This is a genomic window from Bacillus hominis, from assembly GCF_030348325.1.
Taxonomy (GTDB): Bacteria; Bacillota; Bacilli; order Bacillales; family Bacillaceae_G; genus Bacillus_A; species Bacillus_A hominis.
The window spans coordinates 1633081-1748423 of sequence record NZ_JAUCFS010000005.1; the positions used below are offsets into that span (position 1 = coordinate 1633081).

Genomic DNA, 115343 nt, shown 5'->3' on the forward strand with positions numbered 1-115343 from the left:
TCCCAAGCTGTATCTGGTTCACCGATAATTTCAAATGAACCTTCTGTAATATATAAAGCGCAATTATCTTCTAATGCAACGCCCTCTATATTACCTTGGTGAGTTTGTAAAAACGTATGGAAGGCATTCATTCTATTTAATTGATTGTAATGGGGGCAAAATCTTTTGTTAACAATACTCCAGCCACTACTTTCTATATAACCAGAACCTTCATAATCTGAACGAATACTAGATGTGAACCAGCACATCGCACCGGCACTATATCCTGCAATAAGTGTTCCGCGTTTTAAAGCAAATAGTAATTTTTCATCTAGTTTATGCTCTTTCCATTGTTCAAGCATATGAACGTAATTCCCACCGCCAAGATAAATTAAATCGGCAGAATGAATCATCTCATCTAGTTCATATTTAGTAGGTGTTTCGGTTATAATACGTAAAATTTGAACCTCACAATGTAATTGCTTTTCAAACGTTTCTAAAAATAACTTTATATATCCTTCATCATCACGACTAGCTGTTGGAATGAATAATACTTTTGGGTATTGCTTATTGGTTAATTCTATAAGTCGTTCATTAATATGCAAGTGATTTGGATCTTGTAAATCACCGCCACCAATGACAGCTAATTTCATAGTAAAGCACCACCTAATAATATTTGTTATGTAAAAATTCGATAGTGGGGAGTTACATTCCTTCTGTGATTTAATGAATAAGGGGAAATAAAGCAAACAATATATTGAAATAGCATGAGGTGTCGATAGCTGCAGATAGAAAGGAATTAGAAGCAGTTTATCCCGCTATTTGCGGGCAGTCGGGCTGCCCGTAAACGCCCAGTTGGTGAAGGCTAATAATCAGTGGGGGATGAACAAAACCCCACTGATTAAAGTTTCACTTTATTGATATATAATACTGGATAATATTGTTTCAAAGTATGGAAACAATATGTTTAAATGAATATAACGACGTACTAATTAATATTGAAAGAGTGTTTGTATTTAAAAAGTGCGGGGAATACCAGAGGTTTTTACTTTTTATAGGAAGTTATTTTATAATATGGTAAAATTATATCAATATATCTATTGGCGTAGAATGAAAAGAGGGAGCGTGAAAGTGTGGATTTTCGATTTGAGTTTGCAGCTAAGGTGAAAGAATATTTAGATGATGAAAAAGATGAAAAAATAATAAAAGATGGACACAGAGATATAATTTTCAAATATTTATATCCATTAGAGAGTGAAATTGGAATTTTTAAAAATCCTAACTTTACTTTTTTTGCATCAGGAAGACGTTCACATATAGTATTAGAAAATATTGAATTTAAAACAGAAGTAAATGTGGAAAGTAATATAATTGAAATTACAAAAATGGTGGATAATGTGGTTATTCCATTAGATACTATCGTAGCAAAAGATTGGGAATTATTTGCACTCGGACGTAATGAGAAATTTAGTGTGCAAATATTAGAATATTATCTCTATGATACATTTGGAGAGAAGTTAGGTTTACAATGAATCGAACGCGGTACAAATAACTAATTAGTGAAGATTAGGATCTATTTAAGTATCAGTTAATATCATTCATGTTTGACCTTCTATATATTTTATACTACAATCTGTAGTGTGAAAGGGGCCATGCGATGTTTACTCAAAACTACAAGTTAAATGAGCAAGGGTTAAATCACTTTTTCGGACCGCTTGAAGCGAAAATAATGGAAATTGTTTGGGCTACTGAGGGTATTACCATTAAAGATGTGCAACAGAAATTAAGTGAAGAATCCCCGGTGAATTTTAATACTGTAATGACAGTTATGAACAGATTAGTAGAGAAAGCACATTTAGAAAAGCATATCGTGAAAAGAAGTGGTATGTATCGTGCTGCACAAACGAAAGAAGAATTTTTATCCAATCAAACGAAGAAAATGACACAGGAATTAATGGGTGAATTTGGAGATCTTGTTGTGAACCATATGATAGATGAGTTAGAACAAGCTGATCCATCTTTAATAAAAAAATTAGAAGAGAAATTAAGTCAGCTAAAAAAAGAGGACCGATAAAATGAAGTGGCAAATGCGTAAAATCGTTTTGTTAGCAGTGACTACTAGTGTTCTTTTTTTTAGTATGTTAATGTACTACGTTACATACCCATTTCTTTTTCAAAATAAAGCATTTTTCCTTTCGCAATTTTGTTTATTTGAATTACAAAAACATATGAGGGAACTATCAATACTTCGTATAATGATAGCCGGATTACTGTTATTTACTGTAATCATTATAAGTAAAAGAATTTGGAAGCAATTTTTTGATAGTAAAAAATTGAAAAGAAGTCTCGTGTCTATTACTAGAAAAGGAAAGCAAGTGTACGTATTACCAACGTTACAGATTACAGCATTTACAATTGGATTATTTCGACCGAAAATTGTTATTTCAGAAGGAATGTTTCAGGCTTTTTCAGAGGAAGAAATTGATGCGATTATATTACATGAGGAATATCATCAAAAAAATCGAGATCCATTAAAGTTATTTTTCTTTACATTGTTAGCTGAGGGAATGATGTATATTCCTATATTAAAAGGGATGCTGCAGCGTTATCATGTATATCAAGAGCTATCAGCTGATAAATATGCGATGCAAAAAATGAAATCGTCATTTGAGCTAGGTAGTGCATTATTAAAGTTAATTAAAATAAAGACGATGGAAAATCAATGTATTACAGCGTCGTTTGCGAAAACTGCAATTAATTTACGGATTGAGCAAGTGTTGAATGAGAAAGTTGTTAAACTGAATATGCCACTACATACGAATTCAGTATATGTAACGTTAGGGCTATTTTGTATGTCGATTGTACTTATTGTTGGAGAGTGCATATAGCCTTTTTTTTTAATAGTTAACACTACGAATTGTAGTGTGTTTAGGAGGAAGAAAAGTGAAGAAACTACTTGCTATTATACTGGCCGGGGCACTAATTTGGGCAGGGGTTAATTTTTATAATTCAAAGAAAGAAGAAAAAGAAAGAAAAGCGAAACAAGCGGAGTTACAAGAGAAAGAAGTATTGCCACAAGTGGGATTTAAAGCACCAAACATAACATTAAAAGGATTAGATGGGAAGCTGTATTCGTTAAATGATGCAAAGGGAAAACCATATGTTATTAATTTTTGGGCATCATGGTGTGGTCCATGTGAAATGGAGGCTCCTGACTTAGTTCGTTTGTATGATAAATATAAAAAGAATGTTGAAATTTTTGCGGTAAATGCAACAATCGGGGATCCAGTACAAGAAGCGAGTGCATTTGCGGAGCGTCATGGATTTAAGTTTCCTGTTTTATTAGATATGGACGGAGTAGCTGGAATAGATTATAAAGTATTTTCTTTACCGACGACATTTTTTGTTAATAAAGATGGAATTATTGTAGATCATGCACGAGGTGTATTACCTCCAGATCAATTAGAAGAGAAGTTTAAGAAAATAATTGAGAATTAAGAGGGGATTTCATAGTGATGGAGTGGATCGTGAGGTTACAACCCGTATCTCTTATAATTGGAAGTCTATTTGGATTTACTCTGATGAAACTAAGGATGAAAAAGCAAACTATTCAATATGAAAAAATGATGGATGCAGTAACGAATGGTCTTCTCATCATTGTATTCATATGGAAATTCGCACCGGCAATTTTAAATCCGGTATGGGCCATTGGGGTGCCAATGCAAGCATTATTAGCTGTAGGAAGTATTCAGCATATTATAGTAGGTTTTATTATGGCTAGTATATACATTGTTTGGAAAAGTAAAAAAGAGCAATTTTCTCTTCGAATTTTACTTGATACATTACCCTTCGGATTATGTGTGAGTATTATCTTTTATTTTCTATTCTATCAAGAAGTAGGTATACAAACGACACTCCCATGGGGAATAAAAATATATGAATCGAAATTTTTGTATCATCCTATTTTCATATATGAGATTATACTTGCACTCGGTATAATTGGCTCGTTATGGATTAAAAATGAAAGATTAGGAAATGGAAAGAATATAAGCTTTTTTCTAATTTGCGAGGGAATTGCTCATATCATTATTTCACTTATTAGTGAACAAAATTCAGTTCTATTTGGTCTTTCAATACAGCAAATACTCAGTTTTGGTGTTATTAGTTTAGGGATTTTGTTAGTACCAAAAAAATAAAAATAGCCATGTACGGAGAGCATCCGTGCATGGCTATTTTTTTATCATCACATGAATTAAAAAATCGGCGGAGTAACAGAGAATAAAACAATCGCACTTTTCTCGAATGGATTCACCCATTTATGCTTTAAATAAGCCGGTATTTTTACACTATCACCAGTTTCTAATGTGTATTCTTCTTCATTTAAGTGCAATATGATTTTCCCATCTAATACAAATGCTAATTCTTCTCCTTTATGTTCTAGCACATTTTCTGATGAAGCAGTATTCGGTGGGATAGTCATAATTGCTGTTGCTAAGTTTCCTGTGAAATCAGGTGATAACAATTCATATGATAAATTATCGATAATCATTTTTTTTCTTTTATTAGAACGCACTATTAGATCATTTGTATTAGTTTCTTCAAGTAAAAAACTAAATGTTGGAACATCAAGAGCTTTTGCGAGGACCTTTAATGTTTGAATGGAAGGGTTAGCGGAACCACGTTCAATTTGACTAAGCATTGATGGTGTGATTCCGGCCATCTTTGCTAGTTCTTTACTAGTTAATCCTTTTTCTTTTCTTTGCTTTTCAATCTTTTTCCCGATATCTATATTTTCCATAATAAATGCTCCTTAATATTTATTAAATTATACTTAAATAAATTAAATTAAAATTAACCGAAACTGAATTTTATGTTAAACTATATTTAAATTAATTTAATTATAATTTATTATATGGCTAGCTACAAGAATATGAGGAGGAAGAGGAATGAAGGAGATAGAGGTATTAAAAGAACGATTCCCATTAGTAAATAACCTTATTGCAACGGAAGAAGTATTTTGGGTAAACCCGAATATAGAAAAATACGAATCAGCAATAAAAGCTTCTCCGCTGAATGAAGGAAATGTAAAAGACGCGGAAGAGAGATTAAAGCGTTTTGCACCATATATTGCGAAAGTTTTTCCTGAAACGAAAGGAACGAACGGCATTATTGAATCCCCTTTAGTGAAAATACCAGCTATGAAACAATCTTTAGAGAAAAATTACGGGCAACCAATATTAGGAGAATTACTATTAAAATGTGATAGTGGGCTTCCAATATCAGGATCAATTAAAGCTAGGGGCGGCATTTATGAAGTGTTGAAACATGCTGAGCAATTAGCATTGCAGCATGGAATGTTAACAGAACAAGAGGATTACTCAATTTTAGATAGTGATATGTTTAGAGAGTTTTTTGCAACATATTCTATTGCGGTAGGTTCGACAGGGAACTTAGGACTAAGCATCGGGATTATGAGTGCGAAACTAGGTTTTAATGTGACTGTTCATATGTCAGCAGACGCGAAACAATGGAAAAAAGATTTATTAAGAAGTAAAGGTGTAAATGTTATTGAATATGAGGCTGATTATAGTAAAGCAGTAGAAGAAGGACGAAGACAAGCAGATGCTGATCCTAGCTGTTATTTTGTTGATGATGAAAACTCGCATGATTTATTTTTAGGATACGCAGTAGCAGCATCACGTTTACAAAAGCAATTAGAAGAGTTAGAGATTGTAGTAGATGAAGAACATCCTTTATTCGTTTACCTTCCATGCGGAGTAGGGGGCGGACCTGGCGGAGTAGCATTCGGCTTAAAGTTATTGTATAAAGACAATGTGCATTGTTTCTTTGCTGAACCGACACATTCCCCGTGTATGTTACTCGGTTTAATGACGGGGCTTCACGATAAAATTGCCGTTCAAGATATCGGGATTGATAATGTAACCGATGCGGATGGACTTGCGGTAGGAAGACCATCTGGATTTGTCGGTAAAACGATGGAACCATTTTTGAGTGGAAATTACACAGTAAGTGATGAAGAGTTGTATAGATTATTAAAAGAACTGGCTGATACTGAAAATATTTATTTAGAGCCTTCGGCGTTAGCGGGTATGATAGGTCCGCTTAATGTATGTAAAGCTGAAAATGAGTATTTACAAAAGCAACAGTTAACTGAGAAGGTGAAGAAAGGTACTCATATCGTGTGGGGAACTGGTGGGAGTATGGTTCCAGAAGACGTGATGAATGGGTATTATAAAACAGGTGTGGAATTAACGTTAAAATAAAAATGAGGCTATTTACAGCCTCATTTTTTTCATGTACATAAAATTCTTTGTTATTTTCACAATAGTTCTTTATAGTATATATAAGGGATAGCTAATATTGAATAAATATAACAAACAGCTTTATTTTACATAATAAGAGGATGTGTATACGATGTCATTACAGACTAAATATATAGCGGGTATTTCGCTTGGGGTTATGGGAGTAGGTTTTGCGGCTTCAATCCCTTTTCAAGGAACGGTAGCTGGAGAGATTATTCAAGGGGGATTTGAAGCTGGGTTAGTCGGCGGACTTGCGGATTGGTTTGCGGTTACAGCTTTATTCCGTCATCCGTTGGGAATTCCAATTCCACATACAGCATTATTACCAAAAAATCGTAAGCGGGTAACAAAGGGGCTCGTTTCTACGTTAGAAAATGAATGGCTGACGAAAGAAAGTATTACAAGTAAAGTAAAAGACATGCAGCTAGCACAAATGGTACTGCAAATTGCTGAGAAAGAGTTACAGTCTGATGCTGTGAAAAAAGGAATTGTAACAATTGCTGAGAAAGCGATTCTTCAAATAGATACAGAAAAATTAGCTGTTATTATTGAAAAAGAATTAAAAACGTATTTGCATACAATTAACACAAGTAACATATTACAAGTGCTTGTTGATCAATTAGTTGTGCAAGAATATGATGAAAAGACACTTGATTATATATTAGTAAAAGTGAAAGATTGGACAGCTCAAGATGAAGCACGTTATCAGCTAGGAAGCTTAGGTATGAAGGCGATGGAAAACATAAAAGTAGATGGATTTTTACAGTTTACTTTGAAGTCATTTATGAATATTGTAGATGAAGATAAAATCGGCAGCATCTTGCAAAAATTTGTTATTAGTAATATTAACAGTTTGCAAAATGCTGATAATAGTACGAGACAGCTTATATTAATGAAGATTCGTCAAGAGCTTATTAATGTGAAGGAAAACGAAGCTTTATTACAGGAATTAGAGAATTGGAAAGAAAGATGGATTGCAAATTGGGATGCTACTGACAAAATAAAAGAAATGCTAGAGCAAGTACAGAGTAGGGCAGTTACCTTCGTGCAAAATGAAGAGTTTGCTGATAAGTACCTTGTTCCATTTTTAAAAACGCAAATGAATAAAGTAAAAGAGGATGCAAGTACCGTTCAAAAAATAGAAGAGTGGTTACAAAAACAAGTTGTCATTTTTGTTGAAAAGAATCATTCGAAAATTGGAAAGCTTGTGCAAGAAAACCTTGATAAGTTAGACGATAAAACATTAATCGAAATGATTGAAAATAATGTCGGTAAAGATTTGCAATGGATCCGTGTGAACGGGGCTGTTTGTGGCTTTATGATTGGAATAGTTTTAGAAGGAATTAAAGCGATTATATGAGAAAAACCTTCCACAATTGTGGAAGGTTTTTCTTATTTTTCAATAACGCTCATATTTAAATTATAAGCTTTCTCAATATTTAACTTGTACGTGCCATTTCCAGTTTTAATCGAATTTTTATACCAATGTTCTTGGTTGTTTAATTCTGGATGTTCTTCTGAAGAATTATTTTCTTTTTTCGTTAAATCTTCTACTTGTTCCCAAGGTGTGCTTCCATGTGTTTCTTTTTGATTTGTTACTGCTGTTAAAGATACATCACTCTCTTTTGCAAGATGGACAGACACTCTTGAGCTTTCCTGTACAAACCAATTATTTTGTAATTGACCTGGATAAAGAGATAGTTCGTTATTTGAAGCACGGATTTCCACATTTTTATTTTGCGGAAGAACAAGCGTTGGTTTCACCTGTGGTGCTGAATTAAATACCGTATGCTGAACAGGTAATGATTGTAAAGTGATATACATCGTTTCTCCAGCCGTTTGAACTGAAAGGAAATCATCTCGTTTTAAATTGAGTTTTTCATTTGCTTTCGTCGTCATTTCATAAGTTCCCAAAAGATGAATTTGATTTGTATTATTTCCCTCTATCGTTAGAGGCTGATGTCCTGCATCTACTACGATTTTTTTGATAGATTCAGGTATATCAAATTGTCCGCCTGGAATATTACTCGTTTGCCTCGTTGTGTTAATAGAGTGACGAACTTCTTCTAGTAATCCAGTTGATAATAAACAGTAAAAAGCAATTCCAACACTTCCTAAAACTCCGATAAAGAAAATACTAAAAATATCATAGTTAATAAATGAATGTTCCTTCTTAGAAAAGAGAAGGTATAGTAAAATTTCAGCGCCAAGTATGATAAGTAAAACAGGCCACCACGCTGTAAGTGTATCTAATACTTGAACTCCTTTTACGACTGAATATAGTAAAAAGCACCCTAACAATATAATGGAAATACCCATTGAGAATGTTCCAACACGCCAAGTCCTCATTCTTTTGTCCCACCTTTGTTTTCTTTTTTATTTCCAAGTAGCAATTTAAAGCCGCCACCAATTAAGAGGAGTGCAACGATAGATGTTTGGAAATAGCGATAATATAGTTCGCTAAGATGAATGTTAAATATAGTTGCAAAATAATCGTCCAAAATAGGAAGGAGTGTTTGATCTAATAATTGATAACCACCGAGTGTAATTAATCCGATACCGATCCATCTTTGATGATTTATAAAATAATCGATGATAGGTTCGTCATGTACGCGTTCTTTTCCGTATTTTGCTGTTTGCTGTAATGTGTCAAAAAAGCTATAAAACCAAATGATGGGTACTAAAAATAAAAACGCAGAAAGTCTTAATAAATCTAGTAAATAAATAGATAGTAAAAAGGCCGCCATAAGCTGAAGACCACGACGTTGTAAGCCTAAATACATATGTCCTGCTCCAGGGAACATCGCTAAAATAGAAGCGAATGTTTTACTTTTCTTTCCTTGCTCTCGATGTTCTTCAAACTCTTCGAAAATAGTGCGATCAATTAATTGTTCACCACGTTCTTTTTTCTGTAGTTGCTGAACAACATCAAAGAAATTATAAATCCATAAAACAGGTAACGTAACGAGAAAGATAAGGAAACTTTCTTGAGATGTTAAGAGTGCAACGAATATAATCATACTCCCGATTCCTGTGCAAGCTACTAAAAATGTAAGGCCACGCTGCATAAGTCCTAATTGGAAATGTCCAAGTCCAGGAATGATGGATAAGAGAATGATATAAAATCGTTCGCTTTCTTTAACGGATTCTTGATTTTCTCCAGTTTGCTGTTTCGGTGATTGCTTCATTATTGTAATGATTAAGTCTATTATATTTATCACCCATAATACTGCTAATAAAAATAAAGGGAGAAAAATAATTTGGTGATTTCCAAGAACGGTAAACCCTACTGCTGCAATAAATAGTAATAAAGCTCCTCCGCTATATAAAATAAACCTTCCGAATTTCTTTAAATATAAATGTCCAATCCCAGGGATTAGCCCTAATATAAGTGCTAAAAAGGGGTTTTTATTCATGCTTTAAACCTCCGTCCTTTTTTGATGGGTGTACTGCTTTGTTTACAAGTTGCTGTGAGATAGAAGTCTCATTATGTTTCGAAGATTTCTCGAAATTAGATGTTGCTGTGAAAATATAATGGAATAGACCACTTACCATAAAAATGATTGTAGCCGCAGTTGCAATTATGTAATGAATAATCGTGCGCTTTAGCTGGTTTGTTTTTATATTTTCATTAGATTGTAGTGTTTCAAAATTAATTTGCGTCATAACTTCGTTCGTAAATGAATCATCACTCATCATTGGAAGGTTTTCAGTTTGTTCATCAATACTTTCCATATAAAGTGCTAAACAATGATCACATTCATAAAGGTGTTCTTCCATGGATTCACGTTCATTGTTTGCTATAGTATCTAATGTATAATTGCTCCAATCTTCTTTTGAATAATGCATCATAGAAACTCTTCCTCCTTCCAATGTTTTTTAATCCATTTTCTTGCCCGATACAGTTTCATTTCGACTGTTTTCACTTCAATGTTTTCCTGAAAAGCAATTTCTTGATAGCTCTTTTCCTCTAAATAATGCGCGAGAACGACATCACGGTAATTTTCCGGAAGTTCTCTTAGTTTTTGAGCAATCAATAACTTTTGCTCTTTCGTCAATAGTAAAGCTTCAATGTTATGAGAGGATTTTATATTTTCTTCAGTTTCTTTACATAAGGAGAGTTCTTCGTTTTCTCTAGCTTTCTTCCTCTTATAATCAATAGCGTGATTGGTGGCAATGCGTGCCATCCACGTTTTTAATCCGCGAAATTGATAATTAGGGAGAGAGGTGTGAATTTTTACGAATACTTCTTGTGTAACATCTTTAGCATCTTCTTCATGTCTTAAAATAGAAAAGATAACTTGGAAAATATAATGACGATATGTTTGGACAAGGATACGAAAAGCATGCTCGCTTCCTTGCTGTGCTTTTTCGATTAATTGTTTTTCTTCAATGGGTCTCTCCCTCCTTTTTGACGCATTCTATTATATAGACGTAACAAACAATAAGGCACCCTACACATGTTGTAAAAAAAGAATAATATATTTTTAGAGAAGGGGCTATATGAAAAAGGTGTGAAAAAATGGTAGAGAGAAGTATATAATGAGCAAAGAGGAAATGCTACGCGGAGAAAGGATGTGAATGTTAGTAGGGGATGCCATACTAACAAACATGAAAATTAAAATATTAATAGCAGATGATAATTCTTTTATTAGAGAAGGCATGAAAATTATTTTAAATACATACGAAGAGTTCGAAGTATTAGATACTGTAAATGATGGAAAAGAAGCTGTAGCGTATTGTAAAAAACATGATGTGGATATTGCACTTTTAGATGTTCGTATGCCAAACATGAACGGTGTAGAAGCGACGAAGCTCATTTGTGAAGAAACGAAAACGAAACCACTTATTTTAACAACGTTTGATGATGATGAATATATTTTGGATGCAGTAAAAAACGGAGCGAAAGGTTATTTATTAAAAAATAATGATCCGGAGCGTATTCGTGATGCAATAAAAGGCGTATATAACGGCCAAACTGTTATGCAAGATGTAGTTCTTGATAAAATTAAGTCTAATTTAATGGAAAATAAAGAGGAAGAATCTAAAATTGATAAGAGTCTTTTTACAGAAAGAGAGCTTAGTATTATCGCATTAATCGCAAAAGGCTTTTCGAATAAAGAGATTTCGAAGCAACTTTTTATATCAGAAGGAACGATTGCAAATTATATTACATCAGTTTTAGGGAAAACTGGACTAGAGCATCGTACGCAAATTGCGATTTATTACTTAACAGGGAAAGTAGATTAGTGATATGGAATTTTGGTTAACTGTAAGTAAATTAATTGTCTTTTTATATATTGTGTTCAGCTACATTCATTTAAATGTTGCGAACTTACCGTGGATTATACTTACTTTGCTTATATATCTTTCTATAAATGTGATGATTTCTATTTTAAAAAAAGATACGTACAATAAAGTTTTAATTCTCGTGTCAGTTGGCGTAATCATATTGTTTACGTGGAAGGTTCATCCATTATTTATTTTGTTTTTACCTTTGAACTTATATGAAATTGCAAATTATTACATAGAAAAGAAATGGTTAATTTTTTTCACTATGATCCTTCCAATTATTTTTATAGGTGAAGATATTCAAATGATGTATGGGCTTATTAGTGCATTTTGTTTTCTTTCCTTAACGATAGCTCGCCGCTATATAGCACGACTATTAAAACTTGAAATGCAAAACGATAAGATGAGAAAAGATATGCAACGACTTACGAAAAGTTTGCATGAAAATAAAGAGTACATAAGGCAATCAGAATACACATTTAAGTTAGAAGAGAGAAATCGGTTATCTCAAGAAATTCATGATAAAATTGGTCACTCGATGACGGGTGCGCTTATTCAAATGGAAGCAGCGAAGAGATTGATGGAAATAGATAAAGTGAAATCTGCGGAGTTATTACAAAATGCAATTCATATTTCGAAAGACGGCATTGAAAGCATTCGGATTACATTGAAAAATATGAAGCCGCCAACTGAGCAAATTGGCATTCATCGTATGAAATTATTCATAGAGGAATTTGCCGGTAAGCATGATGTGAACATTCCTTTCATTTATAAAGGGAACTTAGATATGATTTCTCCCATTCAGTGGAAGATTATCGGTGAAAATGTTACGGAGGCGTTGACTAATGCGATGAAATACGCTGATGCGACAGTCATTTCAATAGATATTCATGTACTTAATAAGATGATCAAAGTACAAGTAAAGGATAACGGAAAAGGTGCAGCTCTTGTTAAAAAAGGTCTCGGCATTATGGGGATGGAGGAGCGAACAGCGTCTGTAAACGGGAAAATTATTGTAGATGGGACAAGTGGTTTTTCAGTAACGATGTTGTTGCCGATATAGGAAAGTGTGATGAGGATGAATCATCTCATATGAAAAAAGTGAATATTCTCATGTGAAAAGAATGAAGTTCTGCACTGAGCAGGTTCATTCTTTTTGTTTATACTGATAGCAGAGAAACCGAAATAGGGGTGAAATGATGAACACATTGGAAATTAAAAATTTAACGAAAAAATTTGGTGATTTCATCGCGGTAGATAATATGTCTTTATCTATTAAAGAAGGAGAAATATTTGGCTTTTTAGGATCGAATGGTGCTGGTAAGAGTACAACAATTAATATGATTGCTGGCTTGTTAAGAAGTAATGAAGGTGAAATTAGCATACTAGGAAAAAATATAAAGAAACATAATCGATTTGCGAAAATGAACATCGGTATTGTTCCGCAAGATATTGCAATATATGAAGAGCTAACCGCCTATGAAAATGTGAAATTCTTTGCCGGATTGTACGGACTAAGAGGAGCTGAACTAAAAGCGAGAGTAGAGGAAGCACTTCAATTTGTGGGGCTTAGTGATAAACATAAAAGTTACCCGGAAAACTTTTCTGGCGGGATGAAAAGAAGGCTGAATATCGCTTGTGCAATCGCTCATAGACCGAAGTTAATTATTATGGATGAACCGACAGTTGGAATTGATCCGCAGTCAAGAAACTACATTCTTCAGTCTGTCCGAAAATTAAATGAAATGGGAAGCACGATTATTTATACGAGTCACTACATGGAAGAAGTAGAAGAGATTTGTACGAAAATAGCAATTGTAGATCACGGTAAAGTAATTGCAGAAGGAACGAAAGAACAGTTAAAAGCAATTATTACAGATACGAAAGACATTTGGATTGAAGTGAAGTCAGTAGAAAATTTAGACGTAGAAAATTTAAAAGAGATAAACGGTGTGAAAGCTGTTCAAATCGAAGAGAACGTAATTAAAGTGAATTCTGATGCAGGATTAAATAATTTAAATAAAATTATTCAACACTTTATTAATCATGACATTGAAATTCGTTCGTTAGAGGAGCAGGCTCCGAACTTAGAAACTGTATTCCTTACGTTGACTGGAAGAAACTTACGAGATAAATAAAAGGTAAATGAAGAAAAGGTAAAGGGAGGTTCATCAATTGAACATCTTTAATATTGCAATTATGCACATTAAGAGGGATTTCAGGGACGTAAGAACTTTAGTTTTTATGTTAGCATTTCCGATTGTGCTTATGCTTGTGTTAGGAACAGCGTTAAGTAACGCGTTTAATAGCGATAGTCAATCGATTAAGGATATACAAGTGCTATACAAAGATGAAGCAAGTAGTATGTTTTCACAATCATTTGAAGCATTTACGAAAGAAGTTGATAAATTAGGTATTCACTTTAAAAAAGTTTCTGAGGGCATAGATGGGAAAGAAGAAGTGAAGCAAAATAAATATGCTGCCTATATAGAATTAAATAAAGATAGTGCGAAATTTTACGGGAGCGATAGAAGTAGTATTGAGGGAAGTATAGTGGAAGGGATGCTTACAACATTTGTTGATAAGTACAATGTAGCGATCGAAGTTGCGAAAGTAGATCCTAGTAAGGTTAGTGCAGTTATTTCAAACGGAAATCATAACGATTATATAAAAGAAACATCCTTACAAGCTGCGAAAAAACCAGGTTCTATGGATTACTATGCAGTTGTAATGACGACGATGATAGCGTTGTATGCTGCAATGGGAGCGAGTTCTTTAATTCGAGGAGAACGAGTACGTAAAACAGGAGATCGATTGATTGCTGCGCCGATAAGTAAGGCTGAAATTTTCATTGGGAAAGTGCTAGGTAGTCTTGTAGCAAATGCCCTTTGCATATTACTTGTCATTTTATTTAGTAAATTTGTTTTTCAAGCAAATTGGGGAGACCATCTTGGAATCATATTTCTTATTTTATTAACAGAAGTCTTTCTAGCGATTAGCTTCGGTTTAGGGATCGGATATATTACGAAAACAGGTGAAGCATCTAGAGCGATTGTTTTAGTTATAGTACAATTAGCTTCTATTTTTGGCGGAGCATACTTCGTAGTAGAAGAAAATGTCGTTACGAACTTATCACCATTAACGTGGGCAAATACAGCTGTTATGAAAATTATTTATGCGAATGATGTAGGGGCAGCATTGCCGGTAATATCTTTAAACCTTGGGATTTCAGTACTCTTTTTAATCATTGCGATTATTGCATTACGTAGACGGGAGGGGCTATAGTATGAAAGATATTTTATGGCTCATACAAAAAACGTTATCTGTACTTTTGAAAAATAAAAAAAGTTTACTCATTATTATTAGCTTGCCGATAATAGGGACGCTCCTCTCCTTTTCGATATACGGAAATGTAGGGCAAGGAACGTTAAATATCGGGGTTATAAATAAAGAAAATCAATCTATAGCAAATGATACGGTGAAATTTTTAGAAGGGCTAAATCATGTAAATGTGAGTATGGTTAAGGAGTCTGAAGTAGAAGATAAACTCACTTCAAAAAAACTTGATGGTGTTATTACGTTAGAGTCTGGTTTTTCCGAAAGTGTTCGAGAAGGGAAGCCGAGTCATATTGGAATTTCATCGATTAAAGGTGAGCAAGTAACAGCCTTTATAAAGTCATATTTATACAACTATATTGATAATATAGCATCTATTAGTAAAGTAGCAGGAACAGATCAAAGTGCATTTGATACTATGTACGCAGGATATCAAAAAGGTTCATTTAAAGTAAAAACTGCGACGCTAGAAGATACTTCGAAAAATAAAGATATGACAAATCAAACGATGGGCTATCTTATTATGTTTATGCTATTTTCAGCAGCGAACTTATCAGGATATATTTTAAAAGAAAAAGAGAATAGAACGTATTTTAGATTATTATCAACGCCGATAGATGGGAAGAAATTTATATTATCTAATGTCGGGGTAAATATGATGATATTAACAGTGCAAATTATGATAACAATCCTATTTCTAACGAATGTTTTTCATACCAATATCAATATGCCTTTCATAGTGATGATTGGTGTACTAATGATATTTGCTTTAGTAGCGGTTGGAATGTCATTAGTAATTGTCGCTTTTTCGAAAAACTCAGCATCGGCAAATACGATGCAAAATATGGTCATTGTACCAACATGTTTACTCGCTGGATGCTATTTTCCGTATGACATTATGCCGAAATCGGTACAAAAAGTAGCTGATTTTCTTCCGCAACGATGGTTGTTAGACACAGTATCAAAACTACAACAAGGAATACCGTTCTCGGAGTTGTATTTAAACATTTTAATTTTATTCGCTTTCGCAATTGCATTCTTCTTAATTGCTATTTATAAGTTTGGAAGAAATAATGATGCGAGGAACTTTGTTTAATATAAAAAAGGGTGTGACGCTAAGTCACATCCTTTTTGTATGAAGCATGAAATCTAAATTTGAATGACAAAATAGAAGGGTGGAAAGAAAATAAGCGGAAGGAAATCAAAATGATTAAAAAAATATTGCGAGTTACTTCTATTATTATTGCTATTTGCGTTTTTATTTTAATTTGGATGCATATCGATGTTACCTTAGGCAGGAAAATGGAAGCTGGGAAAAATATGCCGACAGAGTATGCACCTCATTATAGTGACTTTCAATTATATGTAGAAGGGAAGTCGTTTTATAAACAGTTATTTACTGATATAAGGGAAGCGAAGCAATCTATTTATACGTATTTTTTTATTTTATCGGATGATAAAAGTAGCCATACTTTTTTAAACTTATTAAAAGAGAAAGCGAAAGAAGGAGTAAACGTATATTTATCTGTTGATTTAATAAATGATTTATCATTTGAAAGAAAGATGAAAAAAGAATTACAGGAAAGCGGTGTTCATTTTACATATAGTAGAAAACCGGAACTGCCATTCGGATTTTATTCTTTGCATCACCGGAATCATCGCCGTATTACATCGATTGATGGGGAAATTGGTTATACAGGTGGATTTAATATGGGAGATGAATATTTAGGGAAGGATAAGCGTTTTGGATATTGGCGTGACTATCATGTGCGGATAAGAGGAGAAGGAGCAAAGGACTTAGAGGAACAGTTCGCCTTAGATTGGAAAAGAGATACGAAAGAAGAAATAAAAAGAAGTACGAATAAGGCTAGTAAAGGAAACACGTTACATACAATGGTTAGCTATAATGGACACCATGTCGCTGGAAAATATATAGAGTTAATAAAACAAGCGAAGCATTCGATTGTTATTACAACACCTTATTTTATAGCGAAAAATAAAGAACTAATGAGTGCTTTAATTGCGGCACAAAAACGTGGAGTCACAGTAAAAATAATTTGGTCATATAAACCAGATATTCCTCTCATTAAAGAGGCAGCATATCCGTACATACGTCAAGCTGTTAATAATGGGATTACTGTATACGGTTATAAAAAAGGGATGTTTCATGGGAAGTTAATGCTGATTGATAATGAATTAACGGTTATCGGTACAACGAACATAACTGCACGTAGCTTCTATATAAATGATGAGATGAATTTGTATATTCATGGTGGAAGTATCGTATCAGAAGTGAATAAGGCGTTAACAGAGGATTTTCATGATTCGAAAGAAATGACGAAAGAGTTTTTTGATAACATATCTTTCTGGGAGCGTTGTAAAGAGAAAGTGGCGGGATTAGTGGATTTTTATTTATGATGATTAATAGGAAAGGGTGTCTACAAAAGACACCCTTTTGTTGATGGGGAAAATTATTATTCATGCACAAGCATCGAAGCATCATCATTAATCAATGTCCCTACATGTTCTCCTAAACATATTTTCTTCATAACTCCGGGCTCATCAAAGTTAAAAACGTGTGCTGGTAAATTGTAATCCCGAGCAAGCAGTAAAGCCGCTTGATCCATTACTTGTATGTTTTGTCTAACGACATCGTTATAGTTCAGTTTTTTATACATTTTCGCTGATTTATTATGTTTTGGATCACTTGTAAAGACACCGTCTACTCCTTGTTTTGCGACTAAAATAGCGTCACTATTCATTTCAATTGCTCTTTGTACACTTGGATAATCTGTCGTAACGAATGGTTGCCCGTTGCCACCACCGAATATGACAACATAACCGTTATCTAAATGATGTACTGCACGTAGGCGAATATAAGGTTCAGCTACAGCATTAAAAGGGATAGAAGTCATTACGCGTACTTCTTTATTTGTTTTACTTGTTAGTACGCCGCGAAGCATTAAGCTGTTAATAATCGTACCTAACGTACCGATATTATCAGCTTCTACACGATCAATTCCCCATTCTTCTGCTAGATGACCTCTGAAAATGTTACCACCGCCAATGACGATGGAGACCTCGATACCTAAATCAACAATCGATAAAATTTCATTTGCAATATGTTCTAATCGTTTGGAGTTAAAGCTATTTCCCGATTGATCGGCAAGTGCTCCACCGCTTAATTTAATTAAGACACGTTTATATGGCTTCATAACAATTCCCCCTATATAGATTGCAATAAAAAAGGAACAAAGGCGAATGCCTTTGTTCCTTCGTAAGAAAATGAAATAGAAAAGAAATAGATATGATGAACTTCTTCACGTGATTCTTCATAACATCCACTCCTTTTCATACTCGATTATTTTGAATTTATATATCTTTTAGATTATACGAAATAATCTGATGTTTTATCAAGTTATTTTATTTCTTTTTACGAAAAAAGGTGTCAATGAAAAATGTAAGAAAAAAATTTGAATTTTTTGTGACGAACTTGTAGGTTTTTGTATGATTTTGTAGGTTCGCTTATATCATGTGTGAGTAAGCTTTTATAAATACTAAATGAAAGCGTTCGCATAAAGGGGATGAACATAAATGAAAAAATTCGGATTGGCAACACAAATTTTTGTCGCACTTGTTTTAGGGATTGTAGTAGGGGCAATCTTTTATGGCAATAAAACGGCGATTTCTTATATCACACCAATTGGGGATATATTTATTCACTTAATTAAAATGATTGTAGTACCAATTGTTATTTCAGCATTAATTGTTGCGGTAGCTGGTGTAGGTGATATGAAGAAGCTTGGGAAACTGGGCGGTAAGACAATTCTTTATTTCGAAATTATTACGACGATTGCTATTTTAATGGGATTACTTGCAGCGAATATATTCCAGCCAGGTACTGGCGTTGATATGAATAGTTTGCAGCAAAGTGATATTTCTTCTTATAAAGAAACGGCAGATGCCACAGAGAAGAAAGGTTTTGCTGAAACAATTGTTCACATTGTACCGAAAAACGTATTTGAATCTATCGCACAAGGTGACTTATTACCGATTATATTCTTCTCAGTGTTATTCGGTTTAGGAGTTGCAGCAATAGGAGACAAAGGAAAGCCTGTTTTTCACTTTTTTGAAGGTGTACTCGAAGCGATGTTTTGGGTTACGAATCAAGTTATGAAATTTGCACCATTTGGTGTATTCGCATTAATTGCTGTTACGGTTGCAAAATTTGGTGTAGTGACACTACTTCCTTTAGGAAAACTAGTGCTAGCTGTATACGTAACTGTTATACTATTCGTTGTGATTGTATTAGGTATTAATGCGCGAATGGTTGGAGTAAACATTTTTACATTAATGAAAATTTTAAAAGAAGAACTTATTCTTTCATTTACGACAGCAAGTTCAGAAGCTGTTTTACCTAATATAATGAGAAAGATGGAAGAGTTCGGTTGTCCAAAGGCAGTTGCCTCTTTCGTAATTCCGACAGGTTATACATTTAACTTGACTGGATCAGCTATTTATCAGGCGTTAGCGGCATTGTTTGTTGCACAAATGTACGGTATACACATGTCACTGACGGAGCAAATAACGCTATTATTCGTTCTCATGTTAACATCCAAAGGTATGGCGGGAGTTCCGGGTGCATCATTCGTTGTTGTATTAGCAACGTTAGGATCAATGGGATTACCTCTAGAAGGCATCGCATTAATTGCGGGAATTGACCGCATTTTAGATATGATTCGCTCAGCTGTCAATGTATTAGGAAATGCATTAGCTGCCATTGTTATGTCGAAGTGGGAAGGCGAATTCGATGATGAGAAAGCAAAACAATATGTAGAAACAGTCAAAGAAACAAAAGCAGCGTAAGAGATTGTTAAGGAGTGAGTAATCATGGCAACATTAACTGAAGTTAAAAATGAAGTACGAATTGAAAAAGATTTTTTAGGTGAAAAAGAAGTACCAAATTATGCGTACTACGGCGTACAGACAATGCGTGCAGTAGAAAACTTCCCAATTACAGGGTATAAAATCCATGAAGGTTTAATTAAAGCATTCGCAATTGTTAAAAAAGCAGCAGCACTTGCTAATGCAGATGTAGGAAGATTGGAATTGAAAAAGGGTGGTGCTATCGCAGAAGCATCACAAGAAATCCTTGATGGGAAATGGCATGATCATTTCATCGTAGATCCAATTCAAGGCGGCGCGGGAACTTCAATGAATATGAATGCAAATGAAGTCATTGCCAATCGTGCTCTTGAATTATTAGGAATGGAAAAGGGAGACTATCATTATATTAGTCCAAACAGTCATGTAAATATGGCGCAATCAACAAACGATGCGTTCCCAACAGCAATTCATATCGCAACATTAAATGCATTGGAAGTCTTATTACAAACGATGGGTTATATGCATGATGTATTTGAATTAAAAGCAGAACAGTTCGATCATGTTATTAAAATGGGTCGTACACATTTACAAGATGCTGTGCCAATTCGTCTTGGACAAGAATTTAAAGCATACGCTCGCGTACTTGAACGTGACATGAAACGTATCAAGCAATCGCGCCAACATCTATATGAAGTAAATATGGGAGCAACTGCAGTTGGTACAGGCTTAAATGCAGATCCAGAATATATTGAAGCGGTTGTAAAACATTTAGCAACAATTAGTGAGTTACCGCTTGTTGGTGCAGAAGATTTAGTGGATGCAACGCAAAATACTGATGCGTACACTGAAGTGTCAGCGGCATTAAAAGTATGTATGATGAATATGTCTAAAATTGCGAACGATCTTCGACTAATGGCATCAGGTCCACGTGTTGGATTAGCAGAAATTATGTTACCAGCTCGCCAACCAGGCTCATCTATTATGCCAGGGAAAGTAAACCCTGTTATGCCAGAAGTAATTAATCAAATTGCGTTCCAAGTAATTGGTAACGACCATACAATTTGCCTTGCTTCAGAAGCGGGACAATTAGAATTAAATGTTATGGAACCAGTACTTGTTTTCAATTTACTTCAATCTATTAGCATTATGAATAACGGTTTCCGTGCCTTTACAGATAATTGCTTAAAAGGAATTGAAGCGAATGAAGATCGCTTGAAAGAGTATGTTGAGAAGAGTGTAGGAATTATTACAGCCGTGAACCCTCATATCGGTTATGAAGCAGCAGCTCGTGTTGCGAAAGAAGCAATTGCAACAGGTCAATCCGTTCGAGAACTTTGTGTGAAAAATGGTGTATTGTCACAAGAAGACTTAGAGTTAATTCTAGACCCATTCGAAATGACACACCCAGGGATTGCAGGAGCAACTCTTTTAAAGAAAAATTAAAAAAAGAGGGGGGACAATCCCCTCTTTTTTGTTTACAATATAGAAATGATATATACGAATAGGGGTAGGGATGTTATGAGTAAGTTTACAGTGGCTTCTAATGGTGCATTAGAAACAGCATTAAGAGGAGTAGAAGTATTATCAACACCACTTTTAAATAAAGGCGTAGCTTTCACACAAGAAGAAAGAGAAGAGTTAGGACTAAAGGGGCTATTGCCACCAGCAGTTTTAACGTTAGATGAACAAGCACGCCGAGCGTATGAGCAATTTTGTTCTCAGCCGGATGATTTATTAAAGAATGTATACTTAACTGCGTTACATGATCGAAATGAAGTATTGTTTTATCGTATACTAACAGATCATTTACGTGAAATGTTACCAATTGTATATACACCTACTGTTGGTGTAGCAATTCAAAGATATAGTCATGAATATCGTAAACCACGTGGGGTTTATTTATCAGTTAACGATCCTTCAGGTATTGAAGAAGCGTTCTCAAATATCGGTGCAACAGCTGAAAATATTGACTTAGTCGTTGTAACAGATGGCGAAGGGATATTAGGAATTGGTGACTGGGGTGTTGGTGGTATTAACATTGCGATCGGAAAGCTAGCTGTTTATACGGCCGCAGTTGGAATCGATCCTAGTCGCGTATTACCTGTAATTTTAGATGTAGGTACAAACCGTGAGGATCTATTAAACAATCCGTTTTATATTGGAAATCGCCATCCACGTGTAACTGGTGAGGCTTATGATGAATTTATTGATACATTTGTACAAGCTGTAGGCAATAAGTTCCCGAAAGCACTTTTACATTGGGAGGATTTCAGTTCTCGTAATGCACGAAAAATTTTAGACAAATATCGTCATGACGTATGTACGTTTAATGATGACATTCAAGGTACAGGTGCAGTTTCACTTGCTGCAGTATTATCGGCAGTGAAAGCTTCTGGTGTACCTTTAAGTGAACACCGTGTAGTTGTGTTTGGTGCGGGTACAGCTGGAATCGGTATCGCAGATCAAGTAAGAGACGCACTGGTTCGCGCGGGATTATCAGAACAAGAAGCACATGAGCGTTTCTGGTGTATTGATCGTAACGGGTTAATTACAGATAATATGGAAGATCTTCTTGATTTCCAAATTCCATATGCAAGAAAAGAAGCTGAAGTGAATGATTGGAAACAAAGTGATGCTATCGGACTTGCTGAAGTTGTGAAACATGTGAAACCGACAATTTTAATCGGTACATCAACTGTTGCTGGTGCATTCAAAGAAGAGATTATTAAAGAGATGGCTTCTCACGTAGAAAGACCAATTATTTTACCAATGTCGAATCCAACGCCACTTGCTGAAGCGAAGCCAGTAGATTTAATCGAGTGGACAGAAGGAAGAGCGTTAGTTGCAACAGGAAGTCCGTTTGATCCAGTTACATACAATGGTGTAACGTATGTGATTGGACAATCAAATAATGCACTTATTTTCCCAGGTCTTGGTCTTGGAACAATTGTTGTTCGTGCAAGCGTAATGACAGACGGTATGTTTGCAGCGGCAGCAGAAGCGGTTGCAAGTATGGTAGATACAAGTCAGCCAGGTGCACCTATCTTACCAGAAGTTGAAGAATTACGTAATATCTCTGAAATGGTTGCAATTGAAGTAGCGAAAGTTGCAGTTGCAGAAGGTGTTGCTAGAGAAAACTTAAGTGATAACGATATTAAGATTGCAGTGAAAGACGCAATGTGGAAGCCTGAGTATCGTCAAATAAAAGCGGTAGAAAAGGTTAGAATATAGAAAAAAAGCCCGTTTATTATAATAAGCGGGCTTTACTTGTACATTTTTGAAAAAATACATAGGAAGTGGCAGCTTTGAATTGGAATCAATTATGGAAGAAAGATATGTCTCTTTTAATTATTTTAATGATTGTTGTTCCGATTGCTGGAGAGCTGAATTTTCATCCTTTCAACGATACGTTTCGTGTTAGCTTCGGGACACCGCTTTTCTTCTTTTTGTTACTCTTTTTAAGAAAAATACCAGCAGCAGCTGCAGGTATTCTTGTCGGTATATCTGTAGTCTTATTCCGCGTATGTCTGGATTGGGTATTGCAAGGGTCATTTCATATGACAGAATCATTTTATTTGCGCTATCCTGTGTTCTTTTATTATTTTATTTATGGAAGTCTTTTTTCGCTTTTTAGGGTGAATAAGTTCCATCAGAAGCCAATTATAATTGGCTGCCTTGGGATTACAATTGAAATTATCGCAAGTATGTCAGAACTTGCGATTTATCATATGTTAGTACTTGGTACAACGATAACAATTTCTGAAGTGAATAAGCTAATCATTATTGCTATTTTTCGTAGTTTCTTTGCGCTTGGTTTTTTAAATATGATGAATTTGTATGAAACGAAATTAAAAGAATCACAAGTGCGAAAAGAAAATGAAAAAATGTTGATGCACCTTTCTAATTTATATGTGGAATCCGTTCATTTGAAAAAAACGCTGCAAAATGCGGAGTTAATTACACAAGAAGCGTATCAATTATATCGTAATTTACAAGCGAACGATGATTCGAGTAGTATAGAAAGTTATAGTAAAATAGCATTGAAAATAGCGGGAGAAGTGCATGAAATAAAAAAGGATAATCAAAGAATTTTTGCAGGATTATCTAAATTGTTATTAGATAAAAATGTGGCTGAGTATGTAGAAGGTCATGAGCTTGCGGAAATGATTGTGAGAATAAATGAAAAGTACGCTGACATGTTGGAAAAAGATATACGTTTTTCTAAACATATAGAAGGTGAACATGCAGAATATCATGTGTATACAGTCTTATCAATTTTCAACAACTTAGTTGCAAATGCAGTGGAAGCAATTGAGGATAATGGTGCTATCATTATTAAGTTATATAAACTTGATAAACGTATATTTTTTGAAGTAATTGACGATGGGCCTGGTATTGCGCAAAAATATAAAAAACTAGTATTTAAGCCAGGATTTACTTCAAAGTATGATCAAACAGGAACACCATCAACAGGAATTGGACTTTCTTACATAAACGAAATGGTAACAGAGCTCGGAGGAGAAGTAAGATTGGAAGACCTGGAAACTGGTGAAGGGTGTAAGTTTGTCGTTTGTTTACCGGAGTGCAGTTTAAAGCGGGAAGGGGAACAAAGTTGTTTTATTATATCGTAGATGATGATGAAGTTTTCCGTTCTATGCTTTCGCAAATTATTGAAGATGGCGATCTTGGGGAAGTAATTGGAGAATCGGAAGACGGAGCTTTTATTGAAGCAGATCAACTAAATTTTAAAAAAGTAGATATTTTATTTATTGATTTATTAATGCCAATGCGAGACGGGATTGAAACAGTTCGCCATATTGCATCCTCTTTTACTGGGAAAATCATAATGATTTCTCAAGTTGAATCGAAGCAACTTATAGGTGAGGCATATACACTTGGAGTAGAATATTATATTACAAAACCACTAAATAAAATTGAGGTTGAATCAGTTGTACGAAAAGTGATGGAGCGTATTCGCTTGGAACGCTCTATATATGATATTCAAAAATCATTGAACAACGTGTTCCAGTGGGAGCAGCCACAAATGCGTAGTGAACCAGTGCAAGAAGCAAAAAAGATAGCAGATTCAGGACGTTTCTTACTAGCAGAGCTCGGTATTGCAGGAGAGAATGGAAGTAAAGATTTACTTAGTATGCTGGAATATTTAAATGGACAAGAAAAAGCGCAAACGTTTGAATTTGGATTTCCAGCGTTAAAAGAAATTTTCCATCATATTACGATAAGAAAATTAGGAGATATAGCTTTAGATGCGGATATTGATAAAGAGAAAAAAGCATCTGAGCAAAGGGTACGAAGAGCGATTTATCAATCGTTAAACCATTTAGCTTCCCTTGGGCTAACAGACTTTTCAAATCCAAAATTTGAAAGCTATGCACCGAAATTTTTTGATTTTACTGTAGTTAGAAAACGGATGACAGAAATGATGAAAGAAGAAGTAGCGGCTTCTGGACATATACGAATTAATACGAAGAAATTTATTCAAGTGTTATATTTTGAAGCGAAACGGTTGATGGAGATAGAGTGAAGAAGATGCTTATAAATAAGCATCTTTTTTTTGTTAAATCAACATTTTATATTTTCTCGTGAAGCATGTAAAATGTTAAGTAAGAGAAAATGGTTTTACATTAAGGAAGTGTCAAAACAATGAGTTTTACATTAAATAAATCAATTATTAAAGAAGTATGCGGAGAAACCTCATATAAAAGAGGCGAAGCTTATTATAAAGCAAATAAAGTGATAATAAATCATTATGATGAAAATAAAGAAATTTGCGGGGCAACGGTAAAAGGGAACGAAAATTTTCATGTTACAGTAGAAAAAGCTAAAAAAGGTGATGTTGTTGCGAGATGTAGTTGTCCTTCGTTAGCGTCTTTTCAAACGTACTGTCAACATGTTGCAGCAGTATTGATACAAATAAATTATAATCAGCAAACGGGTGGAATGCTCCCCACTAGTAGCGAAAACATGAGCGGAAATGATCAATTAACAAGTGGGATGTTTCAGTTGTTTGCAGATAAACCACTGAAACCAAAAAGTAAACAACATCGTTTTGATACACGTGAAATACTTCATGTTGAATTTATTTGTACACCAGTAGTTACGAAACAAGGCGGGGCCCTTCTAGGAATGCAGCTAAAACTTGCCAAAACGTATTTCGTAAATCAAATTAGAGAGTTTCTTTCTAAAGTGGAGAAAAGAGAAAATTTTAATTGTTCCAATGAATTTACATATACACCAGATGTACATAGCTTTAAACAAGATACAGATGCGATTATTCAGAAACTTATTAAAATGTATCACAATGAAAAAATGTATGAGGATGCGCTAGAAGTTCATGCGAAACAAGATGAGAGTATGATTTTAATACCACCAGCGTCTTGGACGGATATGCTTTCTTTACTTTCTAAAGTTGAGTGTGTGAGACTTAATCAAGATGGACAATCTTTTCATGGTCTACAAACTTCAAAAGGACTACTTCCTTTACATTTTGAGTTTAACAAGGGGAGTAACGGTGGTTTTACACTTTATATTGATGGTTTACAACGAGTTGAGGTAATGGATACGTATAGTTATGCTCTATTTGGAGGGAAACTGTATCAGTTGAACGCTGAGGATTGCAAACGGCTTATCGAATTACAAAAAATGATGAATCGCTCTAGTAGTAACCAATTATATATTCCGGCGGATAAGATGGAATATTTCGTAGCGAAAGTTGTACCAGGTTTAATGAAGCTAGGAACTGTGCGGATAGATGAAGTAGTATCAGATCGTGTTGAAACCCCCGTATTAAAAGCGAAATTATATTTAGATCGAGTGAAAAATCGCTTGCTAGCGGGTCTTGAATTTCACTATGGAAACGTCTTAATTAATCCACTAGAAGAAGATGGACAGCCGTCTGTTTTTAATCGTGATGAGAAAAAAGAAAAAGAGATTTTAGATATTATGAGTGAAAGTGCCTTTGCGAAAACGGAAGGCGGTTACTTTATGCATAATGAAGAAGCAGAGTACAATTTTTTATATCACGTCGTTCCAACATTAAAAGGTTTACTTGATATTTATGCGACGACAGCAATCAAATTACGAATTCATAAAGGGGACACAGCTCCTCTTATTAGAGTGAGAAGAAAAGAAAGAATAGATTGGTTGTCATTTCGCTTTGATATAAAAGGAATACCGGAAGCGGAAATTAAAGGTGTACTAGGGGCTCTTGAAGAGAAACGTAAATATTACCGATTAGCAAACGGTTCTTTATTATCACTGGAGAGCAAAGAGTTTAATGAAATTAATCAGTTTGTAAAAGAATCGGGTATTCGAAAAGAATTTTTACATGGGGAAGAAGTGAATGTTCCGCTTATTCGGAGTGTAAAATGGATGAACGGACTTCACGAAGGAAATGTTTTAAGTTTGGATGATTCTGTTCAAGAGTTAGTAGAAAATATTCAAAACCCGAAAAAATTGAAGTTTGCTGTACCAAATACTTTACATGCAGAGATGAGAGAGTATCAAGTGTATGGATTCGAGTGGATGAAAACACTCGCCTATTACCGTTTTGGAGGCATTTTAGCAGACGATATGGGACTCGGAAAAACACTGCAAAGCATTGCTTTTATAGATTCTGTTTTATCGGAAATTCGTGAGAAGAACATGCCTATATTAGTCGTTTCTCCGTCATCTCTCGTCTATAATTGGCTTAGTGAATTGAAAAAGTTCGCCCCTCATATTCGAGCAGTTATTGCAGATGGGAATCAAACGGAACGCCGTAAGATTTTAAAGGATATAACAGAGTTTGATGTCGTAATTACGTCATATCCATTACTGAGAAGAGATATAAGGTTGTATGCAAAGCCGTTTCATACACTATTTCTTGATGAAGCACAAGCGTTTAAAAACCCTACAACGCAAACGGCAAGAGCGGTGAAAACGATTCAAGCTGAGTATCGTTTCGGATTAACGGGAACACCTGTAGAAAATTCATTAGAAGAGCTATGGTCTATCTTCCATGTCGTCTTCCCAGAATTATTACCAGGAAGAAAAGAATTCGGTGATTTAAGGCGAGAGGATATAGCAAAGCGCGTAAAACCTTTCGTATTAAGACGACTAAAAGAAGATGTATTACAGGAGCTTCCAGATAAAATAGAGCACTTACAGTCATCGGAGTTATTACCAGATCAAAAGAGAATATATGCTGCTTATTTAGCGAAATTAAGGGAAGAAACGTTAAAGCATTTAGACAAAGATACGTTACGTAAAAATAAAATTAGAATCTTAGCTGGCTTAACGAGATTACGACAAATTTGTAATCATCCCGCTTTATTCGTTGATGATTACAAGGGGAGTTCAGCTAAATTTGAGCAACTGTTAGAGATTTTAGAGGAATGCAGAAGTACTGGTAAGAGAATTTTAATCTTTTCTCAATTTACAAAGATGCTGTCTATTATTGGTCGTGAGTTAAATCGTCAAGCAATTCCATACTTTTATTTAGACGGAAATACCCCTTCGCAAGAACGTGTAGAGCTATGTGATCGGTTTAACGAAGGTGAAGGAGACCTATTTCTCATTTCTTTAAAAGCTGGTGGTACAGGTCTTAACTTAACGGGTGCCGATACAGTTATATTGTACGATTTATGGTGGAATCCAGCTGTTGAACAACAAGCAGCAGATAGAGCATATCGAATGGGACAAAAAAATACGGTACAAGTTATTAAATTAGTGGCTCACGGAACAATTGAGGAAAAGATGCATGAACTGCAAGAGAGTAAGAAAAATTTAATCGCTGAAGTAATTGAGCCGGGAGAAGAGAAATTATCATCAATCACGGAGGAAGAAATTCGAGATATTTTAATGATTTAATATAAAAAGCTATGCCCTCGAATGTATGAGGGCATAGCTTTTTTGTTGTAATAATTATATTTTGTTTTGTACAAAGTAAAGAAATCAAATACAATTTAAATTACTTTTTTGTACCTTTACTTTTGTATGGTTTTGCAGCTGCCTTTTTCTTTGCACTTGATTGCCAACGATTCCAACCTTTACTTCCTGTACCTTGTCCTACACCTTTTTTCGGTTTTGCTTTCGTTTTACTCATATGATCACTCCGTTATATAAAAATCTTATTTGATAATAGTCAATGATTTAGAAAATACTCTTTATAAATGACTATGATTGCTTTAAGTAAAAATAAACTGCTTGAATGCTATAGTATAACATGAATTTGCAAGTAAACTGAAAGGAATTGCAAAGAAAATGAAAATAATACGAAATACTGCGGATTCTATATTCCGAACGATTACATTAGTTGTTGTATATATGTTAGTTTCTGTTAGTGAAACGTTTTTTGGGTTGACGAGGCAAAAGAAGTAAATATGCTATATTAAAAACAATCAATAAAGCCATAAAATAAAGAATTGAAAAACATTTTAAAATTTTTGTTGACTTTTTTTGTTTTTTGTATAGAATAATCATTAATAAAATGTTTCAGAGATGTGACAACAAAACGACTATGAAAGGACGAGTAGTAGTAGGATGTAGTCTAAGCGAGTCAGGGTTGGTGTGAGCCTGATACGAAGCCTATTATGAAGAACCTCCTGGAGTTGCTAACCGAAATCCTTTATAGGAAAGTAGACTTAGCCGGGTACTTCGCCGTTACAAGAAGAACAGTATCGAGATGTTTCATCTCCGTACTGTATAAGTGAGCAACCTCTGTTGCTAATTTGGGTGGTACCGCGGAACCAAAGCCTTTCGTCCCAGTTTTTTGGGGAAGAAGGGCTTTTTTTGTTGGCTTCTTTTCACAACATCCAAACATTTTAGGAGGAAACCACCATGTATCAATCATTAATGACAGTAAGAGAGACTCAAATCGCAATTAAGGAAGTTAAAACATTTTTCGAGGACCAATTAGCAAAACGTCTTGAACTATTCCGCGTATCTGCACCATTATTCGTAACGAAAAAATCAGGGTTAAACGATCATCTAAACGGTGTAGAACGTCCAATTGAATTTGATATGTTACATTCAGGAGAAGAGTTAGAAATTGTTCATTCACTAGCGAAGTGGAAAAGGTTTGCATTACATGAGTATGGGTATGAAGCTGGTGAAGGTTTATATACAAACATGAACGCGATTCGTCGCGATGAAGAACTAGATGCAACACATTCTATTTACGTTGACCAATGGGATTGGGAAAAAATTGTTCAAAAAGAATGGCGCACTGTAGAATACTTGCAAGAAACAGTACGAACAATTTATGGAATATTCAAAGATTTAGAAGATCACTTATTTGAAAAGTATCCGTTCCTTGGAAAGTATTTACCAGAAGATGTTGTTTTCATTACTTCCCAAGAGCTAGAAGATAAATATCCAGAATTAACGCCGAAAGATCGTGAACATGCAATTGCGAAAGAACACGGTGCAGTCTTTATTATCGGAATTGGTGATGCACTCCGTTCAGGTGAAAAACACGATGGACGTGCAGCTGACTATGACGATTGGAAATTAAACGGTGACATTTTATTCTGGCACCCAGTATTACAAGCTTCGTTCGAATTATCATCAATGGGAATTCGTGTTGATAGTAAATCACTTGATGAGCAGTTAACGAAAACTGGTGATGACTTTAAACGTGAGTATGATTTCCATAAAGGTATATTAGAAGATGTACTACCATTAACAATTGGCGGTGGTATTGGACAATCAAGAATGTGCATGTACTTCTTACGTAAAGCACATATCGGTGAAGTTCAATCTTCTGTATGGCCTGACGATTTACGTGAAGCTTGCAAGAAAGAAAACATTCATCTGTTTTAATATAAGTGTGGGGGAGAGTAGCTGTGGAATAAGAGCTACTCTCCCTTTTTTACTCTGACGTGAAAAAAGTTATTTTGAATGAAGATAGATTGTTTTTTCAAGGAGAATAGCAAAAGGATATTTGTGATAAGAAGTGAGAAGAGTCATGTATATTTCCTAGGAAAGGATATAATGAATAATTTAATTGTTTTATAGTGATTTATGAATATTGATAACAAGATAAAAAGCTGTCTGCATAGAGTTTTAAAATTCTATGTGAACAGCTTTCTATTTATATAGGAAGGAAATAGATTAATATAATTTGTTGTAAGTTTTACCGGCAGAAATTAAATCATTTGCACTAAAGGTTCAATTTTCGCCATAAATGATTGATGCAGTGCTTCAACACCATCTACTAAGTGAATTCGGTCAATGACAACTGATACTTTAATTTCAGATGTACTCACCATTTTAATATGAATACCGCCTTCTTTTAAAGTAGTGAACATATTCGCAGCGACACCTGGATTAGATACCATACCTGATCCTACAATTGATACTTTCGCTAAATGATTTTCATGTTCTACAGATTCATAGTGAAGTGCTTCTTGATTTTGTTCCAATACTTCTAATGTTTCTCTTAAATCATTAGAATGGATTGAGAAGGAGAGGTGGACAGTTCCTTCATTTGTAATACTTTGAATAATAATATCTACATTAATATGTGCTGCTGCTAATGTAGAGAAAACTGTTGAAAGTGCACCTTGTTCTAATCCTTTAATTGTGACGCGTGTAATATTATCCTCAAATGCAATACCTTTAACGATTGATTGTTGTTCCATGGTACATTCTCCTTTTACAATTGTTCCGTTTTCTTGTTCCATACTTGAGCGAACTTCTAAAACTACGTTATGATTTTTAGCAAATTCGACAGCGCGTGGGTGTAATACGCCAGCACCAAGGTTGGCAAGTTCTAACATTTCGTCATAAGAAATTTCATCTAATTTATAAGCATCTTGTACAACTCGTGGATCAGTCGTATATACGCCGGTCACATCTGTATAAATATCACATTTTTTTGCTTTTAGTGCCGCAGCTAATGCGACAGCAGTTGTATCAGAACCACCTCGTCCAAGCGTTGTAATTTCATTTTCTTCACTTACTCCTTGGAAACCAGCTACTATAACAATCGTGCCTTCAGTAAGGTGAGACTGAATACGACCAGTATTAATATCAGTAATCCGTGCACTATTATGTACAGATTCTGTCGTAATACCAGCCTGCCATCCTGTTAATGAAATTGCGTTATAACCTTTTGTTTGTAGTGCCATTGTTAATAATGAAATGGTTACTTGTTCTCCTGTAGATAGGAGCATATCCATTTCACGTTTACTTGGATTTTCAGTAATAGCGTTAGCAAGTGCTACAAGTTCATCCGTACTTTTTCCCATTGCTGAAACGACAGAGACAATGCTATGTCCTCGTTCATATTCTTCAATAATTAAATTTGCTACATGTTGAATGCGTTCAACACTTCCGACAGAAGTACCACCAAATTTTTGTACAATCGTTTCCATTACGAATTCCTTCTTTCGTCCATTTTTAAGAATAGATTAGGACATATATAAATCCCAATATTCCTGTAGTTACCAGAGAAAAAAACAAAAAACACCATCTCAAATAAGTGAGGATGGTGCTGTTACAGGAAAAGGGAAACAGAAAACGGAGCTAATAAAAAAACCGCCAAAAAAGGAATATCATAAAAAATGATATCTCTTTTTTGTAGATAGCTCTTCATACATACACTTTTGTATATATGACAGTTCTGTTTCTATTCGAAAACAGCCCCAATTGATAAATACAGAGAAATTTATCGATTTCGGCAACACTTCCTTTCATCTAATTTCATAGACATCTCTGTGTCTCCATTAGAATACTCATAAGTATTGCAACCTCTATCTCACGTTTTAGGCGAGAGTGTTTGAATTATGAAGTTGTTGGTAACATTTGTTTTATAATAATTCAAATTTTTGGGGGAATCAAGTGTTTTATATATTTTTTAAATTCTTTCTTTTTTACAAAGAAGTTTGTGAAAAATGTAGCAAAATAAATTCATTGCATGTACATTAAAAATATAGTACTTAGGAGGTGGGGGAATGAGTAAGAAAAAGCCTATTTACGTTGCAACAGAAATGAAAACAACAATGGAAAAACTATGGGAATATACACAAGAACCAGACATACATACAGAGTGGGATGCTCGCTTTACTGAAATTTCGTATTTAGAGAAAAAAGAAGGAGAACCGCAGCAGTTTTTATATAAAACAAAGATCGGATTTGGACTTGAAATAGCTGGGGAAGGTGAATCGATAGGTGAAATAAGAAAAGAAACTGGTGAAAGAATTTCTTCTTTGAAATTTTGGACAGATAATACATTATCACTTATACAAATAGGGCGTGGTTATTGGAAGTATACAACGAATAAAGAATACATTCATTTTGAAACGCAATATGATTATGACACGAGATTTGGTCGTATAGGAAATGTAATTGATTCATATATTTTTCGACCTTTATTAGGATGGGCGACTGCTTGGAGCTTTGATGCCCTCAAATTATGGTTAGAAAAGGGGCTTCATCCTAGTTTGCTAATTAAAAGAACGATTACGTATTGGCTCGTTTGTTTTTTATTTGCTTTCGTATGGTTATATCAAGGGATTGTACCGAAAATAATCTTTGCTCATCCAGAGGAAGTGGAAATGCTTTCTATGCTTATTGGTTCCAATGAAAATAGCATGTTTGCTCTCAAAATAATTGGGTTATTAGAAGTATTTTTTGGTGTTGTATGGATATTGCCACTTCCAAAACGAAAATTATTTTTAATGCATATTATTTTGTTGCTAGTCTTAACATTAGCAGCTGGATTTACAAATATCATAAGCTTTACAGAGCCGTTTAATCCAATTACATTAAACGTTCTACTTATGGGGGTATCGATTGTCGGTTATATAAATAGTTTTGATTTACCGAGTGCAAAAAATTGCAAGAGGAAGAGAAAGTGATAATGTATGGCTAATATTTATGAAAGACTACTAGGAAATTCTTATAAAAGACTTCATCCAAAATTACAGAAACGCTATGAGATTACCGAAGAAAATAGCTTTACTGGAGAAGGAAAGATGGATGAAATTTACGGTGGCTCTTTTTTTGTTAAATTGATATTGAAAATTGCATCGAAGTTTCGAATGTTTTTCTCCGAGCGGGGAAAGAAAGTTCCATTTACGATACATAATACCGCTGAGCGGGATGAACATGGAAATGAACTTGTACGGTGGAATCGTACTTTTTATTTTCATAATAAGAAAAGATATTTTAACGCGGTTATGCAGTTGGATGAAACAGAAAATGAAATTGTAGATTATTTTGGTGAACCGCACATACTCGTTTCTACGTTGAATTTTCATATTGATGAGATAGGGGCAATGCATATTTCGTCAAAGAAACAATGGTTTTTTATGTTTGGAAGAAAAATTCCGTTGCCGAAATTTTTGTATGGAGAAGCAAACATTGTTGAAAGCTTTGATGACGAACTACAATGTTTTCGAATTCATGTACAAGTACGAAACCCGTTAATTGGTTCGCTATTTTCATATAAGGGAACATTTGTGGAAAGGAAATAAACGATATGAGAAATATAATATTTGGGCTTGCTTGTTATATTGTTTTTTTAATATATGAGTGGTCGAATGTAAATCCAGTTGAGGCAATTATATTATTATCCGTTTTACTATTTATACCGATGTCTTTTTGCATTATTGATAAAAGAACAAGAAATGGATCATCGTTACTATTTTATAAATTCGTATCGTTTTTATATCCAATTGCAGCAATTAGCGCGATGCTAGCTTTCATAACAAATCATTTTGTCTTTGCACTCCTTTGGTTTATGTATACAGGAATTATTGCATTATTTGGTGTTAGTAGGTTGCTAGAAAGAGGATGGAAGCCTTTAGAAGAAACAGCAATAGATAGTGCGTTTATTTATTTGTTTCTAGGCGGTTTTTGGTTCTTTGCTTCTGTAGCAAAACTTTCAATTATGCACTTTAGTTCTGACATTGTTTTACTCACAGCTGCACACTTTCATTACTCGGCATTTTTATTGCCGTTATCAGCGGGTTTACTTGGAAGAAAAAGAGAACGGGGAAGTAAGTTATATGACGCTATTATGTTTATCATCGTCATTTCTCCAATGACAGTTGCAATAGGAATTACGTATTCGAGGGTGTTTGAATTTTTTGCAGTGTTCATATATTTATGTGCCATTTATGGATATGGAGTTTACGTGTGGAGAACGAAATTCAATACTATAAGTGCGAAGGTACTTTTGGTTCTTTCTTCTAGCACACTTATGGTAACAATAATGTTTTCACTCATATATTCATACGGAAATTTCAAACAAGTAATGACGATTACAATTGCACAAATGGTCTGGATTCACGGTGTGGTAAATGGAATTGGAGTAGCGTTACCGGCATTTGTTAGCTGGATGATTGAAAAAAGTGTTCCGAATTATAAATATTATGGGAAACCAATGAGCAGGTTAAGAGGAAATGTGTCGATTGGTGAGGCATTTTTACATAGTAGAAATTTAGTAGATGGCAAGGAATACAGTGGACTAGTTGATAAAATGAGTGATTTTCATAGTGAAGCATTTGACGTGACGAAGATTCCTATGAGTATTATTCGCTTTTATGAAAATACAACAGCGTATGAGTTACAATCGAATATTCAATGGGCTCGTTGGTTCCGTCCATTTGCATTTTGTTATGAGAAAATGAGTAAACGTTTAGGACAAATACATTTAGGAATGGGCGGCAAGTGGGAAACGATGAATGGCTCTATCGTTGGTGTAATAGATGAGAAAGATGGAAGAGAGAACGTAAGGGCTTGGTTAAGAAAAAATGAAGCAGGAGAGTCTATTTTTTTAGCTCTTTATTCAAAGCATACACATAAGAACGAGACATATATGAATATTGCATTGCCTTTACCATATTCGAATATGACGGGGCTTTTGAAATTATGTAATAGGAGTAAGGATTTAATCATTACTAGTAAGCTGAGAAGAAATGGTAAGGGAGATGAGGGGATTTATTTACATACTCGCTACTTTACAATCCGTTTACCGTTAGCAGAGACTTTTATTATAAAAGAGGGCGCAAATCAAATGTTAGAAGCTAACCATAAAATGTGGATATTCGGAATCAAGTTTTTAGAAATTGATTATGAGATTAAGAGATTAGAGGAGAAGTAAGGGAAGCTTGGAGAGATTCCAAGCTTTTTATGTATGGGTAATTGTCATAGCAACTTGTTTATCTAAGTCTCTGTCCCAAACACGTTGAATTTCAAACGTACCTTTTTCAAAAAATAATGGGAATCTTTCTTTAAACCAATCTTGCATAGGAAGATTTAGTGCTGTATCGATTGGTACCCATAATAATTCGCCCTCAGGGGGGTTCATAAGAAGCTCTTCTTCAAATGAATCTGTCCAATAGTTGAAAACCATATAGCGAACCTGTTCTTTTGGATTTACATATTCGTCTAATCCTTTAAAGGTTAAATTGGAAACAAGTAATCCAGTTTCTTCTTTTACTTCTCGTATAGCAGCTTGAACGATACTTTCTGGAAAATCTACTTTTCCACCAGGAGCGATGTAACCAGGGAAGCCTAGATGATCGGGGCACTGTATTAGTAATATTTCGTTATTTCGCTGAATCATACACATTGTAAAAATACGGTGTTCGATACTTTTCCAGTTCTTGCTCATACGAATCTCTCCTCGTATAAAATAAGTATATTACTATTATTAACTATAATTATTTGTTCCAAAAAATACAATAATAATACAAAATTATACAAAATACAATTGACTATTACTAATTTTCAGAACTATAATTACTCTGTTATATAAAAACTTGTACTTGAGAGGGGAATATATTCTATGAAAAATAGAATAATCGCAGCAGGAGTAATAGCAGCTAGTATATTATCTTATTCATCTAGTAGTTTCGCACAAACAAAAACGTTTCCAGATGTCCCAGCAGGGCACTGGGCAGAAGATTCTATTAACTACTTAGCAGAAAAAGGCGCAGTTACAGGTAACGAGAAAGGAATGTTCGAGCCTGGAAAAGAAATCACTCGTGCAGAAGCAGCTACAATGATGGCTAAAATCTTAAACTTACCATTCGATAAAGATGCTAAACCATCTTTCGGTGACTCTCAAAACGGATGGTATACCCCATACATCGCAGCTGTAGAAAAAGCTGGTGTTGTTAAAGGGAAAGATGTCGGCGTATTCGATCCAACTGGAAAAATCGACCGCGTTTCAATGGCATCTCTTATTGTAGAAGCTTACAAATTAGATTCTAAAGTAAACGGTACTCCAGCAACTCAATTCAGTGATTTAGAAAAAAGCTGGGGTAAAGCAAAAGCTAACATCCTAGTTGAATTAGGGATTTCTGTTGGTACTGGTAACAAATGGGAGCCTGAAAAAATTCTAACTAAAGCAGAAGCAGCTCAATTTATTAAAAAGGCTGATTCAATTAAAGTTGGAAATCCATTAGTGGAAAAGGTAGTTATTATTGATCCTGGTCATGGAGGATTTGATCCAGGGAATCCAGGGCAAGGTGTAGAGGAAAGTGAAATTGTATTTGATACATCTTTAAGATTACAGCAATTATTAGAAAAAAATACACCTTTAAAAGCTTTGTTAACACGTGAAGAGAACGGAAATCCAGGAAGTAACAAAAACGAATCTCTTGTGAATCGAGTGGAATTTGGTCAAGAGAACAATGGAGATATATTTGTAAGCATTCATGCAAACTCTTCTAAAAATCATGATGGTCATGGAACGGAAACATATTATTATAAAAAATCCAAGAGTGGAGAAGAGACACAGATTGAAAAGGATAGCGAAGTATTAGCGAAAAAAATTCAAAAACGAGTAGTAGAAGCACTACATACACGAGATAGAAATATAAAAGACGATCATTCATTTTATGTAGTAAATAATAATACAGTACCAGCAGTTTTAACAGAGCTTGCCTTTATTGATAATAATATAGATAATGGAAAATTAGCTACTGAAGAAGGAAGACAAATTGCTGCTGAAGCAGTTTATGCTGGTATTTTAGATTATTATGAGTGGAAAGGTTTCAATGTTTCAAAGTATCGATTAGCTAAATAAAAAAACATCGTTTGCTAAGCCCATCGTTTATATAGAGATGGGCTTTTTATATGAGTTTATATAATTTTGTATCGAAATAAAAAGATATATCGTATTATACTGATTATAAACAAAATAATGGTAGATTAGTTTATTTGTATCACGTATACTTTTACTGTTGACTAATTAATTTAATTAAGAGTTTGTTAGTTTAATAGGGAAAATTTTATTATAAAGGGAGGCAAGTTAACACGGGACAAGCATATACATAACGTGTTAAAAAAATTATGAAAAAAGTTATTTCTAATGTGTTAGCAGCGACAATCGCACTTCAAGTAGTGATGGTTCCAGCAACTTCATTTGCATCTGAAAAAGATTTTCCAGATGTTCCGAAAGATCATTGGTCATTTGAAGCAATTACTAATTTAACGTCAAAAGAAATTATTGCTGGATATGATAATGGTAAGTTTGGATTTGGTGATGTTGTAACTCGTGAGCAAGTAGCTGCATTAATGTATCGTGCATTAAAACTAGAAGCGAAAAGCGAGTATAAAAATCCATACTCTGATATTAGTGCAGGAACAACAATGTTCCAAAAAGAAATTTTGACTTTAACGGATATGGGGATTTTTGTAGGTGATGGCAAAGGGACGTTTAGACCGAAAGAATCTCTAACGCGTGCTGAAATGGCCGTTGTTTTGCAAAAAGCATTTAAATTAGAAGTAAAAGCACCACACACATTTAATGATGTAGATACAACTCCTTGGGCAAAAGATGCAATTAGTGCTTTACAATCTAATGGTGTAGCAGCAGGGAATAATTTTGGCGGATTTGATCCATCAGGTGTATTAACGCGTGAAAGTTATGCACAGCTTTTATATAAAGCAATGCAAGTGAAAAACGATATTCCGGTTGAACAACCATCATATATTAATCTAGATGTAACATTACCATCTAATGTAACAGCACAAGAGATTGATAATTTCATTAAAGTACCTCATCCTGATAGCCCGCTTGTTGGAACTGGACAAGATTTTATAAAAGCACAAAATGAGTATGGTGTGAACGCTTTATATTTAGCAGCTCATGCCATCTTAGAATCTGGTTATGGGAAATCAGAAATTGCATATCGTAAACATAATTTATTTGGGCTAAAGGCATTTGATTGGGATCCATTTGCAAATGCAAAATATTTACCGTCTTACGGGCAAAGTATTTCGTACAATGCTGATTATGTAAGAAAGAACTACTTAGAGAAGGGTGCTCCTCATTTCAATGGTTACACATTACCTGATATGAATGTTAAGTATGCAACCGATAAAGAATGGGCTGGAAAAATCGCTAATATTATGGAGCGTATTAAGCCTTTTAATAAGAAAGATTATCAAAATGTAACACGATTACCGAAAAATCCTAATACATTAAATGTAAATGCATTAGGCGAAGCAATTCCGTATAAAGATTATGCAAAAGATGCAACAGCTACCGTTCAATCGGTAGGATCTTACTATCAAGTTCCATTCCCGTTTAACAATCCAATTAAGAGTGTACCAAATGTTGCACAAAATGAAGTTGGAAAATTAGAAAATGGTGCAAAAGTAAATGTATATCGTGAAGATCCAAATGGCTGGGTAGAATTCTCACTTGAAAATGCTCCAGAAAAATATTGGACATTGAAGAAGAATTTAAAATTATAAAGTGGAAAGGTGTTTTCATATATGAAAACACCTTTTTTATTTATATTCATCACGATTTTCTTTTTAGTATTTTGATATTTTTACCAATAATTTAATTGTTTCATATATAATTTAAGTTATTAGAGTTTGAATTTTCTGTATTTATTTTCAAGTATTAACTTAATTTGAAAAGAGGAGAGAGCTATGCAAGGAGAAATATCAACAGAGAAAAAGTTAGGTTATGTAGGGAAATTGTTATTACCAGTTAAATTGTCACCACACTTTAAGTTTTTATGGATCGGACAATTACTTTCAACTTTAGGTAGTTCAATAACGATGGTCATTCTTCCTATCGTTGTTTATTCATTAACGGGCTCAACAGTTGTAATGGGAATGACTATGGCAATGTACATGCTTCCTAATATTCTTGCGTTACCGTTTGCTGGATTAGTCGTGGATCGGATTGACCGGGTGAAATTAATGTTATTTACAGATATAATCCGCTGCATACTAATGATGTTATTTGCAACGCTTATATTTATGGACGTTTTAACAATTCCACTTCTATATGTACTCGTAGCGTTATATGGACTTATGGAAGGGATATTTCAGCCGGCGTATTCAGCTGTAAGAGCAAAAGTATTTGTACCGGAAATTCGAAATGCAGCTAATGCATTAACACAAATGAGTAATCAAGGAATACGACTAATTGGACCGGCTCTTGGAGGATTAATCGTTTCAGTTGCATCTGCTGGAATAGGATTTGGATTGGATGCAGTAACGTATTTGCTATCATTTTTATGTTTATTATTTTTAAGAGAAATAAAGTTTAATAAAGCACAGAAATTTGAAAAAAATAAAGTCAATTACAAAAAAGATTTTATGGAAGGGATTCTTGTTCTAAAAAGTCATCCGTGGTTGTGGATTACCATTCTAGTCTTTTCTTTCGTTAATATTTGTTATGCTGGCGTTATCGTTGTATTAATTCCATGGTTGTTTAATGTTCATCACCATTTTGAAGCTTACGTGTATGGATTGGGTATGGCTTCTTCTGGTGCTGGAGCTGTAATCGCAGCACTAATTTTTGGTGGGAAGGAGAGGTGGCATAAGAGAGGATTACTTGCGTATGGTGGTGTTTTAATAAGTGGAATGGCACTATTAATTATGCCTTTCGTGTCTTGGGTACCTGCCTTAATTGGATTAATGGCAATTGAAGGGTTCGGTATTATGATATTCGGGCTCATTTGGGAAACGAGTTTACAAGAACTTGTACCAGAAGAAGCATTTGGAAGAGTGGCGAGCCTTGATATGTTAGGTTCATTTGCTTTATTACCATTAGGATATGTGGTTGTAGGCTGGTTAGCTACTGTAATAGGTGGAAAGATAACCATTATAACACTAGCTATTTTAGTAATCATAACAATTGGAACGGCATTGTCTGTACCAAGTATTCGGCGGTTCGATTGATTATGTAGGCTAAAAGGGGGATATGGTATATGACTATAGAGAGCCTAGATGAGTTAGTAGTAGATGAGTTGGGATGTAAATACGTTTTGGGAGAAAAGGTATTTGAAGCCAGGAATTTTACTGTGTATATTGCTACTCCTATAGAAAGTAAAATGGCATATAGTCGATTGGTTTTAATGAAGCACCTTTCTAATAAAAAAAAATCCGTACATATTTGGTATAAAAAACTTTGTATGGAGGCAACGACAATGGAAGTTGCAAAAGAAGTGACAGAAGCAATTCAATCTGGTTTTGTAAATAAAGAGTAAGCCCTAATCAAATTAGGACTTACTCTTCATTAAATACAAATGTTTGTTTCATTTTTTTACTCTCATTTACTGGATGACCGTTGTAAGAGAAATTCTTTTCTTCCCAAGTAATGACGACTTTGAAATTGTGGCTATTAAAGTCTAATGGGAACACCATGTAGTCAAAGCTTGTATGACTTTTAGAAACGGTGTTATTTGATGTAGTAGGATTAAAGGTAGCTTTAGATGTAGGAGTGTTATCAAGTATTTCCACGGATACATTTGATACATCATTACCAATATTTTTTAAGAGTAAACTATACGTATCATATACACCTTGTTTTGGCTGCACCCCTTGCTTGTTTGCGTTATGAGATTTGTCAATTTCGATATACCACTGTTTAGACTTTGACGCAATTGGTAGTGATTGAAATGTGTATGCATTAGCTTGTATTGGTAGTGCTAAGCAGATAAGGGAAAAAAGAGATATTATTTTTCGTTTCATTTTAGAGAGCTCCCATTCTTTAATGGATTTATTTGTTATTATCTTCTCCTTTTGAGATAATATACCATGCAGTTTAGGGGGAGGGCATATTGAAAGAATTAGTAAGTATGGGAAGCAGCATGTTTTTACAACTGTTATTTTTGTATATATTTATTTCTGGTGTTTTATTGGAACTCAATCCATGGTATGCGGTAGTGGTTTATGTAGCTATTGCTATAATAAGTCTTCTGCTAGGAATATACTCGATTGCTTTCTCTATGAAGAGTAGCTTGAATACTATTTTTCTAACACTACCAGGTGGAATTGTAATAACATTATTTTCAATATTAATTATTGGATTTACAGTGTTTGCTTACTTTTTACCAGAAGGATATATTCCGCCTGTAATTCGTTTGTAGTATAAGTGAATCGATAGAGCTCCTGTTTTTTATTATTAATCTTCTCGAGTATGTCACACGCATACTAAAAAAGAAGGAAACTGTGTAGATATTTTTCGGCATAGTTTCCTTCTTTTTTGTTTTTGTGATTAATAATAAATGTTTGCTAAAGGATACTAAAAAGCATAGCAGGGGGATTAATTTATCAATATAAAGAAGCGTCCAACTTACAAAAGATAGATACAGGTGGAGGGATACGAGTATTAGTTAAAAGGAATATAAATATGAAAAATTTCCCAATAAATATGTTAAAATAACATTGTCATACGACAAGGGGGAATTGTTTTATGGAAAATGGACATCTTGCTAAAGTAGATTTAACGAAAAGAATTGAATCGAAATCTAAATAAAATAAGAAGCTCGAAAAATATCAAATGCGTTTATTGGCACTACAGCAAATTTTAAAAGAAGAAAAAATAGCTGTTATGCTTGTTATGGAAGGCTGGGATGCAGCAGGTAAAGGCGGAGCAATTAAGAGAGTGACGGAACATCTTGATCCGCGTGGATTCCAAGTGAATCCAATTGGCGCGCCTGCTCCTCATGAAAAACGGTATCATTATTTGCAACGTTTTTGGCGGAAACTTCCTCAGTACGGGCAAATTACTATTTTTGATCGCTCATGGTATGGCCGTGTGTTAGTTGAACGTGTGGAAGGCTTTGCTACGAAAGAAGAGTGGAAGAGAGCGTATAATGAGATTAACGATTTTGAAAAACTATTAACAGATGATCATTACATAATAGGGAAGTTTTTCTACCATATTAGTAAAGATGAACAGTTAAAGAGGTTTAAAGATAGAGAGAAAAATCCTTTGAAAAGATGGAAAATAACAGACGAAGATTGGCGTAACCGTGAAAAATGGGACGATTATGTTGAAGCAACGGAAGAAATGTTTGAAAAAACAAGTAAGCCAAATGCTAATTGGCATATTATCGAAAGTAACGATAAATTGTATGCTCGTTTGAAAACGTTAAAAATTATTATTTCATTAATTGAGGATTATTTCTTAGAGCATGGTATAGAATTGCCTTCTTATTATTATGAAATGAAAGATGACATTGAAATTTTACAAAATGTAGATGTTAAAGCATAAATACATGACGAGAGCTGTCCTGTAAATTGATGAAACTAAATTATGGGGCAGTTTTTCTATTTAGAAAACGATGAATTGTTATTAAGGGGAGAGAAAGTTTCAGAGCAGAAATCGCGCGGAAAAAAGATAAACTACCTTCTGAATATAAATTTAAAATTCCAGAAATTTTTTGAGGATATGAAGGCATATCTGTATTTTGATGAGATGAAATAAAGTAACAACTACTATAATTATTGAATAGGAGACAATAATTATAGTACATTAGCAAAGGGGAGTTATTATATAAAGTAGGTGAGGAATTGTTAGATAAAGCGGGGACTTTAATAAGTAATCGTATGTACACGGAAGAAGAGCAACAAAGTTTATATAAACGAACGTTAATAATTGTAAGCATTTCACAAATGTTCGGCGGGGCAGGATTAGCTGCTGGTATTACGGTAGGTGCACTTCTTGCGCAGCAAATGCTTGGAACAGATGCATATGCAGGTTTGCCGACTGCCATGTTTACATTAGGATCTGCGTTAGCTGCATTCATAGTAGGGAAACTTTCGCAGCGATATGGACGCCGTATTGGACTTGCAACAGGATTTATAGTAGGAGGACTTGGGGCAATTGGAGTTGTATTGGCTGCTTTAACAAATAGTATTATTCTTTTACTTATTTCTTTACTTATATATGGTGCAGGTACAGCTACAAATCTACAAGCTCGTTATGCTGGTACAGATTTAGCGAATAAGAAGCAACGAGCAACTGCTGTTAGTATTACGATGGTTATGACGACTTTCGGTGCAGTAGCAGGTCCAAACTTAGTAGGAGTAATGGGAGAGTTTGCTTATTCAATTGGCGTTCCTGAACTGGCTGGGCCATTTATATTATCGGCAGCAGCATTTATACTTGCTGGTCTTGTCCTATTTGTTATGCTTCGTCCAGATCCGTTAATTATTGCTAACATGATAGAAACATATAAACAAGAACATACATATAAAGGGCAACCAGTAACAGAAGAAGCGAAAGAAAATAAACGAGGTATTACCGTTGGAGCGGTCGTAATGATACTTACACAAATAGTGATGGTTGCGATTATGACGATGACTCCAGTTCATATGGGACACCACGGTCATGGTTTAAGTGCAGTAGGCCTTGTGATTGGTTTTCATGTAGGTGCAATGTATCTTCCATCTCTCGTTACGGGAATGTTAATTGATAAAATTGGCCGAACTACGATGAGTATAGCTGGTGGGGTGATTTTACTAGCAGCGGGTGTAATAGCTGCGGTAGCACCGAGTGATTCTTTACTATTATTAATTGTTGCTCTTTCTTTACTTGGATTAGGGTGGAATCTCGGATTGATTAGTGGTACGGCACAAATTGTTGATTCCACAACTCCTTCTACACGTGCTAAAACACAAGGGAAAATAGATGTTTTTATTGCGCTAGCAGGAGCTTCAGGTGGAGCGATGTCAGGAATGGTAGTAGCTAATTCAAGTTATGCGGCATTATCATTAGCGGGAGGGGCTGTAGCCTTACTGCTTATTCCAGTTGTGATATGGTCTCGGACAGGTAAATAAAATGAGCTGTTTTCAAAGCAAGGTAATAGCCCTTTGAAAACAGCTTTTTTGTGATTAGCTAATAGTCTAGTTCGAATCGTTGATATATTTTGAGCTAGGATAGATATATTCAGAAAACCATTAATATAATTTCATTTATCGTAATGTTAGTTGTATAAAAGGAAAATTTAGTTTGAATACCACTCCACAATAAGCCCTAAATGCGTAAGGCCACCGCCAAATCCGTACAGTAAAAGTGTATCTCCGTTAATTAATTTCCCTTCTTTTCTAGCTAAATCTAAAGCGAGTGGAATGGAGACGGAAGATGTATTCCCCATGAATTCCACACTCGTTAATGTTTTTTGCATTGGAATTTGAGATTTCTCACAAATAGATTCGATCATTCGTAAGTTAGCGCTGTGTGGTATGAACCAGTCTATATCATGTATTTGCATGTTTGCGGTATGTAATAATTTTTTTATACCTGCTGGTACCGTGCGTGTAGCCCATTTATATACTTCTCTTCCGTTTTGAATGATTTTTTCATTTGCTTGCAGTGGTGTGCCATTCATAGTAGTAGATAAATTTGTTCTGTACAGATGAATGCCGCCTTCCCCATTTGTTCCCATATGGGTAGCGATAAAGCTTGGTTTGTTTTCGTCTTTTTCTAATAAAATAGCTCCAGCACCATCTCCAAACAAAATACAGGTTGTTCTATCTGTATAGTCTGTTACTTTAGATAATGTTTCAGTCGCTACGACTAGTACTTTTTGGTGGGTACCAGCAGTAATTAAGCTGTTACCGATATGTAGCCCATAAGTGAAGCCGGCGCAAGTAGCGTTTAAATCAAAAGCAAGTGTATGCGGGATATTGAAGTGTTGTTGTATTTGACAAGCAACGCTAGGGAAGACATAGTCAGCAGTTGTTGTAGCGACGATAATGCAGTCAATATCTTCTAAGATTTTCTTATACGTTGTACATAAATTTTCGATTGCTTTAATGGCTAAGTGTGAGGAGTATTCGTCTTCGCCTGCAATCCTTCTTTCCTTCATTCCTGTTCTTTGTACAATCCATTCATCATTCGTATCAATCATCTTCTCTAAATCGTTATTAGATAATATTTGATTTGGAACATAAGTACCAATTGCGGTAATACGAGATTTAGAATGCATAGGAACATCTCCTAACTTATTTTTATAACCTGATACTAATATCAGGTTATAAAAATGTCAATAAAGACTTTTATTGTATTGAAACGATAATGCTTAACTTACTATGAAGGAATTTGGCGAGTGGTGTAAAAATAATATACGAGAAGCTTCTAAAATTGATAATGAAGGAAGTTGAGCTCCTTGAAAAGGATTTTATACATGTTTTCTGTTGTTGTTATTTGTAGTTTTATTCTTATTATTTTTCCAGAGAAATCTTATGCTTGTGATTGTATTAATGTATCAGCAGAAGATGCATTTCAAAAAAACGATGTAGTGTTTGAGGGGAAAGTAATTGAAATTGGAAGGAAAGAGGGAGTTGGAACTGAGGTATTATTTGAAGTGAAGAAAATTTGGAAAGGGACAAATTCTTCGCAAATTATTATATATACAAGTGTTAGTAGCTGTGCATTTCCTTTTGCAAAGGGAGGAGAGTACCTAGTCTTTTCTTCTTACAGAGGAGAAGAAAAGTTAGAGACATCTATCTGCAGTAGCACGAAGAGATTAGATGAGGCAGAGATTGAGAAAAATGCTTTAAGTCATATTGCAAAAGAGTCTGTTCCATCGAAGAAGGTGAATTTAAAAGGGGATATGGCTAACGGTTTAAGTTGGTGGAAAGTTGCTATCATTTCTATAGGTGTGTTATTAATAATTGCTTTTGTTATTGTTTTTGTGAGAAAACAGCGCAAAAAATGACGATTAAAGTAAAAATACAAAGATTTTCTTTCTGTTTCTATAGGTGGTTTAATCTTGTGAAAGCGAATTACTTATGCTACACTTTATGTAACTTAAAATGAACGGAGGGGCTTCCTTTGATCTTAATCAGATTACGTCTCAATACTTTGTGCCAATAATTGAATAGCGCTCAAAGGCTCTGTCTGTGTACAGAGTGAACGGGATTGGTCTGCCTATTTTAAAGGAACCCTTTATTAAGCTTATATGTGAAAAAGAGGGAGGGACGAATACGCCCTCTTTTTGTTTTGCCTTTATAAATAGAATGGGGTCGTATAGGTGAACACTTGTTGGATACGTATACGATCTTGGGACTTTTTGACCATGTATAGGACGAAAGTACTGCTTTCTTCTATTTCTTTGGTGAACCCTTATCCGTTTACGAAAACACAGGCAGTGACCTGTGTTTTTTATTTTGCGTAATCGAAATGGAGGAATAAATATATGGAAGAATTATTACAAAGAGCAATATTAGTTGGAGTAAATTTAGGTAATGAAGCTGATTTTTCATATTCGATGGAAGAGTTAGCAAATCTTACGGAAGCTTGTGATGTGGAAGTAATCGGTCAAGTGACGCAAAATTTACAACGAGTAAATCCGTCGCATTATATTGGAAAAGGGAAGATTGAAGAAGTAGCAGCGTATGTGAAAGAAGCAGATGCAAATATGGTCATCTTTAATGATGAATTATCTCCTTCACAAATTCGAAATTTAGAAGAGGATTTAGATTGTAAAGTAATTGATCGTACCATTTTAATTTTAGATATTTTTGCGCAGCGTGCGAAAACGAAAGAAGCGCAGTTACAAGTAGAAGTGGCCCATCTTCAGTACATGATGCCTCGTTTAATCGGTCTTCGTGAATCGTTAGGAAGACAGAGCGGCGGAGTTGGTACGAAAAATAAAGGTGTCGGTGAGAAGAAGTTGGAATTAGATCGTCGTAAAATTGAAGAGCAAATTGCAGCTCTAAATAAAGAATTAGAAGCACTTGTTGCACAGCGCCAAACGCAGCGTAAACAACGTAAGAAAAATGAAATTCCGGTTGTGTCATTAGTAGGATATACGAATGCAGGTAAATCAACGATAATGAATACAATGCTTGAAATTTTTAATGGTACTGTAGAGAAACAAGTATTTGAAAAAGATATGTTATTTGCGACGTTAGAGACATCTGTACGAAATATTGATTTGCCAGATAATAAATCATTTTTATTAACGGATACAGTTGGATTTGTAAGTAAATTACCGCATCATCTTGTGAAAGCATTCCGTTCAACGCTAGAGGAAGTGGCGGAAGCAGATTTACTCATTCACGTTGTAGATTACTCAAATCCCAATTATGAGCAATTAATTGATATTACAAATGAAACGTTAAAGAAAATTGGCGTGGAAAATATCCCGACGATTTATGCATACAACAAATCAGATATGGTAGATGTTGAAATTCCGAAAGTGCAAGAAGATCGCGTTTACCTATCTGCGAAGAAACATGTTGGAATTGAAGAGCTTGTAGAAATGGTTCGCTCACACATTTATAAAGAGTATACGAAGTGTGAAATGTTAATTCCATATGATCAAGGACAGGTAGTTTCGTATTTCAACAATCATGCGCACGTTTTATCTACGAGTTATGAAAACGAAGGTACGAAAATTGCACTAGAATGTAAGACGAGTGATTACGAGAAGTATAAGCGTTTTGCTATTTAATAGAAAAGGCGATCCTAATATGTTTTAGGATCGCCTTTTTCTTCATAGTTGCAAGCCTTCCTTTCGTCCTGTTCCAGTATAAAAGAAAATACAGAGAGTTCATATAAACAAATCCGACAAAGCATATAGAAAAAATATATTTTTTTAGAAGTTGAATTTCTGGAAAAAGAAATGAAACCAGTATAGAATAGAAATGTTTCAAAACTCAGAATTTATTACACCTGCTGTAATAAATATATAATTTGTACAGAAAGGAGAGATTCATATATGCAGGCAGTTGCGCAAAAAAATACAGTAGAAACACCGACGATATATCGAATATTATTTGCGATTAGTTTCGGACATTTTTTAAATGATTCGATGCAAGCAGTTGTGCCGGCTTTGTTTCCAATTTTGGAAAAAACGATGAATTTATCCTACATGCAAGTAGGGTGGATAGCGTTCGCGTTAAATATGACGTCATCGATTATGCAACCGGTTTTTGGGATGTATTCAGATAAGAAGCCGTCACCATTTTTATTACCACTCGGTATGTTTTCGAGCATGCTTGGGATGATTGGGCTCGCGTTTGCCCCGAATTTTATTATTGTTATTATTTCTGTTTTATTTATTGGATTAGGTTCCGCAGTCTTTCATCCAGAAGGTGCCCGAGTTGCTTATATGGCGGCAGGTGCCAAACGTGGTTTAGCACAAGCGATTTATCAAGTGGGAGGAAATACAGGGAACTCGCTAGCACCTATTTTTACAGCGCTCATTTTCGTTCCACTAGGTCAAATTGGTTCTCTAGGTTTTACTGCTTTCGCAGCGGTAGGGATTGTATTGTTACTTTTTGTTTCAAATTGGTATAAAAATGAATTAGCGACTGGTGCTGTAAGAAGGAAAAAGAGGGCTGCACTTGAGGCTGAAAATGCGATTGTAAGTACGCACATTAAATTTGTTATTATACTTCTTGTTTTTCTAACATTCGTACGCTCTTGGTACGGTGCTGGTATCGGGAATTTCTATCAATTTTATTTAATAGAGCATTACGGTTTATCTATAAAAAATGCACAGTATTTCGTCTTCGCTTTTATGATTGCTGGTGTATTAGGTACTTTCTTTGGTGGTCCGCTAGCTGATCGATTCGGTAAGAAAAAGATCATTGTCTTTTCAATGCTCGGTTCAGCGCCGCTAGCACTATTGTTACCGCACGTTTCTCTCGTGTGGGTCGTACCGTTGTTTTTATGCATCGGATTTATTAGTTCTAGTAGTTTTAGTGTAATCGTTGTATACGCACAAGAACTTGTTCCAGGTAAAGTTGGAATGGTATCGGGATTAATTGTTGGCCTTGCGTTTGGTCTTGGAGCATTAGGTGCTGTAGTCCTTGGAAAATTAGCTGATATGTATAGCCTTCAATTTATTATGTTATTATGTAGTTGTTTACCATTAATTGGACTAACTTCATGGTTACTGCCAAATGATAAGAAAACGATAGAATAGGAGATGTGCTATGAAATTATGTGAAAACGTTACAGAATTAATAGGAGACACACCTGTCGTCCGATTATCTAAATTTATTCCAGAAGACGCAGCGGATGTGTATGTAAAACTGGAAATGTTTAATCCATCTCGCAGTGTGAAAGATCGTGCTGCTTATAATTTAATTCATATTGCTGAGGAACACGGTCTCATTAAGCCGGGTGATACAATTATTGAACCGACAAGTGGAAATACAGGAATTGGTTTAGCGATGAATGCAGCAGCTAAAGGATATAAAGCTATTTTAATTATGCCAGACAATATGTCCAAAGAGCGTATTAATTTATTGAAAGCATACGGAGCAGAAGTAATTTTAACACCAGCGGAACAAAGAATGCCAGGAGCAATTGCAAAGGCGGTAGAGTTACAAAAAGAAATTCCAAATAGTTTTATTCCGCAGCAATTTGAAAACCCAGCAAATCCGAATATTCATCGTTATACGACTGCACTTGAAATTTATGAACAAATGGATGGAGAACTTGATGCATTTGTAGCAACTGCTGGAACGGGCGGGACTATTACAGGGACAGGTGAAACATTAAAAGCGAAACTACCAAACTTATATATTGCAGTAGTAGAACCGAAAGGATCACCAGTGTTATCTGGTGGTGTTCCAGGCCCTCATAAACTAGTCGGAACAAGTCCTGGTTTTATTCCAAAAAACTTAAATACAGAAGTGTATAACGAAATTATTCAAATTGCAGATGAAGAGGCATTAACTACAATGAGAAACTTAGCAAGACAAGAAGGATTACTAGTAGGGCCATCTTCAGGAGCTTCTGTTTACGCCGCAATTATGATAGCGAAGCGCCTAGGCGCTGGTAAAAAAGTTTTATGTATTGCGCCTGATACAGGGGAACGTTATTTAAGTATGGGGCTATTTGAATAAAAGTGATAGAAGCATTTTAATAGTAAGGATGAAAATCCTCTATTAAGGTGCTTCTTTTAGAACAATAGAGAATGGATGAGTGGGGAAAATGACAATGAAACTATTGGAACCAACATACGAATATAGCGAACAAATTATAGAGTATAGGCAGGCATTTTTACAGTCAGGAGAACAACCGCACGGTAGTAGTTCTTTACAAAATTTTGATTCTCTTGATGAATGGTTTGAAAAAGTTGATTTACAAGAAATAGGAGAAAACTTACCACCCAATCGAGTGCCATCTAGTCAATTTTTAAGTTTTGAAAAAGGAGAACTTATAGGTTTTGTGAATATTAGACATCGATTAAATCCAGAATTATTGCTGGAAAGTGGTCATATCGGTTATAGTGTCCATCCGAATAAACGTCGCCAAGGTTACGCTACGAGGCAACTGCAACTCTCATTGGCTGAGGCGCAAAAGTTAGGATTGCAGAAAGTGTTAATAACTTGTGATAAGTCTAATATTGGTTCTGCTAAGACGATTCAAAAGGTTGGCGGTGTGTTAGAGAATGAAGTAGTTTCTTCTCATACCGGCGAAATTGTTCAGCGTTATTGGGTAGAAATTTGATTAAGTGTGAATTTGAAAAGGTAAGATAATATGCAATATCGAAATAGATAAATGAAAAGCGAGGAGAGTACTGCGGTATTAGGGGGGAATGAAATGGGATTAAAAGAGAAAGCGATTGAAATGTCAGAGATTTATAGACAAAACTCGAAAATCGAATCCATTATTTTAGCAGGTTCAGTAGCTAGAAAGTTAGAAGATGAACATTCAGATATTGAATTACATATTTTATGGTCAGCGCCACCAGAGGATGAGGATCGTAAAGGGCCTATTAACCATATTGGTGGCACTATTTTGTCATATCATCCTTATGAGGAAGAAGAATGGTCGGAAACGTATTTGACGAAAGAGGGAATTAAATTAGAGATTAGTAACTTTTTAACAGAAACTGTTGAAAAGTTTATTTTAGATGTTGTAGATTTATATGATATAAATTATGAGAAACAATGTATTGTATCATCCGTCCATGATGGTATGAGTTTGTATGGAGAAAAGAAAGTGAATGAATTAAAAGATAGAGTGGCGGTGTATCCAGAAGAACTAGCGAAACGAATGATTTCAGAAAACCTTTGGTTAAGCAATCGTTGGCATAATCGAGAGGCACTTTTGAAACGAAAAGATTGGCTTATGCTTTATGATGTTATTTGTGAAGTGCAAAGGAATATATTTGGTGTCTTGTTTGGAATGAACCGAATGTACGTGCATCATCCTGCATTTAAATGGATGCCATATAATGTGGAACAAATGACTATCAAACCTGAAAATTTATATGAGCGTATGACGAATACATTAATAGGGAGTCCAGAGTATAGCGTGCGAGAGTTAGAAGTACTAATCGAGGAAGTATTACATTTGGTAGAACAATATGCTCCAAAGTTAAATATTGCTGAACAACAAAAGCGTATTCAATATGCAAAGTAAAAAAAGAAGAGATGTAACAACGAGTTACATCTCTTCTTTTTTTATTTTACTAATTTTCCTAGTACGGGTAATCGTTGAATCCTATCACCGAGAATATGTGAAGCAAGTCCACTCGTTAATACGAATAATAGATAAACAAGTCCTCCTGCTGCGGCGCATATAAACACAATGATCAGTGATTCTATATAAGATTGTCCAGGAATAATCCAGCTTATAAATGCTCTTAATGCAATTACAACAGCAGACATTGCTGCGGAGTAAATCGTAATAAGAAGTACTGTTTTTGCGGTTTCACCAATTTTGAATTTCGCAAACTTAACGATGCAGTACAGCATAATAATATTTGAAACGAGATATCCAAGAATTGTTCCAAGTACAGCACCGTGTCCGCCGAATAAATGTAAGAGCGGTGTGTTCACTAAAACCTTAACGAGAATACCGACTGAGAATGCAATCATTGTTTTTCTTTGATAATCAATTCCTTGTAATATAGCTGCTGAAACTGTAAAAATCGCACTTAATATAGCAGAAGGTGCAAATGAAATTAAATATTGTGATCCGCCAAGTGCAATTTCAGGATTTACATAAACCATGCGGAATGCATCATAAGCTATACTAGCAAGACCAAATGCGGCTGGGATAGTGAAGAATAACAATACTTGGAATATCTTTGAAATTTGATCTTGTAATTCTTCTAGTTTCCCGCTTGTAAATGATTTCGTTATAGCAGGAATAATTGTTAATGAGAATCCAGTTGCAAGTGAAGCTGGAATCATAATTAACTTTTGTGCATAGTTCGTTATATAAGCGAAAACTGCATTCGCGGTTTCTAAAGGCTCTCCCATCGCTCTAAGGACATCAGCTACGGTATATTGATCTACTAACGTATAGAGCGGGATTGCAATGCCTACAAATACAATTGGAATTGCATAACGTAGTAATTCCATATAAATACTTCTTAACGAAATATTAGATGATCTCGTTTTTAGCTCACCTTCAGGTGGCTTTAAACCATTATATTTTTTCCAGTACATCATTAACATGGAGACGCTCGCAAGTGCACCAATAACGGCACCAAATGTAGCAACTGCAACAGAAGAAGCTACTGAACCACCTAATAGTTTCGAGACAATAAAACTACCAACTAAAATGAAAACAACGCGCGCAATTTGTTCTACGACTTGAGAAACAGCACTTGGTTTCATATGTTGAAAACCTTGGAAATAACCACGTGTAACACTCATAGCTGGTACGATAATAAGCGCGAAACTTAATGCCCGCATTGTAAGTGTTACGTCGGCAATAAATTGTGGATCTGGTGTTTTAGAGCGAATAATAAATTGTGATATGTACGGTGCTCCAATAAATAAAATTAAAAATCCTAAAAAGCCCATAAACAGCATCAATTTTACGCTAGAGTTATATAATTTTTTACTTGTACTATAATCACCGAGCGCATTATGTTTTGCAACAAATTTGGAGACGGCAATAGGAATACCAGCTGTTGAAAAACTTAATAAAATACCGTACCAAGAGTATGCATATCCATATAAAGCGACCCCTTGTGTTCCGACTAATAATTGAAAAGGGAAGAAGTATATAAAACCTAAAATACGTGAAATCATTGTGGCACCGCTTAATAAAGCAGTTCCTTTTAAAACTTTTGAAGTAGACAAAATTTTTCCTCCTACTCGTGCTGCCTTGCATTCATCGTATACTACTATAAACCTGCTAGAGAAGTTAATACAGTATAAACCATAAATGTTCTAATACTATTCATACAAAAGTCATATTTTGAATTTTCAAATAGAATGTGCTACATAAAAATTCAAAATATAAGTTGACACTATTTTTAATGTATGATAAAAATGATAGTAATCAATTCGGAAAATAATATTTGGGCAATGAAAGGGTATAGTAGTGAAAATCTCCCTATTTCAGAGAGCTGATGGTTGGTGTGAATCAGTATATAGATTATTCATGAAGTTCGTCCTGGAGCATCTTTCATAAATCTCGCATTGTGAGGAAATGAAAGACGGTAGTGCATACCGTTATCAAATAAAGTGGTGAAGATTTTGTTCACAACTAGGGTGGTACCGCGATATATATCGTCCCTACGTATTTACGTAGGGACGTTTTTTATTTAGGTCTTACTTTGTTGTGTCTTCATAACTAGGGTGGTACCGCGATATTTTGTCGTCCCTACGTATTTGCGTAGGGGCGTTTTTTATTTAGGTCTTACTTTTGTTGTATCTTCATAACTAGGGTGGTACCGCGATATTTTTGTCGTCCCTACGTATTTACGTAGGGGCGTTTTTTAGTTGAAGGGAAGTGGTTGTATTAGATCGGGGTGGTAATAGAACAATATGAACATAGACAGATTATAACGAAAAAAGAAATAGAAAAAGAGAGGAGATAAAAAGATGAATTCACAGCAATGGACATCGAAATTAGGTTTCGTATTAGCTGCAGCAGGTTCAGCAATTGGTCTTGGGGCGATTTGGAAATTCCCATATATGGCCGGCATTGGAGGAGGCGGGGCGTTCTTCCTTATTTTCATCGGTTTCACATTATTAATTGGTTTACCGCTATTATTAGCTGAATTCGTTATTGGAAGAAGTACACAAAAAGAAGCTGTTGATGCGTATAGAGAGATTGCTCCTAAAACGTTATGGCCGTGGTTAGGTAAATTGGGAATTGTAACTTGTTTCATATTACTTTCTTTCTACAGTGTTGTAGGAGGTTGGATTTTATTATATTTATGGAATGCAATTACAGGTAGACTATGGGAAGGCAATGGGGCATACGAAGATACGTTTGGTGAAATCATTTCCAATCCATATTTAGCAGTTGGATCACAGCTATTATTCATCCTTATTACTATTTTTATCGTAAGTAAAGGCGTGCAAAACGGTGTTGAAAAAGTAAATAAATATTTCATGCCAGCACTATTCGTTTTATTCTTTGTATTAATCGTTCGAGCACTTACATTAGACGGTGCTGGAGAAGGAGTTCGCTTCTTCTTACAACCTGATTTCTCAAACGTAACGTCAGAAATTATTTTATATGCAATGGGGCAATCGTTCTTCTCACTATCAGTTGGTGTAGCCGTTATGGTAACGTATAGCTCATACTTACCGAAAGAAGAAAGTTTACCACGTTCGGCATTTTCTATCGTAGCTTTAACGCTTGTTATTACATTACTTGCAGGACTTGCAATTTTCCCAGTTGTGTTCGCATTTGGAATGGAACCATCTCAAGGACCGGGACTATTATTTATCGTATTGCCAGCTATTTTCAGTAAAATGGCGTTCGGAAAATTATTCTTCATCGTTTTCTTATTACTATTCTTCTTTGCTACTATTACATCAGCAATTTCGATGTTAGAAATTAGCGTTGCGTCTTTAACGACTAAAGGTAAAAGTAAAGGGAAACGTGAAAAAATGGCCCTTATCGTTGGATTATTAATCTTCGTTGTTGGGATTCCATCAGCATTATCGTTCGGTTTGTTAAGTGATGTGAAACCATTTGGAAAAACAATCTTTGATTTAGCAGACTATGCAGTAAGTAACATACTTATGCCACTTGGTGTTTTATTAGTATCTATCTTTGTTCCTTTAAAAATGAAGAAAGATGTATTAATGAAAGAGCTTGGTGTAAGTAAAAATAAAGGCTATAAACTATTCGTATTATGGTTATTCTTACTTCGCTATATCGCACCAATCGCAATTATTATCGTATTCCTAAATGTACTAGGAATTATATAAAAGAAAGGTAGCGTATCGTGGTATGATACGCTACCTTTTTATTTTGCGTGCATAGCTGGGCACGGCTTACTGGTGAAAGACCAGTCTAGGTAAGAGCCAGGTCGCCTAGTAGCTGACAGGCAACTGGTGGAGAAACCCTAAAGAAATTTAATTTGTTTCAGTTTTCTACTCTACGCTCTTTTTTGCAATTCATTTACTGTTACGAACTGATATCCCTTCTTAGATAAGGAGTCTAAAATACCTTCAATGGTCTGTAAATTTTCATTAGATTCATCATACATAGAGTGTAATAAAATGATAGAACCTGATTTTACATTTTTATTAACGTAGTCAATTTTATCAGCTGCAGATTTATAAAAAGTATCAGGCTCAAGATCCCATGTGATCGTTTCGACATTATTTTTATTTAAATAGTATGGTAGTCCGATTAACTTCTTACCGTTAGGTGGTCTGAAATCAATTTCGCCTGTATATCCTGTTTGACGGATTAATGAATTTGTTTTTTCTAATTCATTTTTAATAAAAGAAGGTGTTTTGAAAACCATTCTTTTATGGGAATATGTATGGTTCCCAAGTTGATGTCCAGATTGAACAATTGCTTTTCCTATTGGTAAATTTTTTTCTAATTCATTTCCAATAACAAAGAAAGTAGCTTTCGCGTTGTACTTATCTAGAAGTGGTAATATTTGTTCTACACTTTTTGTAGGACCATCATCAAAAGTTAAAGCAATCACTTTCTCATTTGTTTCAACGCGATTCGTTAGCTCTCCAAATAATTGAAAGCTTCTTGCATTCATTAATTTGTACGTGCCGAATAACGCTATGACAACAATGAATAGTGTAACTGTTGTAACAATGATTTTTTTCTTCATAATGCAACCTCACAATACTTTTTGATTCAATTAAAAAGTATTATATCAAACTGCGTAACTTGTTGCTCCAAAAAAGCATGAAGATGCAAGTAATGGAAATTTATCATATAATGAAATGAAATCAAAAGGTATATTAGGAGGTGTTTATATGGCGATTACAATTCAATTGCCAGACACTGCAACGTCTCATGCAAAGCCAAGTATGGAAATGGCGATACTTTGCGTGAGGTAGACAAGTAATATACAATCGCCTAAATGAGCTCGTATCATTTTTTATATTTGGCTTTGCACCTTATTGAAATGAACCATAAAAAATAAGGGGCGAGCAGAAATGAAATACGTAAAAGCTGCGACTGTTTTACCAGAGAGTTTAATTGCTGAAATTCAAAAGTATATACAAGGTGAAACAATTTACATTCCAAAACAAGAAACGAAACATTATAAGTGGGGTACACGATCTGGAGGAAGAAAGCAACTGGATGAAAGAAATAGAGCAATTAAAGAAGCATTTAAAAGCGGAATCGCTATTCATCAACTTGCAGAAGAATATTTTCTTTCTGGAGAAACGATTAAAAAGATTGTGTATTCTAAATGAGAATAAAAGAGTCCGATTCAAATATTATTTTGAATCGGGCTCTTTTTGCTTTGTACATATTGGATATATTGAGTGTGAATGGGCATGATAATAGCAAAAAATGAATCGTATAGAAGTATGAATGGGGATTAAAATGTTATATTTCATATTATAGAAAGGTGAACAACTATGAATCATTTTGGACAAATAACGATAGAACTTTTTGTTGGTTTTTTTGTTCTACTGATTGCTACTAAAATATTAGGGAAAACACAAATATCGCAGCTAACGCCTTTTGATTTTATTTCTGCCATTGTTCTTGGAGAATTGGTTGGAAATACTATATATGATCCGGAAATAAAAGTAGGGTCTATTTTATATGCTGTACTTGTATGGGTAGTGTTAATTTATACGATAGAAGTAATAACGCAAAAATTTAGAGGGACGAGAAGTTTTTTTGAAGGCTCTCCGTCAATCATTATCCGTAATGGATATATTGACCGTGAACAACTAAGTTCAAATCATTTGGATATTAACCAATTACAACAAATGCTAAGACAGCAAAAAGATATTTTTTCAATTCGAGAAGTTGAGTATATGATATTGGAACCTAACGGAAACATAAGTGTTCTGAAAAAAAGTAAATATGCATCTCCTACTATAAATGACTTAAGTTTAAAACATAAGCCAGTTTACTTACCTATTTCATTAATTAGTGATGGAAAGGTAGTTAAGGATAATTTGAGGGAAGCGGGTTTTGATGAAGGTTGGCTTTATAAGCAAATTAAGCAAAAAGGGATTACTAAATTTGAGGACGTATTATATGCGGAATGGAAAACAGATGATGGATTCTTTTGTCAGGAAATGAATCGATAGAACATAAGTGATATATTAAAAATGGTTATGAATTCCATTTTATTGCTCGTTTTGGATGGCGTTTGTTTATGTAATGTTTATTTCTAAATTATCTTTTACATATCAAAAAACTGAATCATTGTATACAATAAAACTAATTCAACAATTTGTATGGAGTGATAAAGATGGAAGCTTTTATTAGAAGTGATCAATATAATTTTATAAAATCACAAGCTTATATTTTAGCAAACGGGCATGCGACGGCAAATGATAGAGGAGTAATTCAAGCGTTAAAATCACTTGCAATTGAAAAGATAATATATGTATTTGAGAATTTAACGGATGAACAGAAAGAGTTAATTGATACGGTATTAACAGTTGAAAATAGAGAAGATGCAGAATCGTTTTTACTGAAAATAAATCCGTATGTAATACCGTTTCAGGAAGTTACGGCACAAACGTTAAAAAAATTATTTCCTAAGGCGAAAAAATTAAAACTTCCTGATATGGAAGAAATTAATATGAAAGAAACGTCTTATTTAAGCTGGATTGATAAAGGAACAAGCAGGAAATTTATAATTGCAAAAAACAATAATAAGTTCGTTGGTCTACAAGGAACGTTCCAAAGCATAAATAAAAAAAGTATTTGTTCATTATGTCATGGGCATGAAGAAGTAGGGATGTTTTTAGTTGAAATAAAAGGAAAAATCCCAGGAACGTTTGTTAAAAAGGGCAATTATATTTGCAAAGATGGTGTTGCTTGTAACCATAACATGAAATCGCTTGATAAATTACAGGATTTTATTGAGCGATTAAAGAAATAACATAGAAGACCTCTAGTACTTAAACTGGAGGTTTTTATTTTTGAAGAAGTAGTAATAGGTTTCCTTTGTAGATGTAGATTAAAAATTTTGTTGATGGGTAATAAGAATGTTTAATTTCTAATAAAGCGCTGGTAATATTATTTTGTTTCAGGAGTAATTATGGAATAAGGTATGTAGAAAATAATTAAACTTAAATCTACTGAATAAGAAACCTTTTACAAAAGGAGTTCTTATTATTTTCCATAAAATGAGAGTTTACATGGCGTTTTTGAACAAACTTTATTTCAAAGCTACAGTAGAAGGTGTAATTTACAAATAAAGCATAGGAGAATTGAAAAAATGCTTAAAAAGTTTTTACTTTCTTTACCAAATTTTTTACTTGTATGTATCGTTCTCTACATAACGTACACAACTTCTCTTAGTTTTGGACAGATGTTATTAATCGCGATTGCAATCGGAATAATTGGTGGTCTTGCTATAAGAATATGTACGGATTTATTCACATTTATCAAGTGGACAATTAAACAAAGGAAATCTTGAATATGTTTAATGGCTATAAGGAGGGAATGAAATGACTAAGAAAAAGAATAGAGTGAAAAACGAAATAATACTTTGGACACTAACAGCGATTGTTCTTTTAATTGTATGGTACTTGTTTCAAAGATAAAAACGCATCGCACTTTGAAAAGAAAGCACGATGCGTTTTTATTATTTTTTTTGCCAGTTTTCATTAATAAAATCTTCACGACCAGATTCCTTTTGCTCAGTAGCATATTTCTCTGGGTTCTTTTTATAAAAATGTTGATGGTATTCTTCAGCCTCATAAAAAGGTGCAGCCAGACGAATTTCAGTTACGATTGGCTCTTTAAACATACCGCTTTCTGCAAGAGTTTGCTTCGATCTTTCTGCAAGCTCTTTTTGTGTTTCATTATGATAGAAAATAGCAGTGCGATAAGATGGACCACGGTCAAAAAATTGTCCGCCATCATCCGTTGGATCGATTTGTGGCCAATATAAATCTAATAATTTTTCATACGGGAAAATAGAAGGATCGAATGTAATTTGTACGACTTCTAAGTGTCCAGATGTTCCAGCTTTTACTTGTTCGTATGTTGGATTTTCTATATGACCTCCTGCATAACCAGAAATAACTTTTTGGATACCAGGAAGTTCATCAAATGGTTTTACCATGCACCAAAAGCAACCGCCTGCGAAGGTCGCGAGTTCGTATGTTTTTTCAGACATTGCTGTAATCCTCCTAAATATATATGTTTTATACAGTATTATATAAATTGTTTTATTGCGCAATAAAAAAAATTAAAAATATATGTTTTTTTATAAACAAGATCCTCCGCTAACATCAATCAATTGTCCAGTAACCCAGCGACTATCAGGGGAAGCGAGAAACGCAGCAGTATCGGCAATGTCTTCTACTTCACCTAATCGATTGAAAGCTGAAATGTTAGTAGCATATTGTTTCATCATTGGATCGCTCAAGAGTTCCGCGTTCATATCTGTTTTAATGAAGCCTGGAAGTATTGCATTCACCGTTATTCCTCGTGATCCGAGTTGTTTTGCTAGAGTGAAAGTCATTGTGTTAATTGCACCTTTCGTCATACTATATGCAACGAAATCAGGTAAAGAAATGCGAGTTGCGGCTGATGAGATATTAACAATCCGACTATTGTCACGTAAACGTGGTAGAGCTTGTTGAATGATAAAGAATGGTGCTTTTGCATTTACGGAAACAATTCTATCAAAAAATTGTTCAGTCGTTTCTTCAATAAAAGCACCAGGACCAATTCCAGCATTGTTTATTAAAATATCAAATTCTGTTCCACCAGTTCGTTTTTGCAATTCAGTATCTAAAGAATTATATAGGTTTTCTACACCGTGTAAAGATTCCAGATTTGCACCGATAGAAAAAGCTGATCCGCCATTTAATTGAATTTCATGAACAGTTTCTTCAGCATCTTCTTTTCGGTTACCATAATGAACAGCAACTAATGCACCGTCGTTTGCTAAACGCTTTGCGATAGCACGTCCAATTCCTCGGCTTGCTCCAGTAACTAATGCTATTTTACCTTTTAACATATTTCCCTCATCTCCTCATAATTTTTTTATATGTTTTAAATTGGTTTTCTTTATGTAGAAAAGCAAACATACTTAAGTAATATATGAGTACGTGTAAGAAGTTCATTCCAATTTTGTTTTGAGAAAAAATAAATAACTGTTTAGTATGTGAATTGAGATTAAAAAATAAATTTTCAAAAAACATTGACAATGAAAAGAACAAAGTCCTATAATACGTTTAATAAATAAAAGTTAATTAAGAATTTTCAGACTTTATATTTTGTATATGCAAAGAAGAGGAAAGTAGATGATTATGATTGTTTCAGAGAGCTACTCCAAGGCTGTGAGAGTAGTAACCATCGAATCATTGAATATCACCTCGGAGCATCGCTTGCGAAAGGGAAACTGAGTAGAGGGCGGCGGCATCGTCTCCGGTAAAAGGACGGAGGTCTGGTTGGACCTACAGAGCTTATATTTCGTGAGAAGTGTAAGGAAGCTGAGTGGTAACGCGAAACTCTCGCCTCAGCAATCAAAGCTACTATTAAGTAGTAGTTGATTGCTGAGGTGAGAGTTTTTATTTTAAAAAATAGATTATATAAGAGAAAAAATGTGTAAGAAGGGATTTGACAAGATGAGAAGTGACATGATTAAAAAAGGTTTTGATAAAGCTCCGCATCGTAGTTTATTAAAAGCAACTGGTTTAAAAGATGAAGATTTTGATAAGCCGTTCATAGCAATTTGTAATTCTTTTATTGAAATTATTCCAGGTCATAAGCACTTAAATGAGTTTGGGAAACTTGTTAAAGAAGCAGTGCGTGCAGCAGGCATGGTTCCATTTGAATTCAATACAATCGGAGTAGATGATGGAATTGCGATGGGACATATTGGTATGCGTTATTCGCTTCCGAGTCGTGAAATTATTGCAGATTCAGTAGAAACAGTTGTAAATGCACATTGGTTTGATGGAATGATTTGTATTCCAAACTGCGACAAAATTACGCCAGGTATGATGATGGCTGCACTTCGTGTAAACATTCCAACTGTTTTTGTTTCAGGTGGACCGATGGCAGCAGGGAAAACATCTAAAGGGGAAGTTGTCGATTTAAGTTCTGTTTTTGAAGGGGTAGGAGCCTACCAATCTGGGAAAATTTCAGAAGAAGAATTAAAGGATATTGAAGATCATGGCTGTCCATCTTGTGGTTCTTGTTCTGGTATGTTTACAGCGAACTCTATGAACTGTTTATGTGAAGTGTTAGGTTTAGCACTGCCTGGTAACGGGAGTATTTTAGCGATTGATCCAAGACGTGAGGAGTTAATTAAACAAGCAGCAGAAAAATTAAAAATTTTAATTGAAAGAGATATTAAACCACGCGACATTGTAACAGAAGAAGCAATTGATGATGCGTTTGCACTTGATATGGCGATGGGTGGATCAACGAATACAGTATTACACACGTTAGCACTAGCTCAAGAGGCGGGATTAGATTACGATATGAACCGCATTGATGCAGTTTCAAGGCGTGTACCGCATTTATGTAAAGTAAGTCCAGCTTCTAATTGGCATATGGAAGATATCGATCGAGCAGGTGGGATTAGTGCAATTTTGAAAGAGATGAGCCGAAAAGAAGGGGTACTTCACCTTGATCGTATAACTGCTACTGGGCAAACGTTACGAGAAAATATCGCTCATGCAGAGATTCAAGATAAGGAAGTGATTCATTCTCTCGAAAATCCTCATAGTGAAGAAGGGGGATTACGTATATTAAAAGGAAACCTTGCGAAAGACGGGGCGGTTATTAAAAGCGGAGCAACAGAAGTAAAACGATTTGAAGGACCTTGCGTTATTTTTAATTCACAAGATGAGGCGCTTGCTGGCATTATGCTTGGGAAAGTTAAGAAAGGGGATGTAGTTGTTATTCGCTATGAAGGACCAAGAGGCGGACCTGGTATGCCGGAAATGTTAGCACCAACATCAGCAATTGCTGGTATGGGATTAGGAGCAGATGTTGCGCTTTTAACTGATGGTCGTTTCTCTGGTGCTTCACGTGGTATTTCAGTAGGGCACATTTCACCAGAAGCAGCTGCTGGCGGAACGATTGCACTTCTTGAACAAGGAGATATTGTATGTATTGATGTTGAGGAACGCTTGTTAGAAGTGAGAGTTAGCGATGAGGAATTAGAGAAGCGTAAAAAAGAATGGAAACGGCCAGAACCAAAAGTGAAAACTGGGTGGCTTGGACGTTATGCACAAATGGTAACATCGGCGAATACAGGTGCAGTTCTGAAAATCCCGAATTTTGATTGAGCCAATATAAAAAGAGATAAGGATGATATGAAATGGTGCAAAATGTAAAGGAGAGAGTGAAAATTGAAGATATCTTAATGGCCCATAATTGCATGAAAGATATCGTTATTAAAACACCGTTACAACGAGATTCAGTTTTATCAGAGAAATATGAATGTGACGTATATGTTAAGCGAGAAGATTTACAAGTTATTCGTTCTTTCAAAATTCGTGGTGCGTATAATTTAATTCAAAGTTTACCGAAAGAAAAGTTACAAAATGGTGTTGTTTGTGCAAGTGCTGGTAATCATGCACAAGGAGTTGCTTATACGTGTAATTTATTGAAGATTCCGTCAAAAATTTTCATGCCGACAACGACACCTAAGCAAAAAGTATCACAAGTTGAATTTTTCGGTGGTGATTTCGCAGAAATTGTATTAGTTGGTGATACATTTGATAGTTCTTTCCAAGAGGCGCAGCGCTATTGTGTGGAAAATAGGATGACATTTGTACATCCGTTTGATGATCCGTATGTCGTTGCTGGTCAAGGAACAGTCGCTGTTGAAATTATGCATGATATGGAGAAACCAGTTGATTATATATTTACAGCAATTGGCGGTGGTGGATTAGCATCTGGTATTGGTACATATGTAAAGGGGGTTAGTCCTACTACAAAGGTAATCGGTGTAGAACCGATGGGAGCTGCATCTATGAAAGAAGCTTTTTTACAAAATAAAAATGTCGCATTAGATAAGATTGATAGTTTTGTTGATGGTGCAGCTGTTAAAAAGGTAGGGAAGTTAACATTTGAAACATGTAAAGATGTAATTGATGACATTGTTTTAGTACCGGAGGGAAAGGTTTGTACAACGATTTTAGAACTGTATAAGAAAAATGCGATTGTAGCAGAGCCGGCTGGTGCGCTTTCTATTGCAGCACTTGATCTATACAGAGATGAAATAAAGGGAAAAACAGTTGTATGTACGTTAAGTGGTGGGAATAATGATATTGATAGAATGCAAGAAATGAAAGAACGATCCCTTATTCATGAAGGATTAAAGCACTATTTCATTATTGAATTTCCGCAACGTTCAGGAGCACTACGAGAGTTTCTAGATAAAGGATTAGGACCGGAAGATGATATTACTCGCTTTGAGTATATTAAGAAACATAATAAAGAAAATGGTCCAGCTTTAGTGGGGATAGAATTAAAACATAGGGAAGATTATGAAGCTTTAATTATTCGTTTTCAAGAAAATAACATTCAATTTGTGGAGCTTAATAAAAATCCTGTTTTGTTTGATTTACTTATTTAGTAAAAAAAATAAACATGTAACTTTATTTGAAATGAAAAAAGATAGATACAAGCAAGGGAAATACTGCTTGTTCTATCTTTTTATAGTTAAATTAAATACTCTCCATATTCAAGAAAGATAAAGCTAGTTAACCAAAAAAATATCGCAATACGAATGATTACGTACATTGTAAATTCAAAGGGAGTAAGTTTTCTCTCTCGCTTTATTTTTCTTAGAAGTCTAACAGAAAAAATTGAACATAAAAGCAGGATTGCTATAGACATTTTATATACGTTTTCTAGCAGACTTATATTTTCTAACAAGTCTTTCAGCATATTCATCACCTATTCCGTAATGTATGTTACAGAGAAATGAATCTCGCGCTGTTTAGTTGCGTTTGTTAATTATTTTCCCAGTATCATCAATTTCTACATCAGTTGAAACCGTTTGTAAATATTGTAGTGCTTTTTTCTTTTCTTCTTCATTTACAGGAGAAACTTGGTTGTTACGAATGATGTAAGGGTTAAATGACATTTGGACATCTTCCCCTTTAAATGTTAAGGTCAATACGCCTGTTTCAGCACTCTTTCCATTTACATAATTCGGGAATAAAAAGTTTCCTAACGAGTATGCGATGGGAACTTTATTGTAATACTCAAACCCTTGTAACCAATGGGGGTGACTTCCAACGATTGCATCAGCACCCGCCTCTACCATTTTCGGAACATATTGTTTCTGGTATTCTATTGGGCGATTAGATTTTTCGACGCCCCAATGCATATAGACGATTACATAATCAGCATCTTTCTTTTGCTCTTGAATCGTTTTTGTTACAAGATCTAGATCATATCCGTTTGCAACGCCAGGTTTATTGTCACCAGCTACCCAATTAAAGTCAGGCATAAAGCGTACAAAGGAAAGAAATTTAAACTTTTTTCCTTTTACAGTTAGTTCACGAGCGGTATAGGCATCTTCAGCGTTTTTTCCGGCTCCAGTGTAAGGTAGTTTTAATTTTTCGACGTGAGAAATAGTGTCTAGTAGTCCATCTTGTCCATAATCAAGCGTATGGTTATTGCCAATGTTCACGATGTCATATCCGGTGTTTTTAATGGCTTGTAGTGTGGATGGATCACTTTTAATCCAAAATTGTTGCCCAGGTACTTTTTTTTCTCTCGTTGTAAATGCTGACTCTAAATTAACAAAAGAAATATCAGCTTTCGTTATTTCTTCTTTTACATGTTGGAATGGATAATCAGCTCCATTTTTTTCAATTACGGGACGTAATTGCCAATCAAACATTGTATCACCAGAGAAGGTGAGTGTAATTTCAGGGTCTTCGGTATTCTTTTCGGTCGTTGAATTTGCTTTGCTTGATGTGTTTTGTGTATCTGGTTTATCTTTTGCTTTTGAAATATAAGTGTAATTGATTAATAAAACAATTGGTGTAATGAAAAAGGCTATTAAAAAAAGTCGTTTTAATAAAGTTTTCATAGTTACCGTCCCTTTTTGTTTTATCCCGCTTTGTTTAATTCATAATCAGTAGGGATGATAAAACTCCCATTGATTAAAGTTTCGTTTTATCCCGTTATCGTTAATTTTCATAATGAAGTTAACGATGATTGTAGTAAAGGGAAGTTATAGCTAGTTTCATAGATGTTAAAAAAAGCGGGTTTTTAATAGTGAAAATCATTTGTTAATATTCATAATATTAAGTTAACATATAGATAACCTTTAAATCAATGTGTAATCCAGAATGTAGTAATAAAGAATTCAGAGGGTGGAGAATGAAATGGTTATATTAGGAGCAGTTGTAAATGGGATTTGTATTATATTTGGTACTTTACTTGGTAAATTATTTAGTAATATTCCAGAAAGTATGAAAGGGACGATAATGCACGCAATCGGTTTATCGGTTACTGTGCTTGGACTTCAAATGGCATTGAAAAGTGAAAATTTTCTTGTTGTGATACTAAGTTTAGTGATTGGTACGGTAATCGGAGAATGGCTACAATTAGAAGAAAAGTTAAAACTTTTAGGGGATTGGCTAGAAAATAAAGTTGGATCGAATGGTAAAGGAAGTATATCAGAAGGTTTTGTAACAGCTACTTTAATTTTTGCAATTGGCGCGATGGGGATACTTGGCGCATTAGACAGTGGTATTAGAGGGAATCATGATATTTTATTTACAAAGGCGATTATTGATGGATTCATTTCTATTATATTAACGACAACACTAGGAATTGGAGTAGTATTTTCAGCGATTCCAGTTATTTTATATGAGGGAGGTATTGCAGTTTTTGCAACACAAATTAATAGTTTTGTCCCGAAAGAACTAATGAATCAATTTATAGTGGAAATGACGGCTACGGGCGGTATTATGATATTCGCAATCGGATTAAACTTACTTGGATTTATTAAAATTAAAGTGGCGAATTTACTTCCAGGTATATTGGTGGTTGGAATAATTGTTTCAATTATTTATGGTTACGGTTTGATATTTAGTTTTTAGGGGGAAGGAATATAGATGGAGGAGTTTCAATTTTCAAAACGTGCATATAAAATATTAGAGATTGCAGCAGGAGAGGCCGAGTGTAATAAAGGAATTATTCATCCAGTTCATCTATTTATAGGAGCTTGTAAGGAAGGTACTGGAGTTTGCGCGGAGTTACATATGTATTTATTTCACACGGTGGGTATGGATTTTTTAGCAAAAATATCGTTACTCCAACAATATTATGCAAATGAAATAGAATACATAAATGTTGGGGAGTTTAAAGTTTCAAATAAGACGATAGAAGTTTTAAAAATAGCGAAGAAACGGATGGAACGTTTTCAGCAAATATTAATAAATGAAGGACATGTTTTATATGCGATTTTTCAAGAGGATACAGTTATTGAAAAGGTTTTAAGTAAAAATGTGCAAAAAGGTGTATTGCAAATTACATTTGAGCCAAGAGACTTAACCGTTGCTTTAAAAAGATTTAATCCTATTTATAATAATTTAAGCTGTAATATTAGAAGAGCGATTTTTTCTGATTTTGAAAAGTTAGCACGTTTTGTTAAGGATGAATTTGGTGAGCGTTGGTTAAAATCTTTAGATTATGGATTTCGGACATATAAAGAAGAGTTTCCTATTTTTATTGCTGAGGAAGGAGGAGAAATTATTGGTTTCGCTTGTTACGATGTTGTGAGAGGAAAGAAAGGACTGTTTGGCCCGATGGGTACAGCGAAACATAATCGTGTGAACGGTGTTGGGAAGACGTTATTGAATCATTGTTTATATAATATGAAGAAAAGTGGATATGAGTATGCAATTATAGGACAAGCAGGTCCGATTGAGTTTTACGAGCGATGCTGCAATGCACGTTTAATACCTATAGGAGATAATTAACTCTATCCCTTTGCTAAGAATGCAAGGGGATAGAGTTTTATTATGTATAAAGCAAATTACTAAACTTTTTACAAAAAAAGGTGTAGAATGGGTATCGAATGAAAGAAGGTGTGAAAATGGCCAGCTGGAAACGGAATTTAATGATTTGTTGGCTAGGTTGTTTTACCACTGCAGCCGGTATGAGTTTAGTAATTCCCTTTTTATCTTTTTATATTGAGGAATTAGGTGTGACTGGCACTTCTAGTATTGCACAGTGGTCGGGACTTGCATTTGGTGTAACATTTTTAATGGGTGCGATCGTATCACCGATATGGGGAAAGCTTGGTGATATACATGGACGGAAATTGATGCTTATACGTGCGAGCCTTGGTATGGCGATAATTATGACGCTTATGGGGTTTGTGACGGACGTGTATCAACTAGTCGCACTTCGGTTTTTAATGGGAGCGGTATCGGGTTTCCTTTCTACAGCGATGACATTTATTGCTGCAGAAACTCCGCAAGAACATTCAGGTTGGGCGATTTCTACAATCTCAACTGGAGGCGTGAGTGGTTCATTACTTGGGCCGATACTCGGAGGTTATTTGTCAGAGTTAATCGGAATGCGTCATGTTTTTCTAGTTACAGGAGCTTTCTTATTCCTTTCCTTTCTTATCGTTTTTTTCTTCTTACATGAGGAGAATCATTCTGCTAAAGCAAGAAAGGCACAGCCGAAGAAAGTATGGACGATGGTCCCGGCAAAACATTTAATAATAAGTTTATTTGTAGCAACGTTTATTATTCAGCTTGCAAATATGTCAATTCAACCTATTATTACGTTGTACGTAAAGCATTTGGCAGGACCAGGAACAGATCATATTGAAATGATTGCAGGTGCAGTCATGTCTGTGACAGGATTAGCAGTCATTTTAGCAGCCCCTAAGCTAGGAAGATTATCAGATCATATTGGACCTCAAAAAACGTTAGTTGTAGCGTTATTTGCTGCAGGAATTATTTTTATCCCGCAAGCATTTGTAACCTCAGCTTGGCAACTATTAATTCTTCGCTTTTTATTAGGTATTGCACAAGCAGGACTATTACCTTCCGTACAAACTCTACTAAAACAACATACACCAACCCATGTAACGGGACGAATATTTGGATATAATCAATCATTTCAGTTTTTAGGAAATATGATTGGGCCAGTACTTGGTGGACAAATTGCAGCTCATGCGGGATTCCAATATGTTTTCTTCTCTACATCATCATTATTATTTATTGCATGTATTTGGGTTTATTTTCATAGTAAGAATGCAGAGGTATCAGAGAAACAACATTTGGAAGTTAGTTAATTAGGTGAATGAACAGTAAAAAGGATGAAGCAATATTTGCTTCATCCTTTTTCATTAAAATTGAAAGCAAAGATAACTTAATGTACCAAGCTCGTAACTACGGTGAATGACTTCACCTTTATTCTCACCACTTCCCATGGCGATAAATAAAGGAACAAAATGCTCTGCTCTTGGTACTGCTAATTGCGCATGAGGCGCATTTTTCTCCCAATTAAACAATGCATCTTTATCATTGGTCTGCATATGTTTAATAATCCAATCATCAAATTCAATTGCCCATTTTTCAGGTGTGATTTGATTCCATTTCAATACCCGTAAATTATGAACAGTAACTCCGCTACCGATTACTAAAATATCTTCTTGTCCAAGTCCTTTTAGTGCCTCTCCAATTTCAAATTGTTCTTTTGCAGGAAGGAATGGATTTACTGATATTTGTATGACAGGAATATTTGCTTCTGGGTACATACGGTGCAGGAGTGTCCATGAACCATGATCTAACCCTCTCTTCATATTATGATGGACTGGAATACCTTTGTTTTTAAGTTTTGTTTCTAGCATAGACGCAATGCTAGAAGAGCCTTTCGCTCGATATTTAATTTCGTATAACTCAGGAGGAAAACCTCCAAAATCATAAATTGTTTCATATTCGTCATCTGATGAGGAGATTGTTAATACTTCACTTTCCCAGTGAGCGGTAAAAATAACAATTGCTTTCGGTTTATATGTTTCTCCAAGTGTTTTTAAAAAACGTGTATAATCTGTATCTTGAATAGCGAGCATGGGTGAACCATGTGCTAAAAATAGTGATGGCATCATAATGAAAACCTCCTAAAAATATATTGATTACTTTATGTAAGTAACTATATAATTTTTATTTTAATTCGTCAAGAAAGTATTTTTAAAGCGAGTCTGAAAAATAGATTATTTGTTATAATGAAAGCAATTACATATAATATGTAATAAGAATAATGAATGTATATTCATTTTTAAAATAGATACATAATAGATTTGGGGGCTGACGAAATGAACGTACAGGAAAGTTTCGTTACGGCATTGGATGGATCGGAAATTTATTTGCGTAAGTGGTTACCAGAAGAAAATCCGCGAGGGATTATTCAAATTGCACATGGTATGACAGAACATGCAGGTGTTTATACAGAATTTATTGATGCTTTATTAGATGCAGGATATGGTGTTTATGCTCAGGATCATAAAGGGCATGGAAAAACAGTGAAAAGAGAAGAAGACTATGGTCATTTTGAACCAAATGTAGGTTGGAATCAGGCTGTGTCTGATGTTATCTTTGTTTCGGAAATGATAAAAGAAGAGCAGACAGGTCCATTATTTTTACTTGGACATAGTATGGGCTCTTTTTTATCTAGACGGGCTGTACAGCTTAGAGGCGAATTATATGATGGATTTCTCATTTCAGGAACTGGTGGAAATCCAGGGCTTTTAGGGAGTATTGGTCATAAAGTAGCGACAATTGAGATGAAACTTCGCGGAAAGAAAACGAAAAGTCCGATGCTGAACTTCTTATCTTTCGGAAACTTCAACTCACACTTTAAGCCAAATCGTACGAAATTTGATTGGCTATCTTCAGATATTAATCAAGTTGATAAATATATTGCTGATCCGTTATGTGGGTTCATTTGTACGACGAGTTTTTATCGAGAATTATTTCATGGAGTGTTAGAAGTAAATAAATTAGAAGAATACAAGAAGACACCAAAAAATCTTCCAATACATATATTCTCTGGTGATCGAGACCCTGTTGGGGATATGGGGAAAGGTGTAAAAGAAGTATACGAAAACTACAAAAAATGTGGTGTGAAAGATGTAACACTGCATTTATATGAAAATGGTAGACATGAAATGTTCCATGAAGTGAATAGAGATGAAGTATTTAAAGATTTGATTTCTTGGTTAGAAGAGCATAACAAATAAGTATAGAATGTAAGTTTTTAAGTCCAAACGGTATGTGGTTTGGACTTTTTAATTATATAACAATTTTTTTAGAGCATATTTACAGTACGATGTGTAAAACTGAAAATGATAGGGGATGCTGAAAATGGATAGTATAAACATTAAACAAATATATGAAGCATTAAGAAAATCATGGTCAATAGAAACGAGCTCTAAGTGGACGAGCGAAAATCCGGCAAAGGGACAATGTGGCGTAACGGCGCTTATTGTTCAAGGATTATATGGAGGAAAGATTAAAAAGACGAAAGTAGGAGAAGCGTGGCACTTTTATAATTGTATAGATGAACTGAGGTATGATTTTACAAAGACACAATTTGATGAAGAATTGAATTATATGGACATGAAGTCAAGCCGTGAAGAGGCATTTGCAGATACAAATGAAAAACAATATGACATTTTGAAGGGAAAGATAGTTAAAGAATTAAAATTATCTTTTGACTCTTAATCTCCGATAAGTTACTATAATGGTGGTAACTAATTAAAGGGAACTTCATAGAGTTGAAAGGGGAAATACTTTTGAAAACAGCTTATGTAAGCGCTACTATTGTAACGATGAATGAACAAAGTGAAGTAATAGAAAATGGATATATCATTGTAGAAAATGATCAAATTATAGATGTGAATAGCGGAGAATTAGCTAACGATTATGAAGTGGATGAAGTAATCGATATGAAAGGAAAGTGGGTTTTACCAGGGCTTGTAAATACACATACACACGTTGTGATGAGCCTTTTAAGAGGTATTGGCGATGATATGTTATTACAGCCATGGCTTGAGACGAGAATTTGGCCGCTTGAAAGTCAATTTACTCCAGAGCTTGCGGTTGCTAGTACGGAATTAGGATTACTTGAAATGGTGAAAAGTGGTACAACAACATTCTCTGATATGTTTAATCCAATTGGAGTAGATCAAGATGCAATTATGGAAACGGTATCAAGGAGTGGAATGCGAGCTGCTGTTTCAAGAACTTTATTTAGCTTCGGAACGAAAGAAGACGAAAAGAAAGCGATTGAAGAAGCTGAGAAATATGTGAAGCGTTATTATAACAAAAGTGGTATGTTGACTACAATGGTTGCACCGCATAGCCCGTATACATGTTCTACAGAAATGCTAGAAGAGTGTGCACGTATTGCGGTAGAAAATCAAACTATGGTTCATATCCACCTTTCTGAAACAGAGCGTGAAGTACGTGATATTGAATCACAGTATGGAAAACGTCCAGTAGAATATGCTGCAAGTTGTGGATTGTTTCAACGACCAACAGTTATTGCTCATGGTGTAGTATTAAATGAAAATGAGCGTGCTTTCTTAGCAGAATACGATGTTCGAGTAGCTCATAATCCGAATAGTAATTTAAAACTAGGTTCTGGTATAGCGAATGTAAAAGCGATGCTAGAAGCAGGAATGAAGGTAGGAATTGCAACAGATAGTGTTGCATCTAACAATAATTTAGATATGTTTGAAGAAATGCGGATCGCAACATTATTACAAAAAGGCATTCATCAAGATGCAACAGCACTACCAGTTGAAACAGCTCTTACTCTTGCGACAAAAGGAGCTGCGGAAGTAATTGGCATGAAACAAACGGGATCGCTTGAGGTTGGAAAGTGTGCTGATTTTATTACGATTGATCCGTCGAATAAACCACATTTACAACCAGCAGATGAAGTGTTATCACATCTTGTGTATGCAGCTAGTGGAAAAGATGTAAGTGATGTAATTATTAACGGAAAACGTGTCGTTTGGAACGGTGAATGTAAAACATTAGATGAAGAGCGTATTATATTTGAAGCGAGTCGTTATAAACGAGGTTTACAAAGATAGGTAATTACATGTCAGTTGAAAAAGCTATCCTTTTTTAAAAGGATAGCTTTTTTTCTTAAATGAATAAATATTCAATATAATGTTGCATCTTTCTGTTAGTATTTCTGCTATAATATATAACGTTTTATAATATTTTATTTTTAAGGAGAACAATTCATGAAGCGAAAAAAGAGCCATTTAATGGTAATGGCACTTGTTACATCTTTATTATTAACAGCTTGTAATAATAAAGCGAATAAAAGTAATACAGAGGCTAAAAAACAAGTGTTAAATGTAACGGTATCAGAAGAAATTCCTTCTCTTGATACTGGAAAAACGATGGATGGTACGTCAGCACACGTTATGCAAAACATATTTGAAGGGTTGTATGTACTAGATGATCAAGATCATCCTATTCCAGCAGTAGCAAAATCGTTTGAAAGAAGTGAAAATGGTAAAAAATATACATTTGATTTGCGTAAAGATGCAAAATGGTCAAATGGAGCCAGTGTAACAGCAAATGATTTTATGTTTGCGTGGAAACGTGCGGTTAACCCTGAAACGGCATCACAATATGCATACATGCTCTTTTATGTAAAAAATGCGAAAGAAATAAATAAGGGAACAATGCCACTTGATGAACTTGGGGTTAAAGTCATAAATGATTATAAGTTAGAGGTTGAACTAGAACAGCCAATTCCGTATTTTTTACAGTTGTTAGCGCTACCTATATACTTACCACAGCATGAATCATTTTTGAAAGAACAAGGAAAGAATTATGGATTGGAACCTAGTAACCTCATATATAATGGCCCATTTGTATTAGAAGAATGGAAGCATGAACAAGAATTTCAATTAAAGAAGAATGCTACATATTGGGATCAAAAGAAAGTGAAATTAGACGAAATAAACTTTCATATCGTAAAAGATACAATGACGGCCGTAAATTTATATGAAGCTGGTGATTTGGATCGAGTGCCTATTAACTCTCAATTTGTAGATAAGTATAAAGGGAATAAGGAATTACATATGTCGAGTGATCCAGGAATTGCTATGCTACGTTTTAATGAAAAAAATAACACGTTAGCAAATAAGAAAGTACGTCAGTCTATCTCGTTAGCATTAAATAAAGATGATTTCGTTGCGCACTTTATTAATAACGGAGCAAAACCTGCAAGTGGACTTGTACCAGTTGGTCATATAAATGAAGAGACTGGAAAAGATTTTAGAAAAGAGAATGGAAACATTTCTCCATATGATCTGCAAAATGCGAAAAAGATTTGGGAAGAAGCGAAAAAAGAACTTGGAGTAGAACAAGTAAACCTCGAGTTTTTAACGTTTGAACAAGATAATGCAAAACGTATGGCAGAATATATAAAAGGTGATTTAGAAAAGAATTTGCATGGATTAACGATACAAATTAAACAACAGCCATTTAAGCAAAAGTTACAGTTAGAACAAACAGGTGATTACGATATATCTATGGCAAATTGGGGACCTGACTATAAAGACCCAATTAGTTATTTAGAGCTATTTACGACGAGTAATCCGAATAATAAAATGAGTTACTCTAATTCTCGTTACGATGAATTAATAAAGAAAGCGAAAACTGAGCTAGTACTAGACCAAGAGAAACGATGGGAAGCTCTGCAAGAGGCTGAACGTATTCTGTTAGAGGATGCTGCGATAGCACCGCTTTATCATATTGGTTCAGCCTATGTACAAAAGGATTATGTAAAAGGGATTGAAAAGCATCAATTTGGTGGCGTTTATACTTATAAGAATGCTTATATCGCTAATGAATAAATAAAAAAAACCTTACTTTTTAAAAGTAAGGTTTTTTTTAAGAGTACATGGAATAAGGAAATGCAGTACAAATCAGCATACAAGCATTCTCTTGCTGTAACTATGGTTGTTTTTAATTATATAAAAAAAATAATAGATTATATATTTTGTCATTGATATACTTAAAAGGTAATTGAGGTATTAAGATGAATTGATAGAGATGTTTGCGTGTAATTATTTGAGTATTATAAAAAATAGGGGAGCTTAAGTGTTTGATTGGAACGGGGCTTTTTCTATATGTATTAATTGGTATGTATAATACTTGGGGATATTAATTTGGGAATCTCGGGGGATCTTTTGAAGCTGGAAAAAGCAGATTCAAATTCCATGTACCATTTGGTCCTGGTGTAGGTTTATGGGGATTTGGTTTAGAAGTTAATGTTAAGGAATAAAGGGGATAATTAGTATGAATAAGAAAGTAAAAAGATTTAAATATTTTATGGTTGTATTAGCCTGTATTGCAATTTTTGGTACAATTTTACCTAATGCATTAGATCCAAATGAAACATTAGCAGGTAAAATTTCAATTGCAACTTTCGGTACAATTGGAGCTTGTTTACTATTCTCTATTATGTATTTTATTGTAAAAAAAGCTATTTTAAGAGGTGGGAAATAAGATGGGACAAAATTTAGAGTTATAATTACTTCCAATAGGTTCTATTGTAATGTTTAAAGATTGGGAGCACCCATTAATGGTTTATGGAAGAAGACAGATGGATTCTGAAACAAAAAACATGGGATTATGTATGTTGTTATTTTCCTCATGGTAATATTTCTTCGGAGTACAATTTCTTTTTGAATCATGAAGATATTTCTAGTGTGTTACATCTTGGTTTTATTAATGAAACAGAATTAGAGTTTCAAAAATTATTTAAAAAAGAAATTGAAGAAAAGCAGTGATTCTTTTAAGCTGTTGGTGTTTTTGAAATAGTTAAAGAATGAATCTTAATTCATATACATAAAAAAGGGGAATTTCTATGAAATTACTACGTTTATTTATGATTCTCACTCTTGTTGTATTGTTAAGCGCATGCAATACAGCAACACAAGTCACAAAGGTTCAAAAAAATGGTGAAACGACTTTAAAAATTGGTTCCTTGCAAGGGTATTACGATGTGCAAACGCTTAAAGCTGAAAAAGGAAATGTGGAAATTCCTTATGAAGCAGCCGTTGAAGAAGGTACGATTTTATTGCAAGTTACAAAAGATGATAAGGTTATTTATGAAGAAGAAGTCACTTCTCAAAAAGAAGGTTTGCTTTCTTTTGAAGCGCCAAAATCCGGATCATATGATTTAATTGTACGCGTGAAGGGTGAAAAAGAGAAAGCAAAAGAAATTCAAATACATACTAAGCTATGAAAAAACGGCAAGTGGAGTGCACCCGCTTGCCGTTTCCATTTTCAGTTGATTCTGTCACAACATATGTTCATTAATTTAAGAAGTGATCCGCCGAAATTCCTGATGAAGTTAAAATAAGAGATGAACAAAAGAATGTGTTACAAACTTGGCATGTTAGTAACGAAATTGATAACTCTCTTTTACATGATAAAAAGACTGGATTTGATGCATTTGTATTTGAAAGAGATGTAGATGGTAAATAGCAAGTAGTAGCATTTAGGGGGACATAAGGTGATGATCTTTTTGGAGAAGGTGTCCCAGACCTTACTACAGATATTGATTATATATGGGGGTAAATAAGTTGAAAAACATTGAAGTTCTAAATAAATACATTGAAGGGTTTTCTGATGCTCTCCCTACGTGGTTAAAGCATCTAATCGAGGCAGAGGAGATACATCAAAACTATGAGAATGTACAGGTACTTGGTGCATTAAAAACGGATGCGGTGTTGTACTATGTACACCGTACGCTGCAAGTATTAGATGGGTTGCCTTTAGACGAAGAAGCGTATTGCATTATTGAAAAGGTACTAACGTATAGTGAGCTTGCAAAGGTAGGCTCTTTAAAACAGAGGGAGCAATGGAAGAAAAACGGGATTAATCTATTGGTACATAACGAGGGTTCTGCTGATATCTTTAGTGATATTCAGTTTAGCGAACGTATAGAGACAAACTTAAACTCTACTGAGTATTTGTTTGTTCGAGATTTAATTAGAACACATGGATTAATCGGGCAGTATATCCGCGGAGAGGCGCGTTTGGACTCTCATGTTGATTTAATTAACACATATAAAGAAGCATACGGAGACGTTAGGTTAAAGGAGATTCTATACTATCTTAACCAATGTATTATTGAGGGCGTATCAAAATCCTTGTGGAGTGAAGTAAAGAACGATGTGAAGATTACAATTGATGGTCTATTTGATGGCTATGTGGAGCCATTTACTTCTCGCATACATAGACTCACACCAAAACATAAGGAGTCAGCATTTGAAAAAGATATAATTATGGGGAGCGAGAAGAGTGGCGTTCAAACCTTCTTATCTGATAAGGATTTATGGTATGTAGAACCGTCTATGCATGCTCTTAGCTTCGAGGATATTTGGACAGTTTTTGTTATGTTAAAGAACGAGATAGGCACTGGAAAGGTTCAGCATATCCATTTCGAGAAATTGATGCAGCAGTTGCACTATGATTTCAAAGGCGAGAAGAAGAACAACGTGTATCGTAAGCGGGTTATTGAGAAGTATCTACGGGAGTACCGTGAGAACGAGAAGCCGGATACAACGCATGTTTCTTTTGAGGCTAAAGTTGATGAAGATATGAAGACTGCGTATGTGTCGTTTCAGTTTTCTGCTGTAGGTGAGGCGTTAATTACCTTCTGTGTAGAGGCAGAAAAGATAGATATGATGCATGCTCGGGCAAATGTGCTGCTATTTGATTTCTTCGGGTTACGTAAGGATGCGTATGATAGATTCCATAACGAAGAAGTATATCTGGAGCATATGAATAGTTCGGCTGATGATAAACGAATTATTCTTGATTATATAAAGGGAGATACGGTTGTAGATGTCGGAGCCGGTGGTGGTGTCATGCTAGATATGATTGAAGAAGAGACTGAGAATAAACGAATCTACGGTATCGATATTTCTGAAAACGTGATTGATACATTGAAAAAGAAGAAGCAGAAAGAGGGGCGGTCTTGGGACATCATTAAAGGGGATGCAATCAACTTAAGTAGCTCGTTTGATAAAGAATCGGTTGATACGATTGTATATTCTTCTATCCTTCATGAGCTGTTCTCTTATATCGAGTATGAAGGTAAGAAATTCAATCATGAAGTAATTAAAAAGGGGCTGCAAAGTGCCTACGAGGTGTTAAAGCCAGGGGGGCGTATTATCATTCGTGATGGCATCATGACTGAAGATAAAACGTTAATGCGTGTGATTCGTTTTAAAGATGCCGGCGGAATGAAGTTCTTAGAGCAGTATGTCCATGAATTTAAGGGGCGTATAATCCAGTATGAGGTACCTGCAGACAATACAGCCAAAATGCCTGTTAACGATGCGATGGAGTTCTTATATACGTATACCTGGGGCGAGGATTCCTTCGTTCATGAGGTGCAGGAGCAGTTTGGAATCTTTACGCCAAACGACTATAAGGATTTTGTAAAGGGGATCTTTGGAGATAAAGTAAACATCGTTCAAGCTATGAACTATTTGCAGGATGGATATACAAACCATCTTAGCGAGAAAATCGAGTTTACAGATGAGTCTGGGAATGCGGTTGCGCTACCGGATAGTACGTTCTTTATGGTTTTAGAAAAGAGGCAAGCTGACTAACGTAAGTGAGATTCTTACTACCGAAGGTGAAGTCCATTTTTGGTATTGCTGACGTGCAATATTGCGGTGTGCCATCACCAGTATTTTGGTGAAAACCACGCTAAAAGCATGCAGGATTTTATAGAGTTTTTCGGCTGATCCAGTAACAAACGAGACCCCACATTATGATAGGAATGTATAAAAAATTGCAGGGATTGATAGAAAGAGAAAGAGGTAGATTCTTTATGAGAGTAGGGATCTGCTTTTCCCTTGCTACCGATAAGTGAAGTTATGTAAACCTCGCATATATAGAATATACATTGTTTTTTACTTATCTAACGGAACTGTTTTCTTCAGGGAAACTTGTTATAATATTCTCAATTGGAAAGTGCAATTTATGGGAGGATAGACCACAATGCCTGAACCGAATATGAAAATAAAAAGAATATGGGAAGATACCGATTTTTTTGAATTGAATTTTGATTTTACTGGATTTTATGGCACTGCGAACATTAATATATATACCACCAATGAAGAACTCAAAGTTTTAAAAGAGGGAATAATCAAGTTTTCCACTTTTAAACTACATGAATTTCAATGGGTTTCAGGTGAGGATATAGACAATGTAACTCATTTCTTATCTATGAGATTCTTCTTACATGACAAAAGAGGAATTGTAGGTATTGAGGTAGTAGCTGACAATAAGCAATCAAAACCTTATTGGATGCGTTCAAATCTGTTTATTCTTACGGAACTTAATCAAATTGATGACTTTTATAAAAAAATAGAGCAGTTAATTAGTGAGGAAATTACTGAGTTGGAAGGCATAATCCCAGTCGGATAGTGATAATTTTTTGTAGTTGAAGTTTTCCAAATAATAAGTTACATTTTTAAAGTTCAAGCAACTTTATGACATTACAAAAAGGGGAGAAATATTGTTATTATGCAAAAAATGAAATGGAAGAACTATGTATGTTATTTTGTAATTTTTATGCTTCTTGTAACAGCAGTAACAGTCAAACCAGCTATCTCTAAAGCTGAGGAATCTGATGTTAATATTACATTGTTGGGTACTGCAGATATTCATGGTAGATTTATGCCTTGGGATTATGCGCTTGATGGTGCAAATATGAGTGGAAGTTTAACGCAGCTTTATACGGTTATACAGAAGGTACGTCAAGAAAATCCAAATACCATATTAGTAGATGCCGGGGACACAATTCAAGGAAACTCAGTAGAATTATTCAATGATAAGCCACAATCGCCAATGATGGTAGCGATGAATGCAATGGGATATGATGCTTGGGCATTTGGAAATCATGAATTCAACTTTGGATTAGATACATTGAAAAAAGTTAGTGAGCAATATAAGGGAAAGACGTTAGCAGGAAATATTTACAAGGAAAATGGAGAGCGTTTTCTTCCTGCATATACGATTGTTGAAAAAGATGGAATTAAAGTCGGGATTATTGGCATGAATACACCAATGATTAGTGATTTTGAAAAAGGGACAGATCATTTGGATGGTTTAGTGGTGAAAAATCCAGTAGAAGAGACAAAAAAGGCAATTAAAGAATTAGAAGGTAAAGTAGATGTAATGGTAGGAGTTATGCATATGGGTCTCGAAAATGAGAATGGCATCCCTGGTACTGGGGTTCAAGATATTGCGAATGCTTGCCCGGAACTTAGCGCTATTTTTGCAGCTCATATGCATAAACTTGTAAAAAAAGAAGTTGTAAATGGCGTAATTATTACAGAACCAGATAAATATGGAACACATATCTCACGTATTGACCTTACTTTTACAAAGCAAGATGGAAAGCTCGTTTTAAAAGATAAAACTGCTACCACTATACCTGTAAAAAATGCTGATGGAACAACAGTATTATCTGATCCTACACTTGAAGAAACACTAACACCTTTTCACGAGTATGCGAGAGGAGATGCAAATGTTGTAGTCGCTCAATTAAAGGGTAGGAACCTTGTTCCTGAAAATGAAATAAAGGGTATTCCAAGTGTGCAGATTCAAGAGACACCTTTATCAGATTTCTTTCATGAAGTCATGCTTTACTACAGCAAAGCAGATGTAGTAGCCCATCAAATTGATAATGATTATGCCCGTTTGGATATAGGTCCTATTAAGAAAAAAGATATTGCGTACAATTACCAATATGCCTTGGGAGAAATTACAGTATATAAGATAACTGGAAAAGATTTAAAAGACTATATGGAATGGGCAGCAGGATATTTTAACTCATCTCGTGCCGGAGATGTAACAGTTAGTTTTGATAAAAACCGCCGTGCTTCTAAATACAGTACGAACGATTTCTTTGGAGGCGTAAAATACGAAATTGATTTAACAAAACCATATGGAAGTAGAATTACAAATTTACGCTCTGTTCGTACAAATAAACCAATCAAAATGGGCGATGTTATGACGCTGGGAATGAATGCATATAGAATGGAGGCCCTTCAGGCAAAAGGAGGAGTTTTAGAGGGGCGTAAGTTTGAACAAATTTGGTCATCTAAACAAGAGAATGCATTCGGAGAAACAGGTGGAACCATTCGTAACCTTGCTATTACATATTTAAAAGAGGTAAAGAACGGTGTATACACGCCAAAAGTTATGCATAATTGGAAAATTACTGGTGTAGATACACATTCTTCAGAGCATAAGGCTGTAGTTGATCTTGTAAATAAAGGGATTTTAGAAATTCCAAAAACAGAAGATGGAAAATATACAAATATAGCATCTATAAATACTAAAGATTCAATTACAAAAGAGGAGATTGTAGCACTCTCACAAAAAGCTAATATTAATCCGAATCAGTTTAATCATGTAAAAACAAAAGGTGAATTTTACAAAAAACTTAATAGGATTATTAAAAAAATATAAGAAAAATTGTTCTCCAAAACATTACGCGAAGCTATCTAGGAAATGTCTAAACAGCCGGACATAAAGGGGGCTTTAATCGAAGTTCCCATTTGAATTTTAGATTATCATTTACTAATTAAGATCTTCAATAAACGGGCGCGATCTTTTCCTCTTTTTTATCACTGTTGACACATGAAAAGATTTTCTCCACAGCCTGTAAAAAACCCTTACTTTTAAAAGTAAGGGTTTTTTACACATAATTTCTATTAAACGGATTTTAATAAAGAATAAAAATTCGTATCATATGGGATATCATCTTGATACATATAATTTTTTAGTAACCCTTCTTTTTCAAATCCTAATTTTAATAGCACTTTATTTGAAGCTTCATTTTCAAGAAAGACAATTGCCCCAATTCGTTTTAAATGAATTGTATGGAAGCCGTATGATATAATTTCAGATACCGCCTCAGTAGCATATCCATTTCCCCAGTGTTCAGGCAAAAAGGCATAACTAATATTTGCTCGTTTATGTTCAGAAGACCAATCATGAAAACCAATTGTTCCAATGATCCCTTTCTTGTCTTTTAATTCGATGCCCCATTTAATGCCGCGTCTTTCATTGTAACTCAACTTAAAATTATTAAGGATTTGTTTTACTTGATCCAAATTTTGTAATGGTTTTTGGCCATAATGGCGCAGGACATCGGAATTAGAAAAGCAATGTAATATACTCGGTGCATCTTCTTCAGTAAGTTCTCTTAAAATAAGTCGCTCAGTTTTTAATATAGGAAACATGCCTTCACTCCTGTTCGTATGAAATTAGAATGTATTTGTTATTATATAATTTAATCTGAAAATAAAGATTATTCAAGGTGTAATGATGATTTTCAGTCAATGGCGGGGAATCATATTTATATACAGTTAGATGAAACAGGAACATTTTTATTTCTCGCGCACTTAAAGAAAGAGTCAATTAAAGTTAAAGAAGGACAACATGTAAATGAAGGGGAAGTTCTTGCTCAAGTCGGTAACTCAGGAAGTTCAAGTGAGCCGCATTTACACATCCATCATCAAAGGTAGGATCCATCCAAGGTGAGTATGTTTTTTGCGGAAGGATTACCATTTTACTTTCGAACTGAAGAAGGTACGGTAATGCCAGAAAGAGGCACATACATAAGATGGAATTAGAAGAGAAGTATATCGTCAAAAAAGGGTATTCCAAATTTAATTTGGAATACCCTTTTTCATTAACCTACAAATGTTTGATACAGCAAGAAAATATTTAAAACGATAACGAGTGCAGCAATTACCCAAGCGATAAATGTTGTAATGCGATGGTTAACAAGTGCACCCATAATCTTTTTATTACTTGTAAACATAATAAGCGGTACTAATGCAAAGGCAATACCGAACGATAAGACAACTTGGCTCATTACGAGAGCGTAAGTTGGATTTACACCTAAAGCGATAATAACAAGCGGTGGAATCATCGTTATAAATCGGCGTAAATATAACGGAATATGCATGCGAATGAATCCTTGCATAATAATGTCACCTGACATTGTACCGACTGAAGAGCTAGATAATCCCGCTGTTAAGAGTCCGATTCCAAATAAAGCAGCGGATGCAGGACCGACTAAATTACTGAATTGGTTAAAAGCAACATCAAGGTCTTCAACGTGTAGACCATTTTTAAAGAATAGTGCAGCAGCAACAATTAACATACTTGCATTAATTGCTCCAGCGATAACCATTGCAATAATAATGTCAATGAATTCGAAGCGGAAAATCTTTTTCTTTTGTTCATCATTTGTTCCGACTACGCGGCGCTGCGTTAAGGCGGAATGTAAATATATTGCGTGTGGCATTACTGTCGCACCTAAAATACCAGCTGCTAAAAGAATACTATCTACACCTTGGAATTTTGGAATAAATAGTCCTGAAAGAAGGGGACTTAATTCCGGTTTTGCGTAAAAGACTTGGACACCAAAAGCGATAACAACGATAAAAATCATTCCTGTTATGATAGCTTCTAATGGACGAAAGCCTCTGCGCTGAAATTCAAGAATAATAAATGATCCAACTGCTGTAATTAAAGCAGCTGGTAACATCGGAATTCCAAATAGTAAGTATAAGCCGAGTGCTGCCCCGATAAATTCAGCTAAATCTGTAGCCATAATAACGAGTTCGCCTTGTATCCATAAACCAACGGAAACTGGTTTTGGGAAGTTTTCGCGAGCTACTTCAGGAAGATTTCTCCCAGTAGCGATTCCTAATTTGGCTGATAAAGTTTGAATTAATACAGCCATTAAATTAGAAACGAGTATTACCCAAAGTAGTAAATAACCATATTGTGATCCGGCCGCGATATTTGTAGCGAAGTTTCCGGGATCAATATAAGCAACCGATGCGATAAAAGCAGGACCTAAGAATGGTAACAGTCTTTTAAATCCTTTTGTTTGTCCACTTAACGCTAAATGTGCTGATTGAACAGTTGTACTTTGAGAAGGGACTTGTTCATCTTTTGATATATCTTTATTCATAGTAGTTTTCCCCTTTGAAATCTTAACTTGATGAAATTATTGTATTTATTCTTACTCATTATTTCAATACATTTAGATATATTATGTGGTAATTTCATTTGAACACAAAAGTTTCCTTAATGCAAATTATATGACTGTGTGCAATGAATGGTGTGAAGATGCGAAAATGTTTTGGGAGTTTATGGTTGCTGAATAAGGGGGAAGATAATAAATTATAGGGCTGTTTTTGAAATTTTTGTGAACATACAGCCTATATTACAGCATATTAATTGATGGAAATGAAATTGTATGATATATAATATATTGGGATTACAACATAACCATAGTGTTTTGTGATGTAATCTTGTTTTTATTTTTGTTAACTTATAGAAAAAATTGTAAATAGAAGAAAATAGGCTAAGTACAATTTTGTATGTATTTTCTTATTATATATGTTTTGATATGAACGTTAACTTATACATGATTTTAAAATTTAGATAGGTGGTAGAAATACATTGGCAACTACAAAACCATATAGAGTATTACTGTATTACATGTACACAACAATTGAAAACCCAGAAGAATTTGCTGAACAGCATTTAGAATTTTGTAAATCACTTGAGTTAAAAGGAAGAATTCTTGTAGCGACAGAAGGAATTAACGGAACATGTTCTGGTACTTTTGAGCAAACAGAGAAATACATGGAAGTAATGAACAATGATCCACGTTTTGCTGGAATCGTTTTTAAAATTGATGAGGCGGATGAGCATGCATTTAAGAAAATGCACGTACGTCCTCGCCCAGAGTTAGTTACACTTCGTTTAGAAGACGACATTAACCCAAAGGAAATAACTGGGAAATATTTAGAGCCAACAGAATTCTATGAGGCAATGAAACAAGAAGATACAGTTATCATTGATGCACGAAATGATTATGAGTTTGATTTAGGACACTTTAAAGGTGCGATCAAACCAGATATTGAATCATTCCGTGAATTACCAGATTGGATTAGAGAAAACAAAGAAACACTTGAAGGTAAAAAGATTTTAACGTACTGTACAGGTGGAATTCGCTGTGAGAAATTCTCTGGTTGGTTAGTTCGAGAAGGATATGAAGATGTAAGTCAGCTTCACGGCGGAATTGTAACTTACGGAAAAGACCCAGAAGTACAAGGCGAGCTTTGGGATGGTCAATGTTACGTATTTGATGAGCGTATCGCTGTACCAGTAAACCAAAAAGAACATGTTATCGTTGGTAAAGATCATTTTACAGGCGAACCTTGTGAGCGCTATGTAAACTGTGCAAATCCAGAATGTAACAAGAAGATTCTATGTTCTGAAGAAAGTGAAGCAAAACATTTACGCGCATGTTCTCATGAATGTCGTGTACACCCACGTAATCGTTATATCGTGCAACACGAATTAACAGAAGAGCAAGTAGCTGCTGCATTAGAAAAAATCGAAGCAGGTAAGTAAGCATAATAGAAAACAGACGGTAGCATCGTGCTGCCATCTGTTTTTTTTATTTACCCATGCTTTTCTTTTTTTATGCTGTATAGCCCATTGGTATAAACCTTGCGCATCTAAAATAAGTGAAATGACTATGCCGCTAATCGCTATTAATATAGCGTAATAAAATTCCCCGTACATTTGACTAGCAAGTTTAGCTATTTTATCGTCATCTTCGTTCGTAATACATGTGAAAATATGTTCTTCCATTATGAAATAACGATTAGGAGCCCATCTCTGGTAAGCATGTTGTTTTAAATAATCATGAATATAAGGAAAGATAATAAGCTTCCATATTTTGATGTGAAACTTGAAATTTCCCGTAATATGTATTGTCATCTTCAAGATGATTGAGTCGAAAAGGACGAAAATCATTTTTTTGTAAGAAAGGGAACATATTTTGTTCATATCTAGTTTTAAACGAAGATGGGAATATAAATTGAAATATAGCTGTTGTTACACCTTTTTCCTCGATTGTTTGTATTGCCTCCATCAACATTGTTTCCTTTCCATATAAGCTATAGAAACAACATGCCCAATTTTTCTTGAAAATAACCTCTCGTTTTCACTAGGTTAAGAATGAAAATTCAGCTTATTTAATAGGAGACCTGTATAATAAAACTAGTATGATTGTTTTATGAAAAGGGGGATGTAGTATGCGGATTTTAGTATTAGGAGCTGGTGGCGTCGGAGGATTTTTTGGTGGCCGATTAGTAGAAAAGGGAGAGGATGTTACATTTCTCGTTCGCAGCAAAAGAAAACAGCAATTAGAGGAAAAAGGACTTGTTATTCGTAGTGTTAATGGAGATTTTTCATTTCAACCGAAATTGATAACGAAAGAAGATATAACTTCTCCATTTGATGTAATTTTATTTTCAACAAAAGCGTATCATCTAAACGAAGCGATAGTAGATTTGAAGCCGTTTGTAGGTAAGAACACAGTAATAATCCCATTATTGAATGGTATCGCACAGTTATCACTATTACAAAAGGAGTTCGGCGTGGAAAAAGTGATTGGTGGTTTATGTTTTATTGAAACGACACTGAATAACGAAGGAGATGTCGTACAAACTAGTGTTGCCAACAGACTTGTATTTGGGGAAATTAAGCATCAAGATTCAGAGAGAATAAAGCGTATTTCTAAAACATTTGCAGATACGAAAGCTAGTTTTGTTTTAAGTGAAAATATTTTGCAAGATATGTGGCATAAATATTTATTTATCACCGTAATGTCAGGTGTGACAACATTAATGCGTGCGCCGATAGGACCGATTCGTGAGAGTGATGGTGGCCGAGAATTCATTAGGAATTTATTTGAAGAATCTGTGCAAATCATGAAATCTATGGAGGCTCCAGTTAAGGACAATATCGTTGAGGAACATATGAAAACGATTGATAAAATTTCGTATGATATGAAGTCATCGATGCAGCGAGATATGGAAAAAGGTTCGCTCATTGAAGGGAAGCATTTACAAGGATACTTATTGAAATTAGCAGAGGAAATGTCTATAGATGTGCCTTTATTAAGTGTTGTATATCAAAATTTAAAGGTATATGAAGAAATGATCTTAAGTAAAGAAATAGTGTGATTTTAATGGTATGAAAAAGTGGAAAGGATAGCAAAATATAAATGTTGCTATCCTTTTTTGTGTTTACTTTTGACAATTTATTCGTTTCTTTTCGGTTTATTGGCCGTATTTCGTTCTCTTTCACGATTACCATATAACTGATTAATTTCATTTGCTACTGCATCTAAATATGAGTCGGAAAAAAGTGGCTTCTTTTCTTTAGACATATGGGTCTCCTTTGTGGATTTTTAGTATTCATTATGTATATTTTTCGGTGGATTATGCACAATCATTTTAATTTTTTTCTTTTTTAAAATTTTTGTTTACTTTTTGAAAATAAAGGAGTATTATAATCCACAGTTTCAATTTTCTAAATCGCTGAAGCCGCATGGTGCGGGGGACCCGTTTTTATGGATTAATACATAATCCAATGGGGTGAATCCTTGAAAAAGGTAGGGCTACTCATAGGCCCGAATCCGACAGCTAACCTCGTAAGCGTTATATTGAGAAGGAAGGTGGAGCTTGTGCGACAAAAAAATTAATGTCTACAAGTCTATTTCGTTATGGCTTGTAGACATTTTTTGTTTTCTGAAGAAATACTTTACTTGCTGTAACTAGCAGAAAATTTCGTACAAAATTATTGGAGAGTGGACAGCATTGGTTTCATCTATTAAAAGATTTTTAATTGGAAGACCGTTAAAATCAACTGAGCTAGGAGAACAAAAGCTCAATAAAACGAAGGCGCTAGCAATTTTATCTTCTGACGCTTTATCATCGGTTGCTTACGGTCCAGAGCAAATTTTAATTGCTTTAGCAGGTCTTGGAGCAATAGCTTATTGGTATTCAATTCCGATAGCTGTTGGGGTATTAGTATTATTGACAGCCCTTATTTTATCTTATCGTCAAATTATTTTCGCTTATCCGCATGGCGGGGGAGCGTATGTTGTATCAAAAGAAAATTTAGGGATGAATCCAGGCTTAATAGCAGGAGGATCTTTATTAGTCGATTACATTTTAACTGTTGCAGTAAGTGTATCAGCGGGTACAGATGCACTCACATCAGCTTTTCCTAGCTTACATGCACATAATGTAATCATTGCGATTATATTTGTAATATTGATTACCATCTTAAATTTAAGAGGCGTAACGGAATCAGCTTCCGTTTTAGCATATCCTGTTTATTTATTCGTTCTAGCACTATTTATATTAATTGGTGTAGGAATATATAATATTTTAACTGGTCACGTTTCACCGACTTTACACGCGCCAATTGGAACACCAGTTGCAGGAATTAGTTTGTTTTTACTGTTAAGAGCATTTGCTTCAGGAAGCTCTGCTTTAACAGGTGTTGAGGCAATCTCTAATGCGATTCCAAACTTTAAGGATCCTGCACCTAACAATGCAGCAAAAACATTGCTTGCAATGGGCGCATTACTTGCGGTTTTATTTTCAGGAATTGTCTTTTTAGCTTATTATTATGGAATTAATCCAAGTAAAGAAGTAACAGTTGTTTCACAAATTGCTGAACAAACATTTGGACGTAATTTCATGTACTATTTCATACAAGGTACAACAGCTTTAATATTAATTCTTGCTGCTAACACAGGTTACTCTGCATTTCCGTTATTAGCGGTTAACCTTGCAAAAGATAAATTCATACCGAGAATGTTTACGATTAGAGGAGACCGTCTAGGTTATTCAAATGGTATTATTATACTTGGGATTTCTTCAATTATTTTAATTGTAGCTTTCCAAGGACAAACAGAACATTTAATTCCGCTATATGCGGTAGGGGTATTTATCCCATTTACACTTTCTCAAACTGGGATGGTATTAAAATGGCTTCGTGAAAAACCTGAAGGGTGGATTTTACGTTTATCGATTAATTTAATTGGTGCAGTCATTAGTTTTATCGTAATGAGTATGTTCTTTTTAACTAAGTTCGCACAAGTTTGGTCAATTCTTATTTTCTTACCTGCGATCATATTCTTGTTCCATCGAATTAAGAAGCATTATGATGCAGTAGGCGACCAATTAAGTTTAAAAACTTGTGAACGGATTGTTCCGATTGAGGGAAATGTAATTGTCGTTCCTGTAGCTGGTATGACTCATGTAGTAGAAAATTCATTGAACTATGCTAAAGCTCTTTCTGCAGATCAAGTTATCGCTGTATATGTTGCTTTTGACAGAGAAGAGGAAAAGAAATTTGAAGAGAAATGGAAGAAGTGGCAACCTGAAGTAAGGCTTGTTACATTACATTCTCATTATAGAAGTATTATTCAGCCGCTAACAAAGTTTATTGATACAGTACAATATAAGGCGAGTGAATCAAATTACCGAGTGACGGTCGTTATACCACAGTTTATTCCGAAAAAAGGTTGGCATAACATTCTTCATAATCAGTCTAGTTTACTCATTCGTGCGTATTTACTCTATAAAAGAAATGTTGTTATTACGACAGTACCATATCATTTGAAAAAGTAAGGAAATTTTTTAAGGATAACTTCACGAAAGTGAAGTTATCCTTTTTGTGTATATGCTATGCATAATTGCATATGGGTTCAAAAGATATATCGATATAATATTATTAGTTATGAGTAAGTAGTGTTTTTTGTTGTGATATATGGATATTTTAATTGAGGGAGTGAATCGGATTGTATTTTGAAATAAGGACATGAGAGCTTGAAGATAAAGGGAATGAAAATACTTCTTTACGGTAGATAAATAGCTGTGTTTAAATGACCTTACAGTACAAAATTTACATGAAAACAAAATAAAATTTCATACTTTCGTACGTTAATTAGTTTAAAATGAATAATATTTTTAGGTGATATATTCACTGTGTGAATGCGGGACTTGCGATGATATAGAAATTTTATACAATATTATTCATACTAAGAACATATGAAAAGTTATGAAATGTTTTATAACAATAAATTAGTACTGTAGTAATAAAATTTGAGATAGGTGATTCGTACATGAACCACGGTGAGAATGTTCTCTATTTTAACCATCTCAAATTATGTGCAAGAAAATAGAATAATAAAATGCGATAGTAATAGTTGCTAATACATAGGAGGAGTTAAAGTGAAAAAGACTTTAATTACAGGGTTATTGGTTACAGCAGTATCTACGAGTTGCTTCATTCCTGTAAGCGCTTACGCTGAAGGGGGGCAATCAGAAGTGAAAGTATTAAACGTGCAAAATGTAATTGCTCCAAATACATTATCAAATTCAATTAGAATGTTAGGGTCACAGTCACCACTTATCCAAGCATACGGATTAGTTATTTTGCAACAACCAGACATTAAAGTGAATGCTATGAGTAGCTTAACGAATCATCAAAAGTTTGCAAAGGCGAATGTACGAGAGTGGATTGATGAATATAATCCGAAGCTAATCGACTTAAATCAAGAGATGATGAGATATAGTACTAGATTTAATAGCTATTATAGTAAGCTCTATGAACTAGCAGGAAAAGTAAATGAAGATGAACAGGCCAAAGCAGATTTTACAAGCGCATATGGAAAATTGCAATTGCAAGTACAAAGCATCCAAGAGAGCATGGAGCAAGATTTATTAGAGTTGCATCGTTTTAAAACAGTATTAGACAAAGATAGTAACAATTTATCAATTAAAGCTGATGAAGCAATTAAAACAATGCAAGGATCAAGTGGAGATATTGTGAAATTAAGAGAAGATATTAAAAGAATTCAAGGAGAAATTCAAGCTGAACTAACTACTATTTTGAATAGACCACAAGAAATTATTAAAGGTTCTATTAATATCGGTAAACAAGTATTTACAATTACAAATCAAACTGCACAAACGAAAACAATCGATTTTGTTTCTATCGGTACTTTAAGTAATGAAATTGTAAATGCTGCAGATAGTCAAACGAGGGAAGCAGCTCTTCGTATTCAACAAAAGCAAAAAGAGTTATTACCGCTTATTCAAAAGTTATCGCAAACTGAAGCAGAGGCGACTCAAATTACATTTATTGAAGATCAAGTAAGTAGCTTTACAGAACTAATTGACCGCCAAATTACAACTTTAGAAACGTTATTAACGGATTGGAAAGTTTTAAATAATAATATGATCCAAATTCAAACAAATATTGAATCTGGCACGTATACAGACAGTAGTTTACTTCAAAAACATTTCAATCAAATTAAAAAAGTAAGTGATGAAATGAATAAGCAAACAAATCAATTTGAAGATTACGTTACAAACGTTGAAGTACATTAAACAGAAAAATAATTAGCGATATAGGGAGAGAAGAAAAATGACAAAAAAACCTTATAAAGTAATGGCACTATCAGCACTGATGGCAGTATTTGCAGCAGGGAATATTATGCCAGCCCATACGTATGCAGCTGAAAGTACAGTGAAACAAGCTCCAGTTCATGCGGTAGCAAAAGCTTATAATGACTATGAAGAATATTCATTAGGACCTGAAGGCCTAAAAGATGCGATGGAAAGAACAGGCTCAAACGCTTTAGTAATGGATCTGTACGCTTTAACAATTATTAAACAAGGTAATGTTAACTTTGGTAATGTATCGTCTGTTGATGCGGCTTTAAAAGGAAAAGTAATTCAGCATCAAGATACAGCTAGAGGAAATGCGAAACAATGGTTAGATGTATTAAAACCACAGCTTATTTCAACGAATCAAAATATCATTAACTACAATACGAAGTTCCAAAACTATTATGATACTTTAGTTGCTGCGGTTGATGCGAAGGATAAAGCAACTCTTACGAAAGGTTTAACTAGATTATCAAGTAGTATTAATGAAAATAAAGCGCAAGTAGATCAATTGGTAGAAGACTTGAAGAAATTCCGAAATAAAATGACGTCGGATACGCAAAACTTCAAGGGAGATGCAAATCAAATTACATCTATATTAGCTAGTCAAGATGCTGGAATTCCGCTTCTGCAAAATCAAATTACAACGTACAATGAAGCAATTAGTAAATATAATGCAATTATTATCGGTTCATCTGTTGCGACAGCTTTAGGCCCAATTGCAATTATTGGCGGTGCAGTAGTTATTGCTACAGGAGCAGGAACTCCGCTAGGAATCGCATTAATTGCAGGTGGAGCAGGAGCTATAGGCGGTGGTACAGCTGGAATTGTACTAGCTAAAAAAGAACTGGATAATGCACAAGCTGAAATTCAAAAAATAACGGGACAAGTTACAACTGCCCAATTAGAAGTAGCAGGGTTAACAAACATTAAAACACAAACTGAGTATTTAACAAATACAATTGATACAGCAATTACAGCGTTGCAAAACATTTCAAATCAATGGTATACAATGGGATCAAAATACAATTCTTTACTTCAAAATGTAGATTCTATTAGTCCAAACGATCTTGTTTTCATTAAAGAAGATTTAAACATTGCGAAAGATAGCTGGAAAAACATTAAAGACTATGCAGAAAAAATTTATGCTGAAGATATTAAAGTAGTAGATACGAAAAAAGCATAATAACAATTAAACTGTTATAGCATTACGTATAGATAAAAGATTTTTAAATAATAGAGAGCTCCTGTTCAGTAGTGAGCAGGAGCTTTTTTTACCTCTAACGTTTCATATCCTCATAAAAAGAATAGGTGATAAGTATGCGTAATAATTTCTATAAAAAATATCTTTTAACGATAATGATTGCTGGAGTAGCAACGAGTAATGCGTTTCCTTTACATCCTTTTGCAGCAGAACAAAACGTAAAAACATTACAAGAAAATGCAAAAAATTATTCTCTCGGTCCAGCAGGATTCCAAGATGTAATGGCGCAAACGACATCAAGTATATTTGCAATGGATTCATATGCAAAATTAATTCAGAATCAACAAGAGACTGATTTGAGTAAAATAAGTTCGATTAATGGTGAGTTTAAAGGGAATATGATTCAGCATCAAAGAGATGCAAAAATTAACGCGGCGTATTGGTTAAATAATATGAAGCCTCAAATTATGAAAACGGATCAAAATATTATTGATTACAACAATACTTTTCAAGCGTATTATAATGACATGCTAGTAGCGATTGATCAAAAGGATAGCGGTAAACTAAAAGCGGATTTAGAAAAGTTGTATGCGGATATTTTAAAAAATCAAAATGAGGTAGATGTATTATTAGGGAATTTGAAAGCTTTTCGCGATAGAATGGCGAAAGACACAAATAGTTTTAAAGAGGATACGAATCAATTAACAGCGATTTTAGCAAGTACGAATGCTGGTATTCCAGCTTTAGAGCAACAAATAAATACATATAACGATTCAATTAAAAAGAGCAATGATATGGTTATTGCTGGTGGTGTACTTTGCGTAGCGCTAATAACATGTCTTGCGGGCGGACCGATGATTGCGATTGCGAAAAAAGATATCGCAAATGCAGAAAGAGAAATCGCCAATTTAAAGGATAGAATTTCAGGAGCGCAAGCAGAAGTCGCAATTTTGACTGATGTGAAAAATAAAACAACAAATATGACAGAAACAATTGACGCAGCAATTACAGCATTGCAAAACATATCAAATCAATGGTATACAGTAGGGGCAAAGTATAATAATTTACTACAAAACGTAAAAGGAATCAGTCCTGAAGAATTTACGTTTATAAAAGAAGATTTACATACAGCGAAAGATAGCTGGAAGGATGTAAAGGATTATACAGAAAAATTACATGAAGGTGTGGCGAAATAAACAGTGGACTAGTTCTGCTGTTTATTTTTTATCTCGTTTTTAGTGAGAGTTGGACTTGTAATTTGATAAATAAATTTTCCATGTGTTTTATCAATGTAGCTTTTGGATAATGTTTAGTCAAATTGATACTAATAACCTAGATAAACTTCTGATCAAGCTTTTAATATTTAATGTTTTAATGAAAAAAGCTATACTGTAATCAAAACTAAAAATTGGAAGGGAAACACCAGAACATGGAAAATTATTTATTATTTATCCTTACAGCAATGCTAATTATAATGATGCCTGGTCCCGGTTTTGCACTAGTTACAAAAAATACTATCTCACATGGTAAAAACGGTGGGATAAAGACCGTCTTAGGAACGGTATCTGGAATGATGATTCATACAATAATGGCTACGTTAGGACTCTCTGCTATCCTGATGAAATTTGCTATGTTATTTACATTTATAAAATATGCTGGGGCTTTTTATTTAATTTACTTAGCTGTAAAGTCAATTAAAAGTGCCTTTTCTAAAAAAGAAGATATGTCATGTTCAGTGGAAATGAATTCTAAGGATATTGGAACGATTAAAAGCTTTAGACAAGGATTTACTACGGCAATTTTAAACCCAAAAACTGCTGTGTTTTTTCTTAGTTTTCTACCCCAATTTATTGTGAGTAATCAAAATCATTTCCTCCAATTTCTTTTATTAGGAGCCACATTTACGACTTTGACAGCAATATGGTATTTACTTTATATCTCACTCATACGTCAATTAAGAACTTTTTTAAGAAAAGAACGAGTGAACCGTACAATTGAGGGTATTACGGGCGCAGTATTATTAGTATTTGGAGTTAGGTTGTTTTTCCAAAAATAAATATGTATTTGAAAAGAAAAATAATCAATGGTGGTTATTTTTTCTATTCACTTATTCTAAAACTACCATTTTACAATTGATTTCACATATTTATACTAAATTTATATACATATCTAACATATAGGGGGATCGCCACATTGCTATCAAGCTAGCAAAACGCCCCCATGTTAAGTTGTATTATTTATTGAGAAAAACAAAAGCACTCCTTAGAGTGCTTTTGTTTACTTGACTACTTTTTCCATAACCTCTTTATGTTTATTAAACTCATCATAGTACTTCTTAGTTTCTTATTTAGGTTTTGATTCAGTTACATTTTTATACGTTAAGAGGTTCTAAAAATTCATTGCTACTAATTTAAATTGTCCTATTATAAGAACTAAGCCTTTTCTAAACTATTAATTTCCTTCATAAGTACAGGCAGTCAATCCGATATGTTAATAGTATATTGTATTGGGATTTATTGTTATAAATTTTATATTGAAAGGAATAATAAGATGTCAAAAAAATATATTTTTGATTACATCGTGATTGGTGCTGGTACTGCCGGAGGGGTAATTGCTAAAGAATTAACGGATGATAAATGTACTTCCGTTCTTGTTCTTGAGGCAGGAACAAACATGACAGAGGAATTAAGCAGTCCTAATCTTATAGTTTCTATTTTAAATGCTGCTGATAATAGACATTCATTTCATGTCACTACTATAATTGAGCAAACGCTAGGTCGTCAGTTGATAACACAAAGTGGTCGTGCCATTGGTGGAAGTTCTGAACATAATCAGATGTTAGCTGTACGTGGTAGTCGTGATCTTTATGATGTATGGGCAAAATTAGTTGATAATAACGCATGGAATTATGATAGTATACGCTCATTATTTATTAAAAATGAAACCTATACAGGAATGACACAAAATCCTCAAGAACGCGGAAGTAACGGCCCTATTTTTATTAGACAACAAAACATTCCTAATCAAGGATTAATCCAAACCTTAGCACAAGCCACTTCAGAAGTCTTTAATATCCCAATTGAAGAGGATTACAATACAGGGATAAGAGATGTCACAGCCCTAAAAGGTCAATATATTCAAAAGTTGGAAAACGGAAAATTGGTTCGTTCCTCGACAGCAACCGGATATTTAAACAATCAAATTGTCACTCAAGGAAATGAATTCCAAGCTGATGAATTTGGAGTTGATCAGAGAAAATTGGTCATCTTTTCAAAAACAACAGTGGATAAAATTCTATTTAAAGAAAAAAAGGGAGTTAACATTGCTGTTGGCGTTCAATATGTTAAGAACGGGGTGTCACACCGAAGTTATGCCCGAAAAGGAATCATTGTCTCAGCAGGCCAATTTTCCTCCGTCATACTTCAACGCTCAGGTATTGGTAGGCCTGAAGATTTAGCTAAAGCTGGCATATCAACTTTAGTAGAAAGCTCTCAAGTCGGATATAACTTCCAAACACACTATTCTGTCGGTATGGGGATTAGGGTGGAAACAGGAAGACTTCTTCAGGTATTGGCTGCTGATCCTAATCAGCCAGGAGCATTTGGAGCATTTAAAAAAGTCAATAACCCTATTGGTGGCCGGCGCCTTCAATTATTAGGCCTTCCACTTCCATTTTTTGTACCCAGTCAGGAAATTGCGATAAATGGTTGGGATTTTAACGAGACAAATCTTAGTAATATTATGAGTATCGGAATTGTAGATGTAAATCCAAGCAGCCGAGGTACTGTCATGGTTTCCCATAGTGACCCCGAGGCATATCCAACTATTGATTTAAACCCGTTGGCAAATCCAGATGATCTAAATTTCATGGTGGATCAATATATTGAGACGTATAACATGATTGTTAGAGCACGTGAACTCGATCCGGGAGGCATCTATCAGGTAGTCTTTCCTGATGAAAGTATATTCCAAATTCCGGATGAGAATGAAAAGCGGACTAAATTGGTTGGTTTTGTCAGAGCTTCGTATTCCCTTTTTACTCACTTCGGTGGGCAATGTAAGATGGGTAAAAATATTAAAGAAGGAGTTCTTGATGGATTCTTGAATGTTTTTGGGACTCAAAATCTTAAAGTTGCTGATCTTTCCATCGCTCCGATTTTACCGGATGGTAATACGTCAATACCAGCCCAAATGATAGGGTTAAATGCAGTACGTTTTATTCGAGAAGATCCTTTCCCATGTGTGGTGGATGATACGGAAATTAAAGATTATGAATGCAAATCGATAAGAAATAAAAAATGAATACTATACACATCAATAGTTAACATAACACAAAATTATCGGGAGCCAATGTATTTAGGAGATTACCAAAAGCCCTCCAGTTAAGTAATCTGGAGGGCTTTTGTATTCACATAATCAAAGTTATTGGTAGTTGTATTGTTGTAACATACCTTACTAGCCGAATAACGTAAAAACAGCCAACCCATTAGGAACATTTAAATCTCCTGCACCAAACTCTCCCGCGCGTACAGGAGCTGTAGGGTTAGAAATATTATAAATTTCTATAGTGTTGTCACCTTGATTTGCGACATAAAGAGTAGTATCTGTAATAGCTAATATAGCAGGAGCATTTAAATTTCCTGCATTAAACTCTCCTATACGTATAGGAGTTGTAGGATAAGAAATGTTATAGATTTCTACTGTGTTATCGCCAGCATTTGCGACATAAAGAGTGGTTCCCGTAATAGCTAATCCAGCAGGAATATTTAAATCTGTAGAACCAAATTCTCCCACGCGTACAGGAGCTGTAGGATTAGAAATATTATAAATTTCTACTGTGTTATCGCCAGTATTTGCTACATAAAGAATGTTACCTATAATATCCAATCCAGAAGGAGCATTTAAATTTCCTCCGTTAAACGCCCCTATACGTACAGGGGCTGTGGGATAAGAAATGATATTTATTCATACGAGGGTACCACGTCCGTGGGAATCAATCATGAATGAGAGATTGAAAGTAACGGCATCTGAATATTTGAATGTAGCTCTAGTTGATTGGTATGCAGCAAGTGCAAAAGGATTTTATTTTATTTTGTGGAATGTTATTTATATTTACCTTATTAAAATTTGGAAAGGAGAATATTTATGAAACATTCCTTATTGGAGACAAATACAGATCCAGGAAAGAAAGAATCTTTGCTTACTAGGTGTGCAAATGTATTTTCGAGATGGTCTCAGAAATATGTCCCAGATGCCTTTGTTATTGCTGTGCTGCTCACTTTATTTACTTTCATTATAGCTTTGTTGATGAATCCCTCAAATCCGTACAAAATCGTAAAATCTTGGGGGGATGGGTTTTGGACTTATTTAACGTTTACAATGCAAATGGTATTGCTAATGGTTACAGGGATGACGCTAGCTTCTGTCCCGTTTATTAATAGAGGCTTGCAGTCCGTTGCAAAGTTAGCCGATACACCTCAAAAGGCTTATACGATGACATTTTTGATCAGTGCAATTGCATACTATATCAATTGGGGACTAGCCGTAGTTGTGGGAGCGATCATTGCGAAGGAAGTAGCGAAAAAGAATCCGAATGCACATTTTCCATTACTTGTAGCAGCTGCTTATGCTCCGACAGCCTTATATAGCGCAGGTCTTTCCAGTTCTATTGGCCTGACAATTGCCACAAAGGATCATTTTCTTGTAGATATGATTGGAATTATTCCTACCTCACAAACAATCTTTAGTTATTCTACTCTAATTATCTTTTTCGCTCTATTCATCACGATGCCAATTATTATTGTACTTATGGCTCCAAAAAGCGGGATTATCAGTTATAAAGCACTCGAAACAGATACAAATTCTTTTGTAAAACCTCCTCAAAAGAATTTAACTATTGCGGAAAAACTGGAATGGACACCGGTTCTAGGAATAGTATTAGGCGCAATCGGCACGTTGTATTGTGTTTATGAATTCATAAACGGTCGTAGTTTAGATTTAAATATCATTAATTTGTTTTTCTTATCACTTGGTTTGCTCCTGCATGGTTCTCTTGGCAACTTTGCACAAGGATTCAAAGAATCTGCGCAATCCATTTCTCCAATTATCCTACAGTTTCCATTTTATGCGGGGATTATTGCTGTTTTAGGTAGTTCAGGATTGGGAAGCTCAATCATTGAATGGATGGCATCCATTGCGTCAAAGGATACATTTGATATATTTACATATTGGTCAGCGGGATTGGTGAACTTATTAGCGCCATCTGGCGGGGGACAATGGGCTTTGCAAGGGCCACTGCAGGTTCCGGCAGGCTTGAAGTTAGGTGTAGATCCAGCTACTATCGCTATGGCGGTAGGCTGGGGGGACGCATGGACAAATTTGATTCAGCCGTTCTGGGCACTACCTCTTTTAGGAGTGCTGGGATTGAAAATTAAAGATATCATGGGTTATTGTTTCATTCTCTGCATTTGGGTCGGGATTGTTACAAGTGTATTGATGTTATTTGTATATTAGCTTTCATAGGAATACACATCACTATCAAGTAATACCATTAAAATGAAAAAAATGCTATTCTTTCTGTAAAATCATAGGAAAGGATAGCGTTTTTTATGTCTATTGCTGTATCTGATGAATTACAATTATTTGCTGAAGAATTTTAAAGATTCTTATCTCCAAATACCTTACGAGATATTACATAACAGTTAATAAAGGGATATTGCAATGATGAAATATTGCATATTCAATTGAAATAGAAAATTACAAGTGAAAAGTGAGGAATAACAACGAGGCTGGGGAATCATGGAATGGCATTTGAAATGCTTATTAATCTAGCGAATGAAATGTATAAAAGAAGGGGAGTGGCGCTTATAAACAGGCGTCCAACTCCTATAAAGATATAAAAAGTAAGCCATACAATAAAGTTTCATTGTATATACTAAGTCAAGTAGAAGTTTAGGTGGATAAAATTCGGTAGTCGAATTTTTTTGAATAAAGCTGTATAATGCTTGTAACGAAAGGGAAATACAGGAAAGGATTTGTAATGAGTTACTATGGATAAGGATAAACAACAATTAAGCGTTGAAGTTGCAAGATTATATTATCAATCAGATTATAGTCAGCAAGAAATTGCTAACAAATTAAATATCTCAAGACCGACAATCTCTAGATTATTAAAGTACGCAAAAGAAAAAGGATTTGTTCAAATTAGTATAGCTGATCCATTTGCTGATTTAGATAACGTTGGGAATTTACTTAAAGAAAAGTACAACTTGTTAGAGGCACATGTTGTGTTTTCTCCAGTTCCAGAATATGCAACGATTACTGAGTATATTAGTAAATATGCAGCTGAGTACATGGAAAAGACAGTGAAAAACGGTGATATCGTCGGTGTAAGCTGGGGAATGACGATGTATGAAATCGCTAGAAAAATCGTACCGCAACATGTGAAAGGTGTAGAAGTTGTCCAATTAAAAGGTGGTATTAGTCATTCGAGTGTAAATACATATGCGAATGAGACCATTGCATTATTTGCAGAGGCTTTTCAAACGACACCAAGAAATTTACCGCTCCCGGTTATATTTGATAATGCGGTGACAAAAGAATTAGTGGAGCAGGATCGACATATACATCACATTATCGAAATGGGGAAACAAGCGAATATTGCAATTTTTACTGTAGGAACAGTGCGAGATGAAGCGCTATTATTCCGATTAGGTTATTTCGATAAGGATGAAACGAGTTTACTCAAAAAACAATCGGTTGGTGACATTTGTTCACGTTTCTTTGATGGAGACGGAAATATTAGTAGCGAAGAAATTAATCAGCGTACAATTGGAATTGAGTTAGAGGAACTTAAATTAAAGAAACGTTCTATTTTAGTTGCAGGTGGTAATAGAAAAATAAAAGCAATTGATGGTGCGTTACGTGGTGGGTATGCAAATGTATTAATTATAGATCAGCATACGGCGAAAGAATTGTTACATTATCAAAAAGATTAAAAATAAAAGGCTTTCTCAAAATATTAATTTTGAGAAAGCCTTTTATTTTGTTATGTATGAATTATAGGAGTCCTTTTTGGAACACAAATTTCCTTTTTAAAAATAATTATGGATATTGAGATACATACTACCAGTGTTAACATAAAAGTTTTGATTTCAACTTGTGATACATATGAATTGTTTCTTAGCTAGAATGCACCGCATCTACTACAAGAAATGCCCTTCCAAAAAAGAATGAACAAAATTTCAAAAGTGTATTTACATTTGTTCAACTAAGGGTTAGAATGAAGTTGTTAAAAGATATGAGGAGTGAAGATAATGAACATTGCAAAGTTAATTGACCATACAATTTTAAAAGCTAATACTACAAAAGAAGATGTTATGAAAGTAATCGAAGAAGCAAAGGAATATAAATTCGCTTCTGTTTGTATTAACCCAACATGGGTAAAGCTAGCTGCGGAAGAATTAGCTGGACATGATGTAGACGTTTGTACTGTAATCGGTTTCCCATTAGGAGCAAGCACTACTGAAACAAAAGCATTCGAAACAAAAGATGCTATCGCAAAAGGTGCAACTGAAGTTGATATGGTAATCAACGTAGGTGCTTTAAAAGATGGCGACAATGAGTTCGTTGAAAAAGATATTTATGAAGTAGTACAAGCAGCAAAAGGAAAAGCTCTTGTAAAAGTTATTATTGAAACTTGTTTATTAACAGATGAAGAGAAAGTACGCGCTTGTGAATTATCAGTAAAAGCTGGTGCTGATTTCGTAAAAACTTCAACTGGATTCTCAACTGGCGGAGCAACTGCTGAAGACATCGCATTAATGCGTAAAACAGTAGGACCAAACGTTGGTGTAAAAGCATCTGGTGGAGTTCGTACACGTGAAGATGCAGACAAAATGGTAGCTGCTGGAGCTTCTCGCGTTGGAGCTAGCGCTAGTGTTGCAATCGTATTGAATGATGCAAAAGGTGCTACAGATAACTACTAATTAATAATGAAGTAAAGAGCAATAGATACACTACACGTTTAAAGTAAAGTGTATCTATTGCTTTAACAATTGAAAAGAATGTAAGCGGATACGAAGGGAGAAGACGGCTTATGAAATACTTAATAGGTATTTTTGGCCTCGTATTGATTTTAGGTATCGCTTGGCTTGCTAGTAATGATAGAAAGAAAGTCAAATATCGTCCAATCATAACGATGGTTATATTACAATTCATTTTGGGGTTTTTATTATTAAATACAAGCGCTGGGAATATATTAATTAGCGGAATAGCAGATGGCTTTGGAGAGTTATTAAAATATGCCGCTGATGGTGTGAATTTTGTATTTGGTGGATTAGTAAATCAAAAAGAGTTTTCATTCTTTTTAAGTGTATTAATGCCAATCGTGTTTATATCAGCTTTAATAGGTATTTTGCAACATATTAAAGTATTGCCTATTATTGTGAAATTTATCGGTGTAGCATTAAGTAAAGTAAATGGGATGGGGAAACTAGAATCGTATAATGCGGTAGCTTCTGCGATTTTAGGACAATCGGAAGTGTTTATTTCCGTTAAGAAACAACTGGGATTATTGCCAGAGAAAAGAATGTACACTTTATGCGCATCTGCGATGTCAACAGTATCTATGTCTATCGTTGGATCGTACATGGTGTTATTAAAACCGCAATATGTTGTAACCGCTTTAGTGCTTAACTTATTTGGTGGTTTCATCATTACTTCTATCATTAACCCGTATGAAGTTACTGAAGAAGAAGATATGTTAGAAGTACAAGAAGAAGAGAAAAAGACATTCTTTGAAGTATTAGGGGAATACATTATAGATGGATTTAAAGTTGCGATTACAGTAGCAGCTATGTTAGTTGGTTTCGTTGCTCTTATCGCATTCATTAATGCAGTATTTAAAGGTGTAATCGGTATCTCATTCCAAGAAATTCTTGGTTACGTATTTGCACCATTTGCATTTATTATGGGTGTTCCATGGCATGAAGCAATTAACGCCGGAAATATTATGGCAACAAAATTAGTATCAAATGAATTTGTCGCTATGACAGATTTAGCACAAGGAAACTTTAATTTCTCAGATAGAACGACAGCGATTATATCTGTATTCTTAGTTTCATTTGCAAACTTCTCTTCAATCGGGATTATTGCAGGGGCAGTTAAGAGCTTAAATGAAAAACAAGGGAATGTAGTCGCAAGATTCGGTTTGAAATTACTTTTCGGTGCAACATTAGTAAGTTTCTTATCAGCAACGATTGTGGGCTTACTATTTTAATAGATTCATACAATATGAAAAGGAATGGTGATTATAATGAGAATGGTAGATATTATTGCGAAAAAACGTGACGGAAAAGAATTAACGACTGAAGAAATCAAATTCTTTATTAATGGATATACAGACGGAAGTATTCCTGATTATCAAGTGAGTGCACTTGCAATGGCAATTTTCTTTAAAGATATGACAGATCGTGAACGTGCAGACTTAACGATGGCAATGGTTGAATCTGGAGAAACAATCGATTTATCAGCAATTGAAGGAATTAAAGTAGACAAACATTCAACTGGCGGTGTTGGTGATACAACAACATTAGTATTAGGACCATTAGTTGCTGCTTTAGATGTACCAGTAGCAAAAATGTCTGGACGTGGTTTAGGGCATACAGGCGGAACAATTGACAAATTAGAAGCAGTAGAAGGATTCCACGTTGAAATTACGAACGAGCAGTTCATCGATATTGTAAACCGTGATAAAGTTGCTGTTATCGGACAAACTGGAAACTTAACACCAGCTGATAAAAAGATTTATGCATTACGTGATGTAACAGGAACAGTAAACTCAATTCCTTTAATCGCAAGTTCAATTATGAGTAAAAAAATTGCAGCTGGTGCTGATGCGATCGTACTTGATGTAAAAACAGGTGCCGGCGCATTTATGAAAACAGAAGAAGATGCAAAAGAATTAGCACATGCAATGGTACGTATCGGAAATAATGTTGGACGTCAAACGATGGCAGTTATTTCAGATATGTCACAACCTCTTGGTTTTGCAATTGGTAACGCTCTAGAAGTGAAGGAAGCAATTGATACGTTAAAAGGTGAAGGTCCAGAAGATTTAACAGAATTAGTACTTGTATTAGGAAGTCAAATGGTTGTACTTGCGAAAAAAGCTAATACATTAGAAGAAGCTCGTGAAATGTTAATTGAAGTTATGAAAAACGGAAAAGCAACTGAGAAGTTTAAAGAGTTCTTAAGCAATCAAGGCGGAGATAGCTCGATTGTAGATCATCCAGAAAAAATGCCACAAGCGAAGTATGTAATTGATGTACCTGCTAAAACTTCAGGTGTTATTTCTAACATTGTTGCAGATGAAATCGGTATCGCAGCTATGTTACTTGGTGCTGGTCGTGCGACAAAAGAAGATGAAATCGATTTAGCAGTAGGATTAATGTTACGTAAAAAAGTTGGCGATGCAGTAAAAGAAGGCGAGCCATTCGTAACAATTTATGCAAATCGTGAAAATGTAGAAGATGTAAAAGCTAAAATTTATGAAAACATTTCTATCTCTGAAACAGCAGTGGCTCCTAAATTAGTTCATACAGTTATTACTGATTAATCATAATTACATTTACTTTGAGGAGGAAATAATATGGATAAGAAAAAATATATTGAAGAAGCAAATAAGATGTTATCAAAAGCGTATATTCCGTATTCAAAATTTCCTGTTGGCGCAGCATTAGTTACGAAAGAAGGTAAAATTTATACTGGTTGTAATATAGAAAATGCTTCTTACGGTTTATGTAATTGTGCAGAAAGAACGGCAATCTTTAAAGCAGTATCAGAAGGTGAGCGCGACTTTAGTTACTTAGTTATTACAGGAGAAACTGACGGGCCGATTTCGCCATGTGGTGCTTGTAGACAGGTTATTGCTGAATTTTGTGGTCCGAAAATGCCTGTATTACTAACGAATGTAAAAGGTGATGAAAAAGAAGTGACTGTGGAACAGTTACTGCCAGGTGCTTTCTCAATTGAAGATTTAAAATAAGATGAAAAGTCATTTCGCAATTAATAATTGTGGAATGGCTTTTTTATTTTCAAAAATAGAATGTAATATTTTGTTCATACTCCGTTCATAATCTTTGCGTAAAATTATTGCATCGAATATGGAAAGTTTACAGCAGGAGGAATATAATGAAGAAATTATATAATGCAGCATTCATTTACTTAATAATTGGTTTATTATCAGGAGTATTTGCAAGAGAGTATACGAAAGCACAAGGAATTAAAGGATCTACTATGTTACAGCTAGTGCATACGCACGTATTAGTATTAGGATTCATATTCTTTTTGGTCGCTTTCGCTTTATTTAAAGTATTTCAAATGCAAGAAACAAAAAGTTTTCGTGCATGGTTTGTTGTTTATAATATAGGACTAATTTTTACTATTGCTACAATGGTATTTAGAGGTCTTCTACAAGTAAACGGAACTGACTTTAACGGTTTAAGCCATATGACTGGATTAGCTCATGTCATTATAAGTATCGGGCTCGTTTGGTTTATGATTTTGCTTAAAAAGTCTTTTAAATAGATAGGGGTGGGGAATATGAATGTAGCACTTTTATCAAGTATTGTAGCAGTTTGTATGGCCGTTGGAGTAATGTTTCTTCGCTTTAAGTCAGCAAAAAAACCGGTAACGAAAAAGAAAATTATATTACCACCAATTTTTATGAGTACGGGTGCAATGATGTACTTCTTACCGGAATTCAGGTTAACATCGTTAGAAATAGGAGAGGCAATTATCATAGGGCTTATTTTCTCTATATTTCTTATTAAAACAACTAAGTTCGAAACAAGAAACGAACATATATATATGAAACCGTCAAAAGCATTTATATTTATTTTAGTTGGTTTATTAGCAGTACGAGTAGCATTGAAATCATATTTAAGTCAATCGATTGATTTAGCGCAGTTAAGTGGAATGTTTTTCTTACTCGCATTTGCGATGATCGTATCGTGGAGAATTGCTATGTATCGCTCATTTGCTAAATTAGAAAAGACAATAAAAAGAGCTGGAATTTCTATATAGGAATTTCAGCTCTTTTTATGTTTTTTGAAATGTGGTCTTATGCGCGGAACTCATTTACTAAATTTCAAACGATCTTTAGCATCTTGTAATGCAACTGGTGTAACATTAATACCATTTGGATCAACAATTTTTGTGTTTAATAAAATGGAATCTAGGCTTCCACGAAATGTTTTTGTATAGTTTTGACGCAACATTTGTTGTTCTTGTTTTTCATCAACTGTTAATCCAGATGCTCTTTCTTTTTTTGCCAATTCGTTAATGCGGAATAAAATGTTTTGCATTTGTTTTCACCTCTAGTTAATTTTAATTAGTTACTTACTAATTTATAGTTATTTTAACGCTTAATTTTTATTATGTCAACACCATCTAAAAGATTAAAAATTGACGAAAAATTATAACAATAATAAAATGAATAACAGAGGACAATTAGCTTTAAATGCATACATAGAACGCTAGGGGGATTATTATGAAATCAACATTTTTTGCTCAAAATAGAGAGCGACTAACGAAAACATTACCAGATGAGTCTATTACTATTTTATTTGCGGGACAAGCACCTCATATGTCAGCGGATGGACATTATAAGTTTGTGCCGAATCGAAATTTTTACTATGTAACAGGAATCGATGAGCCGAATGTTATTTTCATGTTGAAGAAGTTTGGAAATAGCGTAGAAGAAATACTTTTCATTGAAAAATCAGATCCAGTAATGGAAAAATGGGTTGGTAAAACAGTTTCTAGTGAAGAAGCAGAGAAAATTTCAGGTGTAAAGAAAGTTGTATATTTAGATAGCTTTGAAAAGACAATGTCAAATATACTTTTTACAGAAAATGCGAAGCACATATATTTAGATTTAGAGCGCCGAGAGTGGAATGGTACGGAGACAAAAGTTTTAACGTTTGCTAAACATATAAGAGAACAATATCCGCACGTATTAATTGGTAATGTATATCCGAATATTTGTGAATTACGAGTGTTTAAAACTGAAGAAGAAGTTGAAATTATTAAAGAAGCGATTGCTGTAACGAAAGATGGTATTTACAATGTGTTAAAGCATGCAAAAGCAGACATGATGGAATATGAATTAGAAGCTCATTTTGATTTTACACTGAAATCATCAGGTATTAAACACCATGCGTTTCATACAATTTTGGCGAGTGGTAAAAATGCTACAGTCCTTCATTATGAAAATAATGATGCACAAATTCAAAATGGTGATTTAGTGCTGCTTGATTTAGGTGCTCAAAAAGACTATTACAACGCTGATATTAGTTACACATTCCCAGCAAGCGGAACATTTTCTAGTCGCCAAAAACAAATATATAATATCGTGTTAAAAGCATTGAAAGAAACAACGGAACTTATTAAGCCAGGAGTAAAGTTTGCTGCATTAAATGAGCATACAAAAAAAGTACTGGCAGAAGAGTGTAAAGCAATTGGCTTAATTCAAGATGACGAAGAATTATCTAAATACTATTATCATGGAGTAAGCCATTTCCTTGGTTTAGATACGCATGATGTAGGAACATACAAAGATAGAGTATTAGAAGCAGGTATGGTCATTACAATAGAACCGGGTCTATATATTGAAGAAGAAGCAATCGGTATTCGAATTGAAGATGATATTCTTGTAACGAAAGATGGGTATGAAAACTTATCAAAAGATATCATTAGAGAAGTTGAAGAGATTGAAGAGTTTATGAGTGAAAATAATGTAAATGTAAAAGAAGATGAAGTTGTTACGAAATAATAATTAGTAGAGGCGCTCAATTTTGGGCGTCTTTTTATTTGATCTATTGCACATCTCCATATTTTCTTGAAAATCATCTTCTATAATGATTTTGAAAAAGAAAAAGGAGGGATTTTCAATGAAGAGATTTGTATTAACAACAGTTACAATCTCCGTAATATTTTTAATTGCTGCATGTTCTTCGACCGGAAATACAACAAATGATCATAAAAATATGAATGATAAAAAAACAGTACAGACTGAAACGGCTATAAAACCATTGAAAGTTGTAAAAGGACCAGAAATTACTTTAGTAGCGAAAGAAGAGAAGCAAAAGCTAAGTAAGGGTGTTATTGTTCCGGTCTGGACATTTAATGGTTCATCACCTGGTCCAGAAATTAGGGTGAAAAAAGGTGAAAAGGTTAAAGTGACATTAAAAAATGAACTATCTGCACCAGTATCTATTCATTGGCATGGGTATCCTGTTCCAAATAACATGGATGGAATTCCAGGTGTGACACAAGATGCAGTTGAACCAGGAAAAAGTTTCACTTATGAATTTGAAGCGAACGTATCAGGAACGTATTGGTATCACTCGCATCAAGATTCTGTAAATCAATTAGATAGAGGTTTGTATGGAGCGCTCATTGTAGAAGATACAAAGGAAAAATATGATAAAGATTACACATTAATGTTGGATGAATGGGTTACAGATAAAGAAGAAATTAATAAGCAGTTAAAAGAAATGATAAAAGGGAAAACAGAAAAATTAGACGGTAATAAATCTAGTAAGGATAATGAAAATACGAAAAAGAATGATGATAAGAACGGCATGGATCATTCCGGTATGGACATGGGCAGTGATAAAAAAGACTCTAGTAATATGGCAGGAATGGACCATGGAAATATGAAGATGGAAGGGCATGACATGAGTATGTATGACTTATTCACAATCAATGGTAAAAGTGGTGATTTAGTAGAGCCATTAAAAGTGAATAAGGGAGATAAAGTTCGTCTTAGACTCGTTAATGCTGGTTATCTATCACATGATATACACGTTCACGGTCATGACATTAAAGTGATTGCGACAGATGGTCAACCAATAAACGATCCAAAAGTTATAAAGGATAAAGTAATTTCAATCGCACCGGGTGAACGTTATGATATTGAATTTACTGCTAATAATACTGGGAAATGGTATGTTGAAGATCATTCAAAAAATAAAGGTGCAAAAGGAATGAAAGCTGTTATTGAATATGATGGCAGCAAAGAGATGAAAGATAAAGCGGACGAAAAGGAAAAATTACCGAAATTAGATATAACGAAATATGGTGCTAAAAAATTAGGTAGTTTCACGTTAAATCAAGAGTATACTGCCACATATAATATGGACTTAAATACGCAAATGAATGGAAATGAAATGGTATATACAATTAACGGAAAGGTATTTCCGGATATTGACCCAATTCAAGTGAAAAAGGGTGATTTGGTAAAAGTGAAATTGGTAAATCGTTCTAAAATGGATGATCACCCAATGCATTTACATGGGCACTTCTTCCAGGTGTTGAGTAAAGATGGAAAACCGATAGAAGGTTCTCCAATTGTAAAAGATACATTGAACTTAAAACCGGGAGAAGAATATGAAGTAGCCTTTGTAGCAGACAATCCGGGTGAGTGGATGTTCCATTGTCACGATTTACACCATGCTTCAGCAGGGATGGTAACGGAAGTGAACTATACAGATTATAAATCTGACTATGTTCCAAACCAAAACATTCCTAATAAGCCAGAATAATAGGAAGCAGTTATCCTATGGATAGCTGCTTATTCATTTTTGTTGCAAGTGTTAATGTATATGTTGATCATGCCCGGGTGAAGGTGAGGGAGTATGCTCTGGGAATGTCGCGAATACGGCAACGATAATTACTACACTAATTGAAAGTAATAACAAAAAACGCCGTTGGATAAAAGTAGAAAAGTTCTCTGATAACAATTGAATCACACAGGACATAGTAATCGTTATAGTAAGTAAAAGGCTAATGAACAATATACTATGGGCTTGTTGAGCGTTTAACATTTCTGTAATCATTGCTCCCATCATACTTGCCATTAATCCAGAGAACATTCCTTCTAATGCGGTATATAGGTGAAAACGAAGACCGACTAAAAAACCGATAAAACTACTAATCAAAATAGCAAGCAAAGTAGAATATAGTAATTCTCCTTTAAAAAGAATACCTAAATAAAAACCAATACTTAAACCTATACTCATACTAAAAGACATAATAAATACCATATACTCCATTAGGGTACCCTTACGCTTAGAAATATATGATGTAATCATAATCGAGATACAACAAAGTGTTAAGGCAGTTAACGTATAAGCAAACATCATGATACCTCCCTGTCCTATCATTCATTTCATCATATGTTTAAATGGAGAATACTTATGCTTATTTATATCTGCAAATTATCTGCACAATTTCATAAATATAAGCAAGGAGACGCTTGATTTTTTGGGGCATCTTTTTTGTGTGTGAGTATGTGAAAGAAATTGTTATATGATGAGTTTCTATTGTGAAGCCATAAAGAATAAGCGTATAATATTATAGGTCTCACATTTGTGAGGCAAACCGCGAATGATAAATAAGATTGTTGTTTTATCATCGCTTCTAAACATATAGACAATGAACGTAACACTGGAGTACAGATAGGGAGTTAGAAGATGAAATTAATTATTGCCGAGAAACCAGATCAAGGTTTGGCTCTTGTTTCACAGTTTAAATATCGCCGGAAAGATGGATATTTAGAAGTAGAAGCAAATGAGTTATTTCCAAATGGAGCGTACTGTACATGGGCAATTGGTCATTTGACGCAGTTATGTAATCCAGAACATTATCATGCAGAATGGAAAAAATGGTCACTTAATACGTTACCGATGATTCCAGAGCGTTTTCAGTTTGAAGTAACAAAGTCAAAGTATAAGCAATTTAATGTAGTGAAACAGCTGTTACATAATCCTCAGGTAACAGAAATTATTCACGCAGGCGATGCTGGGCGTGAAGGGGAATTAATCGTACGAAACATTATTAATCTTTGCAACGTGCAAAAGCCGATGAAACGTCTTTGGATTTCATCTTTAACGAAGCAAGCTATTTATCAGGGGTTTAAAAACTTACTAGATGAAGCAGATACGATTAATACGTATTACGAAGCATATACAAGATCTTGTGCTGACTGGGTCGTTGGTATGAATGCATCGCGTGTATTTAGCATTTTGCTAAAGAAAAAAGGAATGAATGATGTGTTTTCTGCTGGTCGTGTACAAACACCGACACTCGCGTTAATCGTAAAACGGGAGAAAGAAATAGAGAACTTTAAATCAGAGCCGTTTTGGGAAGTGTTCGCAACCTTTAACATAGAAGGTAAGAAATATGAGGGGAAATGGGAGAAAGATAATGAATCCCGATTAAATGATCCTGATCTGGCAAATAAAATTGCGGCATTTTGTCAAAATAAACCGGCTGTAGTAAAAGAAATGAAAACGGAGCGTAAAGAGTTTCAGCCGCCGTTTTTATTTAATTTATCAGCACTGCAAGCGACAGCGAATAAAGCTTTTAAATTTTCGCCGAAAAAAACGCTTGATATAACGCAAGCACTATATCAAAAAGGGATAGTCTCTTATCCACGTTCGGATTCTAACTATGTTACACAAGGAGAAGCAGCGACGTTCCCTGATATTTTACAGAAATTAAGTCAGTTTGATGAATATAAAGGCTTGTTGCCAGCACCAATTGAATCGATTATGAACAATAAGCGTTATGTGAATGAAAAGAAAGTTACAGATCACTACGCGATCATACCGACAGAGCAAGTTACAAATCCAAGCAAACTATCAGGTGATGAAAAGAAAATTTACGATATGATCGTAAGAAGACTAATTGCGGCGCATTATGAAGTAGCGATCTTTGACTATACAACGATTACAACTCTTGTAGACGAACGTGCTGCGTTCATTTCGAAAGGAAAACAGCAAATTCAAGAAGGTTGGCGTAAAGTTATTTTCCAAGACGATAAAGATGACGAAACAATTCTTCCAATTGTCGCAGAAGGTGAACAAGGAAAAGTTGTAAAGGTGAAAGTGAAAGAAGGAAAAACACAGCCGCCAAAGCGTTATACAGAAGGACAACTTATTACGTTAATGAAAACGGCAGGGAAGTATTTAGAAAATGAAGAGCTTGAGAAAGTATTAAAGAAAACAGAAGGTCTAGGTACTGAGGCAACTCGTGCAGGTATTATTACGATGCTGAAAGACCGTAAATATATAGATGTGCAGAAAAACCAAGTGTACGCAACAGATAAAGGGAAAGTATTAATTACAGCAATCGGCGACAAAATACTAGCTTCACCGGAAATGACTGCAAAATGGGAACAACGTCTTGCGGAAATTGGTGAAGGTACCGCTTCACCAGCTACATTTATGGAACAGACGAAAAAGCTTTCAGCTAAAATTATTGAAGACGCAGTTGAAATGTCTGAGAAATGGGATTTCACCGGATTACATGTTGAATCGATTGAGCGAAAAGGATCGAAATTTACAACAGGTAAAAAGGTTGGTAACTGTAAAAAATGTGATGGTGAAGTAATTGATAAATCCACGTTTTACGGTTGTTCTAACTACAATACAACACAATGTGATTTTACTATCTCGAAAAAGATATTAAGTAAAACAATTTCGCAAAAAAACATGACAAAGCTATTAAAAGGTGAGAAGACCGATTTAATTAAAGGCTTTAAAAAAGGCGAGAAGACGTTTGATGCGAAGTTAGAGTGGAAAGATAATAAGATTAATTTTGTGTTTGAGAATTAAGTGGTTTCAACAAATAAAAAAGTGCTGTACTAAATAAAAAAGCTCTTTTCACGAGTAAAAGGTTCTGTAACAGGTTAGGTTTGAAAAAAATATTGATAGAAAAGAAAAAGCATGACAATTTTATGTCATGCTTTTTTATTTTATAATTACAGAGTTTTGTATACTAGCACTAAAATTTATTTGAAATAATTGTTTGAAAAGATGGTATGAAATAGTGTTAAGTAGCAATAAAGTTATTTAGTTTACAATAAAGTCTTTTAAAATATAAACAAGTTGTTTAAAGATCCTTCTTTAACTAAACGGCAGGTTAGTTTTAATACAATGTTTGTTTTATCATTTAACCAAAGTGATAGAAGGTCAAAGAAAAGGCAGTAATAAAGAAGTGCCATTCTTAATGTGGACTGGCCCTTGTTAAGGTGCAAAATTCATTATTTGATTTCGGCTGAGGAATTTGATTCATCTATTTTTCCTGTACTTTATTATGATTCCTTAGGCAGCCTTTTCTGTTTTAAATACCCATTGTTGGAGAGGTGGTTGATAATACGGTATCATCCACCCTAAAATTTTGCCGATAAAATAGGCGGCAATTAGTGTGCCGATTCCGATTGAGCCTAATGATTGAATGAAAATTATACAGATTGCACCAGCCACACAAATGTTTATTAAATCGCTCAAAATTTTTGCATTACCGAATTTTAAATTGAATTTTTCACTAATTGCATAAGTTAATGCATCATACGGCATTAATGGCAGTTTCGCTGTTGTATAGCCCATTAAACCGACCGCTATAACAAATAAACTAACAATCAAATATACACTTCGAGCAAGGAGAGTTTCAGGTGCAGGGAAAAGTTGTACAAGGAAGAGCGTTGCATCCATGAAAAAACCAAATAAAAACGAAATAATGAATTGACTCACAAATTCATTTAACTCCATTCGTTTACTTAATATCACTTGAATAATAATGTATAAAACATTTGCAAGCGCCATTGTCACACCAACCGATAAACCAATCGTTAGCGTACTTGCATATGCTAATGATGACACAGGCGATACACCAAATCCTGCTTGAATCGACATGCTAATGCCAATCGACATAAAAAATAACCCGAGCACGTATAAGAAGATGCGCTTCAAGGTTCTGTTCCAATGATTCATAGTATCTCTCACTTTCTAGTTAATATTATCAATATAAAGACTATAGCTATAGAATTAAATATAACGCCAAATTCGACATATGAAAAATGTATATATGATAAACTAATCATATTAAAAAACATATGACGGAGAGATACAATGGATTTTCGACAATTATATTACTTTAAAGAAATTGTGAAACAAGGAAGCATTTCTAAAGCAGCAGAAGTGCTCCATATCGCGCAGCCCCCACTTAGCCAATTATTAAAAAAGCTTGAAACTGATCTTGGCACAACTTTAATTCATCGATATCGTCAAAAATGGGAGCTTACAGCAACAGGTGAAATACTATACCAATATGCCAATCAAATGTTAATGCAAATTCAAGATGTAAAGCAGCAAATTCAAGAAATTGAACAAGGTATAGGAGGAACAGTAAGTATCGGTGTATCGTCTACATGTTCGAATATGCTCATTGACTATGTTAGTACGTTTAGAACACAATACCCTAATGTTAAAATAAATATAGTAACTGGAAATTCAGAAGAATTATTAAAAAGAATAGAACAAAGAGAAATTGATGTTGCCTTACTTTTAAGATTGGGCAATAGTGAACAATATGAGATGAAAATATTAAAAAAACAACCAACCGCTGTGATTATTCCATCAAGTTGGGCAACATCGTTTTCATCACAGCATGTGACGATTGAAGAGATTGCCCAGTACCCATTCATTATGCTAGGAGCAATGGAAGGACTCTCCTTCAATGAAGATCTTTTCAAAGTGTTTGATGAACATCAAGTCAAGCCAAATATCATTATCGAGTGTAAAGATATAAGGATGGTTGTAGCACTTGTTAGTAGAGGACTAGGATTATCCGTTATTCCAAGAATGGATTACACATCATCATTTTTAGAACATACAACGCTTTTTGAATTGAAACAATTTGATTTTCATCTAGAGCCTGTAATAGTAAAATTAAAAGACCAAAGAATTTCCAAAGTAGCATCTCAATTTTGGGAAATGGTTGATTAGGAGATGTGAACAAAGCAAAGATAGCCTTCAATCAAGTAATATAGACATCGTCCGAAAAATGTAGGTGAGTTTTAATTTTTAACTTAATGAGCAAGTTGTTTTACTAGAAAGTGCGCATCTTGTTCCGTTATTTCGATTGATATTATGCCGTTTCTAAAAATAACATATGTTATTTTTTGCTCATCAGCTAGTAAACGAGTGTTATCATTTTTCGCAGAAATGATAGCACTTTTTTTCTTTTTGTTAATTGCTTCTTTTTCATTCTTGCTCAGATAAAAATCGATGGTATTTCCTTCAGAATCCACGGCACGATACAGGTACATCCATTGACCTTTGACGTTTACAAATAAACATAGAGAAAAAATTTTGTTTTGGGGTATTTTCTTTTCGTAGCTTGATGGCGATGGAGGAAACCCCTTCACTGATTAAAGTTTCACTTTATAAATGAATAAAT

The 115343-nt window shown here is 34.6% G+C and carries 99 protein-coding genes, 9 pseudogenes, 2 riboswitches and 3 other annotated features (1 of these 113 running past the window's edge); of the genes and pseudogenes, 80 read left to right on the forward strand and 28 right to left on the reverse strand.

All coding sequences use genetic code 11. The features are described from left to right. Positions 1–632, reverse strand: partial view of a peptidase E gene (locus tag QUF93_RS10810; RefSeq protein ID WP_289358755.1) — the 5' portion only. Its footprint begins 67 nt before the window's first position; the window shows 632 of its 699 coding nt (coding positions 1–632); the start codon lies at positions 630–632; its stop codon lies beyond the left edge, outside the window. A gap of 480 nt (positions 633–1112) precedes the next feature. Between QUF93_RS10810 and QUF93_RS10815 the strand changes: the two genes are divergently transcribed. From QUF93_RS10815 to QUF93_RS10835, 5 genes are all read left to right on the forward strand, one after another. Further along, positions 1113–1511 (forward strand): DUF3942 family protein, encoded by a 399-nt coding sequence (locus QUF93_RS10815; protein WP_289358756.1) that lies wholly within the window; start codon positions 1113–1115, stop codon positions 1509–1511. Between the two features lie 125 nt (positions 1512–1636). Next, positions 1637–2053, forward strand: coding sequence for a BlaI/MecI/CopY family transcriptional regulator (locus QUF93_RS10820; RefSeq protein WP_289358757.1), 417 nt, complete (start codon positions 1637–1639; stop codon positions 2051–2053). Between the two features lies 1 nt (position 2054). Further along, positions 2055–2867 carry a M56 family metallopeptidase gene (locus QUF93_RS10825; protein WP_289358758.1) on the forward strand — a complete coding sequence of 271 codons (813 nt, stop codon included), beginning with the start codon at positions 2055–2057 and terminating at the stop codon, positions 2865–2867. Between the two features lie 55 nt (positions 2868–2922). Further along, positions 2923–3477: a TlpA family protein disulfide reductase gene (locus QUF93_RS10830; RefSeq protein WP_002118100.1), complete on the forward strand. Its 555-nt coding sequence runs from the start codon at positions 2923–2925 to the stop codon at positions 3475–3477. A gap of 14 nt (positions 3478–3491) precedes the next feature. After that, on the forward strand, positions 3492–4175 hold the full coding sequence (locus tag QUF93_RS10835) for a prolipoprotein diacylglyceryl transferase family protein (RefSeq protein WP_289358761.1): 684 nt from the start codon (positions 3492–3494) through the stop codon (positions 4173–4175). A 56-nt stretch (positions 4176–4231) separates the two neighbouring features. Here QUF93_RS10835 and QUF93_RS10840 read toward each other — a convergent pair whose 3' ends face one another. Next, positions 4232–4777, reverse strand: coding sequence for a type II toxin-antitoxin system RelB family anti-toxin (locus tag QUF93_RS10840; protein ID WP_289358762.1), 546 nt, complete (start codon positions 4775–4777; stop codon positions 4232–4234). A 148-nt stretch (positions 4778–4925) separates the two neighbouring features. On the opposite strand from QUF93_RS10840, the gene dsdA reads away from it, so the two are divergent. Together dsdA and QUF93_RS10850 are read left to right on the forward strand one after the other, a co-directional pair. Continuing rightward, complete coding sequence (gene dsdA / locus QUF93_RS10845) at positions 4926–6263, forward strand: D-serine ammonia-lyase (protein WP_289358764.1); 1338 nt, start codon at positions 4926–4928, stop codon at positions 6261–6263. Between the two features lie 151 nt (positions 6264–6414). Further along, the gene (locus QUF93_RS10850) at positions 6415–7662 is read left to right on the forward strand and encodes a DUF445 domain-containing protein (protein ID WP_289358765.1); all 1248 of its coding nucleotides are present in this window, start codon (positions 6415–6417) and stop codon (positions 7660–7662) included. A 32-nt stretch (positions 7663–7694) separates the two neighbouring features. Here the strand turns inward: QUF93_RS10850 and exsE are convergent, their stop codons facing one another. Genes exsE through QUF93_RS10870 form a run of 4 tightly spaced genes read right to left on the reverse strand, consistent with a single transcriptional unit; the run spans position 7695 to position 10696 of the window. Next, positions 7695–8651, reverse strand: coding sequence for an exosporium protein ExsE (exsE, locus tag QUF93_RS10855; RefSeq protein ID WP_289358767.1), 957 nt, complete (start codon positions 8649–8651; stop codon positions 7695–7697). After that, positions 8648–9718 carry a hypothetical protein gene (locus tag QUF93_RS10860; protein ID WP_289358769.1) on the reverse strand — a complete coding sequence of 357 codons (1071 nt, stop codon included), beginning with the start codon at positions 9716–9718 and terminating at the stop codon, positions 8648–8650. Before QUF93_RS10860 ends, exsE begins: the two co-directional genes overlap by 4 nt. Beyond that, a complete protein-coding gene (locus QUF93_RS10865) occupies positions 9711–10154 on the reverse strand; it encodes a hypothetical protein (protein ID WP_002118119.1) in 444 nt (147 codons plus the stop codon). Before QUF93_RS10865 ends, QUF93_RS10860 begins: the two co-directional genes overlap by 8 nt. Next, positions 10151–10696, reverse strand: a complete 546-nt coding sequence (locus QUF93_RS10870; RefSeq protein WP_353050854.1) for an RNA polymerase sigma factor — start codon at positions 10694–10696, stop codon at positions 10151–10153. The genes QUF93_RS10865 and QUF93_RS10870 overlap by 4 nt, the downstream gene beginning before the upstream one ends. A gap of 217 nt (positions 10697–10913) precedes the next feature. On the opposite strand from QUF93_RS10870, the gene QUF93_RS10875 reads away from it, so the two are divergent. The 6 genes from QUF93_RS10875 to cls all read left to right on the forward strand — a co-directional run bounded on the left by QUF93_RS10875 (position 10914) and on the right by cls (position 17348). After that, on the forward strand, positions 10914–11552 hold the full coding sequence (locus QUF93_RS10875) for a response regulator transcription factor (RefSeq protein WP_289358770.1): 639 nt from the start codon (positions 10914–10916) through the stop codon (positions 11550–11552). A 4-nt stretch (positions 11553–11556) separates the two neighbouring features. Then, complete coding sequence (locus QUF93_RS10880) at positions 11557–12657, forward strand: sensor histidine kinase (protein WP_289358771.1); 1101 nt, start codon at positions 11557–11559, stop codon at positions 12655–12657. Positions 12658–12793: 136 nt separating this feature from the next. Next, a complete protein-coding gene (locus tag QUF93_RS10885; protein ID WP_289358772.1) occupies positions 12794–13732 on the forward strand; it encodes an ABC transporter ATP-binding protein in 939 nt (312 codons plus the stop codon). A 37-nt stretch (positions 13733–13769) separates the two neighbouring features. Further along, positions 13770–14879: an ABC transporter permease gene (locus tag QUF93_RS10890; RefSeq protein WP_289358773.1), complete on the forward strand. Its 1110-nt coding sequence runs from the start codon at positions 13770–13772 to the stop codon at positions 14877–14879. A gap of 1 nt (position 14880) precedes the next feature. Beyond that, a complete protein-coding gene (locus QUF93_RS10895) occupies positions 14881–16026 on the forward strand; it encodes an ABC transporter permease (RefSeq protein WP_289358774.1) in 1146 nt (381 codons plus the stop codon). A gap of 110 nt (positions 16027–16136) precedes the next feature. After that, positions 16137–17348: a cardiolipin synthase gene (cls, locus tag QUF93_RS10900; RefSeq protein WP_289358775.1), complete on the forward strand. Its 1212-nt coding sequence runs from the start codon at positions 16137–16139 to the stop codon at positions 17346–17348. A 56-nt stretch (positions 17349–17404) separates the two neighbouring features. Here cls and pyrH read toward each other — a convergent pair whose 3' ends face one another. Continuing rightward, positions 17405–18145: a UMP kinase gene (gene pyrH, locus QUF93_RS10905; RefSeq protein WP_289358776.1), complete on the reverse strand. Its 741-nt coding sequence runs from the start codon at positions 18143–18145 to the stop codon at positions 17405–17407. 379 nt (positions 18146–18524) lie between these two features. Between pyrH and QUF93_RS10910 the strand changes: the two genes are divergently transcribed. From QUF93_RS10910 to QUF93_RS10935, 6 genes are all read left to right on the forward strand, one after another. Next, on the forward strand, positions 18525–19796 hold the full coding sequence (locus QUF93_RS10910) for a cation:dicarboxylate symporter family transporter (RefSeq protein ID WP_289358777.1): 1272 nt from the start codon (positions 18525–18527) through the stop codon (positions 19794–19796). Between the two features lie 24 nt (positions 19797–19820). Continuing rightward, positions 19821–21260 (forward strand): aspartate ammonia-lyase, encoded by a 1440-nt coding sequence (gene aspA, locus QUF93_RS10915; protein ID WP_289358778.1) that lies wholly within the window; start codon positions 19821–19823, stop codon positions 21258–21260. 75 nt (positions 21261–21335) lie between these two features. Continuing rightward, the gene (gene malS, locus QUF93_RS10920) at positions 21336–23048 is read left to right on the forward strand and encodes an oxaloacetate-decarboxylating malate dehydrogenase (protein ID WP_289358779.1); all 1713 of its coding nucleotides are present in this window, start codon (positions 21336–21338) and stop codon (positions 23046–23048) included. A gap of 65 nt (positions 23049–23113) precedes the next feature. Further along, a complete protein-coding gene (locus tag QUF93_RS10925) occupies positions 23114–24448 on the forward strand; it encodes an ATP-binding protein (RefSeq protein WP_289358780.1) in 1335 nt (444 codons plus the stop codon). Further along, positions 24430–25362: a response regulator gene (locus QUF93_RS10930; RefSeq protein ID WP_289358781.1), complete on the forward strand. Its 933-nt coding sequence runs from the start codon at positions 24430–24432 to the stop codon at positions 25360–25362. The genes QUF93_RS10925 and QUF93_RS10930 overlap by 19 nt, the downstream gene beginning before the upstream one ends. A gap of 119 nt (positions 25363–25481) precedes the next feature. Further along, on the forward strand, positions 25482–28688 hold the full coding sequence (locus tag QUF93_RS10935) for a DEAD/DEAH box helicase (protein ID WP_289358782.1): 3207 nt from the start codon (positions 25482–25484) through the stop codon (positions 28686–28688). A 100-nt stretch (positions 28689–28788) separates the two neighbouring features. Here the strand turns inward: QUF93_RS10935 and QUF93_RS10940 are convergent, their stop codons facing one another. Next, positions 28789–28923, reverse strand: coding sequence for a DUF3934 domain-containing protein (locus tag QUF93_RS10940; protein ID WP_000047588.1), 135 nt, complete (start codon positions 28921–28923; stop codon positions 28789–28791). 405 nt (positions 28924–29328) lie between these two features. Then, positions 29329–29587, forward strand: a binding site (T-box leader). 70 nt (positions 29588–29657) lie between these two features. Between QUF93_RS10940 and asnA the strand changes: the two genes are divergently transcribed. Beyond that, on the forward strand, positions 29658–30641 hold the full coding sequence (asnA, locus tag QUF93_RS10945; RefSeq protein ID WP_002118166.1) for an aspartate--ammonia ligase: 984 nt from the start codon (positions 29658–29660) through the stop codon (positions 30639–30641). Positions 30642–30967: 326 nt separating this feature from the next. Here asnA and QUF93_RS10950 read toward each other — a convergent pair whose 3' ends face one another. Continuing rightward, positions 30968–32197 carry an aspartate kinase gene (locus QUF93_RS10950; RefSeq protein ID WP_289358783.1) on the reverse strand — a complete coding sequence of 410 codons (1230 nt, stop codon included), beginning with the start codon at positions 32195–32197 and terminating at the stop codon, positions 30968–30970. A gap of 202 nt (positions 32198–32399) precedes the next feature. Continuing rightward, positions 32400–32586, reverse strand: a riboswitch (Lysine riboswitch). A 190-nt stretch (positions 32587–32776) separates the two neighbouring features. On the opposite strand from QUF93_RS10950, the gene QUF93_RS10955 reads away from it, so the two are divergent. From QUF93_RS10955 to QUF93_RS10965, 3 genes are read left to right on the forward strand one after another with little or no spacing between them, the layout of a single operon-like run. After that, positions 32777–33682: a DoxX-like family protein gene (locus tag QUF93_RS10955; RefSeq protein WP_289358784.1), complete on the forward strand. Its 906-nt coding sequence runs from the start codon at positions 32777–32779 to the stop codon at positions 33680–33682. 6 nt (positions 33683–33688) lie between these two features. Then, positions 33689–34300 carry a DUF4166 domain-containing protein gene (locus QUF93_RS10960; protein WP_289358785.1) on the forward strand — a complete coding sequence of 204 codons (612 nt, stop codon included), beginning with the start codon at positions 33689–33691 and terminating at the stop codon, positions 34298–34300. A gap of 5 nt (positions 34301–34305) precedes the next feature. Further along, complete coding sequence (locus QUF93_RS10965; RefSeq protein ID WP_289358786.1) at positions 34306–35931, forward strand: YndJ family protein; 1626 nt, start codon at positions 34306–34308, stop codon at positions 35929–35931. A gap of 27 nt (positions 35932–35958) precedes the next feature. On the opposite strand, the gene QUF93_RS10970 is transcribed toward QUF93_RS10965, so the two are convergent. After that, a complete protein-coding gene (locus QUF93_RS10970; protein ID WP_289358787.1) occupies positions 35959–36444 on the reverse strand; it encodes an 8-oxo-dGTP diphosphatase in 486 nt (161 codons plus the stop codon). 174 nt (positions 36445–36618) lie between these two features. On the opposite strand from QUF93_RS10970, the gene QUF93_RS10975 reads away from it, so the two are divergent. From QUF93_RS10975 to QUF93_RS10990, 4 genes are all read left to right on the forward strand, one after another. After that, positions 36619–37863: an N-acetylmuramoyl-L-alanine amidase gene (locus QUF93_RS10975; protein ID WP_289375282.1), complete on the forward strand. Its 1245-nt coding sequence runs from the start codon at positions 36619–36621 to the stop codon at positions 37861–37863. A 266-nt stretch (positions 37864–38129) separates the two neighbouring features. Then, positions 38130–39539: an S-layer homology domain-containing protein gene (locus QUF93_RS10980; RefSeq protein WP_289358789.1), complete on the forward strand. Its 1410-nt coding sequence runs from the start codon at positions 38130–38132 to the stop codon at positions 39537–39539. A gap of 183 nt (positions 39540–39722) precedes the next feature. Further along, positions 39723–40985: an MFS transporter gene (locus QUF93_RS10985; RefSeq protein WP_289358790.1), complete on the forward strand. Its 1263-nt coding sequence runs from the start codon at positions 39723–39725 to the stop codon at positions 40983–40985. 29 nt (positions 40986–41014) lie between these two features. Further along, positions 41015–41293, forward strand: coding sequence for a hypothetical protein (locus QUF93_RS10990; protein WP_289358791.1), 279 nt, complete (start codon positions 41015–41017; stop codon positions 41291–41293). A gap of 19 nt (positions 41294–41312) precedes the next feature. On the opposite strand, the gene QUF93_RS10995 is transcribed toward QUF93_RS10990, so the two are convergent. Beyond that, entirely contained in the window at positions 41313–41777 is a 465-nt protein-coding gene (locus tag QUF93_RS10995; protein ID WP_289358792.1) for a YozF family protein, read from the reverse strand. A gap of 89 nt (positions 41778–41866) precedes the next feature. Between QUF93_RS10995 and QUF93_RS11000 the strand changes: the two genes are divergently transcribed. The 3 genes and pseudogenes from QUF93_RS11000 (at position 41867) to QUF93_RS11010 (ending at position 44873) form a co-directional block, all read left to right on the forward strand. Then, entirely contained in the window at positions 41867–42175 is a 309-nt protein-coding gene (locus QUF93_RS11000; protein WP_289358793.1) for an alpha/beta hydrolase, read from the forward strand. A gap of 326 nt (positions 42176–42501) precedes the next feature. Beyond that, a pseudogene (locus QUF93_RS11005) lies at positions 42502–43305 on the forward strand (polyphosphate kinase 2 family protein). Positions 43306–43640: 335 nt separating this feature from the next. Next, positions 43641–44873 carry an MFS transporter gene (locus QUF93_RS11010; RefSeq protein ID WP_434476095.1) on the forward strand — a complete coding sequence of 411 codons (1233 nt, stop codon included), beginning with the start codon at positions 43641–43643 and terminating at the stop codon, positions 44871–44873. Between the two features lie 167 nt (positions 44874–45040). Here the strand turns inward: QUF93_RS11010 and QUF93_RS11015 are convergent, their stop codons facing one another. Then, positions 45041–46024 carry a ketoacyl-ACP synthase III gene (locus tag QUF93_RS11015; RefSeq protein WP_289358795.1) on the reverse strand — a complete coding sequence of 328 codons (984 nt, stop codon included), beginning with the start codon at positions 46022–46024 and terminating at the stop codon, positions 45041–45043. A 180-nt stretch (positions 46025–46204) separates the two neighbouring features. Here QUF93_RS11015 and QUF93_RS11020 point away from each other — a divergent pair, with 180 nt between their 5' ends. From QUF93_RS11020 to QUF93_RS11045, 6 genes are all read left to right on the forward strand, one after another. Further along, positions 46205–46756: a netrin-like domain-containing protein gene (locus QUF93_RS11020; protein ID WP_289358796.1), complete on the forward strand. Its 552-nt coding sequence runs from the start codon at positions 46205–46207 to the stop codon at positions 46754–46756. Positions 46757–47236: 480 nt separating this feature from the next. After that, entirely contained in the window at positions 47237–48496 is a 1260-nt protein-coding gene (gene hflX, locus QUF93_RS11025; RefSeq protein ID WP_289358797.1) for a GTPase HflX, read from the forward strand. A gap of 267 nt (positions 48497–48763) precedes the next feature. After that, positions 48764–49975 carry an MFS transporter gene (locus QUF93_RS11030; protein WP_289358798.1) on the forward strand — a complete coding sequence of 404 codons (1212 nt, stop codon included), beginning with the start codon at positions 48764–48766 and terminating at the stop codon, positions 49973–49975. A 10-nt stretch (positions 49976–49985) separates the two neighbouring features. Beyond that, positions 49986–50903, forward strand: coding sequence for a cysteine synthase A (cysK, locus tag QUF93_RS11035; protein WP_289358799.1), 918 nt, complete (start codon positions 49986–49988; stop codon positions 50901–50903). A gap of 94 nt (positions 50904–50997) precedes the next feature. Beyond that, a complete protein-coding gene (locus tag QUF93_RS11040; protein WP_289358800.1) occupies positions 50998–51510 on the forward strand; it encodes a GNAT family N-acetyltransferase in 513 nt (170 codons plus the stop codon). Positions 51511–51603: 93 nt separating this feature from the next. Continuing rightward, positions 51604–52428: a DUF4037 domain-containing protein gene (locus tag QUF93_RS11045; RefSeq protein WP_289358801.1), complete on the forward strand. Its 825-nt coding sequence runs from the start codon at positions 51604–51606 to the stop codon at positions 52426–52428. Positions 52429–52469: 41 nt separating this feature from the next. Here the strand turns inward: QUF93_RS11045 and QUF93_RS11050 are convergent, their stop codons facing one another. Beyond that, positions 52470–54104, reverse strand: a complete 1635-nt coding sequence (locus tag QUF93_RS11050; RefSeq protein WP_289375284.1) for a putative polysaccharide biosynthesis protein — start codon at positions 54102–54104, stop codon at positions 52470–52472. 219 nt (positions 54105–54323) lie between these two features. Beyond that, positions 54324–54547: a binding site (T-box leader), on the forward strand. A 304-nt stretch (positions 54548–54851) separates the two neighbouring features. Between QUF93_RS11050 and QUF93_RS11055 the strand changes: the two genes are divergently transcribed. Further along, entirely contained in the window at positions 54852–56195 is a 1344-nt protein-coding gene (locus QUF93_RS11055; RefSeq protein ID WP_289358803.1) for a sodium-dependent transporter, read from the forward strand. A 170-nt stretch (positions 56196–56365) separates the two neighbouring features. Here the strand turns inward: QUF93_RS11055 and QUF93_RS11060 are convergent, their stop codons facing one another. After that, positions 56366–57067, reverse strand: a complete 702-nt coding sequence (locus QUF93_RS11060; protein WP_289358804.1) for a polysaccharide deacetylase family protein — start codon at positions 57065–57067, stop codon at positions 56366–56368. A gap of 331 nt (positions 57068–57398) precedes the next feature. Between QUF93_RS11060 and QUF93_RS11065 the strand changes: the two genes are divergently transcribed. The 4 genes from QUF93_RS11065 (at position 57399) to QUF93_RS11080 (ending at position 59860) form a co-directional block, all read left to right on the forward strand. Then, the gene (locus QUF93_RS11065; RefSeq protein ID WP_002118225.1) at positions 57399–57662 is read left to right on the forward strand and encodes a CD3324 family protein; all 264 of its coding nucleotides are present in this window, start codon (positions 57399–57401) and stop codon (positions 57660–57662) included. 168 nt (positions 57663–57830) lie between these two features. Then, positions 57831–58517: a DUF421 domain-containing protein gene (locus tag QUF93_RS11070; RefSeq protein WP_002118227.1), complete on the forward strand. Its 687-nt coding sequence runs from the start codon at positions 57831–57833 to the stop codon at positions 58515–58517. A 164-nt stretch (positions 58518–58681) separates the two neighbouring features. Then, on the forward strand, positions 58682–59320 hold the full coding sequence (locus tag QUF93_RS11075; RefSeq protein ID WP_088058216.1) for a FusB/FusC family EF-G-binding protein: 639 nt from the start codon (positions 58682–58684) through the stop codon (positions 59318–59320). A gap of 339 nt (positions 59321–59659) precedes the next feature. Continuing rightward, positions 59660–59860, forward strand: a complete 201-nt coding sequence (locus tag QUF93_RS11080; RefSeq protein ID WP_289358806.1) for a hypothetical protein — start codon at positions 59660–59662, stop codon at positions 59858–59860. A gap of 168 nt (positions 59861–60028) precedes the next feature. Here QUF93_RS11080 and msrA read toward each other — a convergent pair whose 3' ends face one another. Next, positions 60029–60565, reverse strand: a complete 537-nt coding sequence (gene msrA, locus QUF93_RS11085) for a peptide-methionine (S)-S-oxide reductase MsrA (protein WP_289358807.1) — start codon at positions 60563–60565, stop codon at positions 60029–60031. Positions 60566–60655: 90 nt separating this feature from the next. Next, positions 60656–61414, reverse strand: coding sequence for an SDR family oxidoreductase (locus QUF93_RS11090; RefSeq protein ID WP_289358808.1), 759 nt, complete (start codon positions 61412–61414; stop codon positions 60656–60658). Between the two features lie 261 nt (positions 61415–61675). Next, positions 61676–61921, forward strand: a binding site (T-box leader). Between the two features lie 103 nt (positions 61922–62024). Between QUF93_RS11090 and ilvD the strand changes: the two genes are divergently transcribed. Then, a complete protein-coding gene (gene ilvD / locus QUF93_RS11095) occupies positions 62025–63698 on the forward strand; it encodes a dihydroxy-acid dehydratase (RefSeq protein WP_002118243.1) in 1674 nt (557 codons plus the stop codon). A gap of 32 nt (positions 63699–63730) precedes the next feature. Beyond that, a complete protein-coding gene (gene ilvA, locus QUF93_RS11100) occupies positions 63731–64993 on the forward strand; it encodes a threonine ammonia-lyase IlvA (RefSeq protein WP_002118244.1) in 1263 nt (420 codons plus the stop codon). 86 nt (positions 64994–65079) lie between these two features. Here the strand turns inward: ilvA and QUF93_RS11105 are convergent, their stop codons facing one another. Both QUF93_RS11105 and QUF93_RS11110 read right to left on the reverse strand, forming a co-directional pair. Continuing rightward, positions 65080–65307 (reverse strand): hypothetical protein, encoded by a 228-nt coding sequence (locus tag QUF93_RS11105; protein ID WP_289358809.1) that lies wholly within the window; start codon positions 65305–65307, stop codon positions 65080–65082. A 52-nt stretch (positions 65308–65359) separates the two neighbouring features. After that, positions 65360–66463 (reverse strand): CapA family protein, encoded by a 1104-nt coding sequence (locus tag QUF93_RS11110; protein ID WP_002118247.1) that lies wholly within the window; start codon positions 66461–66463, stop codon positions 65360–65362. Positions 66464–66761: 298 nt separating this feature from the next. Between QUF93_RS11110 and QUF93_RS11115 the strand changes: the two genes are divergently transcribed. The 3 genes from QUF93_RS11115 to QUF93_RS11125 all read left to right on the forward strand — a co-directional run bounded on the left by QUF93_RS11115 (position 66762) and on the right by QUF93_RS11125 (position 69694). Then, positions 66762–67481, forward strand: coding sequence for a DUF554 domain-containing protein (locus QUF93_RS11115; protein ID WP_002118249.1), 720 nt, complete (start codon positions 66762–66764; stop codon positions 67479–67481). Between the two features lie 15 nt (positions 67482–67496). Beyond that, on the forward strand, positions 67497–68363 hold the full coding sequence (locus tag QUF93_RS11120; RefSeq protein ID WP_088058230.1) for a GNAT family N-acetyltransferase: 867 nt from the start codon (positions 67497–67499) through the stop codon (positions 68361–68363). 116 nt (positions 68364–68479) lie between these two features. Next, the gene (locus tag QUF93_RS11125) at positions 68480–69694 is read left to right on the forward strand and encodes a multidrug efflux MFS transporter (protein WP_289358810.1); all 1215 of its coding nucleotides are present in this window, start codon (positions 68480–68482) and stop codon (positions 69692–69694) included. Positions 69695–69748: 54 nt separating this feature from the next. Here the strand turns inward: QUF93_RS11125 and QUF93_RS11130 are convergent, their stop codons facing one another. Continuing rightward, the gene (locus tag QUF93_RS11130; protein WP_088058232.1) at positions 69749–70510 is read right to left on the reverse strand and encodes a DODA-type extradiol aromatic ring-opening family dioxygenase; all 762 of its coding nucleotides are present in this window, start codon (positions 70508–70510) and stop codon (positions 69749–69751) included. Positions 70511–70717: 207 nt separating this feature from the next. On the opposite strand from QUF93_RS11130, the gene QUF93_RS11135 reads away from it, so the two are divergent. The 11 genes and pseudogenes from QUF93_RS11135 (at position 70718) to QUF93_RS11180 (ending at position 81941) form a co-directional block, all read left to right on the forward strand. Beyond that, positions 70718–71641, forward strand: a complete 924-nt coding sequence (locus QUF93_RS11135; RefSeq protein ID WP_002118258.1) for an alpha/beta fold hydrolase — start codon at positions 70718–70720, stop codon at positions 71639–71641. 124 nt (positions 71642–71765) lie between these two features. After that, a complete protein-coding gene (locus QUF93_RS11140) occupies positions 71766–72125 on the forward strand; it encodes a YunG family protein (RefSeq protein WP_289358811.1) in 360 nt (119 codons plus the stop codon). A gap of 53 nt (positions 72126–72178) precedes the next feature. Then, positions 72179–73504, forward strand: a complete 1326-nt coding sequence (locus QUF93_RS11145) for a bifunctional S-methyl-5'-thioadenosine deaminase/S-adenosylhomocysteine deaminase (protein ID WP_002118260.1) — start codon at positions 72179–72181, stop codon at positions 73502–73504. A 156-nt stretch (positions 73505–73660) separates the two neighbouring features. After that, positions 73661–75289 (forward strand): peptide ABC transporter substrate-binding protein, encoded by a 1629-nt coding sequence (locus QUF93_RS11150; RefSeq protein WP_289375285.1) that lies wholly within the window; start codon positions 73661–73663, stop codon positions 75287–75289. Between the two features lie 317 nt (positions 75290–75606). Continuing rightward, positions 75607–75720, forward strand: a pseudogene (locus QUF93_RS28865) (WXG100 family type VII secretion target); the annotation flags it as partial. Between the two features lie 14 nt (positions 75721–75734). Then, positions 75735–75944: a hypothetical protein gene (locus QUF93_RS11155; RefSeq protein WP_002118262.1), complete on the forward strand. Its 210-nt coding sequence runs from the start codon at positions 75735–75737 to the stop codon at positions 75942–75944. Between the two features lie 49 nt (positions 75945–75993). Next, a pseudogene (locus QUF93_RS11160) lies at positions 75994–76228 on the forward strand (DUF4176 domain-containing protein). Between the two features lie 77 nt (positions 76229–76305). Next, the gene (locus QUF93_RS11165) at positions 76306–76686 is read left to right on the forward strand and encodes a BA_1872 family lipoprotein (RefSeq protein WP_000771818.1); all 381 of its coding nucleotides are present in this window, start codon (positions 76306–76308) and stop codon (positions 76684–76686) included. A gap of 325 nt (positions 76687–77011) precedes the next feature. After that, positions 77012–79066, forward strand: coding sequence for a class I SAM-dependent methyltransferase (locus QUF93_RS11170; RefSeq protein ID WP_289358813.1), 2055 nt, complete (start codon positions 77012–77014; stop codon positions 79064–79066). Between the two features lie 394 nt (positions 79067–79460). After that, the gene (locus QUF93_RS11175; RefSeq protein WP_002118264.1) at positions 79461–79889 is read left to right on the forward strand and encodes a hypothetical protein; all 429 of its coding nucleotides are present in this window, start codon (positions 79461–79463) and stop codon (positions 79887–79889) included. Positions 79890–79988: 99 nt separating this feature from the next. After that, entirely contained in the window at positions 79989–81941 is a 1953-nt protein-coding gene (locus QUF93_RS11180; protein ID WP_289375287.1) for a bifunctional metallophosphatase/5'-nucleotidase, read from the forward strand. Positions 81942–82186: 245 nt separating this feature from the next. Here the strand turns inward: QUF93_RS11180 and QUF93_RS11185 are convergent, their stop codons facing one another. After that, a complete protein-coding gene (locus tag QUF93_RS11185) occupies positions 82187–82717 on the reverse strand; it encodes a GNAT family N-acetyltransferase (RefSeq protein ID WP_289358815.1) in 531 nt (176 codons plus the stop codon). Between the two features lie 81 nt (positions 82718–82798). Here QUF93_RS11185 and QUF93_RS11190 point away from each other — a divergent pair. After that, a pseudogene (locus QUF93_RS11190) lies at positions 82799–83110 on the forward strand (M23 family metallopeptidase); the annotation flags it as partial. Positions 83111–83169: 59 nt separating this feature from the next. On the opposite strand, the gene QUF93_RS11195 reads toward QUF93_RS11190, so the two are convergent. Next, positions 83170–84465: an Nramp family divalent metal transporter gene (locus QUF93_RS11195; RefSeq protein ID WP_088058242.1), complete on the reverse strand. Its 1296-nt coding sequence runs from the start codon at positions 84463–84465 to the stop codon at positions 83170–83172. A 494-nt stretch (positions 84466–84959) separates the two neighbouring features. On the opposite strand from QUF93_RS11195, the gene trhO reads away from it, so the two are divergent. Next, entirely contained in the window at positions 84960–85919 is a 960-nt protein-coding gene (gene trhO / locus QUF93_RS11200) for an oxygen-dependent tRNA uridine(34) hydroxylase TrhO (RefSeq protein ID WP_289358816.1), read from the forward strand. 114 nt (positions 85920–86033) lie between these two features. Here trhO and QUF93_RS11205 read toward each other — a convergent pair. Further along, positions 86034–86445 (reverse strand): annotated as a pseudogene (locus QUF93_RS11205) (hypothetical protein); the annotation flags it as partial. Between the two features lie 163 nt (positions 86446–86608). Between QUF93_RS11205 and panE the strand changes: the two are divergent. After that, the gene (panE, locus tag QUF93_RS11210) at positions 86609–87541 is read left to right on the forward strand and encodes a 2-dehydropantoate 2-reductase (protein ID WP_289358817.1); all 933 of its coding nucleotides are present in this window, start codon (positions 86609–86611) and stop codon (positions 87539–87541) included. Positions 87542–87618: 77 nt separating this feature from the next. Here panE and QUF93_RS11215 read toward each other — a convergent pair whose 3' ends face one another. Further along, entirely contained in the window at positions 87619–87747 is a 129-nt protein-coding gene (locus tag QUF93_RS11215) for a hypothetical protein (RefSeq protein ID WP_002118276.1), read from the reverse strand. Between the two features lie 139 nt (positions 87748–87886). Further along, positions 87887–88033: riboswitch (cyclic di-AMP (ydaO/yuaA leader) on the forward strand. A gap of 144 nt (positions 88034–88177) precedes the next feature. Here QUF93_RS11215 and QUF93_RS11220 point away from each other — a divergent pair. From QUF93_RS11220 to QUF93_RS11245, 6 genes are all read left to right on the forward strand, one after another. Continuing rightward, the gene (locus QUF93_RS11220) at positions 88178–90004 is read left to right on the forward strand and encodes a potassium transporter KimA (RefSeq protein WP_289358818.1); all 1827 of its coding nucleotides are present in this window, start codon (positions 88178–88180) and stop codon (positions 90002–90004) included. Between the two features lie 603 nt (positions 90005–90607). Next, positions 90608–91768, forward strand: coding sequence for a non-hemolytic enterotoxin NHE subunit A (gene nheA, locus QUF93_RS11225; RefSeq protein ID WP_289358819.1), 1161 nt, complete (start codon positions 90608–90610; stop codon positions 91766–91768). 37 nt (positions 91769–91805) lie between these two features. Continuing rightward, a complete protein-coding gene (gene nheB / locus QUF93_RS11230) occupies positions 91806–93014 on the forward strand; it encodes a non-hemolytic enterotoxin NHE subunit B (protein ID WP_289358820.1) in 1209 nt (402 codons plus the stop codon). A gap of 134 nt (positions 93015–93148) precedes the next feature. Then, positions 93149–94228: a non-hemolytic enterotoxin NHE subunit C gene (gene nheC / locus QUF93_RS11235; RefSeq protein WP_289358821.1), complete on the forward strand. Its 1080-nt coding sequence runs from the start codon at positions 93149–93151 to the stop codon at positions 94226–94228. 233 nt (positions 94229–94461) lie between these two features. Continuing rightward, positions 94462–95088, forward strand: a complete 627-nt coding sequence (locus tag QUF93_RS11240) for a LysE family translocator (RefSeq protein ID WP_289358822.1) — start codon at positions 94462–94464, stop codon at positions 95086–95088. Between the two features lie 494 nt (positions 95089–95582). Then, positions 95583–97334, forward strand: coding sequence for a GMC family oxidoreductase (locus QUF93_RS11245; protein WP_289358823.1), 1752 nt, complete (start codon positions 95583–95585; stop codon positions 97332–97334). A gap of 153 nt (positions 97335–97487) precedes the next feature. On the opposite strand, the pseudogene QUF93_RS11250 reads toward QUF93_RS11245, so the two are convergent. Next, a pseudogene (locus QUF93_RS11250) lies at positions 97488–97988 on the reverse strand (LVIVD repeat-containing protein); the annotation flags it as partial. Between QUF93_RS11250 and QUF93_RS11255 the strand changes: the two are divergent. From QUF93_RS11255 to QUF93_RS11300, 10 genes and pseudogenes are all read left to right on the forward strand, one after another. Further along, positions 97984–98121 (forward strand): annotated as a pseudogene (locus tag QUF93_RS11255) (acyltransferase family protein); the annotation flags it as partial. The pseudogenes QUF93_RS11250 and QUF93_RS11255 sit on opposite strands and share 5 nt — an antisense overlap. Before the next feature lie 56 nt (positions 98122–98177). Then, complete coding sequence (locus QUF93_RS11260) at positions 98178–99545, forward strand: short-chain fatty acid transporter (RefSeq protein ID WP_289358825.1); 1368 nt, start codon at positions 98178–98180, stop codon at positions 99543–99545. Positions 99546–99835: 290 nt separating this feature from the next. Further along, positions 99836–99928 (forward strand): annotated as a pseudogene (locus QUF93_RS11265) (Holliday junction resolvase RecU); the annotation flags it as partial. Positions 99929–100081: 153 nt separating this feature from the next. Beyond that, positions 100082–101029, forward strand: coding sequence for a DNA-binding transcriptional repressor DeoR (deoR, locus tag QUF93_RS11270; protein ID WP_289358826.1), 948 nt, complete (start codon positions 100082–100084; stop codon positions 101027–101029). A 318-nt stretch (positions 101030–101347) separates the two neighbouring features. Beyond that, positions 101348–102019, forward strand: a complete 672-nt coding sequence (gene deoC, locus QUF93_RS11275; protein ID WP_001017444.1) for a deoxyribose-phosphate aldolase — start codon at positions 101348–101350, stop codon at positions 102017–102019. A 110-nt stretch (positions 102020–102129) separates the two neighbouring features. Next, positions 102130–103311, forward strand: a complete 1182-nt coding sequence (locus QUF93_RS11280) for a NupC/NupG family nucleoside CNT transporter (RefSeq protein WP_002118291.1) — start codon at positions 102130–102132, stop codon at positions 103309–103311. A gap of 36 nt (positions 103312–103347) precedes the next feature. Then, entirely contained in the window at positions 103348–104649 is a 1302-nt protein-coding gene (locus QUF93_RS11285) for a pyrimidine-nucleoside phosphorylase (RefSeq protein ID WP_002095753.1), read from the forward strand. A gap of 33 nt (positions 104650–104682) precedes the next feature. After that, complete coding sequence (locus QUF93_RS11290) at positions 104683–105078, forward strand: cytidine deaminase (protein WP_002118296.1); 396 nt, start codon at positions 104683–104685, stop codon at positions 105076–105078. A gap of 146 nt (positions 105079–105224) precedes the next feature. After that, entirely contained in the window at positions 105225–105620 is a 396-nt protein-coding gene (locus QUF93_RS11295; RefSeq protein WP_002118298.1) for a DUF2871 domain-containing protein, read from the forward strand. 15 nt (positions 105621–105635) lie between these two features. Continuing rightward, entirely contained in the window at positions 105636–106118 is a 483-nt protein-coding gene (locus QUF93_RS11300; protein ID WP_289358828.1) for a CcdC family protein, read from the forward strand. A gap of 50 nt (positions 106119–106168) precedes the next feature. On the opposite strand, the gene QUF93_RS11305 is transcribed toward QUF93_RS11300, so the two are convergent. Then, on the reverse strand, positions 106169–106399 hold the full coding sequence (locus tag QUF93_RS11305; protein WP_289358829.1) for a DUF896 domain-containing protein: 231 nt from the start codon (positions 106397–106399) through the stop codon (positions 106169–106171). 185 nt (positions 106400–106584) lie between these two features. Here QUF93_RS11305 and QUF93_RS11310 point away from each other — a divergent pair, with 185 nt between their 5' ends. Both QUF93_RS11310 and QUF93_RS11315 read left to right on the forward strand, forming a co-directional pair. Further along, on the forward strand, positions 106585–107868 hold the full coding sequence (locus QUF93_RS11310) for an aminopeptidase P family protein (protein WP_289358830.1): 1284 nt from the start codon (positions 106585–106587) through the stop codon (positions 107866–107868). Between the two features lie 118 nt (positions 107869–107986). After that, positions 107987–109642: a multicopper oxidase family protein gene (locus QUF93_RS11315; RefSeq protein ID WP_289358831.1), complete on the forward strand. Its 1656-nt coding sequence runs from the start codon at positions 107987–107989 to the stop codon at positions 109640–109642. A gap of 51 nt (positions 109643–109693) precedes the next feature. Here QUF93_RS11315 and QUF93_RS11320 read toward each other — a convergent pair whose 3' ends face one another. After that, positions 109694–110239: a hypothetical protein gene (locus QUF93_RS11320; protein WP_088058254.1), complete on the reverse strand. Its 546-nt coding sequence runs from the start codon at positions 110237–110239 to the stop codon at positions 109694–109696. Positions 110240–110572: 333 nt separating this feature from the next. Between QUF93_RS11320 and topB the strand changes: the two genes are divergently transcribed. Continuing rightward, positions 110573–112717 (forward strand): DNA topoisomerase III, encoded by a 2145-nt coding sequence (gene topB, locus QUF93_RS11325; RefSeq protein WP_289358832.1) that lies wholly within the window; start codon positions 110573–110575, stop codon positions 112715–112717. A 489-nt stretch (positions 112718–113206) separates the two neighbouring features. On the opposite strand, the gene QUF93_RS11330 is transcribed toward topB, so the two are convergent. Further along, positions 113207–113875, reverse strand: coding sequence for a YczE/YyaS/YitT family protein (locus tag QUF93_RS11330; RefSeq protein WP_289358833.1), 669 nt, complete (start codon positions 113873–113875; stop codon positions 113207–113209). A gap of 138 nt (positions 113876–114013) precedes the next feature. On the opposite strand from QUF93_RS11330, the gene QUF93_RS11335 reads away from it, so the two are divergent. Next, the gene (locus QUF93_RS11335) at positions 114014–114889 is read left to right on the forward strand and encodes a LysR family transcriptional regulator (protein ID WP_289358834.1); all 876 of its coding nucleotides are present in this window, start codon (positions 114014–114016) and stop codon (positions 114887–114889) included. A gap of 221 nt (positions 114890–115110) precedes the next feature. On the opposite strand, the pseudogene QUF93_RS11340 reads toward QUF93_RS11335, so the two are convergent. Next, positions 115111–115236 (reverse strand): annotated as a pseudogene (locus QUF93_RS11340) (DDE-type integrase/transposase/recombinase); the annotation flags it as partial. Positions 115237–115343 lie beyond the last annotated feature (107 nt).

Bases quoted from the DNA above. Each gene is read 5' to 3' on its own strand.
- QUF93_RS10955 (WP_289358784.1), top strand. From the start codon at position 32,777: ATGAGTAAGAAAAAGCCTATTTACGTTGCAACAGAAATGAAAACAACA.
- QUF93_RS11310 (WP_289358830.1), top strand. From the start codon at position 106,585: ATGAAATCAACATTTTTTGCTCAAAATAGAGAGCGACTAACGAAAACA.
- QUF93_RS10880 (WP_289358771.1), top strand. From the start codon at position 11,557: ATGGAATTTTGGTTAACTGTAAGTAAATTAATTGTCTTTTTATATATT.
- QUF93_RS11040 (WP_289358800.1), top strand. From the start codon at position 50,998: ATGAAACTATTGGAACCAACATACGAATATAGCGAACAAATTATAGAG.
- QUF93_RS11065 (WP_002118225.1), top strand. From the start codon at position 57,399: ATGAAATACGTAAAAGCTGCGACTGTTTTACCAGAGAGTTTAATTGCT.
- QUF93_RS11335 (WP_289358834.1), top strand. From the start codon at position 114,014: ATGGATTTTCGACAATTATATTACTTTAAAGAAATTGTGAAACAAGGA.
- QUF93_RS11305 (WP_289358829.1), bottom strand. From the start codon at position 106,399: ATGCAAAACATTTTATTCCGCATTAACGAATTGGCAAAAAAAGAAAGA.
- QUF93_RS11090 (WP_289358808.1), bottom strand. From the start codon at position 61,414: ATGTTAAAAGGTAAAATAGCATTAGTTACTGGAGCAAGCCGAGGAATT.
- pyrH (WP_289358776.1), bottom strand. From the start codon at position 18,145: ATGAAGCCATATAAACGTGTCTTAATTAAATTAAGCGGTGGAGCACTT.
- QUF93_RS11180 (WP_289375287.1), top strand. From the start codon at position 79,989: ATGCAAAAAATGAAATGGAAGAACTATGTATGTTATTTTGTAATTTTT.
- ilvD (WP_002118243.1), top strand. From the start codon at position 62,025: ATGAGAAGTGACATGATTAAAAAAGGTTTTGATAAAGCTCCGCATCGT.
- QUF93_RS10865 (WP_002118119.1), bottom strand. From the start codon at position 10,154: ATGATGCATTATTCAAAAGAAGATTGGAGCAATTATACATTAGATACT.
- QUF93_RS11125 (WP_289358810.1), top strand. From the start codon at position 68,480: ATGGCCAGCTGGAAACGGAATTTAATGATTTGTTGGCTAGGTTGTTTT.
- QUF93_RS11055 (WP_289358803.1), top strand. From the start codon at position 54,852: ATGAATTCACAGCAATGGACATCGAAATTAGGTTTCGTATTAGCTGCA.
- QUF93_RS10885 (WP_289358772.1), top strand. From the start codon at position 12,794: ATGAACACATTGGAAATTAAAAATTTAACGAAAAAATTTGGTGATTTC.
- QUF93_RS11285 (WP_002095753.1), top strand. From the start codon at position 103,348: ATGAGAATGGTAGATATTATTGCGAAAAAACGTGACGGAAAAGAATTA.
- QUF93_RS10895 (WP_289358774.1), top strand. From the start codon at position 14,881: ATGAAAGATATTTTATGGCTCATACAAAAAACGTTATCTGTACTTTTG.
- QUF93_RS11170 (WP_289358813.1), top strand. From the start codon at position 77,012: ATGGGGGTAAATAAGTTGAAAAACATTGAAGTTCTAAATAAATACATT.
- QUF93_RS11320 (WP_088058254.1), bottom strand. From the start codon at position 110,239: ATGTTTGCTTATACGTTAACTGCCTTAACACTTTGTTGTATCTCGATT.
- QUF93_RS11165 (WP_000771818.1), top strand. From the start codon at position 76,306: ATGAAATTACTACGTTTATTTATGATTCTCACTCTTGTTGTATTGTTA.
- QUF93_RS10875 (WP_289358770.1), top strand. From the start codon at position 10,914: ATGAAAATTAAAATATTAATAGCAGATGATAATTCTTTTATTAGAGAA.
- nheB (WP_289358820.1), top strand. From the start codon at position 91,806: ATGACAAAAAAACCTTATAAAGTAATGGCACTATCAGCACTGATGGCA.
- QUF93_RS10985 (WP_289358790.1), top strand. From the start codon at position 39,723: ATGCAAGGAGAAATATCAACAGAGAAAAAGTTAGGTTATGTAGGGAAA.
- QUF93_RS11300 (WP_289358828.1), top strand. From the start codon at position 105,636: ATGAATGTAGCACTTTTATCAAGTATTGTAGCAGTTTGTATGGCCGTT.
- QUF93_RS10850 (WP_289358765.1), top strand. From the start codon at position 6,415: ATGTCATTACAGACTAAATATATAGCGGGTATTTCGCTTGGGGTTATG.
- exsE (WP_289358767.1), bottom strand. From the start codon at position 8,651: ATGAGGACTTGGCGTGTTGGAACATTCTCAATGGGTATTTCCATTATA.
- nheC (WP_289358821.1), top strand. From the start codon at position 93,149: ATGCGTAATAATTTCTATAAAAAATATCTTTTAACGATAATGATTGCT.
- QUF93_RS10990 (WP_289358791.1), top strand. From the start codon at position 41,015: ATGACTATAGAGAGCCTAGATGAGTTAGTAGTAGATGAGTTGGGATGT.
- aspA (WP_289358778.1), top strand. From the start codon at position 19,821: ATGGCAACATTAACTGAAGTTAAAAATGAAGTACGAATTGAAAAAGAT.
- QUF93_RS10960 (WP_289358785.1), top strand. From the start codon at position 33,689: ATGGCTAATATTTATGAAAGACTACTAGGAAATTCTTATAAAAGACTT.
- QUF93_RS10820 (WP_289358757.1), top strand. From the start codon at position 1,637: ATGTTTACTCAAAACTACAAGTTAAATGAGCAAGGGTTAAATCACTTT.
- QUF93_RS11110 (WP_002118247.1), bottom strand. From the start codon at position 66,463: ATGAAAACTTTATTAAAACGACTTTTTTTAATAGCCTTTTTCATTACA.
- QUF93_RS11315 (WP_289358831.1), top strand. From the start codon at position 107,987: ATGAAGAGATTTGTATTAACAACAGTTACAATCTCCGTAATATTTTTA.
- QUF93_RS10935 (WP_289358782.1), top strand. From the start codon at position 25,482: ATGAGTTTTACATTAAATAAATCAATTATTAAAGAAGTATGCGGAGAA.
- QUF93_RS10840 (WP_289358762.1), bottom strand. From the start codon at position 4,777: ATGGAAAATATAGATATCGGGAAAAAGATTGAAAAGCAAAGAAAAGAA.
- QUF93_RS11290 (WP_002118296.1), top strand. From the start codon at position 104,683: ATGGATAAGAAAAAATATATTGAAGAAGCAAATAAGATGTTATCAAAA.
- QUF93_RS10825 (WP_289358758.1), top strand. From the start codon at position 2,055: ATGAAGTGGCAAATGCGTAAAATCGTTTTGTTAGCAGTGACTACTAGT.
- QUF93_RS11155 (WP_002118262.1), top strand. From the start codon at position 75,735: ATGAATAAGAAAGTAAAAAGATTTAAATATTTTATGGTTGTATTAGCC.
- ilvA (WP_002118244.1), top strand. From the start codon at position 63,731: ATGGTGCAAAATGTAAAGGAGAGAGTGAAAATTGAAGATATCTTAATG.
- QUF93_RS11045 (WP_289358801.1), top strand. From the start codon at position 51,604: ATGGGATTAAAAGAGAAAGCGATTGAAATGTCAGAGATTTATAGACAA.
- QUF93_RS11215 (WP_002118276.1), bottom strand. From the start codon at position 87,747: ATGTCTAAAGAAAAGAAGCCACTTTTTTCCGACTCATATTTAGATGCA.
- QUF93_RS11080 (WP_289358806.1), top strand. From the start codon at position 59,660: ATGCTTAAAAAGTTTTTACTTTCTTTACCAAATTTTTTACTTGTATGT.
- topB (WP_289358832.1), top strand. From the start codon at position 110,573: ATGAAATTAATTATTGCCGAGAAACCAGATCAAGGTTTGGCTCTTGTT.
- QUF93_RS11070 (WP_002118227.1), top strand. From the start codon at position 57,831: ATGAATCATTTTGGACAAATAACGATAGAACTTTTTGTTGGTTTTTTT.
- QUF93_RS11075 (WP_088058216.1), top strand. From the start codon at position 58,682: ATGGAAGCTTTTATTAGAAGTGATCAATATAATTTTATAAAATCACAA.
- QUF93_RS10980 (WP_289358789.1), top strand. From the start codon at position 38,130: ATGAAAAAAGTTATTTCTAATGTGTTAGCAGCGACAATCGCACTTCAA.
- QUF93_RS10975 (WP_289375282.1), top strand. From the start codon at position 36,619: ATGAAAAATAGAATAATCGCAGCAGGAGTAATAGCAGCTAGTATATTA.
- QUF93_RS11015 (WP_289358795.1), bottom strand. From the start codon at position 46,024: ATGCATTCTAAATCTCGTATTACCGCAATTGGTACTTATGTTCCAAAT.
- QUF93_RS11330 (WP_289358833.1), bottom strand. From the start codon at position 113,875: ATGAATCATTGGAACAGAACCTTGAAGCGCATCTTCTTATACGTGCTC.
- QUF93_RS11245 (WP_289358823.1), top strand. From the start codon at position 95,583: ATGTCAAAAAAATATATTTTTGATTACATCGTGATTGGTGCTGGTACT.
- asnA (WP_002118166.1), top strand. From the start codon at position 29,658: ATGTATCAATCATTAATGACAGTAAGAGAGACTCAAATCGCAATTAAG.
- deoC (WP_001017444.1), top strand. From the start codon at position 101,348: ATGAACATTGCAAAGTTAATTGACCATACAATTTTAAAAGCTAATACT.
- QUF93_RS11175 (WP_002118264.1), top strand. From the start codon at position 79,461: ATGCCTGAACCGAATATGAAAATAAAAAGAATATGGGAAGATACCGAT.
- QUF93_RS11030 (WP_289358798.1), top strand. From the start codon at position 48,764: ATGCAGGCAGTTGCGCAAAAAAATACAGTAGAAACACCGACGATATAT.
- QUF93_RS11295 (WP_002118298.1), top strand. From the start codon at position 105,225: ATGAAGAAATTATATAATGCAGCATTCATTTACTTAATAATTGGTTTA.
- QUF93_RS11280 (WP_002118291.1), top strand. From the start codon at position 102,130: ATGAAATACTTAATAGGTATTTTTGGCCTCGTATTGATTTTAGGTATC.
- cls (WP_289358775.1), top strand. From the start codon at position 16,137: ATGATTAAAAAAATATTGCGAGTTACTTCTATTATTATTGCTATTTGC.
- QUF93_RS11195 (WP_088058242.1), bottom strand. From the start codon at position 84,465: ATGAATAAAGATATATCAAAAGATGAACAAGTCCCTTCTCAAAGTACA.
- deoR (WP_289358826.1), top strand. From the start codon at position 100,082: ATGGATAAGGATAAACAACAATTAAGCGTTGAAGTTGCAAGATTATAT.
- QUF93_RS11140 (WP_289358811.1), top strand. From the start codon at position 71,766: ATGGATAGTATAAACATTAAACAAATATATGAAGCATTAAGAAAATCA.
- msrA (WP_289358807.1), bottom strand. From the start codon at position 60,565: ATGTCTGAAAAAACATACGAACTCGCGACCTTCGCAGGCGGTTGCTTT.
- QUF93_RS11260 (WP_289358825.1), top strand. From the start codon at position 98,178: ATGAAACATTCCTTATTGGAGACAAATACAGATCCAGGAAAGAAAGAA.
- QUF93_RS10995 (WP_289358792.1), bottom strand. From the start codon at position 41,777: ATGAAACGAAAAATAATATCTCTTTTTTCCCTTATCTGCTTAGCACTA.
- QUF93_RS10965 (WP_289358786.1), top strand. From the start codon at position 34,306: ATGAGAAATATAATATTTGGGCTTGCTTGTTATATTGTTTTTTTAATA.
- QUF93_RS11115 (WP_002118249.1), top strand. From the start codon at position 66,762: ATGGTTATATTAGGAGCAGTTGTAAATGGGATTTGTATTATATTTGGT.
- QUF93_RS10860 (WP_289358769.1), bottom strand. From the start codon at position 9,718: ATGAATAAAAACCCCTTTTTAGCACTTATATTAGGGCTAATCCCTGGG.
- QUF93_RS11120 (WP_088058230.1), top strand. From the start codon at position 67,497: ATGGAGGAGTTTCAATTTTCAAAACGTGCATATAAAATATTAGAGATT.
- QUF93_RS11130 (WP_088058232.1), bottom strand. From the start codon at position 70,510: ATGATGCCATCACTATTTTTAGCACATGGTTCACCCATGCTCGCTATT.
- cysK (WP_289358799.1), top strand. From the start codon at position 49,986: ATGAAATTATGTGAAAACGTTACAGAATTAATAGGAGACACACCTGTC.
- QUF93_RS11150 (WP_289375285.1), top strand. From the start codon at position 73,661: ATGAAGCGAAAAAAGAGCCATTTAATGGTAATGGCACTTGTTACATCT.
- QUF93_RS11010 (WP_434476095.1), top strand. From the start codon at position 43,641: ATGTACACGGAAGAAGAGCAACAAAGTTTATATAAACGAACGTTAATA.
- QUF93_RS11135 (WP_002118258.1), top strand. From the start codon at position 70,718: ATGAACGTACAGGAAAGTTTCGTTACGGCATTGGATGGATCGGAAATT.
- QUF93_RS11060 (WP_289358804.1), bottom strand. From the start codon at position 57,067: ATGAAGAAAAAAATCATTGTTACAACAGTTACACTATTCATTGTTGTC.
- panE (WP_289358817.1), top strand. From the start codon at position 86,609: ATGCGGATTTTAGTATTAGGAGCTGGTGGCGTCGGAGGATTTTTTGGT.
- QUF93_RS11240 (WP_289358822.1), top strand. From the start codon at position 94,462: ATGGAAAATTATTTATTATTTATCCTTACAGCAATGCTAATTATAATG.
- hflX (WP_289358797.1), top strand. From the start codon at position 47,237: ATGGAAGAATTATTACAAAGAGCAATATTAGTTGGAGTAAATTTAGGT.
- QUF93_RS11185 (WP_289358815.1), bottom strand. From the start codon at position 82,717: ATGTTTCCTATATTAAAAACTGAGCGACTTATTTTAAGAGAACTTACT.
- QUF93_RS10950 (WP_289358783.1), bottom strand. From the start codon at position 32,197: ATGGAAACGATTGTACAAAAATTTGGTGGTACTTCTGTCGGAAGTGTT.
- QUF93_RS10910 (WP_289358777.1), top strand. From the start codon at position 18,525: ATGAAAAAATTCGGATTGGCAACACAAATTTTTGTCGCACTTGTTTTA.
- QUF93_RS10970 (WP_289358787.1), bottom strand. From the start codon at position 36,444: ATGAGCAAGAACTGGAAAAGTATCGAACACCGTATTTTTACAATGTGT.
- dsdA (WP_289358764.1), top strand. From the start codon at position 4,926: ATGAAGGAGATAGAGGTATTAAAAGAACGATTCCCATTAGTAAATAAC.
- QUF93_RS10940 (WP_000047588.1), bottom strand. From the start codon at position 28,923: ATGAGTAAAACGAAAGCAAAACCGAAAAAAGGTGTAGGACAAGGTACA.
- malS (WP_289358779.1), top strand. From the start codon at position 21,336: ATGAGTAAGTTTACAGTGGCTTCTAATGGTGCATTAGAAACAGCATTA.
- QUF93_RS11105 (WP_289358809.1), bottom strand. From the start codon at position 65,307: ATGCTGAAAGACTTGTTAGAAAATATAAGTCTGCTAGAAAACGTATAT.